Source organism: Clostridioides sp. GD02377 (genome assembly GCF_045899875.1).
GTDB lineage: Bacteria > Bacillota > Clostridia > Peptostreptococcales > Peptostreptococcaceae > Clostridioides > Clostridioides difficile_A.
In genome coordinates, this window is record NZ_JBJODA010000012.1 from 57,672 (window position 1) to 147,051 (window position 89,380).

Genomic DNA, 89,380 nt, shown 5'->3' on the forward strand with positions numbered 1-89,380 from the left:
ATATAGGTAAATGTTGTGGACATATACAATCTGATGCTAGATATTTAAATGCATTCTTTACTATTCTATCTTCTAATGAATGAAATGTTATTATACATATTCTTCCACCTTCATTCATTATAGAAGAAGCATCATTTATCATCTTCGTAATTACTCCAAGTTCATTATTTACTTCTATTCGTATAGCCTGAAAAGTTCTTTTAGCTGGATGAGGTCCATCTATTCTAGCTTTTTTAGGAATAGCTTTTTTAATTACGTCTACCAATTCACCTGTAGTTTCTATTGATTTATTTGTTCTTTCTTCAACTATAAATTTAGCTATACGTTTAGCCCAGTTGTCTTCTCCATAATCTTTTATTATCTTAGCAAGTTCATCTTCTGTATAAGTATTTACAACATCATATGCAGAAAACTCACATCTAACATCCATCCTCATATCAAGTGGTGCATCTTGCATATAAGAAAAACCTCTGTCTGCTTCATCAAGTTGATGAGATGATACTCCTAAATCTGCCAACACGCCATCAATCTTGTAAACTCCTATTTTTTCTAATTCCTCTTTTATATTTTCAAAGTTGCTATGAACAAACTTTACTCTATCTTTATATTCGCTCAATCTCTCTCTTGCTGTGTTTATAGCATTTTTATCTTGGTCAAAGCCTATAAATAATCCCTTATCTGATAGTTTTTTTACTATCTCTCTAGAATGACCTGCTCCTCCCATAGTACAATCTACATACACTCCATCTGGCTTTATCTTTAAATTTTCTATACACTCATTTAAAAGAACTGATACATGATGAAATTCCATAGTTACCTCCCTTAAATTCACTATTTAAACTATTATTCACTAATATTTTTTTTATTTTTATTTGATAAATAAATATGTGCAATTATACCACCAATCACTCCAACTAGGCTTATAACTTGTGCCATTCTAAGTGGTCCTAACATTAAGCTATCAGTTCTTAATCCCTCTATAAAAAACCTTCCTATTGAATATAAAGTTATATAAGTAACTATAACTTGACCTTCATACTTTTTATTTTTTCTAAACAGCAATAAAACTATAAATATACCAAAATCCCATATAGATTCATATAGAAAAGTTGGATGTACCTTTACTCCATCTACCATTATTCCCCAAGGTAAATTAGTAACACCTCCATGTGCTTCTCCATTAATAAAATTTCCCCATCTCCCTATAGCTTGTGCTAAAGGCATTCCAAGTATAACTGTATCAGCCATTTTTAAGAAGTTAATGTTTTTAACTTTAGTGTATATATACCCAGCTAATATTCCACCAATTAAACCTCCATGTATAGCAAGTCCACCACCTCTAAAATTAAAGACTTGAGATATATTTTGAGCATAATAACTCCAATTAAATACTACATAATAGATTCTTGCACAGATTAGTCCTGCTGGAATTGCTATTATAGCTATATTTAATACATCATCTTCTTTAATTCCTACTCTTTTTGACTCTTTTATTGCAATTAAAGTTCCTAGAATCATTCCACATGCCATAAGTATTCCATACCACATTATGTCTATTCCAAATAGTGTAAATGCCACTCTATCCATAACTCCACCTCTTCGTATTAATTAAAAATATTTCCAAAGCAATATACTTATCTTTACAATTAATTGTAATTATACTAAATTATGATAACATATTAATGTTAATTCTACAAAAAATATTAAAACTAATTCTACAAATACTCATAATATATTACATATATTATACCAATATGATTGCTATAAAATTCTTTAAAATCAAAGGAGATGTCTCAAAATAAAAATTTAAATCATCTTCTTTTTTATTAAAAAAACAATTATAAGGTTAACTCTCTACCAAAACACTGCTTTTATAGAGACTCTACAAGATTTCGAAACTTATTTTACTACTAATTTACTACTAATGAAAATTCTTGATAAAACAAAATAATATGTTAAATTAACACTTCAATTAAAATACTTTTTTGTCAAAAAAAGCAGTCAATCTTTATAAGACCAACTGCTATGCAAACTGAATTTTTTTCTTTTTTCATAGGATAATGTAATACACTTAAATCATATTATATGCAAAAAGTTATAATTTAAGTATTTTCAATTTTTTTCAAACGAATTTTATTCAAACTATTATATAATAAATTTATTCCTTTTGAAGTTAAATAACATATAAAGCATAACCAAATTGCAATTAAAATTGAAAAACGAGGATAATATACTAACTGTGGGCATATCATATAACAATAAAAGCTATGAGTTAACCATATAATAGTGCTTTCATTTCCTATTTTTTCAAATAATGTATATAAAAAGCTTAGAAAGCTATTATTTAAAAAAATAATTGATGAAATAGTAAATATAGGAGCATAAATATAATCATAGACTATTCCTGTTCTCTTTCTCATATAAAATATGATGAACATAATAAGTAATGCTAATAATGAATTTATATTGTTACTTCTAAATTTTTCTTTTGCTTTAGAAAATAAATTATACTTTGCGCAAATGCATCCAATTAAAAAACTTGGTAGTAAGTCTAAAGCCTGTATTAGCTTTACCCAAAATAATGAATTATTTAAATTACTTCCCCATTGATAACTTCCAAATGTGGGAATAATATATCTTATTAGAGTTGTTAGTGATAGAATTATGATTATATCTTGCCAAAAACTGTCTTTTGATCCAAGTATTTTTTTAGTTATTGGAAATAATATAATTAAAAAGACATAAGGAGTAAAAAACCACCACTCACCATTATATGATACATTTATACCTAAAAAATTCCATATTAAAGTCTCTATGTCCTTACTAACAGGGCTAATATTTAAAAGCATACATATAGGAATAAAAATAATAAAAACTTTCCAATAAATAATATATAATTTTCTTAATTTATTTGTTATAAATGCATTTTCTGTTTGATTTGTATTTCTTGCAGAAATATATGTTCCATATCCAGCTAAAAAAATGAATAATGCTACACATAACTTTCCAAAACTTCCTATCCAATAAGAAATTGTGTTACCAGCAATTGTAAACAGCGATATAGGTAAAACATTATTTGGCATTCTATCAGGAAATGTAAATAAATGATGATATATCATTAGCATTATTGCAATACCTTTAACAACTTTTGTATCTTTTGTTGAAAACTCCATTAATAATCCCCCTATAAACTTTAAACTACCTTATCATCTTAATAATTAAATAGTTAATATTTTTTACAAGCTATGAAATTAACATTTTCTATTAATTCATTTGAATCCAATCATAGAAATTATCTATAACTTCTTTTCCTTGTTCTACTATCTGTACTGTTATCCCCATTTTATTCCATTTGCTAAACAACAAAGTCAATCCATATATTCTCTTGTAAGTATTATTTCTAAGAAATAAATCCTCTCTATTTAGAAATAACTTCATCATGTAACTTCTTTGTTAGTTCGATAAACTGTTCATTGCTTACATTTTTCTCAAATTTGTGCTAAATAATCCATACCGTTTTTTCATATAAATTTCTACTTTTTAATTTAAAATTAGTAGTGTAATTGAAATATATAACAATACAATTCAATTACCTCTATTCATCATCAAAAACTTTTTCATTTGTTTCTGGAGAATCTAATAATTCAAAAAAAGTCATATCTAATCCAATTGCAAGTTTATGTAATGTTTTCAATTTTGGATTTCTTGTCTTACCTTTCATTACATAACTCTGTCAACCTCTTTATAATCACACCTGAATATGTCATATAGTCTTCCTCCATTACTTGTGTATCATTAATATTAGTATATAGCATTTCACACAACACCATTAACGTCACACTGTCAACTCTACACCATTGACAATCAATCTTTAGTACTATAAATTATTGGTATACAGCTCATCAATGTAGAACACTATTTAGTAATGAGTACAAAAAACAATTACCATACTGAAAATCCAAAAGCAAAAAACAAGTACCTATGAGTGAGACAGTCATAAATCTATTTAAAAATTATTAGAGAAACTAGGAAATTAAGAATCTATCATCATAAACACTTATACTGATTTTCTGTTTCTAAATCAAAATTATATCCAATGACTGTTTTTAACTATATATAAACATTATATAAACATTTGAGGAAATAATAGAAAAGCATGACAAATGCCATGAATAAACATTGTCAAGCATTATATCACATAATCTAAAACATACATCCTGTACACATCTTGCGAACAAGAACATAAAACCTAATAACTTACAATATATTATGGTAAATTCTAGTATCAACCTTATATTAAGCCCATATATATCTCTACTTCTAGTGTAAAAGTGACATGACAAAGCTAATTGCATAGTCTTTTACCTATTTTGAAATTAATATCTATGACAAAAAACATTAAATATCAACCATATAGGAAAAACCTGTAAAACCTTCAAAATCAAACTATACTGATATCTAAGAAAATTTAAAATATAATTAACTTTTAGTTCTTTAGTTTTGTATAAACATAAAAAAGTAGCTCTGAAGAACTCCTTTTTTATGTTATAGTTATTCTATGAAAAACAAAAAATAACGTCTTAATTATAGCAGATATGGGTATTATAAGCAAGTGATATCACCATTAAATATTGAAATAAATATTATTGAATATGATTAACTAAAACCACTTAGCTTAATTTTAGCTATATTAAGTTATATGAGTCATATTCTCTAAAATAGAGAAATCCTGCTGGAGAGACATCAACTTTAGATTTTTACTAGATGGAGATAAAGTAGCTAACCATAATACAATTTCATGTTCTGAATCAGAATAATTAACTCCAGTTATAGAAAATTTATTTAAACAACTAATTGAATTTTTAATTAGTTATGATTAAATTCTGCTTAAAAATATATAAAATAACTATAAAAAACAATCTAGGAATATTATATGTGATACTGAAGGTAAAGAAAACTATAAATTACAAGCAAATTAAAAAGCATACCTTTAAATCTTGTATATGAAAAAATCAAACAAATAAAAATGGATATCTCTCTGAAATATATGTGTATAAATGTGAAAGTTGCTTTTTGTGCAGTAAATTCTTTAAAGATAAGAATAATAAAAGAATTTAATATTATAAAGTTTTTACTAAACTTAGGGAATGTGGTCAAAACAATATTAAAAATAAATTAGAAATTTTACTTATAATAAATTGCTCTATTCAAGAAGAAGGAGCGTTCAGAATTACAAAACAAAACTACAAATTTAAGATAGTAACAAAAAACAGTAAAAATAGCATATAAAAATCCAAAATGGAATTGAACCTAAAATTTGATTAGAAAAAATCAAATTTTAGACAACTCCTTATATATTCTTATTATAAGTAAATCTTTATTTAGGTTCTACAATAGAAATAACACAATACTCTTCTTTAAAGTGTTCTTTTAATCTTTCTTCTACTTCATCAAAAGTAATGTCTTTAACAACATCTAAATAATCTAATATATTTATATCCTTAAATACATAAGATATAAAACTATTTGCTATAAAATTTATTGAATCAAAGTACTTAATAAATGAACCAATCTTCTTCTTTTTAGTTCTTTCAAATTCTTCTTTAGATAAACCTTCTTTTTTTGAGTTTTCTATATACTCAATAATTATATCTTTTACTTTTTTAGGTTCCTTAGAATCTCCAGCTATTATACTAAAAGCATAATCTACTTGAGATGAAAATCCCGCTCCAAAATTTTCATTTATTAATCCTTGCATATACAAATCTTCATAAAGTTTACTTCCTTTTTTAAATAACATACCTACAAGTATGTCAGTTACAATCTCTTTACGTAGAAGTTCTTTTCCTTTTAAACCAACATTACTATCCTTAAAACCTATATTAAACATAGGCATAGATATAGGGAATTTTTCTATTACTTCTTTTTCTTTTACACTTTTAGGTTCTTCTGGATAAAATCTCTCTATACTCTTAGAAAGTTTATCTACATCATAGTTATTTGCTTTTTTAGTTACATCTACAACTTTTTCTACATCCAAATCACCAACAACGAATAAAGCCATATTTCCTGGATTATAGAAAGTATTGTAACATTTATACAGTTCTTCTTTAGTTATCTTATATATACTATCTACTGTACCTGCTATATCAATTCTAGCAGGATAATTTACATACATTGCCTTCAAGCAATTAAAGTATACATTCCAATCAGGGTCATCATTGTACATTTTTATTTCTTGGGCTATTATACCTTTTTCTTTTTCAACATTTTCATCTGTAAAATAAGGTGTTTGGACATAGTCAATTAAATGTTCTAAACTCTCATAAAAATTTTCAGTAGCAGAAAATAAGTATGCTGTCATTGTGAAATTAGTAAATGCATTTGCACTTACTCCTAATTTAGAAAATTTATCAAATGCATCTCCTCCATCAGGTTGTTCAAACATCTTATGCTCTAAAAAGTGTGCTATACCTTCATTTACTCTAATTTTTTTATCTTCTCCAATTGGTATAAATTCCAAGTCATTTGAACCATAATTAGTAGCCAAAATAGCATATTTTTTAGTAAAGCCTCTTTTAGGCATAAAGTATACATCTAGCCCATTTTGCAATTTTTCATAATAAACTTCTTCTCTCAATATATCATTAACTATTTTTTCCATAGACATTTCCTCCATTAATTTCTTAAAAAGTATACAGTATCAAGCTCTATACCTTTTATAGCCTCGACTATATCCTTTTTAGTAACTTTTTCTATACTAGATATTATGTCTTCTACTTCAGAATTTGTCTTTGACATAGACTGAGAAAAAGCAAAATCAGACATCCCACCTATATTATCTGTTATAGATTTCATAGAGTTAACTAAAGCAAGTTTGCTATTTTCTAATTCTTCATCAGATATATCTCCTGCTTTTATACTTTCTACTTGTTCTTTTATCAACTTCACAGCTTTATCATAATCTTTAGTTTCTATACCAGAAGATATGAACATAATACTTTTATACTTTTCTATCGAAGAAAATACATAATAACATAAGCTTTCTTTTTCTCTTACATTCACAAATAATTTAGAATGAGGTCCGCCACCTAATACATTGCTTCCAACAACAAGAGCATAATATTTATCTGTATCTGCATAATCAACATTTGCTCTGTAACCCATAACAAGTTTACCTTGAGTTATTTCCATTTGTTCATCTACAATTTTTACTTCATCTACATTTTTTATAAAATCAGCTCTTGGTATATCTATAATATCTTCTCTTTCAAATTTTAGATTCTTACTTATTATATCTACAACCTTATCTTCATCAAAATCACCTTCCACAACTATATCTATTGGTGATGTTTTAAGTATATTTTTATAATGTTCATATAAATCTTTTGAAGTTATACTATCTATTTCATCTTCATAACCAAATTCACTTATACTGTATCTTTCACCTTTACACATAGCTTCAATACATTTATCTTGTGCATACTCTTTTTTATCATTTATTACTGATTGTATTTTTTCTCTTAAATTTTCTTTTTCAATATTTAAATATTCTTCTTTAAATCCACCATCTACAACAAGAGTGTTATTTATCACTTCATTAAAAAATTCCACCACTTCTTCAAATATACTCTCATCTAAATATTTTTCACTTATATTAATTATTTTGAAACTCAATACTTGTCTCTCTCCACGCTTTACAGCATCAGCTCCCATAGATGAACCATATAAATCATCTAGCTTATTAGATATTGCTCTTGCACTAGGATATTTTTCACTTCCACTTGCTATTATTGCTGGAATTAGAGCATTTTTTGTAGTTTCTTTTTCATCAAGGATTCTTTGAACATACAAACTTATAAGATTTGATTTAAACTTCTCTGTTTTTATCAAAGTAAGATTAATATTATTACCTAAATTTATTATTTTCTTAGTATTAACCATATGTACCTCCTATTTTTATTTAAACATCAATTTTTAAATTGAAATTTATTTATTTTCTAATTATATATACTAACATATAACAACCTTCTATTTAATTATATCCTTTTTATTATTTTCTAAAAGCAATATTTTTATTTAAATTAAATTCAAATATTATTTAAATCAATCTGCTTTAAAGTCTAGTTTACAAGCTTAATATATATGATGTATAATCAATATGTATGTCTATAATTAAAACAATTTTGCAATCCTATAGATTGATTGTTTAAAGTTATATAAAGAATATAAAAAAGAATAAGAGAGAGGACGATTAATATGAAATTAGGTATAGTTGGTTTACCAAATGTAGGTAAAAGCACACTATTTAACGCAATAACTCAAGCAGGTGCAGAATCTGCAAATTACCCTTTTTGTACGATAGACCCAAATGTTGGAGTTGTATCTGTTCCAGATGAAAGATTGAACAAACTACAAGAATTATATAATTCTGAAAAAATAGTCCCTACTGCTATAGAATTTTGTGATATAGCTGGTTTAGTTAGAGGTGCTTCTAAGGGAGAAGGTTTAGGAAATAAATTTTTATCACATATAAGAGAAGTTGATGCAATAGTCCATGTTGTTAGATGCTTTGAAGATGAAAATGTTATACATGTAGATGGTTCTGTAGACCCACTTCGTGATATAGAGACTATAAACTTAGAATTAATTTTCTCTGATATAGAAATTCTTGAAAGAAGAATCCATAAGACTCAAAAGGCTGCTAAAGCTGATAAGACTTTAAGCTCTGAACTTGATTTACTAAAATCAATCATGTCTACTTTAGAGGAAAGTAAGTGTGTAAGAACTATGCAATTTACAGAAGATGAACAGGTATTCGTAAATTCATTAGATTTACTTACATCTAAACCTGTAATATACGCTTCAAATGTATCAGAAGATGACTTGGCTGATAATGGGGAAAATAATAAGTATGTTCAACAAGTTAAAGCATTTGCCGAAACAGAAGATGCTGAAGTTGTTGTTGTATGTGCACAAATAGAAGCAGAGATTTCTGAACTTGATTCTCCTGAAGAAAAGAAAGAATTTTTAGAGACATTAGGTCTTGAACAATCAGGACTTGACAAACTTATAAAATCTTCTTATGCTTTACTTGGTTTAATTTCATTCTTAACTGCTGGTCCAAAAGAAGTTAGAGCATGGACTATAAAGGTTGGAAGTAAGGCACCTCAAGCAGGAGGAAAAATACATTCTGATATAGAAAGAGGATTTATAAGAGCTGAAACAATAGCTTTTAATGATTTAGTTGAGCATGGTACTATGGCTGCTGCTAAGGAAAAAGGATTAGTTAAATTAGAAGGTAAGGAATACATAGTTAAAGATGGAGATGTTATATTATTTAGATTTAATGTTTAAAATTATTAACTTTGTAGACTTTGGCTATTGTAAGTACTATGATTAGGATATTATAGTTATAATAATGAAATTTTTTATTATCTTACAATAATTATATAGATTCTTTGCAAAAAAGAGAGTTATTCCAAATGATTTCTAATAATCACAATGAAAAACTCTCTTTTTTGTATGATAAAATCTAATCTATTACATATAACAATTAAATTTATAAGTTAGTTTTTGTTTTTTAATAAGACTTTAGCCTCAAATCTTGGTTATAAAATTATATTTCTAAAATAGATTTAATACACCTATAGAAATTACTACTGTTGCTACTGAAAGTATTTTACTATAATCCCAAATACGCCTTCCACCAAAACATTCAAATGGATAAAAAGGTATACTATGTAAAATCAACAAAGTCTTTCCAAGTGAAACTATGTATTCACTAAATTCTGATTTTCCTACAACTGCTATCCATAAAACAAAACACAATAATCCTAACCATTCAAATAATCCTTCAATAGCCATGTTGCGTCTAAACCTAGCAGTTGATTTGTAGTCTTTTGGATAAAATCTACCTATCATTGGCCATATACCACCTAATACTGTCACCAATAATGATATAAACAATCCACCTCGTGTAACAGTAAATATCCATTTCTCGGGTAAAATTAAGGTTGCAAACATTCCACTAATTAAGGAAATAATCAACAAAGAAAAAAATGCACCTACCATGACGCTACAATCAATTAAATTATTGTCAAACAATAAAATAGGAAACAATATCAATAAGTTCAAAATTATGTAAGTTCCTAATTGTCGAATTGATGAATTGCTTTTTTGTGCTGAAGTACTCCATAGATGAAACCCAGAGGCAATAAAAAGCGTGCTGTGTATCCATAATTGTACAGTCCCAATTAGCCCATAATTTTGTAACATCTGTGTAAAACTCATAATATTATATCCATTATTTTCAAAAAGCTTCCATGACGCAACATTATCATCTTTTACAGTGGCAGTTACTGTTTTGCAACCCTGATCTTTTAAAAACATAGTTACCTTTTTATAAAGCTTACTTCCTATTCCTTTACCCTCATAACCTTTTTTTACATAGGCTGTTTCTAAGTAACCAATCTTTTGACTATTTTTTGCATGAAAAATTCTATAAGAAGCCATCCCAACAATATGTCCATCCACTATAGCAAGAAAAGCATCTTTTGGTTTCTTGAATGCCAAGCCTTCAACCAATCCAAAACTTGATTTACCAAGTTCCCACACAAACCTTCTTTCATCAGCTTCCATTTCTCTAATTATTATATTCTCCAAATTTATCCTCCCAATTTTTCAAATAATGTTTAATATACTTAACTGCATAAACCATACTATCAAACTGTTTATATCAGAATATTTCATATATTTCTTTTAAAATATCATCTAATTCCTATAACGATTTAGATTCTTGTAATAGTGTATTTTTATATAAAAAAAGTGAGCATTGATTAAACAAGGTTCACTTTTTTTAAATTTTTATGTTATGTTTTATAATTTATTTAATTTGTTTCTTTTCCTTTTACAATATATCTATCTAAGATTAGTTTTTCATATTTTTCGATTGGCATTGGTCTAGCAAATAAAAAACCTTGAGCCATATCACAACCTATAACTCTTAAAAATTCAGCTTGCTCCAATGTCTCGACTCCTTCTGAAACAACTTTTATATCAAGTTGCTTTGCCATTTGAACAATACTTGAAACTACAATTTGACTTTTTTTCATATCTCCTACTGTTATAAAAAATTCCCTATCCAATTTTAATACATCAATTGGCATATCTTTAAGCATATTCAAGGAAGAATAACCTGAACCGAAATCATCCATAGAAATTTTGAATCCAACAGACTTTAAATCCTGCATTATTTTAAACAATATTTTTGTATTATCAAAAATTGCACTTTCTGTCAGCTCAATTTCAATTAAATCTGGTTCAATCCCATATTCTTTTGTTATATTTTCAAGCTCAAATATAAAATCTGGGTTCTCAAGATGCACCCTTGATAAATTTATTGATATAGGAAATGTAGGAAAACTTTCATTTTCCCAACGTTTAAAATTTTTACAAACTTGAGTAAATACAAACATATCTAATTCTGTTATGAAACCATTCTTCTCAAAAATAGGAATAAACACACCTGGACTTATTAATCCTTTTTTAGGATGCTGCCAACGTACAAGAGCTTCAGCACCTACAATTTTAGCAGTTGATAATTCAATTTTAGGTTGTAAATAAACTTTAAATTGTTCATTTTTTAAAGCATCATGCATTTCTTGTTCAATATCACGTTCTTCTATGAGAGTCTCTTTTAAATTTTCAGCATAAATTTCATAAACTTTTAAATATTTTCTTTTTACTGTCGTTTTTGCAATCATAGCTTTATCAAGACAGGTAGAAATATTTGTTTCTCCCTCTTCAACAAAGTATACTCCTATCGATGGAATTAAATTTAGCTCTACTCCTAGGCTAGTTTTTATCATTGACATTTTTTTACGTATAAGTTCACATATTCCAATAACTGATTCTCTATTGTTTTTCTTTTCAAATATTATTGCAAAATTATCATTTGAAATTCTTGAAAATACAGATTGCTCTTTAAACATACTCTTAATTATCTCTGCTATTTCTTTTAATACTCTATCCCCTTCTTCATATCCAAACCTATCATTTACTAGCTTAAACTTATCCACATCAAAATAAATTAAAACTAGATTCTTCTTCTCATGAGATGATAAAAATTTGCCACCCTCAAGATTAAATTTATTTGAATTTCCGATACCTGTAACGTTGTCCTTAAAAGCAAAATCTTCTAATTTTTCCTTACTCTTTTTTTGTATAAACAATATGTAAATTGTTAATGCAGTAAATATTATAATCAAAACTACACATGCTGATAATGTAAGCTTTATAATAGCATATGACTTCTCAGATACAGCAGTTTTAGGTACTTCAGAAAAAAGATACCAATCATTGATTCCTATTGGCGCATAACTCAAATAATATCCTCTTCCAGACATATTATAACTCAATGAACCAGACTTAAAATTTTTTATGTTTGACTTCATGTTATTAAGAGTAGGCTTTGATAAGGCATCACTTTTACCAATATAAGTAAATAAATTTTCCTTATTAGTGTTAGCATTTTTACTGCTTGGATTTAAAACAATATCTCCATTACTCTTAGCTATATAAGAATATCCTCTTCCATTAAAGGTTTGCACAGAAAGAATCTTTTCATACAACTTGGTGTTATGTGTGGCAAATATGACCCCTTTAACCTCATTACCTTTATAAATTGGTACAGAATATACATTAATGTCGCTATTAACATTTTCATTATCTTTTATTACATCTTTTAATTTGCCTGTTATAGCCACTTCTCCCTGCATTGATTTCAAGAAATAATCCCTTTTCGAGAAATCTTCTATATGACCATCCGTAGTATATGCTGTGCCATTTGGTAAAATAACCCCCATTCTTTTGAATGAGCTATTGACAGCTTCTCTTTTAAGTATAGAAAGGATATTATCTACTTCAAAAGACCCCTCTCCTTCAACAAATATTGAAATTGATTGTAATAACTTTATATCTCCATTAATTTGTTTTCTCAACACATTGACGCTTTGATTTGCTATTTCTGAAAGATATTGATTCGTTTCTTCACCTAATGTCTTATTCAACCTTGAACCATAAATCAAACAGGAAATTGTAATTACTAAGATACTTATTACGGCAATTATGGACAAACCATGCCTATTATTTTTTGCATCACTTAACATTATGCTTCCTGCCTTTCTAGAATCTCTATATATAATTATTATTTTATGTCAATTACTGTAAGCATTTTATAATGATACTTATTTTTCCATATTTACTGTAATTATACAAAATTATAAACTTTATTACAATAATAAATTAATTAATGTAGATATTAGAACTCCTATTATTGTATTACTTATTTTACAACAATTTCCATATACAAAATAAAAATGTAATATCAAAATAGATTTTGATATTACATTTTTAGATGTCTTGTTTTATTAGATTCTCATATTACATTTTACTTAAACATTCATTTGCAACTTCTTTATCATCAAAATGATGCTTAACTTTACCTATAATTTGATAAGTCTCATGTCCCTTACCTGTTATGATAACAACATCATTTTTCTTTGCCATACTTATAGCCTCTGCTATAGCTTGTTTTCTATCCGAAACAACATGATAATTTTCTTTTTTCTTATCAATTCCTTCAAGTATATCTTTTATTATTGCTTCTGGTTCTTCAGTTCTTGGATTATCAGAAGTTATAATACATAAATCAGAATACTTTTGTCCAATAGCTCCCATTAAAGGTCTCTTTTCAGTATCTCTATCTCCACCACATCCAAACACAGAAATTATTTTACCTTCTGCAAATTGTTGAGTTGTTTTCAATACATTTTCAAGTGCATCAGGGGTATGAGCATAATCTACAATTACACTGATTCCCTTATCATTTGGAACTGTTTCAAACCTTCCTGATACTCCATTAGAAAGTCTAAGACCTTCTTTATACACTGGCTTAGGTATGCCAAGTACATAGCAAGCAGCTATAACTGCCAATGTATTATATACTGTAAACATCCCTGGAACAGGTATAAATATAACTTCTTCATAAGAAGGTGTTATCAACCTATAAGATACTCCATCCGAATCTGATTTTATATCTCTAGCCATAAAATCAGCTTTAGTATCAACACCATAAGTGTAACAAGGTACATTTAAATCTTTTATATTTTCATATATCTTTTTTCCACCTTCATCATCTATATTTATTATATTTGCCATAGTAGTCTTAAAAAACAACTTTTCTTTGGCTTTTCTATAGTCCTCTAAGTCTTTATGAAAGTCTAAATGGTCTGGTGTTAAATTTGTAAATATGCCCACCTTGAAGTCTGTCTCATCAACTCTATTTAATGCCAATGAGTGTGATGAAACTTCCATCGCACAGTAATCACATCCATTATCTAACATATTATTAAAATGATATTGTAAATCTATACTTTCTGGAGTCGTTGAACTAGAAACAATGTCTTTTTCACCATCAAAAATTTTTATAGTTCCTATAAGACCAACTTTATTTTTATTTAAAGTTAATATCTCATTTAATATAGTAGTTATACTAGTTTTTCCATTAGTACCTGTAACTCCTATAACATTAAATTTCTGAGATGGATGATTGTAAAAATTGTCAGCTATCTTTGCCATATCTTTTCTTGTATCTTTTACCTTTATAAATGTATATCCTTTTATTTCTACATCTTCTTCAACAATAAAGGCTTTTGCTCCCTTTTCTATAGCATCTTTTATATACTTATGACCATCTGACACAAATCCTTTTATGCATACAAATAATGTACCTTCTGTAACCTTTCTTGAATCATATTGTACATTATTAATATCTATATTTAATTCACCTTTGACATTGACTATATCCAAACCTTGTATAATATCATTTAATTTCATAAATGCTTTCCTCCCTTTAAACTCTTTCTGCTAAAATTACACTACATATAATATTATATTAAGAATTTTTTACTATGTGAATGGTTAAAAATGCTTGAAATATTGCAAAAAATGCTCTATAATTTTTTATAATATAACTCAAGAAAGGTCTCATATAAAAGCTATGGATAAAAAAATTGGGTACTTAAATGATAATTTTAAAATATTTAATATTAGAGACAAAAAAGATATAAAATTTGAATACCATAATCATGATTTTAATAAGATAATTATATTTATAGATGGAAATGTCACTTATTTTGTTGAAGGAATTCCCTATAAACTAAAACCTTGGGATATACTTTTTATCAGTAATAATGAAATCCATAAACCAGTTATAGATTCAGATGTATTTTATGAGAGAATTGCAATATGGATTAGTCCAGAATTTATGAAAAAAAATAGTAATATTACTAGTGACTTAGAAAAATGTTTTAAAATAGCCACAGAAAATAAATGTAATAGATTACGTTTAAATATACATGATATTCAATCCATTAAGACTTTTATTGAACAAATAAATATTTCTGAATCTAACAATGAATTTGGAAATGAACTATTGAGAAACACATTGTTTATACAACTTATGATATTCTTAAATAGAATTTTCTTAAAAAGTGAAAATACAGAATCAACAGAAGATGTTTTTTATGATGAAACTATAAAAAAAATATTAAACTATATAAATTCAAATATAGATAATAAGCTTTCCATAGATAGCATATCATCTGAATTTTTTATAAGTAAATATTATCTTATGAGAAAGTTTAAGTCTTATACTGGGACATCCATACACAATTATATAGTCCAGAAAAGATTAATTTTGGCAAAATCATTAATAATTAATGGTAATCTTATGAGCGAAGTTTGTAGTAAATGTGGATTCAACGATTATTCTAGTTTTGTAAGAGCATTTAAAAAGTACTATGGGGTATCTCCTAAAAATTATATAAACAATAAAAGTCCTTTAGATATTACTCTTTTAGATGAGTAAATTATTTGTTATAAATGTTGTCTCAATAAACACATGAGATATTAGTCTATTCATCTTACTAATATCTCATGGTTGCTAATATTTTAAAATAAATTAAAATATTATATATCTATCCAATCTTTTCAACATTATCTCTTACTATGCTTACACGATTCTTCTCTTTTGCTATGATTCTTCCTTTTTTAATGCTTAATTTCTGATTTTGCTCTAAATTAGTAAATACTACAGGGCTTATTACTGATAGACCATTTTTCTCAATATACTCTAAGTCCATTTTCACTAACTTATCCCCTGCTTTGACTTCATCTCCTACATTCACAAATACTTCAAATCCATTACCTTCTAAGTTTACAGTTTCTATTCCTAAATGTATAAGTATTTCTACTCCACTTTTCTTAGATTTTATTATTATCGCATGCTTAGTTGGAAATACAACTCCAATAGTTCCATCAACTGGTGAATATATTAATCCATCATCAGATTTAATTGCAAATCCATCGCCCATCAATCTGCTTGAAAATACAGAGTCTGGCACATCTTCTATGTCTAGTAACTCTCCATTTGTAAGGGCATAAACCTCTTCTTCTAATAAAGAATCTCCCATGTTGACGATTTCTGTATTGTTTTTTCCCACTTTATTTTTATATGTATCTTTAATATTCTTGTCTTCAACTTTTATTTTTCCTTCTATTATATCCTTTATATCAGACTTTATTGCATCTGATTTAGGTCCAAATATAGCTTGAACATTATTTCCAATAACCATAACACCTGCTGCTCCAAGTGATTTTAGCTTTTCTTTATCTACTTTATCTATATCATTTACAACTAATCTAAGTCTTGTTATACAAGCATCTAGACTCTTTAGATTTTCTTTATTCCCTAGGGCAACTAAAATCTCTGATGCTAATTCATTTTTAGACATTTCAACAGTACCTACATTGGTTTCTGACTCATCTTCTCTTCCTGGTGTCTTTAAATTGAACTTTCTTATCATAAATCTAAATACACTATAGTATAATACTGCAAACCCAAGACCTACTAAAATAGCTAAATACCATGGAGTTCTATTAGGAAGTACACCAAATAACAAGAAATCTATTAGTCCTCCTGAAAATGTAAAACCAATTTTAACTCCCAATAATTGCATCACTGCATATGATAAACCTGAAAATAAACAGTGTATTGCAAATAATGCTGGTGCCACAAATAAAAATGCAAACTCTATTGGTTCAGTTATTCCTGTTAAAAAAGAAGTCAATGCTGCTGATGCCATTATACCTGCTACAAATTTTTTCTTTTCAGGCTTTGCTTCATGTACCATAGCAAGCGCTGCTGCTGGAAGACCAAACATCATAAAAGGAAATGCTCCTGTCATAAAAGTACCTGATGTGAAGGTTACTCCATCTTTAAGTTGGGCAAAGAATATCTTTTGGTCACCCATTACAAGTTCACCAGCTTTATTTATGTATTCTCCAAATTGATACCAAAATGGATTATGAAAAACGTGATGTAAACCAAAAGGTATTAATAGTCTTTCTAAAGAACCTTCCATAAACGCTGCTAGTGTTTGATTTGTCTCTATGACATTTTTTGAGAAACTAAGCAATCCCTCTTGTATTGGAGGCCAAACAAAAGACAATATGATTCCTATTGCTATGGCTGCCAATGAAGTAACAATTGGAACAAATCTTTTACCTGCAAAAAAACCTAAATATTGAGGTAACTCAATTTTATAGAACTTCTTATAAAGATAAGCAGCCACTATCCCTATTATGATACCACCAAATACACCTGTTTGAATCGTTGGTATTCCAACAATACTTGCATACATAGAATTATCTATCATACCTTCTGTAACACCTGCCATAACCCCCATAGATGTATTGAGAATTAAAAAACCTACTATGGCTGCCAATGCTGCAACACCTTCTCCTTCAGTCAAACCTACAGCCACACCAACTGCAAATATAAGTGGTAAGTTATTAAATATAATTTGACCTGAACTTTCCATTATACTTATTATAAGTTGAAATGTAGGATTAGCTAAAGCTGGAAAATGAGCTAATAATGCATCTCCTGCTAAAGCATTGCTTATACCAAGTAATATACCTGCTGCTGGAAGTAATGCAACTGGTAGCATTAAAGATTTCCCTACTTTCTGTAAAATACCAAATATTTTTTTCATATACTCTTCTCTCCTTATTATTTTATATTTTTTAAATAAAAAAGACTTAAGTTTATAAAAAATTACATTAGTACACCTAATTCCAAAATCCAACTTACGCTAATATAAATAAATCTATATTAACCTAATTTCAGAATTAAAAATAAACTATTATAATTTTTTTATAAACCTAAGTCTTGCCTGCATCATCAGTAACAATCTTAATGTTTTAAAATTATTATTTTGTATTAACTTTTAAATAATATATTTAACCTATATATTTTGTATCGAGTTCCCTTTTATTATGAGTTTAATACAGATATAACTCTTTTGATATGTAATGTTAAATACAGTAATTCATCTTGACTTACATAGTAATCGTAATTCTTCTCTACATGAGTTTTTATTTTATATGCGCAGTTATAATCTTTTTCATACTTTACTTTTATTATATCTATAATTTCATTATTTGCATCATTTATTTCTTCTCTTTTTACCAAGCGATTTGCAAAGAACTTCAGATGAGTAAGAAGCCTATCATAATTTATATCATCTTCTCTAAATTCAACTCTATAGTAGTATCTTATAATATTGAGTATGTCTTTTACTATTTTAGTAATTAATAGAGATTCCTTTGAACTTCCTTTATAATTTGAATTTACTATATGCATGGCTATAAAACCAGCTTCATCAAGTGGAAATTGTACATTAAATTCTTTATTTATATAATCTACAGCCCATTTACCAATCTCATATTCTTTTTTATGTATTCTTTTTATTTCATGTAGTAAATCATTCTTTATAGTTATATTTTCATTATACCTTTTAATCGCAAATGCAATATGGTCAGTAAGTGCTACATAAATATATTCATAAAGTTCAGTGTTCAAGATTCCCTCTGCATAAGCAATTATATCTGTGCTAATCTCAAAAAATTTTTCATCAACCTGGCTTGCCAGTTTTCCAATTTTATCTACAAAACTTTCATCCTGTATAACAAAGGTTCTTTCAATTTTACTTTTGTCTACTTCTTGACCTTTCTTTTTCTGAAATCCAATCCCACATCCTGTTAATATCAATTCTTTTTTTATATTTTCATCTAGAACCAATACAACATTATTATTATAAATTTGTTGAATAATCATAATCAATATATCTCCCAAAATACAAATTCACTTATTCATAAAAAAACACCTAAATTAAGATACAATTCACCTGTATATCTTAACTTAGGTATTGCCTGCTTTCCAGTAACAATCCAATTTGTTAATGCTAATAAATATTGTATTCAATTTATGGTTTTATTCTATTATAAATAAATATATCTGTCAAGCAAATTATTGAAAACTATTTCCTATTTTTTAACATTAATTTTAATATCAAATAACACACACTATATCGCATTGTTTTTATGATTCTATCATCATCATCTCATCATAAAGAATATTCTCCAATAACTCCTTAGCGACTTCTCTTGATATTTGTTTAGTTTCAACTAATTGTTGAACACTATCTCTTTCACTTTGGATTGCCATTAACCTGTAGTATTCTACTTTTGCTTCAAACTTATCATCATTTTGAATCTTTCTAGTCAGCCAATTCAAGTAACGATTATAAAATCTGATTACTATTATGGACTCATGTCTGTTGTTTTCATCAGTATTTCCATTTATAAAAGATATAGCAGTTTTAGTAGAAAGTGCATATGCATGGTGAAATTCTTTAATTATTTCTTTATTTTCGGATATTATTTTTGTGATTTTTTCTTTTACTTCTAGTTTTACTTTTCTATCTATAATCCACATACTTATTTTTAGCCTTGCAATCTTAAATATAGACTTCTGAATAGATTTTCTTGATTTTGTAATATAAAACCTATACAATTTAAAAGCTCTATCAGAAATTTTTCCATCTTCTAATAGTTTTTGAACAGCCAACAAACCTTGATGGTCTGCTTGTGCAATCATCATACTTATAAGTTTGTTATCTGGAGTATTTAATATTCCCTTTTCAGAGTCTACCAACTGTTCATTTAAATCATGTATAACTGGTTGTACTTCTTGTGCCTTTTCATTACTAAGTTTTAAAATAGCTTCTTTCAAAATTAATTGATATGCCTCTTTATCATATAGTAAATGTTCTGATTCTTGTATATTATTTTTTAATAATCTTGGCAATAAAATTGTAGCCAATATTAAACTTATAAGAATAACTTCTGATGATATAAATAAAACAGTATCTCTCATCGGAAATATATCTTTATTAGCTAAATAAAATGGTATGGATAATGCAGTTGCTAGTGTAAAGGTACCATGAACACCACAAGTAGCAACTATTAATGAGTATTTACATCTAGAAATACTTTCTTTTACAACTTCTTCATTCTTAAAACCTAAAAATCCTATAAAGAAATTATTTAATGGATTCTTTTTAGTTTTTATAAAAGAATCATGCCATAAATATACACATATAAATCTTATTACAAATAAAATAAATACAATTAAAACAGCAATAAAAGTCAATTTCAATGCCATATTTTCATTTTTAGTGCTAAGACCTATATATATGCTTGGTAATAAAAAACCAAGCAATGTAAATACAAATCCATTCAATACATACTCTAAAACATACCATGTATTGTCTGATATTATTCTTAGTTTAGTAGTTGTATTTTGTAAATGCTCTTTTTCAATTCCATGGGCTATCCCTGCCATTACAACAGCTAGAATTCCAGATACCCCTACTTCTTCTGCCACAAAATACACAAAAAGTGGAGTCATTATTTGTATAACTATTACCATTGGAATTTCTTCCAGATTCCACTTATGTAAACTAAGTCTTATTTTTATAATTATATATCCTAAAAGGCATCCTAATATTATTCCTCCAAAAGCAGTAATTATAAATTGAATCCCTGCTTCTTTTATTGAAAATGCTCCTGTAACTGTTGCAAGCACTGCAACTTTAAATGCTACTACTCCAGCAGCATCATTTAATAGAGATTCACCTTCAAGTATACTCATCATATTTTTAGGGAAATCTAATCCTTGTGTGATTGATTTTACTGCCACTAAATCAGTTGGAGATATTACTGCTGCTAGAGCAAATGAAACTGACAGAGGCATCTCAGGAATAAGAAAATGTATAAAGATTCCACCTGCAAATACTGTTGTCAAAACTAGACCAAATGCAAGAAGTAAAATAGGCTTTCTAAGTTCTAACAGCTCTTTTCTCGATACATTTTGACCTTCACTAAATAATAATGGAGCTATTATACATATTACAAATATTTCTGGGTTAAATGAAAATGAAAATTTAAATGGCAAAATAGACAATATAACTCCTAATACAATTTGATATATTGCAAGAGGAATACTGTTCCACTTTTTACTAAGTACAGTTGAAATTGTTGTGCAAACCAATAACCCTAACAATGTTACTAAAATTGACACGTCTACCCCTCTTTTCAATAATTACATTATAGATTAAACTTATATATCAACTAACTTAATATTAATAGTATATAATTTTAGCATCAAAAAATTTTCAATTTATCCTATTATTCTTATTATATATCTCAGATTTAATTTTGAAAATATCTATACTAGATGACATGCGACAAAATGATTCTTTGATATTTCTTTTAAAACTGGAACTTCTATTTTACATACTTCTTTACAATAAGGGCATCTTGTATGAAACTTACATCCACTTGGTGGGTTTGTTGGAGATGGTATATCCCCTTTTAATATAATTCTATTTTTCTTAATTGTAGGGTCTTGTATTGGTACTGCACTCATAAGTGCTTTTGTGTATGGATGTTGAGAATGCAAGTAAAGTTCTTCTTTCGTTGCAATCTCTATTATAGAACCTAGATACATGACACATACTCTATGTGCAATATGATTTACTACACTTAAATCATGAGATATAAACAAATATGAAAGTTTATATTTATCTTGTAAATCCATAAGTAAATTTATAATTTGAGACTGAATAGAAACATCTAATGCAGAAACAGGTTCATCACAAACTATAAATTCTGGATTTAATGCTAATGCCCTTGCTATACCGATTCTCTGTCTTTGACCTCCAGAAAACTCGCCTGGTTTCCTGTTTAAATGATACTTAGAAAGACCACAATTCTCTACAACATTTAATATATTATCTTTTATTTCATTTTTTGGTACTAAATTATGTTCTATAACTGCCTCAGATATTATTTGCTCTACATTTAATCTTGGGTTTAATGAGCTATATGGGTCTTGAAATATCATTTGCATTTTTGGTCTTAATCTTCTAAGTTCTTCCTTCTCTAACTTATATATATCTATACCATTAAATTCAACTTTTCCTTCAGTTTTTTCAATTAATCTAAGAATTGTTCTTCCAGCAGTTGATTTTCCACATCCTGATTCTCCAACTATAGCCAAAGTTTCTCCCTTTTTCAAATCAAAAGAGACTCCATCAACTGCCTTTACATATTTGACTTCCTTATTAAACAATCCAGATTTAACTTCAAAGTACTTTTTAAGCCCTTCTACTTTTAATAAACTTTCTTCTTTTTTCATTTATATCTCCTCCTGTTTATATAACCAACATGCAATACTATGACCACTATTCAATTCTATTAAAGGAGGTATCTGAGTCCTACACTTATCACATACTTTTTCACATCTATCACTAAAGTAACATGAATCTGGTATTCCAATTGGGTTTGGTACTTGTCCTGGAATTGAATACAATCTTTTTTCTTTGTTTTCTCCAATAATAGGCTTTGACTTTAAAAGTCCAATAGTGTAAGGGTGTTTTGGATTTTTAAATAATTCAACAACATCTGCTACTTCTATAACTTTGCCCGCATACATTACTATTACTTTATCACACATTTCTGCAACTACCCCCAAATCATGGGTAATCATCATTATAGATGTGTTTAATTTTTCTTTTATATTTTTCATTATATCTAGAACTTGAGCTTGAATAGTAACATCTAAAGCTGTTGTTGGTTCATCAGCTATAAGTAATTTTGGATTACAGGATAAAGCCATAGCTATCATTATTCTTTGTCTCATACCACCAGATAACTCGTGTGGATATGAATTATATATTTCTTCAGCTCTTGGTATTTCTACTAGCTTTATCATATCTATTACCTTTTTTTTAGCCTCTTCTTTTGATAAATCTTGATGCAACATAATTCCTTCAATAATTTGATTTCCCACAGTAAATGCTGGATTTAAAGATATCATTGGCTCTTGAAAAATCATCGATATCTCATTGCCTCTTATTCCCATAAGTTCATTTTCATTCATCTTTAAAATGTCTTTACCTTGAAATATTATTTCTCCACCTTCTATTTTTGATGTTGGAAGTAGCTTCATCAAAGACATAGCTGTTACAGATTTACCACATCCTGATTCTCCAACTATTCCAATAGTTTCACCTTCATTTATATTAAAACTTACTCCATTTACACTCTTTACAATGCCTTTATCTGTATGAAAATAGACCTTTAAGTCTCTAACCTCAATTAGTGTTTTATTCATTATTTTCTCCTCTCAGTGAAATTGCTTAAAATAACATACACTTTTTGATTGTATTTTATAAAATTTTAAATTACAACATTTTATTACATTTTATTCTTTTTTTCTATCAATTAAAACAGTATGATAGTTAATTTCTATATGTGTTGATTTAATAATGATTCTTATTATAAAATGAAAAATATGCGTCAAATATTATTTTATGGAGGTTTTATAAGAATATGAAATTTAAAAAATTGGCATCATTAATCTTAGTTTCGGCATTAATGTTTACATTCACAGCTTGTAGTTCTAATGATAAAGACAAGTCTAGTGGAGGAGGAGAAAGTAAATCTGGTGGAACTGTTGTAATCCCTATGGCAAGTGACCCTGACATAATCAATGGAGCTTTTGCAAATGTTAAAGAAGATTCTCTTGCGTCAAATATAGTTTATGCTCCTCTTTATACTTATGAAAAAGGAAATTTAGTAAATTATCTAGCAGAAAAAGTAGATTTTAAAGATAGTAAAGAATTAACTATAAAATTAAAATCTGATTTAAAATGGCATGATGGGAAACCAATAACTGCTGAAGATGTCTTATTCACATTTAATACAGTTTTAGATGAAAAACAAAATTCACCATCAAGACAATACTTATTGATAGGCGAAAAACCAGTTAAAGTAGAGAAAGTTGATGATTTAACTGTTAAGATTACCTTACCAACTGCAAGTGAATCTTTCTTGTATGGTATATCTAAAATAGCTCCAATACCTAAACACATCTTTGAAGGAGAATCAAATATAGCTAAGTCAGAAAAAAACAATAATCCAGTTGGTTCTGGGGCATTCAAGTTTAAAGAATGGAAAAAAGGTGAAAGCATAGTATTTGAAAAAAATGCAGATTATTTCGGTGGAGAACCTAAAGCAGACTCTATAGCATTAAAAATAATACCTAATGAAGCATCTCAAGAAGCAGCTTTAAATAATGGTGAAATTTCACTTATGAAGACATCTGCTGAAGGATATGAAAAAGCAAAATCAAATTCAAACTTACAGACTTACACTTACAGTGAAGAAAGATTAAATTATATTGTATTTAACCAAAATATAGCAAATATGGCTAATAAAGAAGTAAGACAAGCATTATCATATGCTTTGAATAGAAATGAAATGATAGAATCAGCATATGGAAAAGAGGGTTCTGTACCTGCTAAATCTATATTAGTTCCAGAAGCAGACTTCTACACTGAAGAAGGTGTTGAAGAATATAAGCAAGATACAAATAAAGCTAAAGACCTATTAGCTAAGAGTGGTGTTAAAATTGATAAATTAAAAATAGGTTATAACACAGGCAGATTTGGACATAAAAACTATGCTTTAGTAGCTCAACAAGAGTTGAAAAAAATTGGTATAGAAGCTGAAATAGTTCCTTATGAAAGTAAAGCTTTCTTCAATATATTATTTAGCAATGGTACTGAATGTGATATGTATGTAAATGGATATGCTTGGGGATTAGAGCCAAATCCATATAGAGGTATGTTTGAAACTGGTCAATATTGTAACCAAACTAAATATTCTAATACTGAAATAGATGCTTTATGGGAAAAAGGATTTACTGAATTAGACAAAGAAAAACGTAAAGAAATATACAAACAAATACAACAGGATATATCTAAAGATGCACCTATTTATACTATAGATTATGAACAGAATTTAATGGCAGCTCAAAAAAGTTTAAAAGGAATAGAAGATGCTAAACCATCTCCTGCAATATTATTTGAAGACTGGTCTAAACTATATGTAGAATAATTTATGTAAAATTTTATATTATTAATTAAAAAGGGAGATGTCTAAAAATAATATGGCAACTTTGAACTTAGTGTCCATTGCATTGTTTTATTATTCTAAAACGAGACATCTCCTTTAATTAGGAGAATTCATTTATGTTGAAATTAATATTAAATAGAGTAAAAGTTTTAATACCTATGTTAATCTTAATATCTATATTATCATTTGGGCTTTTAGAATTAGCTCCTGGTGACCCAGCAGATGCTTATATAAATCCTTTAATGTCTGCACAAGATATTGAAAATATAAGAGTTAACATGGGACTTGATAAACCAGTATACATAAGATACTTAAGTTGGTTAAAAAACACTTTAAGTGGAAATCTAGGTATTTCTTATATAAACCATATGCCTGTTACAGAACAAATTATGGAAAAGATGGGAAATACATTTATTCTTATGGGAACTTCTTTAATATTTTCAATATTAGTAGCTATACCTCTCGGAATATTTTTAGCTGTAAATAAAAATTCAATAACTAGTAAAATATCATCTATTTTTAATTATATAGGTGTTTCTATTCCTTCATTTTGGATAGGCATGATACTCATCTCAATTTTTTCAGTTAAGTTTAATATTTTTCCATCAGGAGGTATGCATACTATTGGAAATGATAGTTTTGGAGATTTAGTAAAACATTTAATTCTACCTGTAATAACTTTAGGTTTATATAATACAGCTATTTTCACAAATTATGTAGAAGCTAGTGTAAGTGAACAATTAAAAAAACAGTATGTTGTTACAGCAAGAGCAAAAGGATTATCAGAAAAAATCATACTCTTCAAACATGTCTTGAAAAATTCACTGACATCATTAGTTACAATTCTTGGTATGAGTATACAAAAATTAGTTACTGGTGCATTTGTTACAGAAGTAGTTTTCTCTTGGCCAGGTATGGGTAGATTAATGATTGATTCAATTTTTTCAAGAGATTATACCATAATTATGGCAATAACTATGTTATCAGCACTCTTTTTAATTTTAGGAAATTTAGTAGCTGATATATTATATCTATTAATTGACCCTAAAATTAAATCTAGTAAAGGAGGCTTCTGATTATGTTTACAAATATTCTAAAAGAATTAAAAAAAGACAAATCCTTTGCTTTTGCATGCATTACTCTTAGTATAATAATCATATTAATCATAGCTTCTTTTATATTAAATATAGACTCTAATGCAATTGACACTACTTCCAAACTTCAAGAACCTAGTTTAAAGCATATTTTTGGTACAGATGAACTTGGGAGGGATTATTTCTCTAGAGCTCTTTATGGTGGAAGAATTTCACTTAGTGTTGGTATTTTATCCATGGTTATTTCTATAGTATTTGGTACTGCTGTAGGTGTTATTAGTGGATATATTGGAGGTAAGTTGGACCAATTCTTAATGAGAATAGTAGATATGCTTATGAGTATCCCTAGCTTCTTAGTTTTGATTGTGTTAAATACTTATTTGACACCTAAAGTTTCCACTATTATACTAATTATTGGATTTTTAAGTTGGATGGAAGTCTCAAGAATCGTCCGTGGAGAAACATTAAAAATAAAGGAAAATGAATACTGTATAGCTGCTAAAGCTACAGGTATTAAAACTAGAAATATACTATTAAGACACATAGTTTTAAACTTAAAAGAAACTATTGTAGTTGCAGGCTCATTAAATATTGCTAATGCTATCTTAACTGAATCCGCTCTTAGTTTTTTAGGTCTTGGAATACAATTACCTCTTGCATCATGGGGTAATATGCTTCAAGATGCTCAAAGACATATTTTTGATAAGTTATATTTAGCTGTATTTCCAGGTCTACTTATATTTTTAACAGTTATGAGCTTGACTATAATAAGTAAAAAATTTTCTAGTAATACTTAATAACTTTTATATAGAAAAATAAAAACAATGACTATCTACAGATACTCACTGTTTTTATTTTTTATTTTTAGAAAATATATTTTGTATATTATAATTTTCAATACTAATTTATTCTGATATGTAAAACCTATTATTGTCTATTAAATATATAAATAAAAAACTAATAGTTTATTGTAATTTTTTAAAATTTGTTTGCTTTTTATTGTTATTTTAATAACATTCTCACGAATTTTTTTTACTAAAAAAATCTATAATAAATTTAAATACATGTTCATCTACATGACTATAACGTTCTTTCTTAGGTCTGCATAATACAACTTTCCATGTAATAGGATGATTAAATGGTCTTTCTATAATTTTACTATTCTCAAAGAAATCATGGACTGGTGACGGTAGAATGGTTATAAAATCAGAGTTTGTAGTTGATAACAATAGAAAATCCCATGAACCAGACATTATATATCTTTTTAACTTAACATTTTCATCAGTAAATTTTTGCATTAGCTTATGATGTATCATAAAAGCAGGATTAAATATTGCAAGTAACTGCTCATTCAAATCGTTCCAGTCTATCTTATTTTTTTTAGCAAGTGGATGATTTACATTTAAAAAAGCTGTAAGCTCATCTTCTTGAAGTACATGTTCAGTCACTACACTTTTATCGATTTTATGTGGATGTAATAATACCGCATAATCTAATTCTTGTAATATAAGCATTCTGCTTAAATCATATGCTCCCTTCTCTACTATATCAAATTCTATATCTGGATTGTTTGCAACTAACTGTGCAACTACATCTGAAAAGGCTATTCCAAGTATAAGTGGTGGTATTCCTATTCTAACTTTACCTTTAAATTGAACTGAATCTTCCCTTAAATCTTCCATCATGTTTTTGTATTCATTTATAATATGTTCTGCATTTACATAAAATCTCTCTCCTGCTGGTGTTAAGCCATTTAACCTGCCTTTGTACCTCTCAAATAAGTATACATCTTCACTCTCTTCAAAATTTTTTATGATTTGACTTAACGCTGGTTGAGATATGTGAAGTGTCTTAGATGCTATTGATAGATTAAAACCAGATTTTACTATCTCAACAAAATATTTTAACTGTTTTATATCCATTTTAAACCCCCTTTCTTAAAAATATAGTTTAGATTATATTTTTTCTTATAGTAATATTCTATAGGAAAATCAACATAATTTCATTAATATTTTAACAAAATATTTTTCTAAACATGGCAGAAATTTCTATCCTATAAATTTTTCTTATACACTATATAAAAAATTAGACTTAGACAAAACGCTTTTTTCGCCGTAATCTATAATTAGAAACAGGAAAACCTAAAGCATTAAGGATAAAAATAATTGAAATACTTAAAAGCAAGCTTGTATTAAAAGTACTTTATTATAATTTTTTTATTCAGAAAATTTTTAATTATCATTCAAGAAAGATAACTACTCGACATGAACTTCAAATAGATTCATCAAAATTAAATGTTAATAGTGGTGCAATAGCATTAGGACATCCAATAGAGTCAAATGTCGCTAGAATACTCGTTACGCTAATTTATGAAATACAAAAACGTAAAACTGAGACTAGTCTTGCAACACTTTGTATCAGTGGTGGCCAAGGAATATCAATGGTAGTTTCACGATAGGAGGAAATATGAATAAAATAGTTAACATCAATGAAGCTCTATCTCATGTAAAAGATGGAGATACAATAATGGTAGGTGGATTCATGGCTAATGGTTCACCAGAAAATTTGATTGATTATTTGTGTAATAAAAATATAAAAGATTTAACACTAATTTGTAATGATACTGGCTTTATTGACAAAGGTGTTGGAAAAATGGTTGTGAATAAGCAATTCAAAAAGATAATTGCTTCTCATATAGGATTAAATAAAGAAACTGGTAGACAAATGAATAATAATGAAACAGATGTCGAATTGGTTCCTCAAGGAACTCTTGCTGAACAAATACGTGCAGCTGGTTATGGTTTGGGAGGTATATTAACACCTACTGGGATTGGTACTCTTGTTGAAGAAGGAAAACAAAAAATTGTCATAGATGATAAAGAATACCTTCTTGAAAAACCAATCCATGCAGATATTGCTCTTCTCTTTGCATCAAAGGCTGATAAAGCAGGTAATCTAGTTTATAAAGGTTCTATGAACAATTTTAATAATTTAATGGCTTCGGCTGCCAAGATTACAATAGTTGAAGTAGATGAAATCGTTGAAATTGGTGATATTAACCCAAATGAAGTTACTACACCAGGTATTTTTGTGAATTACATCATTGAAGGAGGTAATTTATAATGGATAAATTAGAAATACAAGAATATATTGCAAATAGAGTTTCTAAAGAATTAAAAGATGGAACTGTTGTAAACCTTGGTATAGGCCTACCAACTAAAGTAGCAAATTACATTCCAGATGATGTAAACGTTATCTTGCAATCTGAGAATGGTTTTCTAGGTTTAGGAGTAGCTGAAGATGTAAATCTAAGTGATGAAACCATTGTAAATGCTGGAGGTCAACCAGTTACGATACTTCCTGGAGGGTGTTTCTTTGATAGCGCTACCTCTTTTGGAATAATCAGAGGTGGTCATGTAGATATAACAGTTCTTGGTGCACTTCAAGTTGATAAATGTGGCAACATAGCAAACTATATGATTCCAGGCAAGATGGTTCCAGGTATGGGTGGAGCTATGGATTTAGTAACTGGTGCTAAGAAAGTCATTGTAGCAATGGAACATACTTCAAAAGGTTCTGCAAAAATATTAAATAATTGTACTCTTCCACTTACTGCAACTAATGCTGTAGATTTGATAGTTACCGAAATGGGCGTTATGGAAGTAACACCAGATGGAATTTTACTTAAAGAAATAAATCCTGCTTTCACTTTGGATGATGTTATTTCTGCTACTGAAGCACCTTTAATATTATCAGACTCATTAAATGGAAACATATCAGCTATTTAAAGTGATTAAAAATACAAATGTATTAGATGTAAATTTATATTATTCAAAATATTAATATGAAAATAAAATAAAATTGGAGGAAATGAAAATGGTTAAAGACAAAGTTGTATTCGTAACAGGAGCTGCAAGTGGAATAGGTAAACAAATTGCTGAATCATTCTTAAAAAATGGTGCTAAAGTAATGTTCTCTGACATAAATCAAGAAGCTTTAGACAAAGTTACAACAGAGCTAAAAAAAGAAGGCTATGATTGCATGAATGTAAAGTGTGATGTAACTAAAGAAGAAGAAATTAACCATGCTATAGACAAAACTGTTGAAAAGTACGGTAAATTAGATATATTAATAAACAATGCTGGACTTCAACATGTTTCTATGATAGAAGATTTCCCAACTGATAAATTTGAATTTATGATAAAAATAATGCTAACAGCACCTTTTATAGCTACTAAAAAAGTATTCCCTATAATGAAAAAACAAGGATTTGGTCGTATAATAAATATGGCTTCAATCAATGGTGTAATAGGATTTGCTGGTAAGGCTGCTTATAACTCAGCAAAACATGGACTTATAGGATTAACAAAGGTTGCTGCCCTTGAAGCTGCTGATTCTGGTATAACAGTTAATGCTTTATGCCCTGGATATGTGGATACTCCACTTGTTAGAGGTCAGTTTAATGACCTTTCAAAAACTCGTAACATCCCATTAGAAAATGTATTAGAAGAAGCTTTATATCCACTTGTGCCACAAAAACGTCTATTAGATGTTCAAGAAATTGCAGATTATGCTATGTTCTTAGCAAGTGATAAAGCTAAAGGAATTACAGGACAAGCGTGCATACTAGATGGAGGATATACTGCACAGTAGTTATTTTATATTTAGGACTTGAAGAAACTGTTCTTCAAGTCCCTCTAATAAGGAGGAATGTTTATGAGTATTATAGCACCAATTGGTATAATTATTGGTATAATAGCTATTATATATTTTTCAGTTAAAGAAATTCATATAACTATAGCTGCTCCAATAGCAACCTTAATAGTTGTTCTCTTAAATAAAATGGATGTTGTAACATCAATGCTAGGTGCTGGCAAAAATAATTACATGGGAGCACTTGGCAATTATATAATGAGCTATTTTGCAATATTTTTATTAGGCTCAATACTTGCTAAATTTATGGAGGAAAGTGGAGCCACTGTATCTATAGCAGATTTTATCTTAAACAAGTTTGGCTCTAAATATCCTTATAGAGTTTTAGTTGCGATATTTATAGTAAGCTTTATATTGACATATGGTGGTATAAGTCTGTTTGTAGTTATGTTTGCAGTCATTCCACTTGCAAGAACTCTATTTAAAAAACTTGATATTTCTTGGAATCTTATTCAAATTCCTCTTTGGCTTGGAATTGCTACAATTACAATGACTATGATTCCTGGGACACCAGCCATTCAAAATGTTATTCCTATTCAATATCTAAATACTTCTCTTACTGCAGCTATTATACCAAGTATTGCAGGCAGTATAGGTTGTGCTGTGTTTGGTCTTATCTACATGAAATATGCTCTGAATAAAAGTATTAAAAAGGGTGAAACGTATGCAACTTATACTTCAGAATCAGAAGAAGAATCTCTAGATAGAGAATTACCAGGATTTTTTGCAAGCATCTTTCCTCTATTAGCACTTGTAATTATAGCAATATTAGGAAGTACTTTTGGTTCAGAATTTCTGAAAAAAAATGTAATTTACATAGCTTTAATAGTTGCAATCCTTTTATCTGCATTTTTATTCCGTAAATTTTTATCATCCAAAATACAGACATTGAGTATAGGAGCTAGTGGTTCTATTGGACCTATATTTGCAACATCTTCTGCTGTTGCATTTGGAGCAGTAATAATGACTGCACCAGGTTTTAATGTATTCAGCAAACTTATTATGTCAATACCAGGTAGTCCACTTATAAGTCTTACTGTATTAACTTCAACAATGTCAGCAATAACAGGTTCATCTTCTGGTGCATTAGGAATAGTAATGCCAAACTTCGCAAATTATTATTTAAGCACTGGTCTGAATCCAGAATTAATTCATCGTGTTGCTACAATAGCTTCAAATATACTTACTATAGTTCCACAAAGTGGTGTTTTTCTTACATTCTTAAGTTTATCTAAGTTAACACATAAAGCCGGATTTAAAGAAACTTTCATTGTAGTTGCAGTTGGTTCATTAATAGCAGAAATTATCGTAATTACGTTAGGATTACTGATGTATTAAACTAAAGTATATTATAATTTACCATATAAAAAGTCATCTATTGGAACAGATGACTTTCTTATTTTTCAAAGATTTCAATAATGAAAATTTACTATTTGCATTAAAATGTATATTAAATAAATTTCAATAGCTATATAATTTTTTTTTCGTAACCATAAATTTACATCATAAAATCATTATAAAAATATATTTTTCTCAAAGCTAGTGATTTCATACTATGTAGCTTTATGAGACAAATTATTAAACTTTCTTAAATATGCCTGTTTATTCCATGTATACTCTTTTTACATATCTTTACAGTGAAAAAATGCTTATTCTTATGTTAGTATAAATGCACGGGTACCCCCTACACTAAAGGTTACAAATTAGTAACATTTTTAGAATTTTTAGATTGAGAGGTGTTTATAATGAAAAAAAATATACCAACAAAATTAAAAACTATGTTAGCATTGGGAGTGTTAACCTTAGCTACAGCATCTAGTGCTGTTACTGCAAGTGCTTCATCGCTTGAAAACAATGTAAATCTAAGTAACAAAAGTTTAGTATACAGTAATACTAAATACAAATTTTCAGCAAAACCAAATTGTTCTGTAAAACCAGAGCTTAAACCTGATAAAGATAATTCTTGTAAAGATAAGAACCATAATGACAAGAATTGCAATAACACTAATAAACCTGAGGACAATAATAATTCAGGCTCTACTAATAAACCTGAAGACAATAATAACTCAGGCTCTACTAATAAACCTGAAGATGATAATAACTCAGGCTCTACTGATAAACCTGAAGACAATAATAACTCAGAATCTAACAAACCTGAAGATAATAATTCAGGCTCTACTAATAAACCTGAGGATAACAACAACTCAGAATCTAATAAGCCTGAAGATAATAATAATTCAGGTTCTACAAATGGAGATTTTTCAGCTTACCAAAAAGAAGTCGTTGATTTAGTAAATATAGAAAGATCTAAAGCTGGATTAAATCCTCTTACTCTTGATTCTTCTGTATCAAATGTTGCTACTAAGAAGTCTCAAGATATGATTGATAACAATTATTTTTCACACAATTCTCCAACTTATGGTTCTCCATTCGATATGTTGAAAAAGTTTGGGATAAGCTATAAAACAGCTGGTGAAAATATAGCTATGGGTCAAAAAACTCCAAAAGAAGTTGTAAATGCGTGGATGAATTCTGAAGGTCACAGAAAAAATATACTAAATCCAAATTTTAGTAAAATAGGTGTTGGAGTAGCACAAAAAAGTGGTGGTTCACTTTATTGGACACAAATCTTTGTAGGATAAAATACTCTTTTCCCATATATCAAAAGAGTATCTCTAAATGATTAAATAAAATCACAAATGAGATACTCTTTTGTATCTATATTCAAAACTATTAAATACAAATAAATACAGTATAAACATCATTTACTAATATGTACTTCAAAAATCATTCGTAAAAAAATCAAAACGCCCTTTAGGTGCCATTAAAATTCTTTCTAAAATTAAACTTAATGCTTTTAATTTACGATTTCTTTCTTTTTTATCTCAAGTGAAAATATCTGGGTCAAGTAAAAACGTGAAAACAGATAAAACTATTTCTGAAACTTCTAAAGTATATTCACACTTGAATATACCTTCTTCAATTCCTTCTTATCCACATACTCATTCCCTTCATATTGTATTATAACATAGGCTCAAAAAGTGACCACTGGTCGAAAACATGATACAATAAAGAAAATCTGACCATTGGTCGAAAAATATTGGGGATATGAGAATTGAAAAGGAGGTGTATCAAATTAACTTTTTAGTTCATGAGGCACTCTTTTTTGTATGAAATCAAATATATTTTTATCATTTCAACAATAAAAAAGAGGCTTATCTCTATTTCAAGACAGCCTCTTTTTATCAAATCTATATTTTACATAAGCTTATAACATTTTAATATTATTCAGCTAATTTTTTATATCCTTCATATCTTTCTTTAGCATCAGCTTCAGCTTTAGTAAATAATCCTTCAGCTTGCTCTGGGAATTGCTTAGCTATAGCAGAGTATCTTACTTGTGCAAGTATGAAATCTCTGAAGCTTGCTGTTGGTTCTTTAGAGTCTAAAGTGAATGGGTTTTTACCTTCAGCTTTTACTTCTGGATTGAATCTGTATAAATGCCAGTATCCGCAAGCAACAGCTTGTGCTTCATTAGCTACAGTTCTTCCCATACCTTCTTTTAATCCGTGGTTTATACATGGAGCATAAGCTATTATTAAAGATGGTCCATCATGTTTTTCAGCTTCTAGAACAGCTTTGATAAATTGGTTTTTATCAGCACCCATAGCAACTTGAGCTACATATACGTTTCCGTAAGTCATAGCCATCATTCCTAAATCTTTCTTTCTAGATTGCTTACCTGCTGCAGCAAACTTAGCCATAGCAGCAGCTGGAGTAGCTTTAGAAGCTTGACCTCCTGTATTTGAATATACTTCTGTATCAAATACAAGTACATTTACATTTTCACCAGATGCAAGAACATGGTCTAAGCCACCGTAACCGATGTCATATGCCCAACCATCTCCACCTAGTATCCATTGAGATCTCTTAACTAGATAATCTTTTCTATCTTCTATAGCTTTTACTAATTCTTTAGCTTTTGCATCTGTACAATCACAAGATGGTTTTGCTAATAATTCAACAACTTTAGCACTTGCTACTTTAGAAGCTTCTCCATCATTTCTAGAATTTAACCATTCTGTAAATACTGCTTTAGCATCTTCACAGATATCCATAGAAACTAATTCTGTCATAGCATCTACTATTTTTGCTCTTATTTGTTTAACAGCTGTGTACATACCAAATCCGTATTCAGCATTGTCTTCAAATAAAGAGTTTGCCCAAGATGGACCTTTACCTTCATGGTTACAAGTATAAGGAGTTGATGGTGCAGAAGCTCCCCATATAGAAGAACATCCAGTAGCATTAGCTATCATCATTCTATCTCCATATAATTGTGTAACTAACTTGATGTATGCAGTTTCTCCACATCCAGCACATGCTCCTGAGAATTCCATTAATGGTTGTCTAAATTGACTTCCTTTAACAGTATTTGCAGGCATAACATCTACTTTTGGAGCCACTTTTTCAGTATCTACTGCAAATGCCCAGTTATCTAACTCTGTATCAAGTTGAGTATCTATTGGCTTCATAACTAAAGCTTTTTCTTTAGCTGGACATATGTCAGCACAGTTTCCACATCCTGTACAATCAAGTGGACTAACTTGAATTCTATATTTTAATCCTTCTAATCCTTTACCTAATGCTTTTTTAGTTTCAAATCCTTTTGGAGCATTAGCTAATTCTTCTTCAGTAACTAATACTGGTCTTATACATGCATGAGGACATATAAAAGAACATTGGTTACATTGGATACAGTTATCTGTTATCCATTCAGGAACATCAACAGCTATACCACGTTTTTCGTAAGCTGAAGTACCACAAGGGAATGTTCCATCTTCTATACCATTGAATGTACTTACTGGTAAGTTATTTCCTTCTTGTGCAGTCATTGGTCTTAATATATTTCTTATAAATTCTGGCTCTTTTACTTCTTCTTTATCTGCATCAACAGCATTTGTCCAAGCAGCTGGAACTTCAACTTTAACTAAAGCATTTATTCCTGCATCAACAGCAGCATAGTTCATGTTAACTATTTTTTCACCTTTTTTACCATAAGCTTTAACTATAGAATCTTTTAAGTATTTAACAGCATCTTCTTCTGGTATTATTTCAGCTAATTTAAAGAATGCAGATTGCATTATCATGTTTATTCTATTTCCAAGACCTATTTCTTGTCCTAGTTTAACAGCATTAACTGTATAGAATTTTATATCATTTTTAGCTATATATTGTTTCATATGAGCTGGTAAGTTTTCTTCAATTCCAGCTTGGTCCCATATAGTGTTAAGTACAAATGTACCACCTTTTTTAAGACCTTTTAATAAATCATATTGATAAACATATGATTGTTTATGACAGGCAATATAGTCAGCTTCATCTATTAAATAAGTTGCTCTTATTGGAGTATCACCAAATCTTAAGTGAGACATAGTTATACCACCAGATTTTTTAGAGTCATAATCAAAGTAAGCTTGAGCATATTTTTCAGTGTGGTCACCGATTATTTTTATAGCTTGTTTATTAGCTCCAACAGTACCATCAGAACCTAATCCCCAGAACTTACATCTTATAGTTCCTTTAGAAGCTATTTTAATTGGCTCAGCAGGAGCTAAAGAAGTATTAGTTACATCATCAACTATACCTACTGTAAATCCATTCTTAGGTTGTTCTGAAACTAAGTTATCAAAAACAGTTTTTATATCTGAAGGAGTAGTGTCTTTTGAACCTAATCCATATCTTCCACCTATTATCATAGGAGCATTTTCTTTTCCATAGAATACATCACGTACATCTAAGTATAATGGCTCACCAGTTGCACCTGGCTCTTTAGTTCTATCAAGCACACATATTCTTTCAACAGTAGATGGCATAGCATCTAAGAAATGTTTCATTGAGAATGGTCTATATAAATGAACTTTAACTAAACCGTATTTTTCTCCTTTAGCATTTAAGTAATCTATAGTTTCTTCTATTGTCTCTGTTACAGAACCCATAGCTATTAATACATACTTAGCATCTTCTGCTCCATAATAATCAAATAAACTATGTTTTCTACCTGTTAAATTACTCATTTTTTCCATGTATTTTTCAACTATACCTACTATATTTTGATAGTATTTGTTAGAAGCTTCTCTAGTTTGGAAATATATATCTGGATTTTGAGCAGTACCACGAGTAACTGGATGATTTGGAGATAATGCATTATCTCTAAATGCTTGAACTGCTTCAAAATTTAATAAACTTGCGTAATCTTCGTTTTCTAATAATTCAACTTTTTGGATTTCATGTGAAGTTCTGAATCCATCAAAGAAATGTATAAATGGTAATCTACCTTCTATTGCAGCTAAATGTGCAACTGGTGCTATATCAGCTACTTCTTGAACTGAACCAGAAGCTAATAATACACATCCAGTTTGTCTAGCAGCCATAACGTCTTGATGATCCCCAAATATTGATAAAGCTTGAGATGCTAAAGCACGAGCACTTACATGGAATACTCCTGGTAATAACTCACCTGCAACTTTATACATGTTTGGTATCATTAATAATAAACCTTGAGATGCTGTAAAAGTAGAAGTTAAAGCTCCTCCTTGTAAAGAACCATGGAATGCTCCTGCTGCTCCTGCTTCTGACTGCATTTCAACAACATTAACTTCTTGTCCAAATACATTTTTTCTTCCTTGTGATGCCCACTCATCAACTACTTCAGCCATAGTTGAAGATGGTGTGATTGGATATATAGCTGCTACATCTGTAAACGCATAGGCAACGTGAGCTGCAGCTGTATTTCCATCAAGTGTTTTCATAAACTTAGCCATAATATGTATCCTCCTTGATAGCTACAATTGTACTTGTTTATAACAAGTCTATTTTTTATATTTACATATAATTTACACAACAAAAATATAAACACACATATAGTCGCGCAAATACTCTATCTTCTAATATAATACTACAGATTAGATAAAATTCCTTTGAAAATTGTAAATTAATTACATATTTAAGTAGATTTTTTTTTAAATTAAATATGTTAAGTTTTTTTCATAATTTTGTATACAATATATAATAAATTAAGTTAGATTTTTCAAACTTTTTCATCTATTTGTATATATTAGTACAAAGTCAAAATATTTATCTTTATTATATGTAAATTTTTATATATATAATTTTACCATATTACATCATATTTTTGTAAGTTTTTATTATATTTTTCATAATACCCCTTTATTTTATAAATTAATCTAATAGATTAAACTTATCAGATAGAAATTTATTACATTTAAAAAAATATGCTAGCAAATAGAACATCCACTAGCATAAACTTCATTTATAATATTAGTCAACTATTAATTCTACTAACTCTCCATTTTTAACACCCGCTGCATTTCCTTCTTCCATATCAACATGCATTTCTAGATTGAAGCTATCACTAGCTCTTACTAATACATTTTCAAATACTAATGCTCTTGGTCCAGAAGTTTTAACTTTTACTATTTGCTTATCAGCTACACCAAATTTAGCAGCGTCTTCATTGCTCATATGTATATGTCTAGAAGCAACTATAACTCCTTCTTTCATTTCTACTTCTCCAGCAGGTCCTACTAATTTAACACCTGGAGTTCCAGCTATATCACCAGATTCTTTTATTGGTGCTTTTACTCCTAATGGGAAACCATCTGCTAAAGATATTTCAACTTGAGTATGAGCTCTAGCTGGTCCTAATACTCTAACTCCTTTTAAAGTTCCTTTTGGGCCTACTAAATCTACTTTTTCTTCACAGGCATATTGTCCTGGTTGAGATAATGGTTTAAATTTAGTTAATTCATGACCTGCCCCAAATAATACGTCTATATCAGCTTGACTTAAATGAACATGTTTATTAGATAATGCTATTGGTAATTTCATTGAAATTCCCTCCTTTTAATTATTTTAAATTATTGCAATACAATTATACATAATATTACCTACAAAATCAAATTATATTAAATCAATATATATCTTTAAATTTTTATATATTATATCTTTAAATTCTTGATTATCCATATAGGGTATATTGTCTGTATTATTTAAATATATATTGTGTAAAAGTTTAGTATTTATACTCTTAAAGAAAAAATCCATGACAATCTGTCCACCTTTAAATTGTGAATCATAGGACTTACTACCTCCTACTGCAATATACATACCAACACGCTTCTTATTCCTATCAATTGAAGGCTTCTTTAACACATATTTACTTGCATATATAGCTTGAGTTCTATCAACAACAGTTTTTAATTTAGCTGAGATTGAATCAAAATGTACAGGGCTTATGACTATAGTTCCTTTTGACTCATCAAACATTTTATATAATGGTTTCATGTCATCATTAAACTTACAAAAACCTGTTTTTTCACAAAATCCACATGCTGTACAATATTCAATATCCATATCATATATATTAAATATTTTGCTACTCAATCCACTCTCTTCTAACTTAACCTTCACTTCATTTGCTATAAAACTGCAATTTTTATTATTTCTTGGGCTTCCATTTATTATAATAATCTCTGGACTTTTAAGTTCTTTTTTATCATTTAAATCCATAATCAATCTACCTATCCTTTAACATAACTATTAAAATATCATCATCATAATTATCTTTTGATGAGAAATTCTTTAAATCTAATTTTAAATTTTCTACTATTAACTGCTGATTTAATCTAAAGTTTTCTTTTAGAAAGTTTTCTAATCTATTTATACCATATTCTTCTTTTGACGTATTTTTTATCTCTAAAATTCCGTCAGTATACATACATACCATTGCATAATCTTCCATTGAAAGAGTATTATTTTCATAGGTAGCATCTTCCATTATTCCAATAGGTATCCCCTTTTTACAATTCAAATTATTTTCTATGGTCCCATTCTTCTTCACAAATACAGGGCTATAATGACCAGCATTAGATATTGTGATAATATTTTCTTTAGTATCTATAATACCTATCAAACACGTTGTAAATACACCCATTTTATCAAACTCATCATATAACATGCTATTTAAATGTGTCATTATTTCTCTTGATGTATTATATTGATTACATAAGACTTTAAAAGCACCTTTTATCATCGCAACAACATAATTTGATACCATTCCATGTCCCATTACATCAGCAACAATATAGACTATATGTTCATCATCTACTTTTGTGGCATAATAAAAATCTCCTCCTACTACTCTCGCTGGTTTATGATAAAAATACAGTTCTTTATCTTCATTACAATCCATTTTTCCTTTGTCCATAATAAGTTGTTGCTGTTTATTTAATATATTCAACTCATTTTCAAGAACCTTATGTTTTACTTCTTTTTCATTATGCTCATATAATTGCATCCCAACAGAAACTTGTTTGGATAATATACTAAGAATATTTAAATCATCACTAGTATAGTTTTTGCTATTTGCACAAACTATACATCCTATAGTCTCATTCTTATCCTGAAGTTTATAATATATATAACTTTCCAAGTTTATTCCTTTTTTTGAACATGGTTTTAAGTTATTTAGATATCCTCCTAATGACTCTTTCTTCAAAAATGTGTCAAGCATAGGGTATAAATTAGTTTTCTTTTTTTGCTCAGTATTATAACAGCTAAATATTTTATCCTTATTATCATGGCCAGTTATAATTATTAAAGCTTCTTTACTATTAGTAATGTTGCAAGCTTGTTTACTTAAATTTTCTAAAAATCCATCTATACTCTTATTAAGGTATAATTTTTTAGTGGCTTCATTTATAGCACTTATCGAACCTCTTAACTTGTCAATTAAAATTTGTACATTATTATTTTTATTAGTTATTTCTATTGATAAACTCAGAAGTGATGCAACAGAAGATATAAAGTCTATATCTTGTTCTGTTAAATAATCCTCCTCTTTTAAAAAACAAGTCATAAATCCAACAACTAAATTGTTTATTATAAAAGGAAAAACTATTCTCCCAATATAACCTTCAGATTTTGCTAAATCTCTTTCACCTTCAGCTCTAGAATCTTCAAATACATTTTTTACATATATTATCTTCTTTTCATTTACAGCTTCATGTATATATTCTGGATATGTGTCAAAATCAATTTTTGCACCTTTAAGACTATTAATTGGAAAAATTTGAGGTACATATTCTAAGGTTTGTGAACATACTAAGTAGGCATGTTTAGAATCATTTTTATAGAATAGATTTACACATGCCTTTGTAGGGTGAACAACCTCTAACATCTTTTCTATTATGTCATCTTTTATATTAAAAAAATCTGTAGATTCCGTCACCATAGCGGATATCTCCACTAAATTCTTCATTTTATAACTGCCATTAGTCATACTCAATTTCTCCCCCTATATATTAAACTATTTATTAGTATTTTAACATACATTCTTCATAGTAAAAACAAAAACAACGACAAAACTAGCAACTAATATCCAGTTAAATCCTGTCAATAACCCTATAAGAAGCAATGTAATTAATGCATTTAGACCTGTTCTTCCTTTTTCATCCATAAAAGTAATTTTAGATATGTCTATATTGTTCTTTACATTATTTATATGCTCTTTTACTTGTTCTTCCATATTTCTTTTATATAAAATATAAACTACACCTACTAAAAATACACCCATACCCAAAATCAAGTTTAAATTAAAAGCTACCATAAGTAATATTGAACCAAAAACTAACTTTAAAAGTTTAAAAAATACACTGTCTATTTTTAAAGTTATATTTCTGATTTCTTTACATTCATCTCTTAAAGAATATCCACTTGAATCTAAATTATTAATCTTTGTTTTTACAATTTCAGAATAAAAAAGCTTTATTATCCCATTTAACATTTTCATCACTCCTAAATATTTTACATATATTTGTAAGTTTTACAATTATAATATTTTTTATACTTGGTAATAATAAAAAATAACAAATATTTTATAATTTAGTATTTATTGTAAATAAGTTAGTTAAACTTTATAGACTAAGTATAGATTTTTAAAAATAAATATTTTTACAATTAAAAGGAAGTGGTTGTGTGCAAATAGAACAACTTGATTTAGAAACAAGAAATAAAATATACTGCTACACTAAAAAAATACTTAGAAAATACCAAAAAGGTATAACATCTGGTAAATTAACGGCAGATAAATTTGCAGATAATATATTATCTCAAGGTTTCATTAGTAGTATACTTGATGAAAAAATAATTAAGGAATACGACTTTAAGTTATCTTATATAGACTATATAGAAACTTTGATAAAAATACAAAATGAAAATTTATCTAACTCTAGAAAAAAATCTACTAAGACTGTAAAGTGTTTCAATATCTCTCAAATAATCCAATTAAAAAATTTACTAAATGATACAGGTTATAATTTATTGATTCCATATAAATACTTAACTCCTAAGGATATAGAAGGAATCGTTACTCTAATTAATACTGGGTCTATTGAGCTTGGAAATGAGAGAATCTACAATTATATATCAAAAGTATGATAATATAAAGCTATTATAAAAAGGCAATTTATTTAATAAGAATTATTTTAATATTAAATAAATTGCCTTTTTAATTTTTTAATTAAAGATTATTATCCAAGAGCTTTTTCTAATTTAGATAAATGTTGTATTGGATAATATTTTAATAGCTCTTTAAATTGTTCTACTGATAAACCTTCTGTTGTTGTGTATATTCTTATTTTTTCATCTAAATCACTATTAATAAATTTGTTTTTTAAATCCTCAAAATTTACACTACTCATTTTACATCACTCCTTATGTAACATATTCGTTTGTATTATTTTATCCAAATTCCTAAAATTTATTACATAAAAATGCACCTGTGTAAAATTTAATAAAAAAAAGCTATCTCAATTTAGAAATTACTTTCTATATTTGAGATAGCTTTAGCTAAACTAATAGCCTAATAGTTATAAATAATTATTTATTAACTATCTGTTGCTTTTTCCAGCCATTTGTTGTTCAGCCATTTCAACTAATTTTTTAGTCATGTATCCACCTACATAACCATTTTCTCTTGCAGTAAGGTTTCCTTTATCAACTTGTTGATAATTACTCATACCAAGTTCGTTAGCTATTTCTAATTTCATTTGGTTTAAAGCCTCTTTTGCTCCTGGTACTACTGTTCTGTTGTTGTTATTGTTACTTGCCATGTTGATTACCTTCCTTCTGTTTAATTTATTTTGTGTTGCTGATAATATTATGTGATTTTAAACATTTTTAATTCAGGTAATTTTTAGCAATTAAAACCTGCCAAATATCCAGTAGAAAAAGCTATTTGTAAATTGAATCCTCCTGTATATGCATCTATATCTATTATCTCTCCAGCAAAAAATAGACCTTCTATTAGTTTTGACTCCATTGTACTCGCATTTATCTCATTTACTTTTACACCACCAGAAGTTATTATAGCTTCATCAATAGGTCTGTATCTTTTTACAGTAAACTTTAAATTCTTTAGTAAATGCACTAAGTGTTTTCTCTGTTCTCTAGAAATTTGGTGAACAACTGTATCTGGATTAATCTCACTCAAATCTATTATTATAGGTATAAGTTTTTTTGGAAGTAAATCATCCAATGCTTTTTCAAATTTTTTATTTGTATACTTTGCAAAATCTTTTTGAACTCTTTTATCCAACTTTTCTTCATCTAGTGCTGGTTTTAAATCTAAGAATATAGTGTAATTTTCTTTAGTTGTATCTTTCATTCTACAACTTGCAGACTTAATTATAGGTCCATCTAAGCCAAACTTAGTAAATTCAAGTTCTCCAAAATCACTGTAAACTTTCTTTTGTTTGCTATTAAATACTTTTATCTCAACATTTCTTAATGATAACTTTTCCAAATCTTTTATAAAGCCTTCTTGCACTTCAATACCAATTAAAGATGGTTTTGTATCTACAATGGTGTGACCTTGTGAAGCAGCAAATTTATATCCATCACCAGTAGAACCAGTAAGTGGATAACTTAATCCTCCAGTTGCTACTATAACCGAGTCACACTTAATTTCTTTTTTATTGGATAAAACTACTTTTTCAATTTTATTATTTTTAGATATTATTTTTTCCACTTTCGAATTTAATAATATATCTACTTTTTTGTTTTTGAGTTGTTTTTCAAGAGCCTTTACAACATCAAATGCTTTATCACTTTCTGGGAATACTCTTTTTCCTCTTTCTGTTTTAGTTTTTACACCAAGGTTATTAAACATGCTTATTACATCATCATTTGTAAAAGTATAAAAAGCACTATATAAAAATTTTCCATTTGTAGGAACATTTTCTATTAATTCTTCTATATCACAAGCATTAGTTATATTACATCTACCTTTTCCTGTTATTGCAAGTTTTTTACCTAATTTATGATTTTTCTCAATTAATGTTACATCAAATCCTCTTTCACATGCAGTTGATGCTGCTATCATCCCTGCTGGTCCTCCACCTATTACTACTACCTTCTTCAAATAATCACTCTTTTCTTCCCTTAATTTTTTAAGTTAAACTATTAATAAAGTAGTTTAGCTTAATTTAGCTTCAAAAGTTTAAATAATGCAGGAGCTCCTGCCACACCATAAAAAACAACTACAGTATTCTTAATAAAGTTCATAAAAATTATACTCATATTAGAATCACTTAGATTTAAAGTAACAATTAACATTGAAATAAATACTTTAATCCCCATATATAACATGCCTATTGTTACTATCCCAACCAAAAACCTACATATTCTTGAAAATATTATATTTTTACTATTTTTATTTTTACTACTAAAATTAATTTTTTTGTTATTATTGTCTGTATTAAATCTAACAAATTTATCTTCAACTATATATCCAAATATAAACCCTACTATGATACCAAATTTTTCAAAATAGTCAGGGCTATTTAAAAATATAGCTATTATAACAAATGGTATAAGTAAAGCCACAAGAAAAATATAATTTTTACTATCGTCAATATAGTCAAATATTTTTACAAATATAACTGTAAAAAATATACCTAAGGTCCACCCAGCTATTACATCTATAGGCCAATGAACTGCCAAATATAGTCTAGATAAACCAACACCTAATACCATTAATGCACCTATTAAATGAATGTATCTCTTTTTAAATATAGTCATAATACTAACCCAAAATGTAGTTGCAGTTTGAGTATGAGCACTTGGAAAAGAGTAACCACCAGCAGTAGAAACTCTCAGTGACTCAAGACCTTTTATTCCTATTGGTCTAGGAGCTTTTACAAATTCTTTGATTCCTAAATTCACAACAAAATTTCCAATTATAGCAAACAATATTTTCTGCCCACATTTTTTATTTATACACCAGTAAATGATTGTTGTAATTAATATTAATAGTGGTGCTTCTGTACTTATTGTGAATACAAGAAATATAAAGTTCAAAATTGGATTTCTTAAATTTTGGAAAAATAATAATATACTTAATTGAATATCCATATAGAGGTCTCCTTTACTAATATTTTATATACTTAATTAAAAAGCACTAAATCCCTTAGAGATTAGTGCTTTTAATTCACATTTAAGTCTTATTCTACATCCTCAACTATACCTATATAAGGTAAATTTCTATACTTCTCAGCATAATCTATTCCATATCCAACAATAAATTTATCTTCAATAACAAATCCCACATAGTCTACAGGTATATTAGCTTTTCTTCTTTGAGGTTTATCAAGTAAAGTACATAGCTTTAGGCATTTTGGGCTTCTAGTCTTCAAAGCTGCGACTAGGTTACTTAATGTCAATCCAGAGTCTATTATATCCTCTACAATTAATACATTTTTTCCTTCAATGTCTACATCTAAATCTTTTAATATTTTAACTGTTCCAGAAGATTCTGTTGAACTACCATAGCTTGTAACGCTCATAAAATCTATATTTACATCTAAGTCTATACATCTTATTAAATCTGAAACAAATACACTAGCTCCTTTAAGGATACCTACTACTAGTAAATCTTCACCTTTAAAATCTTCTTCTATTTTTTTTCCTAATTCATAAACTTTTTCTTTTATTTGTTCTTCTGTCAACATTTTTCCTGTAATTTTGTACATCTTGTACCCTCCCGCTTTCCATCTATTAACCTATATATTATAGCATACCAAAATATCAATTAAAATATTTTTCATCATTTTTAAACGTAAAGTAATAGCTTATCCATACTTTTTTGCTTTTTATCTTAAAAATTTGGAATAAACATTCCTTTGTATTATAATCTATATGTACATGTATTAATCAGTTATTTTTATCAATTATATAATTTTATTTTTGGAGGTACTTTTATGAGCACAAATCATGGAGCTAATTTATATAGTTTATCTAGTAAGTATGGCTTTTCAAAAGAAGAATTTATGGATTTTAGTTCAAATATAAATCCTTTTGGTACATCAAGTTTAGCCAAACAATACATTGTAAACAATATAGATATGGTATCTATGTATCCTGACCCTGATTACATAGACTTAAAAACTTCTATATCAAGTTACTGCAAATGTTCTATAGATAATATAGTCCTTGGAAGTGGAGCTACAGAATTAATCTCATCATTCATACATACAATCAACCCTAAACAAGCTCTTTTACTTTCCCCTGCATATTCAGAGTATGAAAAAGAGCTATCTAAAGTTAATTGTTCTATAGATAAATACTTCGCCAAAGAAGAAGATAATTTTAACATAAATTTAGAAAATCTTATAGAAACTATTAACGCTAAAAATTATGATTTGGTTATCATCTGCAACCCTAGTAATCCTACTGGATTTGCATTTACTAAAATACAAGTAAGAGAAATTTTAAAAAACACAGATTCTTTTTTAATGATTGATGAGACTTATGTAGAATTTACTGATACAAACATATATTCTTGTACTCAGTTAGTTGATGATTATTCTAATTTATTTGTTATAAGGGGTACATCAAAGTTTTTTTCTACACCTGGTATAAGACTTGGATATGGTCTTATATCTGACATTAAGGTTAAAAATGAAATAAATAAAAACCTAGATTTATGGAATATAAATATAATCGCTTCCAAAATGGGAGAAATCATGTTTAGTGATTTGAATTTTATATCAAGTACGATTTCTTTAATGAATACTGAAAGAGATTATTTACTTAAGGAACTTAAAAACATAAAGAATTTAAACGTATATGATACTAAAGGTAATTTTATATTATGTAAAATTAAAACAAAGGAATTTACTGCTAAAGCTCTTCGTGATAAACTAATTCCACAAAAAATAATAATAAGAGATTGTTATTCATTTGATGGGCTAGATGAATATTTCTTCAGGGTATGTATATTAAAACCTAATGAAAATAAATTATTAATATCATCTCTTAAATCAATTTTCAAATAGAAAAATTACTTTATTATATAATTCTATAAGTATAAAAAATGAGTTATCTCTATTTGAGATAACTCATTTTTATTTATTAACAAATTAAGCACTTTGCTCTTCTTTGTTTCCTTTTTTACTCATTCCATCATTTATTTTATCTACAACTGCTGCTATTGCATTATCTCCTGATACATTACATGCTGTACCAAAACTGTCTTGAGTTAAGTATAAAGCTATCATTAAACTTGCAAGACCTCCATCTGATGGTATTCCAACCATTGGTAAGAAAGGAAGTGCACTCATTATAGCCCCACCTGGTGCCCCTGGTGCTGCAACCATTGCTATACCTAACATTGCAATATAAGGGAATAATACACCTATTCCATGTGGCATACCATTCATCATTAAAACTGCTGTTGTAAACCCTGTTATTGATATCATACTACCTGATAAATGTATTGTTGCACAAAGAGGCACAACAAATTCTCTGATTTGCTTACTTACTCCATTTTTTTCTGCACAACCAACATTAACTGGTATAGTTGCTGCTGAAGATTGAGTACCTATAGCTGTTAAATATCCAGGTACTTGATTTTTTAACATTCTTACTGGATTTTTTCCTGAAAATGCTCCTGCTGCGGTAAATTGACATGCCATATATACAAAATGTAAAGGTATTACCACTAAGTAAACTTTCCAGAATACACCTAATATTGTCCATACTTGTCCTGCTATAGTTATATTTGCGAAAGTCCCTGCTATGTATAAAGGTAATAAAGGTATAATTACTGTTGACAACGTTTTCGTTACAATTTCTTGGAATTCTTGGAAGAATTTAAATAAGACTTCTCCTTTTCCATGATTTCTTAAAGCTGATATTCCAAGTCCCATTACAAATGCAAACACAATTGCTGCTGTTACATCTACCATAGGCTCTAATGGAATTGTAAAGATTGGAGCTAACATTCCTGCTTCTGGGTCTCCAATTTGTCCTGCTACACTTGCATCAATAAAATTTGGGAAAATTAGCATAGATACTGCAAATGATAATAATCCTGCAATTAGAGTAGAACCATATGCTATTGCTGTAGTTATTCCTAATAATTTTCCTGCACCTGTTGCTAAATCTGCTATACCTGCTGTTACAAACCCTATAATTATAAATGGTATTACAAACTTTAAGAATGCTGAGAATAATGTACTAACTGTTACTAGTATTTGTACTATTATTTCTGGTGCATAACTTCCGATTAAAATACCGACTATGATACCGATGATTAGCTTGGGCACTAAACCTATTTTCTTCTTCATAATATTTTACCCTCCATAATTTTTTAAATTAAGCATTCTTGTACATTGAATACTTAGTTAAATATTGGATATCCACTTATTATGATAATAGAGTTTTACCTCTCCGTCAACAATTTAGCCATTTTTTGTTAATAAAAAAAAGAATAACATATATAAATTGTTATTCTTCTTCATCTTTTATAGAAAATTCTACATTTTCAATTATATTTGAATGTTTATCTTCTTTTGTTATATTTCTATATCTATTAATTTCTTCATTCACAATACCTATGCTCCAAATTAATACTATAATATCATCTATAAATCCAAATGCTCCAGTAAGCATCTCAGGAATTATATCAACTCCAGATACAAAGTAAGATATAGTAAAAATTAAAACGGAAACTACTTTTACTTTATAGACTATATTGATTCTTTTATCCGTCATAAAATCAGGTAGTTTAAGTAAATCAAATATAAAAAGCAAACCAAATTTAGCCTTTTTAAATCTCACTAAAATTTTTTTAAAAAATCTAAAATTATATTAACCATTCTTTTTAGAAATTCCATATTTATCACCTCTTATAATTATAGGTTATTCTACATTATAACCGATATAATTAATTTGATGAGTATATTATATATAAATTTTATCAACTAGTATATATTCAAATTATAACAATTCAATTCCTGCACTACTACAATTTTTAATCATATCTTGTGGCCATACTCCAACCTGTACTTCTCCTATATGAGCCTTTTGTAAGAAATACATACATATTCTTGACTGACCAATACCTCCACCAATTGTATATGGAAGTTCACCATTTAAAAGCATCTTATGATAATCAAACTCTTTTCTATCTTCACATCCAGCAAGTTTAAGTTGTCTATCAAGAGATTCTTCATCAACTCTAATTCCCATTGAAGATAGCTCTAATGCAGAATCTAAAACAGGGTTATAAAATAGTATATCTCCATTTAATTCCCAATCATCATAATCAGGGCTTCTTCCATCATGTTTTTCTCCTGATGTTAGCGTCTTTCCTATTTGAGTTATAAATACAGCTTTCTTATCTTTTACAATTTTATCTTCTCTTTCCTTTGGAGATAATTCTGGATACATATCTTCTAACTCTTGTGATGTTATAAAAGTTATTTCTTCTGGTAAGATTTCTTTTATGCCTTCATACATGCTACATACAAATATCTCAGTATCCTTAAATACTCCATATAGTCTTTCTACAACATCTTTTAAAGTATTTTCATTTCTACTACTTTTATCTATTACCAATTCCCAATCCCATTGGTCTACATAAAGAGAATGTATGTTATCTAATTCTTCATTTTTTCTTATCGCATTCATATCTGTATATAAACCACTGCCAACTTCAAAACCATATTTTTTAAGGGCTAATCTCTTCCATTTTGCAAGTGATTGAACAATTTCTGCATTTTTATTCATAAATGGTATATCAAAACTTACAGCCTTTTCTCCATTTAAATTATCATTTGCACCAGTTTCAGGCAATACAAATAATGGAGAAGAAACTCTTATTAGATTTAGTTCATTACTCAATCTCATTTCAAAAAAATCTTTTAATTTTTTTATAGCTACTTGTGTATCAATTACATTCAAACTACTGTTATAATCCTTTGGTATTATTGTACTCATATTATTCACTCCCTATATTTATATATTTTTCCATTAAAAAAACCTTTCATCCCTATATAAAAGGGACGAAAGGTTATCTTTCCGCGGTACCACCCTGATTAGTTTAAAATAAATTTAAACCCAGCTCATAATGTACAGATATTACTCGATACATCCCAATATGATAACGGTTTGGTTCCGACTAAGCCTACTATTTTAAAATTTCGGTTAGCAACTCCAGGATGTTCTTCATTATAGACTTCATATTGGTCTCACACCATCACCAACTCGCTTTAACTACATTCTATAACTACTCTTCCTTTCAAAGTCTTTAAGAATTTAATCTAATAAAATTTAACTCTCTTATGTTTTCTATTTATTCATAATAGTATGATAAGTGATTAGTTAAAATTTGTCAAGTTTAATATTTTTTATTTCTATGCATCCTATAAATTTTCAAATGTAGCCTTTAATCTATCCATACATTCTTTTAATAAAGACTGTGGGCATGCTACATTTATTCTTTCAAATCCTATTCCTTGTTTTCCAAATATATAGCCTTCATCAAATAATACATTAGCTTTCTTAAACATTAAATCTTCAAGTTCTATTTCATTTAATCCATAGGCAGTAAAATCTAACCATGCTAAATACGTTCCTTCTGGATAAACAAGTTTTACTTTTGGTAAATTTTCTTTTAAGTATTCATCAATAAATCTTATATTATTATCTAAATATTCATTCAATTCATTAACCCAATCTTCACTTTCATTATATGCTGCTATAGTAGCTACAATAGCAAAAGGATTTGGTGAAGTTCCAACTCCAACAGCTGTGACCTCTTCTTGATATTTCTTTTTTAAATCATTGTTATTCACTATTATATTAGATAATTGCATTCCAGCTAGATTAAACGTTTTACTTGGTGCTATACATGTAACTATTTTATCTTTGTACTCTGGGCATAATGATTGTAAAGGAGTATGTTTAAATCCTTTTCTAATTAAATCAGAATGTATTTCATCAGCTATTATCCATAAGTCATATTTTTTACATATTTCTACAACTTTTTTTAATTCATATTCTCTCCATACTCTACCAACTGGATTGTGAGGGCTACAAAGTATAAGTACTTTATTATTGCTACACTTAGCCTTTTCTTCTAAATCAGCATAATCCATTCTATATGTGCCATTCTCATATATCAGAGGATTGTTTACAACTTCTCTATTATTACTTTTTATCTTTGCTTCAAATGGGTAATACACTGGTTTTTGAACTATTACACCTTCATTAGAATCAGTTAATATTCTTACTAAAATAGCAACAGCTGGTACAACTCCTGGACTAAATACAATATTTTCTCTATTTATTTCCCAGTTAAATCTTCTTTTGTACCAGCTACAAACTGCATTAAAGTATTCTTCACTATCATTAGAACTATATCCAAATATTTTATGGTCAACTTTTTTATGTAATGCTTCTATTATTGGCTCTGCACATTCAAAATCCATATCTGCAATCCAAAAAGGTAAACCATCTTTTTGTGCTTTTGGTGAACAATTAGTTCTAAAATCCCATTTTACACAATCTGTCCCTACTCTATCTATTACTTGGTCAAAATTATATTTACTCATTTTACCCCTCCTAAAAATACAAATTTTATAATTATTTAGTATATAACTGGATGTAATTTGGTGTTATTTTACAATTCTACATATTATAATAGTAACACTTTTTTGTCCAATAGATTTAAAATATACTTGTTTTTATGGTTATAGTTTTTTTCAATGTTGTAAAAATAGTTTCAATATATCAAAATAAGATTGCTTATATTAATTATATTTCAACTGACATAAGCAATCTTTTCTATAACTTCTAAATTTGTAAATGTAGAATCATTAGTTTAGATATTACCCCAATCTCTTTTCAACTAATCTACACCATATATCAACTCCATATTCCAAAGCTTTTGTATCAAATGTCACATTTGGATTGTGAAATCCTGGTGTAGCATCAGCTCCCAATCCAATATATGTAGTTTTACATTTTAGTTTTTGTGTGTAGTAGTGAAAATCCTCTCCACCAGAATTCTTAAATATACCTATAGACGCATCTTCTCCCAATACATCTTTTATAGTTTCTTCAGCCAATTTCACAAGCCTTTCATCAAACTCTGCTGCTGGCACTCCATCCTTTGAAAGTAACACAGCTTCTGCATTTATAGAATTTGCAGCAGTTTTTACAGCATGTATTGCTTTTTCTTTTAATTCTTCTATTATCTCATTACTTTCTGCTCTTATATCTAAAGCCATAAATGCTTCATCTGGTATATTATTATATGTTTCTCCTTTAACTGATATATTTGTCACTTTTATGGAGTTTGATACAGCTGGATTTACTCTTATTGCATTTATTGCACTCACTGCCAAACAAACAGCATCTACTGCATTTACTCCTAAGTGTGGTTTAGACCCATGACAAGTAACACCTTTAATCATAAACTCCATTATGCAACTAGCACAATGATACATTGCAGGTATTGCCTTTCCAAGTCTACAATCTTGACCAGGTCTTAAATGCATACCTACCATTTCTTCCACATCATCCAATAAGCCAGAATCAATTACTCTTAATGCACCATATAGTTTTTCTTCTCCTGGTTGAAAAAGTATTTTTAAAGTACCTCTCTTTACTAGATTTCTTTCTCTTATTAGTTTTGCAGCTGTTAAAAGCATGGAAGTGTGACCATCATGCCCACAAGCATGTATCATTTTCTTTTCTCCATCTATTATAAATTCCAACGCATCCATGTCTGCCCTTATAGCAAATACTGGTCCTTCTTTTTTAGAATCTATAGTTACTATAATACCAGTTCCTGCAATGCCTTTATTAATATCTTCAAAACCCATTTTTTCAAGTTCCTTTAAAACAAACTCAGATGTCTTATATTCTTCAAACCCTTTTTCTGGTATAGTATGTAAATAATCATACACCCTATGTACGTACTCAATATAATCTTTATTAGTTTCCATAGTATAAAACTCCTCCTTAAAATGTAAACCTTATATTTATATAAAACTTTTATTATACTTACCTATACTACGAAATAATTCATTATAAGCATTGCAATACAACCATTTAAAGTTGCTATCACAAACATATGTGGATAATATTTTGTCTTTAATTCAGCAGTTCCTAAAAGTCTACCCATAAATTGTATCTGAGCACCTGAAAGCAATAACATTGGTAAAAGAATTGCAACATGTGCTTGGCTTATCTGACCTGCTGTAAATAGACCTGCTATTACTCCAGATGCTCCTCCCATTGATATAAATATTGTCATTATTGCAGTTGCTGCAACACCTGGAAGTCCAAATATGCTCATTACAGGTGTAAATATTGTTCCTATCACATCCAAAAGACCTGTTAAATTAAATATAGAAATTATAGCAAAACCAAAGATAACATTTGGAGCCATTGAATTTGTGCTTATTTGAAATCCATTTCTAGCTCCTCCAATAAATGCGTCTATCACATTCCCTTTTTTAGCCCTTACTTCTTTTTTTGCTACTTCACTCATATTAAGCTTCCCCCTTGTCAAATTTATTTAAATATAGTCTAAGTAAGTTTGCTCCAACAAATTTCATAATTAATATTAAAGCAAGTGGTATAAAGATTGGAACATCTCCGATAAATGGAAACAATGCTGCTCCAGAAGCAAAGAAGTTTGTGATTGCAGATGCACCTGAAAATTGAAATGCACAAAATACAGCCTTTTGTTTCTCGTCTATATATCCATCATCTTTAAGTTCTTTAGTCATAGATGCAGCTGCATCAGTAGATTGTAAACTAGCTATCAAAGTCAATCCTGCAAATCCAGGTAATCCTAATAACGGTTTTAATAGTGGACTAAGAAGCTTCTGAGCTGCCTTCATCCCATCTAAATGGTCTATAACTCTAACTATTCCAAGTGCAAACATAACAGATGGTATTAGTGTCAATGCATATAGCCATCCATCTCTAGGACCAGTACCTCCATCACCTCTAAAATTTGCAGCTAATGTACCCACACCATCATTAACAGTTCCTAATGTTCCAAAAGAACCCAGTACATTATTAAAATCCAATACTTTTAATGGCCCTGACGCATCCTTAAATATTCCTGAAAAGAATAATGCACCCAAAATTAATGCTACATACCCATACCATTTTACTTCTACTTTTTCTGTTGCTGATTCCAATTTGCTCATTTAAATTCTCCCTCCTGTTTAATTAAGATTTATTAGTATATCTCTTTAATAAGCAAAATTTGTGCCAATAATTTAATGATAAGGGTTTTATATCCATTTTTTTATTGTAAATTTATCCCATATGATAAATTGCTTATAATTACTAACTTCTAAAGTATTTAAATACATTATTTTTTTATTACTTATTAAAATACACTTCTTAATATAAAAATATGCCTTAGTTATTTATCAAAAAATATTTATAAATAGGTTCTTACAGGATAAAAACCTATAAAAACCTTTTTTAAATCGAATTTCTAAATTTATCATATTATTTGATGTATAATATAACTTACCTTGTACTTAAAAAAATAAAATAAATATTACTTTGTTAGGAGAAATAGCATGGATAAAAAGAAATTAATCCTTATAACATACGATAAATTGAATAGTAATCATTACAAAGAAGAGTTAATAAACTTTTTTGGAGATGAGATAATCATAGAAACACAAAATATACTCGATGGCATAAAAGAAAATTTAGAAGGAGATGTTGTACTTTCTCTATCACCTTTAACTAGTAATTTTTTAATAAAACATTTTAAAGAAGATATTGAAATTATTCATGGAACAAAAGCACTTTCAAAGCTTGGTTATGAAAAAATGATGCAACTACCTCCTGGTACAAAATCATTACTTATGACCACTAATAAAACATCAGCGTTTGAAATGGCTACCTACCTATATAAAATCGGGATAAATCATATAGATTTTGTACCAACCTATCCAGATTGTGATGAAATATATGATTTGGATACAGCTATAACACCAGGGCAAATTAGATTTATACCAAAATACATAAAAAACATAGTTGACTTAGGATGGAGAAAAATTTCATTAGATACATATATGTCATTACTAGTGGTATTAAAATTAAAAAATGAAAAATTTATAGAAAAATTATATAAATTATCTAAGGAAACACTCAGTCATGACTTTTTAAATACATCATTGGATAATATATCTAAACTAAAAACAATACTTTACATGACTATTGATGAAATAGGAGATGGTTTAATATTTTTTAATACCTTCAATAAAGTTACTTTTGTAAATAAATCTTTACTTAGTATGCTTGAACTAGATGAAAAACTCATAAAATCTCCATCTTTAATGGATTATCTACCAAAGAGTTTTTTACATAAAATTACGAAAAATTTAAATATAGACAATATGATTATATACATCGATGAAATAGATAAAAAATTCATACTTTCTAAAAAACCATTTTATCTTTATAAAAATATAGAAGGTTGTTTAATTACATTAAAAGATGTAAATAACATCGAGATATTAGAACAAAAAATAAGAAGTGATTCTGTTAAAAGAGGTTATGTAGCTAAATATAAATTTAATAATATTATTGGAAATAGCTCTGTTATAAAAGATTGTATTGAAAAAGCAAAAAAAATGGCTCTTACAGATAATCCTATATTAATAACAGGTGAGACAGGTACAGGTAAAGAGGCCTTCATTCAATCAATACACAATCATTCAAATAGAAAAAATAAACCTTTTGTAGCTATAAATTGTGCTTCATTACCAAGTGAACTACTTGAAAGTGAACTATTTGGATATGAAGATGGTTCTTTTACTGGTGCTAAAAAAGGCGGAAAAAAAGGATTATTTGAATTAGCTCATACTGGAACTATATTTTTAGATGAAATAGGAGATATGCCACACAACTTACAAGTTAAACTTCTGAGAGTTTTACAAGAAAAAGAAATTAGAAAAATTGGTGGTACAAGCATCATTCCAATTGATGTAAGAATATTAGCTGCCACAAATAAAGACTTAGAAAAATTAATTATAGAAAATAAATTTAGGATGGACTTATTTTATAGAATAAGTATGTTTACTTTAGACTTACCTCCTCTTAGAAATAGATTAGAAGATATTCCTCTTCTTTTAGAGTCATTTTTAAAAGAGCTTCCCTATAAAAATGTTAAACTGGATAAGTATCTTTTAGAGACTCTAAATTCCTACACTTGGATGGGTAATATTAGAGAATTGAGAAATTGTATTGAATATATGGCTTACATGGGTTCTAATTATCTTACAATAAATGATTTACCTCAAAATATATCTTCAAAATTAAATCATCATCCTGTATCAAATAATGTCTCTATATTTCATGATTTAAGTCAATATGACAAAAACATATGTATTTCTATTTTAAAGTCATTATATATAAAACCTATGGGTAGAACAAAACTAATGAAATTTATGGAATATAATGTCACAGAATATGAAGTAAGAAGTATGCTAGAATATTTAACACTCAATGGATACTTATTTTCTGGCAAAGGAAGAAAAGGTTCCACTTTAACTGAGAAAGGCACAAAAATAATAGAAAATAATATAATTTAAATCTATAGTAATTCATATTTACTTTATCATGTTTTATATAATCCTAAGATTTTATTTTTATATAAAGTTTTATATAAAATAATAAAACTTATTTATTATCAGAAAAAGCTATGAAATTAGTATTTTATTACTAATAACATAGCTTTTAATATTAATAGATTAATTGATTTAAGACTACTAATTGATAATTATAAAGTACCTCTGTTAAAGGTGTAAATTCTGAACCAATACCAAATTTTAATTCTACAAATCCCTCTAAATAATCTTGAGCACTTACATCTTCTTGTGTTAAGTCTCCCTTTACCATTTCAGTAGCAAGATGGATTGCTAATGCTGGTATAAAAGCATCCATTGGCATAGGATATCCTCCAAGCCTATTTGACATACCAGCAGCCTTAGCTTTTTCACTTATCATATCATTTATTTTATTATAATTTTGAGCATCTTTTTTAGATATTTTTAGTCCCATAACCTCAGGATATGTTTGTGTTGGTGATGGATTACTTTGTTCTGCAACTATATACTTTAACTCTAAAGCCTTAGTTAAAATAACTTCATCCATAATCTCATTTACACCAAATACATTTATATCTTTTCCATATTTTTTAACTTGTTTTTCAATGTCTTCATTTAAAAACTGTTTAACCTTATTTTTATCTTCTTCATTATTCATATTTGGTGTATCCACTTGTACAAATTGTAGTCCTATATTTTTACAAGTCTCTTTAATCTTCTCTAGCCTTTTGGCTATATTAGCATCTTTTAAATCACCTTTAGAAGCGTAATGAATAAAAGCCTTTGCTCCCATTTCTTTTGAATGTTCTGCTAATAACTTTCCTCTTCCCTCTATATTAGCCCCTAAATTCACATCAACATACTGGCTTAATTGATTCTTGTCATCTCCCATAGGTGCAGAAATAGTTATTATTTCTGAACGCTTTTCCTTTACCTTTTGTAAAGCTGGTAAAAGACCCGCTTGATTTGTAGATACTACAATTGCCTGAATTTCTTTATCATCAGCCAATTTTACTATTTGATTTATAGCGTTATCTATATTAGAAGTAAAGTTTTCTGGTAATACAACATGCTTTATAGTTTGCTTAACTTTAGCTTTACCATCTTTGTCTTTATCAATTTTATTCTCTTCTTCATACTCTTTTGCCAAGCTTTCTACTATATTATACTGTACTTTGTTCTCAGATAATGGTTGAGTTACTACTGCAACTTTAAAGTCATCTATAATTTCCTTTTTATCTTGCTTGCCTGCAATCAAACTACAGCCTGTAAGTCCAATAATTAAACATATGGATAGCATAAATGCTGTTATTTTTCTAAGCATTAGTTAAAACCTCCTAAATTTGTACTTTCTTATCACTATTACTAATTTTATCATACTTCAAAGAAAAATTATATTATAAAAAATTATATACATATTATTATACTTCAATCTAAAAAGTACTATGGGTAGATTAGGTTTTGATTAAACCTACCCATAGTACTAAAAAAATTATATATTATAAAATTAAATTAATTACAAATTATTATGCTACTTGTTTGTTGCTTTTTATGAAGTTACCAACTATTCCACCCAATATAGCTGGTATTACCCAGTTAAAGCCCAAACCTGCAAGTGGTAAGCTTTGTATAAATGGAACAGCTCCTGTCATTCCATTTACAGCAGATAATACACTAACCACTAATGTAACGTATGCTGCACCTTTAAATGCATTATCATTTTTTATATTTTTACCAGCCAACTCCATGATAACTATTGCTAATAAAACAGGATATATAGTTTGTAGGATTGGAACTGATATAGCTATTATAGAGTCAACACCTAAATTTGATATAAGCATACTAGCCACACATATGCCTATAACTAGTTGTTTGTAAGTTGCCTTACTTATTCCTTCAAAATAAGTTGATATTGATGCTGTTAAACCTGTAGAAGTAGTAAGACAGGCAAGTGCTACAATTATACCTAAAATTATCTTTCCTACCTGACCATACAATAGTATACTAGTTATTTCAACTAATAAAGATGCCTGAGGTACACTAGTATCATATATTGTTGAAACTGTTGCACCTAAATAAGTAAGACCACCATATACTAATGCTAAAAATACACAAGCTACAAAACCAGCTTTAATAGTCATTCCAATTTGGTCCTTATCTGATGTATATCCTTTACCCACTATAGACATTAACATTATAGTTGCCATAGAAGCTGCACCTAGAGCATCCATTGTCTGGTAACCTTGTGATATACCTTCACCAAATAGATTTCTATCTATCATATGTTCTGGACTCATAGGTCCTGCTGGTGAAATTATACCTTTTACTATTAAAACAAATAATACTAATAATAACGCTGGAGTTAAATACTTACCTATTATGTCTATAACCTTAGAAGACCTAATTGTAAATGCTAAAGTTAATCCAAAGAAAATCACTGAAAATATCGCTTTAGCTGCTGGTCCATGGTCTCCAAATATAGGTATAATACCCATCTCATATGTTGTTGCACAAGTTCTTGGTATAACAAGAAGTGCTAAACATGCTAGAGCGGCTACACTCATTACTCTTGCTAATCCTTTACCAGCTCTCCTAAGTACATCATCCATGCTTCCCTTACATCTTGCTGTTGCTATAATAACAAGCATTGCTATACCAGCATCTGCAACAACAAAGCCAATAAGAGGAATTAACCAGTCTTTGCCGGATTCCATTCCTAAAAATGGAGGGAACATAAGATTTCCTGCGCCAAAGAACATAGAAAATAAAGCAAAACCAACCACAAAAATATCTCTCATCTGCTTACTCACACCAAACTACCCCCTTTGAAAATATTTTGAATATTAAGATAATCTTACTTTATTTTCAGAAAAATGTCAATCTGGTAAAAATCCACATATTGTTAACGTTTTCCCAATTTATTTTATGAATATTTTTTTCATTTTATTATAATTCCCATCAATTTTGTTAAATCAATTGCTTGTGATACATCAAAAATAGCTCCTCTAATATCGTTTATTCCAACCTCAATTCCTTCAATATTATTAGTAGTAAAATCTACACCAGAAAGTTTACTTCCATTAAAATTGGCTTTTTTAAGATTTGTATACTCGAATACCAGATTATCACTTTTTACTTCTTGAAATACAGAATTCTCAAAATTTGAATCCAAAATAGAAACCACCTTAAATTTAGAGAATGAAAAGTTAGAATACTTACCTAAAACATCTTTGAACAGAACGTTTTTAAGTATACAATCATCAAATCTAACTCCTATCAATTTGCTGTCTTTAAATTCAACTCTATATATACTTCCTTCATCAAAAAATGTATTTGATAAATTACAGTTTTCAAATACTACATCCAGCAAATCAATCTTTTTTAGATTACAATTCTCAAAAGATACATTTCTAAATATACAAGACTCAAAACTAACTCTTATAGCATCTAAATCACTTATAATTTCATTTTCTATAATTTTATTAAATATTTTTTCATCATTAAGTATATCATCAAGCATATTTTCAAGATTTTCAATAGATTCTAATTCCTCTGTAAATTTAGGCTTTTGTACTTTAATAACTTTAGTCATTTTCCCCTCCACTATAAATTATATTCTTTTTATCACCATTTTATTTAATATATTAACTTAATATATATATTTGATATATTAAAAAGTTTTTACGAAATATTCTTGTATTCAGTACATTTATAATTATATCACAAACTTATCTATAATAAACTTCCATTAATAGTATAAGGCATATGAACATGGCTCCTATTATATCCATACATATTTTATTATTAAAAAGAATAATTTCTAATAATAAATAACCTTAATTTTTTATAAAATCGACAAAAAAACGAATAATTTTATTAAATTTATTGTAAATAATACAATATTACGATATAATACAACAGAAAAACAAATAGAAAATGTTCATATAATATTAGTAATATGGTCTAATAGTTTCTACAAACTCACCTTAAATGAGTTTTCTATGAATAGAATGTCAACTTTGAATATATATTCTATTCTATCTATATGAATATATATTTTTTTGTTTATATCTTAAAGTTTTTTGGAGGTAAAAATGGTACCAAATACTAACAATGTACAACCAGATGGAAATAATTCATCATTGAGCTTTTTAGACAAAATGTTTAAATTTAGCGAACGTGGCTCTAACCTTAAAACAGAAGTGATAGGTGGAGTTACTACATTCTTAACAATGGCATATATAGTTTTTGTAAATCCAGCAATATTATCTGAAGCTGGTATGGATAAAGCCGCACTTATAACTGTTACTATATTAGCTACAGCCATTGGTACACTAATATTTGCACTTTTAGGAAATGCGCCATTCGCTCTAGCACCTGGTATGGGATTAAATGCATTTTTCACATACTCTTTAGTTATAGGAGCAGGAATCCCGTGGCAAACAGGTCTTGGGGTAGTCTTTTTATCTGGATGTGTATTCTTTACACTCGCAGTAACGGGTCTTCGAAAGACCATTGCAGACGCTATTCCTAGAGAATTAGCAGTAGCTTCTTCAGCAGGTATAGGTCTTTTCCTTGCTTTTGTTGGTTTAAAAAACATGGGTGTTATAATAGCAAACCCAGATACTATAGTTTCACTTGCCGATTTTACACCAACAGTTTTAATAGCTCTTTTTGCTCTTATATTAATGGCAATATTAGAATATAAGAAAGTTAAAGGTGGGATATTAATAAGTATAGTTGTTGCAACAATAATATCTATTATATTTGGATTTGTAGAATTACCAACAGCAATAATTTCAAAACCACCTAGTATAGCACCAATTGCTTTTAAATTAGATATTATAGGAGCATTGAAATTCTCATTAATTGGACCTATATTCTCTTTCATGTTTATAGATATGTTTGATTCATTAGCATTTCTTATTACTTGTTGTAAACAAATGGGTCTTGAAGATGAGAATGGTGAAATAAAAGATTTAGGAAAAATGTTATATGCAGATGTTTCTTCTACTTTAATAGGTTCATTCTTAGGAACTAGTACAGTTACAACATTTGGAGAATCTGCTTCTGGTATAGCAGCAGGTGCAAGAACTGGACTTGCTTCTGTAGTAACAGCAGCTTTATTCTTAGCCACACTTATATTTACACCATTACTTGGTATAGTTCCTACTTACGCCGCAGCACCTGCACTTGTTATGGTTGGTGTATTCATGTTCGAAAGTATAAAGCAAATTGATTTTGCTGATAGCAAAATAGCAGTACCTGCTTTTGTTACAGTTTTATTGATGCCTCTAACTTATAGTATAAGTATTGGTTTATGCTTTGGATTTATTTCATACATAATAATGCATGTTGTAGCTAAAGAAACTAATAAAATCAGTATTACACTTTGGGTTATAGGTTTACTTGCAGTTGTAAATTTAGTTCTAAGTTAATATTTTAAAATATATAAAATAAAATCTTATTTATTTTTAATTTATGAATAGCAAAATCAATTTTACATATAAAAATGATTTTGCTATTAACTTTGTATAGAAAATTTATTATCATAATATGTGGATACAAAAATATATAAAAAAGGAAGGATACTTATGTCACAATTACTTATAAAAGATGCATATCTAATTACTATGAATGAAGATAGAGAAGTATACGAGAATGGAAGTATACTTATTGAAAACAACATTATAAAAAAGGTTGGCAAATTTGATAGCAACATTGCTGATAAAGATGCTGAGATATACGATGCTAAAGGAAAAATATTAATGCCAGGATTAGTAAATACACACGTTCATTTATCTCAACAATTAGAACGTGGTCTTGCAGATGATGTTGTACTTTTAACTTGGCTTAGAGAAAGAATCTGGCCATTTGAAAGTAGCTTTAATTATGAAGATTCATTAATCTCATCCACTGCATGTTGTATTGAGTTGATAAAATCTGGTGTTACTACATTTTTGGAATCTGGTGGTCAATATGTAGATGCTATGGTTAAAGCTGTTGACAAAACTGGGCTTAGAGCATGTTTAGCTAAATCAGTTATGGATACAGGAGATGGACTTCCCGAAGCATGGCAAAAAACTACAGATGAAGAAATCAATACTCAATTAGACCTATTCCATAAATTTAATAATACATCTAATGAAAGAATCAAAATATGGTTTGCATTAAGAACTATTTTTAATACAACAGACGAATTACTTATTAAGACTAAACAACTAGCTGACAAGTACAATACAGGTATACATATGCATATTGCTGAAATAGCTGATGAGATTTCATTTGTAAAACAGAAGAATGGAGTTGGAACAGTTGAGTATCTTGATAAATTAGGTATATTAGGTCCAAATCTTTTAGCTGCTCACACAGTTTGGCTTACCCATAAAGAAATTGATTTATTTAGATTACACGATGTAAAAGTTTCTCATAATCCAGCTGCAGCTATGAAAGTGGTTCTAGGATTTGCATCAATTCCTGAAATGTTAGAAAAAGGAATACCAGTTTCAATTGGTACTGATGGAGCACCTTCAAATAATAGAATGGACCTTATGAGGGATATGTATTTAACTTCATTAATACATAAAGGTAGAACTTTAAATCCAACAGTCATTCCTGCTGAAGAAGTATTAGAAATGGCTACTATAAATGGAGCAAAATGTGCTCTATTGGAAAAAGAAGTTGGTAGCCTTGAAGTAGGAAAAAAAGCAGATATGATTATTCTAAATCCAGATACAATTCATTCCTTACCAATGCATAATCCAATTGGAAATATAGTTTATTCTATGACTAGTGAAAATGTAGATTCTACAATTTGTGATGGTAAATGGCTAATGAAAGAAAGAAACGTATTGGTTGTAAATGAATCTGAATTGTTAAATAAGGTTAAAGAACAAGCTTCTAAAATAAAAGAAAAAGCAGAAGTTAAAATTCCTTCTAAATTTAAAATTATAAAATAATACAAATTTCAATTGTTTTGTAAATATGAATATATAACTTTGATTATACATCATATATACAAAACAATTGTTTTTTATCTGCTTCAAAAATAATTTAGCTATATATTTTTCTTACATAGCAACAAGAAAAGATTATATATTAAACCTTATATTCATTGACTTTATACTTAGTTATATCATTACAACACATTAGACAAGCTCCTTTTTCTTCATTCCATTCTATATATGAAGCATTTGCACTACTCCAGACATTAAGATTATCATTATACATATCAATTGTACAGGACCTTTTTTCTTCATTAAGTCCATTCATTGGACAAATATCACATGGCTCATCTCTTCCCCAAAATGCCTTGTAACACAATTGATTTATCTTTGCATTTGGGGCAATACTCAATGTCTTTTGATTTATGAATAATAGTTCATAAGTATTTTTATTTATTACATAAGTCCATGAATTCAAATTGTCCATAATTACCTTTGTAGTCTCATAAGATTTTATTAATTTATCTTGCTTATGTTTGTTAATCAAAAATACACTTAATATTTCTGATATAAAGGTCAAGGATTCTATTTCGTCCTTTGTCCAAAATCTATTTCCATTACAGTCATCAAACCCTACATATCCACTGAATTCTCCTTCATCTAAGATTGCACACTGCAACATAGAAACAATCCCTTGTGCTTCCAATATTTCATATAATCCACCATTAAGTGTAGATATATCTTTACAATAAAAAATTCCTCTCTCATTAAAATATTGCTTATAATCTCCAATTAGACTATATGACACTTCTTTGAGATTCTCTATTTCTGGTTCAATACCATCATTACACCATTCAAATGTATTGCTACAATAAGTATTGTCATCCGAATTTTCAAACACATATGCACGACTTACATTATATGACCTACCAACCAGCTCCAAGATAAAATTTACTGCAGTATCAACATCTTTGGATTCATATAAAATTCTAAATATATACTCAGAAAGATTTTGTTTAGATGTAGATTTTGTTTTATATGCCTCATCAATATCTTCTTCTCCACCTAATACAGAAGTAAAGTTTTTAGTTCTTATTATTTCACTATCCATAGTTTGACTATTACTTTCACATATCCAATAGCAATCCTTACCTTTGTCTTTTGCTACATATAATGAATTGTCTGCACTTCTAAAAAGTTCATTAAAATTTTTACCATGCTGAGGATAAATAGCAATCCCTATACTTCCAGAAATTTTATAATCTTTATTTTTACCCGTAAATGAACGTCTAAATAAACTCATTAATTCATCTGCTTTTTGCTTTAGTATTTCTTCTGAATTCAAGTTTTTTAGAAGAATTAAAAATTCATCTCCTCCTATACGTCCGATAATATCACTGTCTCTAAAAATATTTACAAATTTAGATGCTATATCATTTAAAACTGCATCTCCAAATAAATGCCCTAGATTATCATTAATCCCCTTGAAGTCATCAATGTCTATTATAAACAATGCACTACGACATTCCTTACCTTCATTTTCTAAATAAGTTCTAACTAAATCTTCTGTTGTAATTTTATTATATAATCCTGTAAGTAAATCTCTCTGTGCTTTATTTTTAAATTCATCGTTTTTCCTTTTTTCTTTATCTATATCTGCAACAACACCTATAACACGTGTACATTGATTATACTTATCAATAATACTAGATAATCTAACTTTACACCAAATATATTCATTTTTTCCTTTTCTAAACCTAAGTTCTGTTTCATTATATGAATTGTCACCATCCATAGCTCTAGTAAAAAGTTCTATACACTTTTCTATATCATCTTTGTATATCATTTCCTTTTCTAGCATATTCTCAATTAGATTATTTCTTACTGGTTTGTATCCAAATTTCTTTTCCCATTTGTCAGAAATATTTACTGTATCTGTATTTAAGTTCCACTCAAAGACAATGTTATTTTCTTGGTCCATAACAATTCTATAGCACTCTTCACTTACATCTAATCGTTCTTGTGCCGACTTACTTGATGTAATATCAATCACAACACAATATACCCACGAATGTTCATGCTTATCTTTTACTATTTGTCCTTTATCTAATAACCAGCGTATCTCTCCATCTGAATGAACTACTCTATACTCAACTTCAAGTATATTACCACTTTTTAGTTGCCTTTCTAATTTATCTTTCACTATTTCACGGTCATCTTCATATATTACATTTAACAACTTGTTATCAAAAAATAATTCAAGCTCTTCTTTTGTATATCCCAATAGGTTTTGATATCCTTCATTAACAAAATTAAATATGTAGTTTCCATCACAACTGTATTTATATACTCCTCCAGGAATATTTGCAGTAAGCACCTTTAAATCATCATTTATTCTTTTTAGTTCTTCAGAATTATTGACCATAGTATCAATCAGACTATTGAAAGCCGTAGTAATTTTAGCATACTCGTTATTTGTATCAAGATTAAATCTTATACTCATATCTCCATCTTTTATTTTTTCTATCCCCTCAAGTAATTTACCCATAGGATTTAAAAAGTGTTTTTTTACATATACAGAAATTATACATATAAAAAATATAATTAAAATCATAAAAAGTAATACAGCAATTATTGCCTTGTCAATTGGCTTCATTATCTCTGATGCTTCTACAGTACTTAGTATAAACCATCCATCTGATACCTCAGAATAATATCCAATATTTTTGATATGGTCTTCAGAGTAACTTATAAATCCATCTGGATTATTTTTAAAATTTTTAGAATTCCATTCTTTAAAAAAACTTTCATCATCTATTATATTTTCATATTTATATTTACCATCATTAGCCACTACATTTCCTATAGGGTCGATTACAATCATTTTACCAGCATTAAAAGAGGGTATATCATTTATTATATTTTTAATATAGTCTGTATCTACAATAAAGGATACAAAACCTTGATATTCATTATTAATCCAAATTGGATACCCTATTACAAAGTTTCTTTTACTTATATAAAAACTCTTCTTATTATTTATGTTAGAAATCTTTAAACTATCTTGTGGTAAGCCTTTAAATTCTGAACCTGACATTAGTGCTTTTTTATTAATAATATTTTCATCACTTGACGCTACTACTACATCATTTTTATCAATAAGTGACATTCTAAGCAAAAATTTTTCTTTATTATTAATATCTTTTAGTATACTATTTATATTTGCTTGTTTTACTCCATCAACTATAATTTTCTTATTTTCATTGGATAAATACTCTTGAATTTCAGCAATTTGAGAAGTCGTTTTTAATGTAATTCTTTTCTGACTAAAAAAACTCTTTAAACGTTTTGATTGTATTATTGTAGCTGTTTTAATGTTATTTTTCATCAATTCATTAGAATTTTTAGTAAACTTGTGTATACAAATTCCAGCAATAATTATTGATGGAATTATTGAAACCAATATAAGAATAATAAATATTTTTTTTTGTATCTTCATAAGTTCTCCCCCTATTTTTAATAAACAATATAAATATAAAATTCTTTAAATATTTACTATTCATTTATTTTACTTATAAAACTTATGTATTTATTCCCCCAAATTAAAACCATATTTACAGATTGCAAATTAAAATTATTTATATATTCATTGTATTTTAAATTTTTCTATATTTCAACTAGATAATATCAAATGTTACTGTTTATAATATAATTCTTAAGCAATATATAAGATTATTAGTTTATAACTTTTACTTTTCTCTTATCTAATACCATTTTCAGAGAATTTTCAACTGTTTCAATTACATCCTTATAACTTAAATACACATTTGCATAGATATAATCTTCATATAAATTGTATTCAGTTACTCTACAATACAATAACTTGCCTCCATCTATTAAGTTACTTAAAATATAATTATCTTTTCTTGGAACATAGCCTATTACATACCCAGTTTCCCCAACTATTTTAATAGCATTTTCATCATACAAATTATCTTTCTCTCTATTTAGATAATATATCTTACTCTTTTCTAATTCTTTTTCAAGATATTCTCTATTTCTAAACCTTGAACCAGCAACGGCTACTGAAGTTAAGTATATATCCTTACCATGTTCATCCACTTTTATTTTTTCAATATTTACAAATTCTTTCTTCAAATTATTGCTTTCATATAATAATCTTCTAAGTTCATCCTTCAGTCTTATATTTCTTTCTTTTTCGTAAGCTTCTTTAACTATTTTCAACTCTTCAAGAGATAATTTTTCTCTGTATCTTTTTAAAATATTTATAGATTCTTTTCTTACTTCATTTATATTTCCAAATATACCTTTTAAAGATATATTTTTCCCTTGTGGATATAGTGAGTTACTACCTTTAATTACAATAAAAAATAACATATCATCATAATATTCTTGTGTTAATCTATCTTTTTCTATATCTTCCATTTTCCCAGTTAAATCATCTAGGTTAAATTTCTTTTCAAAAAAGTTTAATAATTTTAATTTAGAACTCGTCTCTCCTTTTTTAGATATATACCAATATACTTCAAAATCTCTAATATCTCTATCCAAATACGGCAACAAATCATCAAAGGATAGATTTACAGCATAAATTTCTGACATTTTTATCATATCTTCTGTTTTTCCATTTGCATTTTTTAATGCTTCAAAATATATGTCCTTCCATTTTTTACTAAGTAAGACAGCATTCATTTCTTTCTCGAATTCGACTTTATCACATTCTATATTTTCATCTTTCAAGACATTTATAGCTATTAAAAAAATTGAATATAAACTTTTAAAGGTAGTTCCATATGTCACTACAATTGGTAAAAATTGATTTACTAATATGACTTTATTTCCTATGTATTTAAACTCTACGCTTAATAGATAGTTACATATCAGATGTGCTAAGTTATTTATTTTTTCTCTATCTAAATCTCTTCTTTCAAGATATTCATATAAATCAATAATAGAAACAATATAATTAATCAATAATCGTTCATATTTTGTATCTTTGTAACCTTCCTCAATCAAATAGGAATTTATTTTAGAATCCAAAATCTCCATGTTAACAATAGCAAATACTTTTATTGAGCCTGTAGCTTTTTTAGATAAATTAAATAAATATGTATTGTAAAATTCTAGTTTCTTAATAGTATTACTCAAATAAAATACATATTCTCCAGATTTAGAAAATGTATCTACAACTTCTCTTATATTTTCCACTTCTAAATATTTCTCACTTAAAACTAATCCAAGTTTTACATACTCAGCCTTTTCACTTTTATATATTAATTCTTTAGTTAGCTTACATAACCATTTCTTATCAATCATCATTTCTTTTACCAAAGTGTTTATCTTTTTTATAAAAATTTCAAAATAGCAAATTAGAGGTTTAAAATTATTATTCTCCAATAAATAGATTTCATTAGATTCACTTTTATACATACTTAAAATTCCATCTACTAGATTATTTGCAAGCTCTACTTGTTCTCTTAAAGGTATATTTTCATATATACATAAGTAATTCATTTCAAAGGATTCTTTGTATCCATCATAACCCTCAACTTCTTGCAATTGTTTAAAAATACTGCCCATTAAATTATCCTCCTTTACATGATGTAATTTATATTGATTATACTACTTATTTCAGCAAGTTTACATTTCTACACAAAAAAATATTACTAGAATTTGAAATTCTAGTAAGATTAGTAAGATTTATTATGTAAATACCTTATATTCTAGCAGTAAATAATACCCTTATTTGTTTAAATGCTAATTTTTTTAATATAATACTATTATAATGTTAAATTTATCTATCAAATTCAGTTAACTTTACAATCATCTCTTCACAAATCTCTTTTATTGTCTTATTATCTGTATTGATAATAATATCTGCAGATGCCATATATTTTGATTCTCGTTTTTTCATTAGGTCAGATATAAATTCTACATTCATATTATTATTAAGTATCGGTCTTTCATCACTATGTTTAACACGTTGAAGAATAGTTTCTGGGCTTGCTGTCAATAAAACAACCCTTCCATTTTTTTTCATATATTCTACATTTTTATCTCGGAGTACAATCCCTCCCCCACAAGAAACAACAAGACCTTTCTTTTGTTGCAAATTTATTAGAGTTTGGCTTTCAAGATTTCTAAAATACTCCTCCCCTAGCTTCTCAAATATTTCAGAAATACTCATACCTTGTTGCTCTACTATATATAAATCGGTTTCTACTCTTTCCATCTCTAATAAATGACTTAAGTATGATGATATAGTGCTCTTACCTACACCCATAAATCCAACAAGCATTATATTATAAGAAAATAAATTTTTAGCCTGTATCCTCTTACTTGTTTTAACCATATATCTAAAAACATCTATAATTTCATTTTCAAATTTATTACCCTTTAATTTATTAATTAATGCCACTTCTTTTTTATTTTCATACTCTGATTGTAAAATAGGCAGACCGTTTTCTTTTTTAATATCTATAATATCCTTTATACATTCCATTCTTTTCTCAAGCAAATTTATAAACTCATCATCATATAAATCTATTTTTTCTCTTATCTTTTCTATATTTTCCATAGTGACACCTCAGCTTTCAAACTGGATAAAATTAAAAATCCTTACAATTATATTATACTAATATTAAACATCATAATCATACACTTTTTCTTTTCCATATCTCATATTTACAAATAAGGCAAGTAAAATTCCAACAAAAGTTATAGCCACATTAAATAATACAACATATTTTGGTCCATTTACTCCACCTGATTTTGTAATAATACCTGCTATGTTTAATATAACATAGTTTGCTATACTCGATGCAATCATAACTATAGACGTTATTTTTCCTTTATTAGTTGGAAACATTTCATTTGCTGTTGATGTGGTTAATTGAAGAACACCACCTGCTGCTGAATAACCAATTACAAATCCTCCTAGCATACAAATAGTTGGAGTTTGAACAAAATATACTATTAATAACATAAATAAGGCTATTATAGGATATATAACTAGTATTCTTATTGGCTTAATATATTTTTTAATAAGTACAGAAGTTATTAATACTGCACATATTACTCCCATTGAGTAGAAAGACTGAATTTTTGTAGGGTCGGCCATGCCATATAATTTTCCCAATTCCTGATTGCAATTTAACCATAGTACAAATGTTGATGTACATGTAAAACCAATGCAAACAAGAGCTATACTTGTTGGTGTAAATTTCATCTTTTCTGATTTAACTGTTTTTCCTTTATTATCAGTAACATTATTAGCTGGTGGAAATGGTAATATCGCTATCAAAATTGCATCTATAACAATAAGAATCGCTGTCACTATAAAAATAACTTTAAATGATATTGAATTTGCTGCGACAAATCCAATTATAAAAGGAAGTAAAAATTGTGCTAAAGCTATTGTAAATTTAGTAAACATATTAGCTATTGTTCCCAAACTAGCAAATATCTCCATACAAGAAGGAGTTACACAAGTATCTAAAAATGAATTTGCTGCTCCCCCAATTATTGCAAATACATATGCTACATAAAAATTTGGTGAAAATACAATTCCAACAAAGAAAATTGCATGCAGAAAATTTCCTATAAGTCCACTTACTTTTCTTCCATACTTATCTGAAATAGGCCCTGCAAATGGATATGATATAAGTCTACCCAATCCTAGTGCGGCAATAACAGCTAAAACAATACTTACATCTAATGTACCATCTGATAATGTTTTAGCCCCCCACATTGATGAAAATTCTGGTTTATATTGTCCTAAAATTGAAATTCCGATACCAAGTAAAAAATATGAAAAATACAATGCTATGGCAGTAGGATAATACTTTTTATTGTTCATAGTTCTTCTCCTATTCTTGTTAATTTATTAACATTTTTGTGTACAATAAACTCATCACCATAATGGGTTTAAAGTATAGTCAAACCTTTAAACCTGACTAGACTGTGATATATAACCCACTATGACAATTTGTAAATTACTATTTAAAACACAATTCCTTAATCTCTTCTACAGGCATTTCTAATCCAGTGTATAGATTAAAGGCTTCTGCTCCTTGATATAATAACATTCCTAATCCGCCAATAGCTTTACATCCATTAGCTTCTGCATCTTCAATCATTTTTGTTTTCTTTGGATTATAAACAACATCTGTTACTACCAACTCTTTTCTTAAAACACTAACATCTTTTATATTAGTTTCATTATCATAAGGTTTCATACCAATAAGAGTTGCATTTGTCAATATATCACTTGATTCTATCTCTTCATAAAGCTTTTCTATATCATCTAAGTCATATAGGTTAACAACACATTCTGGTACTTCTTTTTTTATATTCTCAACTGTTTTTTCTGCTCTTTTATAAAAATCATCCTTAGCATTGAAAATAGATATTTCTCTTGCACCATCTAATGCACATTGTACCTGTATAGCAGTTGCTGCACCACCAGCACCCATAATTGTAATCTTTTTACCTTTAACTTCTACTCCATTTTCTTTTAAATTACGAACATAACCTACACCATCTGTTATATGACCAACTAACTTTCCATCTTCATTTACAATTGTATTACATGCTCCAATTATACGAGCTGCTGGAGAAAGTTCGTCCATATATTCTGTAACAGCAGATTTACATGGCATAGTTACATTAGCACCCTTTATATTAAAAGTTTTTATTGCCGAAAGTGCATCTTTTACCTTATCTACTGTAATATCAAAAGCTAAATATCTATAATCTAAATCTAATTTTTCAAAACTATAGTTATACATCACTGGTGATTTAGAATGACCAACTGGTGTACCTATTAATGCAAACAATCCTGTTCTACCTGAAATTTCCATAACCATTTTTTCCTCCCAATATTATCATTTTCTTTGCAAATAATCCATTTAACTATTTGCAAAGAAAAATTTATTTATTATTTATATATTTAATGCTACCTCGAATGCTTCTTTTGTTGCATCTAATGCTCTACGTGCTTTTACTGCATCTCCAACAACATGAGTTTCTTTTACAAATTGTTTTACAACCTCGCTTAATGGGTCATAATTACGAGAACCCATAGCAAGTACTACTGAGTCAAATCCTTTTAAATCATGTTCTGTACTATCTGCAAGTAAATAATCAACACCATCATCATAGAATTTAGCGACTTTTGCTCCAGTAACAGTATGTATATTATAATTTTCAAAATCATTCATAAGGAACTTGCGGTGCTCTGAAATTACATCTGCACCAACTTCTTCTCTAAGCTCAATGACAGTAACCTCATGCTCTTGTTCTCCAAGGAAAGCTGCTACTTCGCAACCAACCATTCCACCACCGACAACAAGTACTTTTTTCCCACAAGTTTTCTTACCATCAAGAAGATCTACAGCATGTATTAATCCTGAGTCATTAATTCCTGGTATAGGAAGTACAAGTGGAGTTGCTCCAGTAGCTATAATAACTGCATCAGGTGATTTTTCTTTTATAAGTTCTACTGTAGCTTCTGTGTTAGTACATATTTTTACACCATATTGATTACATTTTGAAATGTAACTTCTAACTAAATTAGTGATATCTCCCTTACCTGGAGGATATGCAGCTAAACGCATTTGACCACCGAGCATTTCAGATTTTTCAACCAAAGTTACATTATGTCCTCTTTTAGCACATATCCATGCTGCAAGCATACCTCCAACGCCTCCACCAACAACAAGTACTTCTTTACTAATCTCAGCTGGTTTAAGTTCTGCTTCATGACCTAATATAGGATTTGCAAGACAGGCTATAGGTTTCCCTTGGAACATATTTGGTACACATCCTTGCAAGCATGCTATACATGGTATCATTTCATCTAGCTTTCCATTTTTAGCCTTATTAGGCATTCCTGGGTCAGCTAAACTTTGTCTACCAAATGCTACTAAATCACATCTACCTTGTCTAACCATTAATTCAGCAAATTGTGGTTCTGTATAACGTCCAACTGTTATTACAGGTATACTAACAGCTTTTTTTATTTCTGTGACTAATTCTGCACTGAATCCAGCATGTAAAACTGTAGGAGCCCACATATATTCATCATGTATATGTATACTACGAGATACATGAAGTCCATCTACTCCACAATCTTCTAGATATGCTGCTATTACTGAACTGTCATGTACATCAATTCCACCTAAGATATCATCTGTACTATTTATACGGCATAATATTGCTAGAGAATCTCCTACCTTTTTACGTATATTTTCAATAATAAGACGAGCTAATCTCATTCTATTTTCAAAACATCCACCAAACTCATCTACACGCTTATTTGTTCTTGGTGATATAAAGCTACTAACTAAATATCCATGAGCGCAGTGAACCTCAACAGCATCTGCACCAGCTTTTTGTGCACGTAATGCAGCATTTCCATAAGATTCTATAAGTTCATATATTTCTTCAGTCGTTATTGCTAATGGTGTGTTACGACCATTCGATGCAGGTATTGCAGATGCAGCTTTTAATGGATGACCTGCTATTTTTTCATTTCCCTCAGAACCAGCATGTTGTAATTGTATAGATACCTTTGAACCTGCATTATGGCAAGCCTCTATTACATTTTTAAAACTATCTATTGTACTATCATCATATAAACAAGGTTTACGAGGACCTCCTTTTGCTTTTTTGTCTACAACACTGGATTCTATTGTTATCAATCCAAAACCACCTAAAGCACGTTCAAGATAATAAGCCTTAGAGGTTTCACTTAAAGTCCCATCTGTATTTGCAAAATTATTTCCCATCGGAGGAACTACAAAACGATTTGGAACTGTCATCGAACCAATTTTTATAGGTGTAAACATAGAACTAATCTTCATAAGGTTTTCCTTCCTTTCAAGTTTCAATTTAAAATTTTCATATTATAATACTTGTATATTTTTCTATTGTATAGATTTATTTTGGAGATACTTCAGGCCATGCTTTATCTAAAACGTTCTTAGTTGCATTAAACACAGTTTCAGCAGCAGTTGATAATCCTTTAGATATTAAAGAATCAGATATTACTTCTGCCCCTATAACTTTTGGTGATATATTGTGTTCTTTTATTATTTTCACAAATTCTTCTGTGTTTCCATATCCCTCACCTGGAGCCAAGCGGTCATGTAGTGATTCATCTCTAAGTTTTTCATAAGGAGTTTCTAAAACATCACATACTTGAACTGATACTATCTTGTCTGCTGGAACAGGTGCAAGGTCTTTTGCTGTCTGTTTTGCTCTAGCCCAGTGCCAAGTATCTAATATAAGCATTGCATTTTCACGATTACATCCCTTAACAACACGCCATGCAGTAGCTAAGTCTGGTACACCACTATATGGCATAAACTCAAGACCTATAATAAGCTCTCCTGCTCTATCACATAATTCTCCTAGTGCTTTTATAATTTGTTCTTCTGGTATCATTTCTAATAAACCACAATTTATATGTTTAACATTAAATAAACGAGCCATATGATAAACATTTTGTTCTTTTTCTCTTTGAGCCTCTGTTCTATCTTCTTCTGTTCCCCATTGAGTTATATATTCTACTTCTGTAACCTTCATATTATATTCATCAAGAATCGCAAGCATTTCTTCATCTGTAACGCCAGCGTGTTTTGCATCTACATAATTTTCAGCTCGTAATCCAATACCATCAAAACCAGCTTCTTTCGCAATACGTACTCTATCACGGAATGAAACTTCTGTACCTAATGTATAAGAACTAATTGTAATTGGAATATTAAGATTTTTTTGATTATTCATGAGTTAAATTTGCCCCCTTTATTTTCTTTAAAAACAATAGTATTTTTGATTTTATATTTTTAATTATCCTACTAGTAGTATTATTTAACTTTAAAAACAAAAGTGTTTTTTGATTTATCTTTATCTAGATTTTATAAATTTATTGTACCATGAGACTTTATTAATAACAAATTGATAATTTCCTATCAATTCATAGATTTTGTTTATAGATTTTATTTACAGGATAATTATTTTACTTTTCTAGCGCATGATATAAATATCTTTATCATATATTTCAGACAAAAAACGATAAATTTCTTTAAAAGCTTTTATTCTTACTACATAATCATATATAATAAAAATGTGAAAATATCTTAAATGTCAACTTCTCCAAATATATAAATAAAAATACTCAGGAAAGGATGAACAAAAATTGAATTTATACCACCTACGCTATTTTGTTACACTGGCACATTTAGAACATTATACAAAAGCAGCAGAAAATTTATCTATAACACAACCAAGCTTAAGTCATGCTATATCTTTGCTAGAAAGTGAACTTGGAGTGGCTCTATTTGAAAAGGAAGGTAGAAATATAGTCCTTACTAAATATGGAAAAATATTTTTAAAAGATGTGGAAAAATCATTAGAAATTTTAGATTCAAGTGTAAAATCATTAAAAATAACTGGTACTGGTGAAGGGCAAATCGACTTAGCCTTCCTTAGAACACTTGGTACTGACTTTATCCCTGATATAGTACATAAGTTTTTAAAATCTAATCCTGATAAATCAATAGATTTTAAATTCCATACTGGTGTAACTACAGACATTATTCAAGGTCTTAAAGAAAGAAAATATGATATTGCATTTTGTTCTAAACTTGAAAAAGAAAAGGGAATTGAATTTATACCTGTTGCTAAACAAGATTTAGTATTAATTGTACCATATAGCCACCCATTAGCTGCAAAGGATACTATAGACTTAAAAGAAACCATACCTTATCCTCAAATAGTATTTAATCAGAGAAGTGGGCTTAGATATATAATTGATGATATGTTTAAAAAAATAAATCAACAACCTAACATAGTCTATGAAGTGGAAGAAGACCAAGTCATTGCTGGATTAGTTGCAAAAAATTTTGGAATTGCAGTAGTCCCAAATATGAATATGCTCAGCTTTACAAAAGTGAAAGTAATTCAGATTGTTCACCCAAGTTGGGAAAGAAATTTCTATTTAGCGGTTATAAAAGATAGATATTTACCTCCTGCAATTAAAAACTTTAAAAATTTTGTCATTAAAAACGCTCAACTATAATTTATTGATAAAGGGGTTATTTTCAAATATCCTCTTTTATTATTTTTATAAAATAAAAAAATCTATACTTTTAAAAGTATAGATTCCTAACTGACAGTCGGCATCCGAGTCTCAGTAATTATCGTTATACAACAGCAACTGAGTTCCAGTTCCTGAATAACTAAGTTATTTACATTATAACAGACTTTGTAATACTTGTCAATACTGTCTATCTCATTTTTTCAAGCCATGGTCCAACAGGCTCTATAATAGGAACCTCTTTGAATCCCCAATTTCTTATGTCATTCACACTAGTCGGAGTATATATCTTATTTCTTATAGATTTAAATATTTTATTTTTTTCTCCATATTGCATACACTTTGGATTAGCTTCTATTAATCCTCTTCTTGCTCTACTAAGAGGATTACATAAAATATCTGCTATCTCCAAACCTTCTCTATAATCTACATCTTCCTTTTTAGCAATTATAAACCCTTTAACCTTATCTCTTAATTCTTCATCTATGTCTAAATATATTGTTCCATTATTAAAAACATCGAAAAATGCCTTTTGTACTTTTAAATTTGATACATCATCCCTTGATTCGATAACTATTCTTGCAGATTCCACAGTTTCATTATTTACAAAAGAATAAAAGTTCTGAAGTACATGTATAAAAGCCACTACATAAGGTTCTTTTGAAGGCGCATAATATTTTTTTAATCTAGCTTTATCTACTGTTACTGATATTATAGTACACTCTAATCTAGATAGAAATAAGGGCAACTCATCATAAAAAAACTTAATCTGTGAATCATCAAACTTCTCAAAAGCTCTTGATTTTCTCGATATATCCGTCAAATGTATTCCTATATTACTAGTCCCAAAGCACTGTTCTTTAAATACATCCATTTCCTTCCTTAAGGAACAGACATAATCTCCTTGACTCACTGCATATTTATATTCAAAAATTACTCCTGTTAATGTAAATGGGTCTTCATGATTTATATCTGCCCTTCCACTTTCATCGATAAACATTATATATTTTTTCTTTGTAATCTCACTCACCCTCTTAACATATGATGATAGCATCTATATCCATTTTATATGAGTTTTAAAAATATTCCAAGATTTTTATATAACTTAAATTTAAATTTAAACTAAAAAATTGAGATGTAAAAACAATCAACGCTTTTGGCGATTGGATTTCACATCTCAATTATAGTTATTTCTCAATGTATAGTTCTATTATTTTCCAATAATATCCATTAATTTATCCATTACTATATAAGATACTCCTCCTCCAATTTGATAAGGAGTTTCAACTTTTTTATTTGCAAATACTCTTTGTTGTTCTGATGATAATCCTGAATTATCCATTAAAACTATTGGTGAATGTAGTTTTACAGCTAATGGTCCAGCTGATAAAGCATCAACTAAAGTATCTGATTTACTAACTAATATAGCCTGTAAATCAACATCTCCATAGAATTTCTCTATTACTTTCGCATTAGTATCTACTCTGCTATTTCCATATATTCTATTTCCTGAAACATCTTCAGTAGTTATCTCATTCATTTTTGCTATTGTTGAATCACTAATTGCACTTGGTCCACCTATAAAGTATGCATTTTCTAATTTTCTTTCTGTTAGCCATGCATAAGATTCTTCAGTGATTCCATCTTTTTTAACTAATATTATAGGTTGCTTTTCTTCTCCAGCTTTAGAAGCTATAGATAGCGCGTCTGCTTCTCCACTTCCAGAAACCATATAAGCTGTTTTTATTTCTTCTCTACTTCCAAGTTCTGTAGCTATTTTTGTAGCAGTCTGATATCTATCTTGACCTGCTATTCTCTTTGTTTCTGTATTAAAAGTAGTTTTTATTTCTTGTTCTAATTTAGAGCTTATTGCATTTTCTCCACCTATCAATATTACTGTTTTAGGTGCTAATAACTTCATTTGTTCAATAGTCTCAGATGGTAATTTATCTGTATTAGTAAGAAGTATTGTTGAGTTATAACTACTTGCCAAAGGAGTAGCTGTTATACCATCAGCTATTGCATTACCATTTACTAATACAACAGTATCTGAACTCTCAGCATTCCAATTTCCAACTGAACTTATCTTCTTAGCTGTATCAAATCTATTTGCTCCTATAACTGTGTCCCATGTAGGATTTATAGTTCCATCTTCATTGAAAGTATAATCTTTTCCATCTATTTTTTGAGTGCCAGTTAGCATTTTACCATCTTTATCTAAATAGTAAGATTTTCCTTCTATTTGTTGCCATCCTGTCTGCATTACTCCTGTTTTGTCAAAGTAATATTTGTTACCATCTATTTCTTGCCATCCTATAACTGCTAATCCATCAGCATCTAGGTAGTATTTCTTTCCATCTTTTTCTTGCCATCCTGTTTGCATTACTCCATCTGCATTAAAGTAATAAGTCTTTCCATCAATTACTTTCCATCCAGATACTCTTACTCCATCAGTTCCCAAGTAATATTTTTTGTTGTTAATTGTTTTCCATCCTGTTTGCATTACTCCTGAAGCATCAAAATAATACATTTTTCCATTTATTTTTAACCAACTATTTTTTTGGTATGTTCCATCAGATTTTACATAATACTTCTTACCATTTTCTGTTTTCCATCCTGTTTGGTTTAAATTTATCTTATATTTTGCTGCTATTTTTATATAACTATCATTACTATAATCTATAATTACATCTGAACCCACTGGAACTTGGTCAAATAACCATCTAACTTCTTTATTATGCATTCTTATACATCCACCAGAAATATGCTTTCCTATAGAACTCTCATCATTATTTCCATGTATTCCATATGTATCTCCATAAGTTCCTTTTAACGCTAGTCCCATCCATCTATCTCCTAATGGATTTCTTGGACTTCCTCCAGGTATATTACCTTTATAATATGGTCTATTTTTTATCTTATTAACTACTTTGGTCTTCCCTGTTGGTGTCTCTGAACCTTTTTTCCCTGTTGCAATTTTAAACTCTTTTACAAGTTTACTATTTACAAAGTATCCTAGAGTATTTTTTCTTGAGTTTACTATAATTACATGCTTACTAGCTGCACTTGATTCTGGTACACCACATGCAAATACTAAAACTAAAGTCAGTGCTAGTACTAAATACTTTTTTAGACTTTTTTTCACTATAACTTCCCCCTCTTTTAGAAACATTACTACATGTGTCTAATTATAACATAAAATTACCAATCCCTTATATTTACAAATTTGTTACATTTATACATTTAATACTATTCTATTCCTCATATCCATTTGGATTCATACTTTGCCATCTCCACGAATCTTGACACATTTCTTCAAGTTCATATTTAGCTTTCCATCCAAGCTCTTTTTCTGCCTTAGAAGAATCTGCATAACACATAGCTACATCTCCAGCTCTTCTTCCTACAATCTTGTATGGTATTTCTTTTCCACTTGCTTTAGAAAATGCTTTGACTAAATCGAGAACACTATAGCCCTTCCCAGTTCCTAAATTATAAACAACAAGACCTGGATTTTCTTCTAATTTTTGTAATGCTTTTACATGACCAGCAGCTAAGTCTAATACATGTATATAATCTCTAACCCCTGTCCCATCATGTGTTGGATAATCATTCCCATACACACTTAATTCTTTTAATTTACCTACTGCTATTTTTGTTATATAAGGCATTAAATTACTTGGAACTCCATTTGGCTCTTCACCTATTCTACCACTCTTATGAGCACCTACTGGATTAAAGTATCTTAGAAGTGCTATATCTAATGAATCGTCTGCCTTCGATATATCTACTAACATCTGCTCTATCATAAGCTTAGTTCTTCCATATGGATTAGTTACAGAAAGTGGGAAATCCTCTAATATAGGACAAGTATGTGGGTCTCCATATACAGTGGCTGAAGAACTAAATACAAATTTTTTAACATCATATTCTCTCATTAATTCAAATAGATTTAAAGTACTTATTAGATTATTGCTATAATATTCAATTGGTTTTTCTACTGATTCACCAACAGCCTTTAAAGCTGCAAAATGTATAATTGACTCAATATTATTTTCTTTAAATACAACATGCATTTCATTTTTATTTCTGATATCAATATTATAAAATTTTATTGGTTTTCCAGATAACTCTTTAATTCTATCAACGACTATTGAATTGCTATTGCTTAAGTTATCAACTATAACAACTTCATAACCTGATTCTAAAAGTTCTATTGCTGTGTGGCTTCCTATATACCCTGCTCCCCCAGCTACTAAAACTGCCATAGTAATTACCTCTTTTCTAATATTTATTTTTCACTTACTTTTTTTCTCATATAATCCATTAAATCATCTTTTAGATTTTCTCTTTTTAATGCAAAGTCTATTGTCGCCTCTAAAAAACCAATCTTATCTCCTACATCATATCTTTTTCCTTCAAAGTTATATGCGTAAATAGCCTCTTGCTTCCCTAGAGTCTGAAGCGCATCTGTCAGTTGTATTTCTCCACCTTTACCAGGTGCTTGCTTCTCTAATATATCAAAGATTGCAGGCGTTATTATATATCTTCCAAGTATAGCTATATCTGATGGTGCTTCTTCAATTGCAGGTTTTTCAACCATATCCTTAACTTTGTATACTCTCTCTTCTATATGTTTCACATCTAATATACCATATTTATTAGTATCTTCTTTAGCTATCTTTTGTACACCTAGAACAGTTGTTTTATACTCATTATAAGTATCTATTAATTGTTTTAGGCAAGGAACTTTTGAGTCTACTATATCATCACCTAATAATATAGCAAATGGTTCATCACCTATAAAGCTTTTTGCACAGTAGATTGCATGTCCAAGACCTTTTGGCTCTTTTTGTCTTATATAATGAATATTTACCATATTTGATATATCTCTTACCATTTCTAACATCTCAGTCTTACCTTTTTGTTCTAATTCTAACTCTAATTCAACTGATTTATCAAAATGGTCTTCTATAGATTTTTTATTTCTACCTGTTATTATAAGAATTTCTTCAATCCCTGATTCTATAGCTTCTTCTATTATATACTGTAAAGTTGGCTTATCTACTATAGGAAGCATTTCTTTGGGCTGTGATTTTGTTGCTGGTAAAAACCTAGTCCCTAGCCCTGCTGCTGGTATTATCGCTTTTTTAACTGTCATCTGCATTTTTTCACCCTTCTTCGTAAATTTTCTCTTGTACCAAATTAATATACCATATTTATACTTTTTCTTCAAATTCTATATTATCCCAATAATTAATATCTTAAGACCATATAAGGTAGATGAAATTTCATCTACCTTTAATTTTATGAGTTAATATATTATTGTTTATATTTTTATCTAAAACTTATATAGGCACTAAATTTCATCTAAGATACCTTTAATATCACTATCTATATCATCATCCAAATAAGAATCTAAATCTTCTAAATCAACTTCTAGTTCTTGATATGTCATATCAACACTTACATCTTCATCTATATCCATTTCAGATATCAATTCTCCTAAAATACTATTTCCATCAGTATCTAAATCTCCATCTATATCTTCACCTATATAATTTTCATTTAAAATTTCGTCTAAATCAATCTCATAATAAACTTCATTATTTTTTTCATCTCCTGAGTTTAATCCTAAAAACTCATAGTTAAAATTCCAAACATTGTATTTACTTGACATACTTTATTCCTCCTGTGAAAAACATATTTTCATCTAGTTTATTTGCTCCATAATCAACAGAATTATATATTTTTTCAATTATGTCTTTTCTTCTTTCATTTGTTCCATTATTTAATGTCAATTGTCTAAATACATATGTATTTGTTATTCTTTCGAATAATATTTCTTTTATACTATCATCATTGATATTTTTGTAGCTTTTCCATAAAACTTCAAATAACTTAAACATTTCCCTACTAGTTTCATCCACATAATAAGGATACATATTTTCCACCAAATGATTTAATCTAGATATAGCTTGTTTTAAAAATACATCAAGACTTGCACTTTCACTTTCCTTTAGCATTCTATAATTATATTTCTTCTTATCCTCTCCTGATATTACAAATATAATGTTGTCTAAGCTTTTCTCAACTTCATCTAAATAACTACTGATGTTGTATGATAAATCAAATAATAAATTTTTAATCTGCTTAAATACCTGCATATCAAGCTTAACATTATATTTTTCAAATAACTCTATTTCTTGACTTTCTAACATCCTTGGCATATAAGCTGATAATAAGTCTAAATTGTTTCTTTGTTCTTGTACTTGCTTATAAAGTTCATTTATAACATCTATTCTTATTTCATCATTTAATTCTTTTTTGAGAACTTTATCAAACTCATACTTCATATAATAAATATTTCCAAAGAAATTAAATATTATCATATCATTCATAGCTTTAGACCAGTTTTTATATAACACTTCAATGGACGTATCTTTAAGTAGAGGTTGTTTTGCGTATATAAATACATCTTGCATAAGTTTTTGAACCATATTTTTACTTAGATTCAAAGTTAGTTTTTGATTATTAAATTTTATTTCTGTTTCTACAAAATTAGAATTTTCACTTTCAAGCTCTTTATTAATTACAATATCTTTTACATCACTATTTTTTATAGATATAATTTCTTTTTGAAAAGACTTTAGAATAGTCAGGCTATCGAAATCTTCTTGAATAAAAAATGGAGCATGTTTTAATGTATATCCTACTATTTCATTTTCTATATCATTTAAATCATCTATTTCCATGAGTTCTTTATTTTTATCATTTATGTGTAAGTTGAAGACATTCTTATTGTCGTATAATATAATATCTTCTCCAAAATTCAACTTTGAACAGTTATCTCTTGCTGACTTTACAATAGTCTTTTTAGACTTCTTATTTATAAAAATTAATTGTTCTTGATATTTTACTAAAAGCATATTTGTGTTTTTGTAATCAAATCCATCTATATTTCCTGATATCTTACAAAATACTATATCACAATCTTTAGGTAGGTTTCCTATTTTTTTATTATCTCTAACCTTTTCATTTAAATCAGAGGGAACTATATTCTCTATATTGTTATTGAATATAGATACAGACCTTACTATAAGCCCTTCTCTTTCCATATGAAAATAGCCTTTTAAAGATACCCTTTTATCTTCTAAAATATATCTTTCTATATCATCAAAGTTTATTTCAAATCTATTTTTGCCACTAATAAATATGAACTTCTCATTATCCTTATTTATTCCACCCATATAAAACTTATTGTCATCTAAACTTAATATAGTCATATTATCCTTTAGATAAAATATAAATTCTCTTTGACTCTTACAAATTAAATCGTATTCATCCACAGTTATTTTCATAGTCAGATTTGCTGTAACATTCTTACTTGAATTTTCACTTTTTATATAAAAAGGCAAGTTATTTCCATAAACAATTATGTTAGAACCTTCTAAAACTGCTTCTAATTTTTCTTTATTATCTGAAAAACTATATATGTATTTTACTCCTGTATCATCATTAACTTCATCTGCTTTGCTAATTATTATATTACCTAAATTTGTTATATGAAGTTTTTTATATTCTTTTGAGTATCTACTGATACCATTAAGCTCAAAGCCATCTGAAAGCTCATATATGATTTTTTCTCCTAATTTCAACATACCTTCACCACCTAAACAAAATTATAAGTATTCTCTAAAGGTGAACAAAATGCCTCAAAATAAATAATATCCTTTAATACTCTTTATTTTGAGACATAATTTCTCCTTATTTTTTATAATATCCTAAGCACCTTCAACTATTTCTTCATAAAGTTTATCTAAATGTTTAACATATTCACGATATCCAGATTTATTTCTTAACTCACTTCTTAAATCTTCATATTTTTGTCTAAGTTCTTCAGCACTCAATGAAGGAGCTGATTCTTTCAAATCTTCTAATTTATAATCATAATACTTATCATACATCGCTATATATGTATCAATAGATTTCTTAGCTAACTCATTACATTTTTCTTGTGCTTCTCCATATTGAGAATAATCACCTATTTTTATTTTATAATATCCATTTTCTTGAATTATTGTTGAAGAGATACCTTTAGCTTCATATTCTTTTGCTGTTTCTTTTGCTGTTTTCTCAACTTTAAGTGAACCAGCATAAACAGTATAATACACACCTTTACCATCTTTATATGCTTCCATTTCTGCTGCTTTCTTTTCAGCTTTTGCCTTCTCTTCTGCTTCTTTTTCAGCCTTTGCTTTTTCTTCCGCTTCCTTTTTCTCTTGCTCAGCTTTTGCTTTTTTCTCTTCCTCTGTTAGTTTGTTGTTAGCCTGTTGCTGAGTTGATGTTTTTGGAGTAACAGCTTTCTCATTTTTCTTGTTATTACCTACTGTTATAAAGTAACCCACACCAACAATCGCTACTATAACTACTGCTATAATAGTTTCTTTTACTCTACTCTTCTTAGAACCTACTTCTTCTTCATCTACAAAATCATCTTTATTTGATTCATGATTTTTAATTTCTACCTTATTATCTTTAGATTTATTATTAGAGGAATGTTTTGATTTTTTATTACCTCTTTCTTTCTTATTAATAGGTATTATTACTGACTTTTCACTCTCTGACTTTTCATTTTCTAATTTTTCTTCTTTTACTATTTTCTCTTCTGAGTCTTTACTTTCTTTTTCAAGTTTAGATTCACTAATTAAAGATACTTTTTCATCTAAGTCATTATCTATCGGTTTTTCTATTTTTACACTACGTTCTTCTTCTAGTTCTTGTTTTACTTCTTCTAATTCTTCTTGTTTTACTTCTTCTGATTCTTCTTGCTTCATTTCTTTTGACTCTTCTTGATTATTTTCAATAGGTTTATCTAAAATTACATCAGAAGAAATGTTATCTAAATTATTTTCTTCCTGCTCAACTTCTTGTTCAATTTTTTCTTCTTTATTTTCTTTTTTCATGAATCCAAATAATTTAGATTTCTTTTTGCTCTTTTTATTTTCTGATTCAGTTATATCTTCTTTATCAACATTATCTTCTTTATCTGCATTTTCTTTTTCTTCGACAACATCAATTATATTTTCATCACGATTATCTACTTCTTCTTTAGTCTCATCTTTAACATCATCTTCTATAGAAATACTACTTCTAAAACAAATATCTTTATCTGCATTTTTTATCATATAAATATATTCTTCAATGTCGATATCTTTATTTTTTCTAGTCCTTTTTGATGCAATCTCATGATTTTCTAATTCATTGTAGCTGTCTTTTATTAGATTATGGGCTTCATTCCATACATCGTCACTAATTTCTGTTTTATTTTTAATTACATAGTCTACAAATTGCTTAAAATTCTCAGCACCAAATTCTCCAATTATAGTTAATCTCATTGCACCTTCTATAAGGTCTCTATTTCTTCTCTTTAAAAATTCTAACGCAATTGTTGCACAAGCAAAATCTTTAATAGTATCTTTACCAAAGCCATATCCTTCAACAGAATGAAGCTCTTCTAAACCACACAACTTCTTATATTCATTGTTTATAGTTTGAGATATACTCTCATTATTTAAACTATTTAACTTATCCATAAACTTTAAGTTTATGTCATTTGTATTTGATTCCTGTTCTACACTTGATTTTTTAACTTCATTTAATAATGTATCATTTTCTGAATTATCTTTACCTAATTGTAAATCTTCAATTTCTGTTGCTTTTATTTCCACTCTATCTTGTCCACTATTTTCTTGCTCATTCTTAGATACTACATCTTTATTACTAGCTAATATCTTATTTACACAGAATATAATCTCTCTTTTTAATTCTCTTTTGGCATCAGCTTGATTTTTAAGAAATAAACTTCCACATTCTTTCTTTTCTAAACTTATCTTCCTAAGTGATATGTTAAGAAGGTCTTTATATAAGTTTAAAACCTTATAATCCTTTTCTAAACGTCTTCTTCTCTCTGATAGTTCCATTTTATCATATGCTAAAAAACTATTTAAATCATTGGCTTTTAGAGAGTCTAGACCTTCTTTCATCGCCTTATTTACATACTTTCTACATTTAGCTGTAGTTAATTCTAAATCCTTTTCTAATTCATCTATCTCAGGTATGTACTTATCTACTATCCATTTTCCAATAAGTGGTTCTGTATTTCTTGCTAACGTCTTATAAAACAATATATTAAATTTTAAAAGCTCAGCATATTTTGCTTCATTAAATTCTACTTTTTCAAATTTCTTTTCCAAAACACCATCTAATTTTTCATTTATCTTAGACTCTTGTTTTAAAAAACTTGCTGTGACATTTAAAACAGTGTTTCTTATTATATTATTTTCACTCAAAACCTTCACTCCTTAAATCAATTATTTTATTGTAATATTCACATTGTACAAAGTCGCTAATTTGATTATGATATTTAAATAATTATCTATTAAATTTGCTACATCTTATATCATATCATATTATTTACATCATTTTACTTTTTCTTTTTACATCTATCTTATATTATACCATTTTTAATATCTGTACTAACTTATATTACAATATTCCTCAAAATTTTAAAAGTAGATTAGACAAATTTACAAATAAAAAAACATCAGTTTAAACTGATGTTTTGACTATCAAAAGAATTAAGCAAGTCTATAAGCGGAGTTCTGTATTAGATAATCATCTTTCTAGGCTTATTGTCACCAATAAGCTCAAGCGACCTACCTACCGGAGAGTACGAGCAGCACTCTTCATCCCTATCTTGGTCTTGCTCCAGGTGGGGTTTACATAGCCAACTAGTCTCCTAGCTGCTGGTGAGCTCTTACCTCGCCTTTCCATCCTTACCACATAAAAGTGGCGGTTTATTTCTGTTGCACTATCCTTAGGATCGCTCCCACTAGGCGTTACCTAGCACCCTGCTCTATGGAGCTCCGACTTTCCTCATGTAAGACTACATGCGATTATCTGGCTTACTTAATATTCATTTTACTTAGTTATGTTAACATAAATTTTTCAATATGTCAAAGACATATTATACTAAAAATTTAAATTTCTTCAAAAATAGTGTAATATAAGTATATAAACTATTTTGACTTGAGGTGAAATATTGAAAAAATCATATAAAATAATAATTAACATCATACTAATATTGGTAATAATTTACAGCGGATTTAATATATACTCAAAACTTACCAAATATAATCATGACACTAAAATATCCTCTGAACTTCAAAAAAAAGAAGATAAAAAAGAGGATTTATCAAAAATAAACAGTGATTTTAAGTTTTGGCTTTCTGTTAAGAATACAAATATAAATTATCCAGTTGTACAATCTAGAGATAATTCTTATTATCTAGATAAAGATTTTTATAAAAAAGATTCTATTTCAGGTACATTATTTATGGATTATAGAAATAAATCTCTTGAAGACCAAAATGTCATAATATATGGACATAATATGAAAAATAAAACTATGTTTAATAATCTAAATAATTTTAAAGATGAAACATTTTTTAAAGAAAATAATCAAATAAAAATTATCATTAATGGAAAAGAATTTTTATTTGATGTCTTTTCTGCTTACATTGTAGAATCAGATTATGACTATTTAAAAACAAGTTTTAACAGTGAATCAGATTACCAAAATTACATAAAAGATGTTACTTCTAAATCATTGCATAAATCACCTATTAAAGTAAATGTTAATGATAAAATAGTCACACTTTCTACTTGTACTTACGAATTTGACGATGCTAGAATGGTGATTCATGGTAAATTAGTTTCAAATTAGAGATATTTCAAAACTTCTAGACACAGTCTAAAATACTTATTTTAGACTGTGTTATTTTCTATGTAAATAACTCATAAATTACTAAAAATATGTACTATAAAATAATATATATTAGACAATAAAAAAAGACTATGCCAAAAACATAGTCTTTACTGGAGCTGGTGATAGGAATCGAACCTACAACCTGCTGATTACAAGTCAGCTGCTCTACCGTTGAGCCACACCAGCAAACTTATTTTTTTAAA

The 89,380-nt window shown here is 28.3% G+C and carries 69 protein-coding genes, 1 tRNA gene, 1 other RNA gene, 1 riboswitch and 1 other annotated feature (1 of these 73 running past the window's edge); of the genes, 18 read left to right on the forward strand and 53 right to left on the reverse strand.

The window, feature by feature from the left end:
* From rsmH to yfmF, 7 genes are all read right to left on the reverse strand, one after another.
* Positions 1 to 811 carry the 5' portion of a 16S rRNA (cytosine(1402)-N(4))-methyltransferase RsmH gene (rsmH, locus tag Q3304_RS12110; protein ID WP_223152786.1) on the reverse strand. Its footprint begins 125 nt before the window's first position, so 811 of the gene's 936 nt are visible here — the first part of the coding sequence; it begins with the start codon at positions 809 to 811; its stop codon lies off the left edge, out of view.
* 32 nt (positions 812 to 843) lie between these two features.
* A complete protein-coding gene (lgt, locus tag Q3304_RS12115) occupies positions 844 to 1,587 on the reverse strand; it encodes a prolipoprotein diacylglyceryl transferase (protein ID WP_054271228.1) in 744 nt (247 codons plus the stop codon).
* Between the two features lie 515 nt (positions 1,588 to 2,102).
* The gene (locus Q3304_RS12120) at positions 2,103 to 3,173 is read right to left on the reverse strand and encodes an acyltransferase family protein (RefSeq protein ID WP_407813682.1); all 1,071 of its coding nucleotides are present in this window, start codon (positions 3,171 to 3,173) and stop codon (positions 2,103 to 2,105) included.
* A 91-nt stretch (positions 3,174 to 3,264) separates the two neighbouring features.
* Positions 3,265 to 3,438 (reverse strand): hypothetical protein, encoded by a 174-nt coding sequence (locus tag Q3304_RS12125; RefSeq protein ID WP_407813680.1) that lies wholly within the window; start codon positions 3,436 to 3,438, stop codon positions 3,265 to 3,267.
* A gap of 157 nt (positions 3,439 to 3,595) precedes the next feature.
* Positions 3,596 to 3,721 carry a hypothetical protein gene (locus Q3304_RS12130; protein ID WP_407813678.1) on the reverse strand — a complete coding sequence of 42 codons (126 nt, stop codon included), beginning with the start codon at positions 3,719 to 3,721 and terminating at the stop codon, positions 3,596 to 3,598.
* 1,656 nt (positions 3,722 to 5,377) lie between these two features.
* Positions 5,378 to 6,664, reverse strand: coding sequence for an EF-P 5-aminopentanol modification-associated protein YfmH (gene yfmH / locus Q3304_RS12135; protein WP_054271229.1), 1,287 nt, complete (start codon positions 6,662 to 6,664; stop codon positions 5,378 to 5,380).
* Positions 6,665 to 6,678: 14 nt separating this feature from the next.
* Positions 6,679 to 7,944 (reverse strand): EF-P 5-aminopentanol modification-associated protein YfmF, encoded by a 1,266-nt coding sequence (yfmF, locus tag Q3304_RS12140; protein ID WP_054271230.1) that lies wholly within the window; start codon positions 7,942 to 7,944, stop codon positions 6,679 to 6,681.
* Positions 7,945 to 8,259: 315 nt separating this feature from the next.
* On the opposite strand from yfmF, the gene ychF reads away from it, so the two are divergent.
* On the forward strand, positions 8,260 to 9,357 hold the full coding sequence (gene ychF, locus Q3304_RS12145; RefSeq protein ID WP_407813676.1) for a redox-regulated ATPase YchF: 1,098 nt from the start codon (positions 8,260 to 8,262) through the stop codon (positions 9,355 to 9,357).
* Between the two features lie 270 nt (positions 9,358 to 9,627).
* Here the strand turns inward: ychF and Q3304_RS12150 are convergent, their stop codons facing one another.
* From Q3304_RS12150 to Q3304_RS12160, 3 genes are all read right to left on the reverse strand, one after another.
* Complete coding sequence (locus Q3304_RS12150; protein ID WP_407813674.1) at positions 9,628 to 10,665, reverse strand: GNAT family N-acetyltransferase; 1,038 nt, start codon at positions 10,663 to 10,665, stop codon at positions 9,628 to 9,630.
* A 224-nt stretch (positions 10,666 to 10,889) separates the two neighbouring features.
* Positions 10,890 to 13,169: an EAL domain-containing protein gene (locus Q3304_RS12155; protein ID WP_054277283.1), complete on the reverse strand. Its 2,280-nt coding sequence runs from the start codon at positions 13,167 to 13,169 to the stop codon at positions 10,890 to 10,892.
* 274 nt (positions 13,170 to 13,443) lie between these two features.
* Entirely contained in the window at positions 13,444 to 14,898 is a 1,455-nt protein-coding gene (locus Q3304_RS12160) for a UDP-N-acetylmuramoyl-L-alanyl-D-glutamate--2,6-diaminopimelate ligase (protein WP_054271233.1), read from the reverse strand.
* 163 nt (positions 14,899 to 15,061) lie between these two features.
* Here Q3304_RS12160 and Q3304_RS12165 point away from each other — a divergent pair, with 163 nt between their 5' ends.
* Positions 15,062 to 15,931 (forward strand): AraC family transcriptional regulator, encoded by an 870-nt coding sequence (locus Q3304_RS12165; RefSeq protein WP_054271292.1) that lies wholly within the window; start codon positions 15,062 to 15,064, stop codon positions 15,929 to 15,931.
* A 109-nt stretch (positions 15,932 to 16,040) separates the two neighbouring features.
* Here the strand turns inward: Q3304_RS12165 and ptsG are convergent, their stop codons facing one another.
* The 5 genes from ptsG to Q3304_RS12190 form a co-directional block, all read right to left on the reverse strand.
* Positions 16,041 to 18,119 carry a glucose-specific PTS transporter subunit IIBC gene (gene ptsG, locus Q3304_RS12170; protein ID WP_054271234.1) on the reverse strand — a complete coding sequence of 693 codons (2,079 nt, stop codon included), beginning with the start codon at positions 18,117 to 18,119 and terminating at the stop codon, positions 16,041 to 16,043.
* A gap of 281 nt (positions 18,120 to 18,400) precedes the next feature.
* Entirely contained in the window at positions 18,401 to 19,243 is an 843-nt protein-coding gene (licT, locus tag Q3304_RS12175) for a BglG family transcription antiterminator LicT (protein ID WP_054271235.1), read from the reverse strand.
* 264 nt (positions 19,244 to 19,507) lie between these two features.
* The gene (locus Q3304_RS12180; RefSeq protein WP_407813670.1) at positions 19,508 to 21,550 is read right to left on the reverse strand and encodes a cation:proton antiporter; all 2,043 of its coding nucleotides are present in this window, start codon (positions 21,548 to 21,550) and stop codon (positions 19,508 to 19,510) included.
* A 147-nt stretch (positions 21,551 to 21,697) separates the two neighbouring features.
* On the reverse strand, positions 21,698 to 22,669 hold the full coding sequence (locus Q3304_RS12185; RefSeq protein WP_167639633.1) for a dipeptide ABC transporter ATP-binding protein: 972 nt from the start codon (positions 22,667 to 22,669) through the stop codon (positions 21,698 to 21,700).
* Entirely contained in the window at positions 22,670 to 23,647 is a 978-nt protein-coding gene (locus tag Q3304_RS12190; RefSeq protein ID WP_407813668.1) for an ABC transporter ATP-binding protein, read from the reverse strand. It abuts the gene before it with no gap.
* Positions 23,648 to 23,865: 218 nt separating this feature from the next.
* Between Q3304_RS12190 and Q3304_RS12195 the strand changes: the two genes are divergently transcribed.
* From Q3304_RS12195 to Q3304_RS12205, 3 genes are all read left to right on the forward strand, one after another.
* Positions 23,866 to 25,434: an ABC transporter substrate-binding protein gene (locus Q3304_RS12195; RefSeq protein ID WP_074178518.1), complete on the forward strand. Its 1,569-nt coding sequence runs from the start codon at positions 23,866 to 23,868 to the stop codon at positions 25,432 to 25,434.
* Between the two features lie 134 nt (positions 25,435 to 25,568).
* Positions 25,569 to 26,528 carry an ABC transporter permease gene (locus Q3304_RS12200; RefSeq protein WP_054277289.1) on the forward strand — a complete coding sequence of 320 codons (960 nt, stop codon included), beginning with the start codon at positions 25,569 to 25,571 and terminating at the stop codon, positions 26,526 to 26,528.
* Positions 26,529 to 26,530: 2 nt separating this feature from the next.
* On the forward strand, positions 26,531 to 27,343 hold the full coding sequence (locus Q3304_RS12205) for an ABC transporter permease (protein ID WP_054277290.1): 813 nt from the start codon (positions 26,531 to 26,533) through the stop codon (positions 27,341 to 27,343).
* Between the two features lie 222 nt (positions 27,344 to 27,565).
* On the opposite strand, the gene Q3304_RS12210 is transcribed toward Q3304_RS12205, so the two are convergent.
* Entirely contained in the window at positions 27,566 to 28,468 is a 903-nt protein-coding gene (locus tag Q3304_RS12210) for a LysR family transcriptional regulator (RefSeq protein ID WP_054271242.1), read from the reverse strand.
* A 329-nt stretch (positions 28,469 to 28,797) separates the two neighbouring features.
* Between Q3304_RS12210 and Q3304_RS12215 the strand changes: the two genes are divergently transcribed.
* The 6 genes from Q3304_RS12215 (at position 28,798) to Q3304_RS12240 (ending at position 33,901) form a co-directional block, all read left to right on the forward strand.
* Entirely contained in the window at positions 28,798 to 29,004 is a 207-nt protein-coding gene (locus Q3304_RS12215) for a hypothetical protein (protein WP_407815433.1), read from the forward strand.
* Between the two features lie 8 nt (positions 29,005 to 29,012).
* On the forward strand, positions 29,013 to 29,669 hold the full coding sequence (locus Q3304_RS12220) for a CoA transferase subunit A (RefSeq protein ID WP_054271243.1): 657 nt from the start codon (positions 29,013 to 29,015) through the stop codon (positions 29,667 to 29,669).
* The gene (locus Q3304_RS12225; RefSeq protein WP_407813666.1) at positions 29,669 to 30,334 is read left to right on the forward strand and encodes a 3-oxoacid CoA-transferase subunit B; all 666 of its coding nucleotides are present in this window, start codon (positions 29,669 to 29,671) and stop codon (positions 30,332 to 30,334) included. Before Q3304_RS12220 ends, Q3304_RS12225 begins: the two co-directional genes overlap by 1 nt.
* 88 nt (positions 30,335 to 30,422) lie before the next feature.
* Complete coding sequence (locus Q3304_RS12230; protein WP_407813664.1) at positions 30,423 to 31,199, forward strand: 3-hydroxybutyrate dehydrogenase; 777 nt, start codon at positions 30,423 to 30,425, stop codon at positions 31,197 to 31,199.
* A 63-nt stretch (positions 31,200 to 31,262) separates the two neighbouring features.
* Positions 31,263 to 32,597: a GntP family permease gene (locus Q3304_RS12235; RefSeq protein ID WP_407813662.1), complete on the forward strand. Its 1,335-nt coding sequence runs from the start codon at positions 31,263 to 31,265 to the stop codon at positions 32,595 to 32,597.
* Between the two features lie 407 nt (positions 32,598 to 33,004).
* Entirely contained in the window at positions 33,005 to 33,901 is an 897-nt protein-coding gene (locus Q3304_RS12240; protein WP_407813660.1) for a CAP domain-containing protein, read from the forward strand.
* 243 nt (positions 33,902 to 34,144) lie between these two features.
* On the opposite strand, the gene Q3304_RS12245 is transcribed toward Q3304_RS12240, so the two are convergent.
* From Q3304_RS12245 to Q3304_RS12270, 6 genes are all read right to left on the reverse strand, one after another.
* The gene (locus tag Q3304_RS12245; RefSeq protein ID WP_407813698.1) at positions 34,145 to 34,243 is read right to left on the reverse strand and encodes a hypothetical protein; all 99 of its coding nucleotides are present in this window, start codon (positions 34,241 to 34,243) and stop codon (positions 34,145 to 34,147) included.
* Between the two features lie 300 nt (positions 34,244 to 34,543).
* Complete coding sequence (gene nifJ / locus Q3304_RS12250; RefSeq protein WP_407813658.1) at positions 34,544 to 38,083, reverse strand: pyruvate:ferredoxin (flavodoxin) oxidoreductase; 3,540 nt, start codon at positions 38,081 to 38,083, stop codon at positions 34,544 to 34,546.
* 517 nt (positions 38,084 to 38,600) lie between these two features.
* The gene (pduL, locus tag Q3304_RS12255; RefSeq protein ID WP_021385571.1) at positions 38,601 to 39,170 is read right to left on the reverse strand and encodes a phosphate propanoyltransferase; all 570 of its coding nucleotides are present in this window, start codon (positions 39,168 to 39,170) and stop codon (positions 38,601 to 38,603) included.
* Between the two features lie 72 nt (positions 39,171 to 39,242).
* On the reverse strand, positions 39,243 to 39,851 hold the full coding sequence (locus tag Q3304_RS12260; RefSeq protein WP_054277298.1) for a flavodoxin family protein: 609 nt from the start codon (positions 39,849 to 39,851) through the stop codon (positions 39,243 to 39,245).
* Positions 39,852 to 39,858: 7 nt separating this feature from the next.
* Entirely contained in the window at positions 39,859 to 41,622 is a 1,764-nt protein-coding gene (locus tag Q3304_RS12265; protein ID WP_407813655.1) for a GAF domain-containing SpoIIE family protein phosphatase, read from the reverse strand.
* Between the two features lie 42 nt (positions 41,623 to 41,664).
* Positions 41,665 to 42,126: a hypothetical protein gene (locus Q3304_RS12270; RefSeq protein ID WP_054271252.1), complete on the reverse strand. Its 462-nt coding sequence runs from the start codon at positions 42,124 to 42,126 to the stop codon at positions 41,665 to 41,667.
* 191 nt (positions 42,127 to 42,317) lie between these two features.
* Between Q3304_RS12270 and Q3304_RS12275 the strand changes: the two genes are divergently transcribed.
* On the forward strand, positions 42,318 to 42,779 hold the full coding sequence (locus tag Q3304_RS12275) for a hypothetical protein (RefSeq protein ID WP_054271253.1): 462 nt from the start codon (positions 42,318 to 42,320) through the stop codon (positions 42,777 to 42,779).
* Positions 42,780 to 42,871: 92 nt separating this feature from the next.
* On the opposite strand, the gene Q3304_RS12280 is transcribed toward Q3304_RS12275, so the two are convergent.
* The 5 genes from Q3304_RS12280 to hpt all read right to left on the reverse strand — a co-directional run bounded on the left by Q3304_RS12280 (position 42,872) and on the right by hpt (position 46,372).
* Positions 42,872 to 43,042 (reverse strand): hypothetical protein, encoded by a 171-nt coding sequence (locus tag Q3304_RS12280; RefSeq protein WP_003416012.1) that lies wholly within the window; start codon positions 43,040 to 43,042, stop codon positions 42,872 to 42,874.
* Between the two features lie 189 nt (positions 43,043 to 43,231).
* Positions 43,232 to 43,453 carry an alpha/beta-type small acid-soluble spore protein gene (locus tag Q3304_RS12285; RefSeq protein WP_003416009.1) on the reverse strand — a complete coding sequence of 74 codons (222 nt, stop codon included), beginning with the start codon at positions 43,451 to 43,453 and terminating at the stop codon, positions 43,232 to 43,234.
* An 83-nt stretch (positions 43,454 to 43,536) separates the two neighbouring features.
* Positions 43,537 to 44,763 (reverse strand): NAD(P)/FAD-dependent oxidoreductase, encoded by a 1,227-nt coding sequence (locus Q3304_RS12290; RefSeq protein ID WP_074178528.1) that lies wholly within the window; start codon positions 44,761 to 44,763, stop codon positions 43,537 to 43,539.
* Positions 44,764 to 44,822: 59 nt separating this feature from the next.
* On the reverse strand, positions 44,823 to 45,755 hold the full coding sequence (locus tag Q3304_RS12295; protein ID WP_407813653.1) for a phosphatase PAP2 family protein: 933 nt from the start codon (positions 45,753 to 45,755) through the stop codon (positions 44,823 to 44,825).
* An 89-nt stretch (positions 45,756 to 45,844) separates the two neighbouring features.
* A complete protein-coding gene (gene hpt, locus Q3304_RS12300; protein WP_044213776.1) occupies positions 45,845 to 46,372 on the reverse strand; it encodes a hypoxanthine phosphoribosyltransferase in 528 nt (175 codons plus the stop codon).
* A 228-nt stretch (positions 46,373 to 46,600) separates the two neighbouring features.
* Here hpt and Q3304_RS12305 point away from each other — a divergent pair, with 228 nt between their 5' ends.
* Positions 46,601 to 47,677 carry a histidinol-phosphate transaminase gene (locus Q3304_RS12305; protein ID WP_219673148.1) on the forward strand — a complete coding sequence of 359 codons (1,077 nt, stop codon included), beginning with the start codon at positions 46,601 to 46,603 and terminating at the stop codon, positions 47,675 to 47,677.
* Positions 47,678 to 47,761: 84 nt separating this feature from the next.
* On the opposite strand, the gene Q3304_RS12310 is transcribed toward Q3304_RS12305, so the two are convergent.
* From Q3304_RS12310 to Q3304_RS12340, 7 genes are all read right to left on the reverse strand, one after another.
* Complete coding sequence (locus Q3304_RS12310) at positions 47,762 to 48,970, reverse strand: dicarboxylate/amino acid:cation symporter (protein WP_054277304.1); 1,209 nt, start codon at positions 48,968 to 48,970, stop codon at positions 47,762 to 47,764.
* Between the two features lie 160 nt (positions 48,971 to 49,130).
* On the reverse strand, positions 49,131 to 49,463 hold the full coding sequence (locus Q3304_RS12315; RefSeq protein ID WP_407813650.1) for a YkvA family protein: 333 nt from the start codon (positions 49,461 to 49,463) through the stop codon (positions 49,131 to 49,133).
* Between the two features lie 159 nt (positions 49,464 to 49,622).
* Positions 49,623 to 50,624, reverse strand: a complete 1,002-nt coding sequence (gene asnA / locus Q3304_RS12320) for an aspartate--ammonia ligase (RefSeq protein WP_407813648.1) — start codon at positions 50,622 to 50,624, stop codon at positions 49,623 to 49,625.
* Positions 50,625 to 50,682: 58 nt separating this feature from the next.
* Positions 50,683 to 50,938, reverse strand: a binding site (T-box leader).
* Positions 50,939 to 51,049: 111 nt separating this feature from the next.
* On the reverse strand, positions 51,050 to 52,240 hold the full coding sequence (locus Q3304_RS12325) for a MalY/PatB family protein (RefSeq protein WP_407813646.1): 1,191 nt from the start codon (positions 52,238 to 52,240) through the stop codon (positions 51,050 to 51,052).
* Positions 52,241 to 52,516: 276 nt separating this feature from the next.
* Complete coding sequence (locus tag Q3304_RS12330; RefSeq protein ID WP_407813644.1) at positions 52,517 to 53,638, reverse strand: M20 peptidase aminoacylase family protein; 1,122 nt, start codon at positions 53,636 to 53,638, stop codon at positions 52,517 to 52,519.
* 62 nt (positions 53,639 to 53,700) lie between these two features.
* Positions 53,701 to 54,186, reverse strand: a complete 486-nt coding sequence (locus Q3304_RS12335) for a YjiG family protein (protein ID WP_054271262.1) — start codon at positions 54,184 to 54,186, stop codon at positions 53,701 to 53,703.
* Position 54,187: 1 nt separating this feature from the next.
* On the reverse strand, positions 54,188 to 54,856 hold the full coding sequence (locus Q3304_RS12340; protein WP_054271263.1) for a nucleoside recognition domain-containing protein: 669 nt from the start codon (positions 54,854 to 54,856) through the stop codon (positions 54,188 to 54,190).
* A 384-nt stretch (positions 54,857 to 55,240) separates the two neighbouring features.
* On the opposite strand from Q3304_RS12340, the gene Q3304_RS12345 reads away from it, so the two are divergent.
* The gene (locus Q3304_RS12345; RefSeq protein ID WP_054271264.1) at positions 55,241 to 57,265 is read left to right on the forward strand and encodes a sigma-54-dependent Fis family transcriptional regulator; all 2,025 of its coding nucleotides are present in this window, start codon (positions 55,241 to 55,243) and stop codon (positions 57,263 to 57,265) included.
* Positions 57,266 to 57,416: 151 nt separating this feature from the next.
* On the opposite strand, the gene Q3304_RS12350 is transcribed toward Q3304_RS12345, so the two are convergent.
* The 3 genes from Q3304_RS12350 to Q3304_RS12360 form a co-directional block, all read right to left on the reverse strand.
* Positions 57,417 to 58,604: a DUF3798 domain-containing protein gene (locus tag Q3304_RS12350; RefSeq protein ID WP_407813641.1), complete on the reverse strand. Its 1,188-nt coding sequence runs from the start codon at positions 58,602 to 58,604 to the stop codon at positions 57,417 to 57,419.
* A gap of 202 nt (positions 58,605 to 58,806) precedes the next feature.
* A complete protein-coding gene (gene brnQ, locus Q3304_RS12355) occupies positions 58,807 to 60,078 on the reverse strand; it encodes a branched-chain amino acid transport system II carrier protein (RefSeq protein WP_054277330.1) in 1,272 nt (423 codons plus the stop codon).
* A gap of 140 nt (positions 60,079 to 60,218) precedes the next feature.
* The gene (locus tag Q3304_RS12360) at positions 60,219 to 60,872 is read right to left on the reverse strand and encodes a pentapeptide repeat-containing protein (protein WP_054271266.1); all 654 of its coding nucleotides are present in this window, start codon (positions 60,870 to 60,872) and stop codon (positions 60,219 to 60,221) included.
* Between the two features lie 328 nt (positions 60,873 to 61,200).
* Positions 61,201 to 61,302, forward strand: a riboswitch (purine riboswitch).
* Positions 61,303 to 61,374: 72 nt separating this feature from the next.
* On the opposite strand from Q3304_RS12360, the gene Q3304_RS12365 reads away from it, so the two are divergent.
* Both Q3304_RS12365 and Q3304_RS12370 read left to right on the forward strand, forming a co-directional pair.
* Entirely contained in the window at positions 61,375 to 62,718 is a 1,344-nt protein-coding gene (locus Q3304_RS12365) for an NCS2 family permease (RefSeq protein ID WP_054277311.1), read from the forward strand.
* 156 nt (positions 62,719 to 62,874) lie between these two features.
* Positions 62,875 to 64,239 carry an amidohydrolase gene (locus Q3304_RS12370; protein WP_407813639.1) on the forward strand — a complete coding sequence of 455 codons (1,365 nt, stop codon included), beginning with the start codon at positions 62,875 to 62,877 and terminating at the stop codon, positions 64,237 to 64,239.
* Positions 64,240 to 64,378: 139 nt separating this feature from the next.
* Here Q3304_RS12370 and Q3304_RS12375 read toward each other — a convergent pair whose 3' ends face one another.
* The 7 genes from Q3304_RS12375 to Q3304_RS12405 form a co-directional block, all read right to left on the reverse strand.
* Positions 64,379 to 67,723 carry a diguanylate cyclase domain-containing protein gene (locus Q3304_RS12375; RefSeq protein WP_407813637.1) on the reverse strand — a complete coding sequence of 1,115 codons (3,345 nt, stop codon included), beginning with the start codon at positions 67,721 to 67,723 and terminating at the stop codon, positions 64,379 to 64,381.
* A gap of 236 nt (positions 67,724 to 67,959) precedes the next feature.
* Positions 67,960 to 69,825 (reverse strand): HIRAN domain-containing protein, encoded by a 1,866-nt coding sequence (locus Q3304_RS12380; protein WP_407813636.1) that lies wholly within the window; start codon positions 69,823 to 69,825, stop codon positions 67,960 to 67,962.
* Between the two features lie 214 nt (positions 69,826 to 70,039).
* Positions 70,040 to 70,822, reverse strand: coding sequence for a shikimate kinase (locus Q3304_RS12385; RefSeq protein ID WP_054277315.1), 783 nt, complete (start codon positions 70,820 to 70,822; stop codon positions 70,040 to 70,042).
* Positions 70,823 to 70,885: 63 nt separating this feature from the next.
* Positions 70,886 to 72,103 carry an MFS transporter gene (locus Q3304_RS12390; RefSeq protein WP_074178539.1) on the reverse strand — a complete coding sequence of 406 codons (1,218 nt, stop codon included), beginning with the start codon at positions 72,101 to 72,103 and terminating at the stop codon, positions 70,886 to 70,888.
* A 139-nt stretch (positions 72,104 to 72,242) separates the two neighbouring features.
* The gene (gene aroE / locus Q3304_RS12395) at positions 72,243 to 73,106 is read right to left on the reverse strand and encodes a shikimate dehydrogenase (RefSeq protein WP_407813697.1); all 864 of its coding nucleotides are present in this window, start codon (positions 73,104 to 73,106) and stop codon (positions 72,243 to 72,245) included.
* Between the two features lie 81 nt (positions 73,107 to 73,187).
* A complete protein-coding gene (locus Q3304_RS12400) occupies positions 73,188 to 75,110 on the reverse strand; it encodes an FAD-dependent oxidoreductase (RefSeq protein WP_054271274.1) in 1,923 nt (640 codons plus the stop codon).
* 76 nt (positions 75,111 to 75,186) lie between these two features.
* A complete protein-coding gene (locus Q3304_RS12405; RefSeq protein WP_407813635.1) occupies positions 75,187 to 76,035 on the reverse strand; it encodes a sugar phosphate isomerase/epimerase family protein in 849 nt (282 codons plus the stop codon).
* 412 nt (positions 76,036 to 76,447) lie between these two features.
* Between Q3304_RS12405 and Q3304_RS12410 the strand changes: the two genes are divergently transcribed.
* Entirely contained in the window at positions 76,448 to 77,329 is an 882-nt protein-coding gene (locus Q3304_RS12410) for a LysR family transcriptional regulator (protein WP_021385590.1), read from the forward strand.
* A gap of 208 nt (positions 77,330 to 77,537) precedes the next feature.
* Here the strand turns inward: Q3304_RS12410 and Q3304_RS12415 are convergent, their stop codons facing one another.
* From Q3304_RS12415 to rnpB, 8 genes are all read right to left on the reverse strand, one after another.
* Positions 77,538 to 78,401 (reverse strand): DUF3800 domain-containing protein, encoded by an 864-nt coding sequence (locus tag Q3304_RS12415; protein ID WP_065388415.1) that lies wholly within the window; start codon positions 78,399 to 78,401, stop codon positions 77,538 to 77,540.
* A gap of 156 nt (positions 78,402 to 78,557) precedes the next feature.
* A complete protein-coding gene (locus Q3304_RS12420; RefSeq protein WP_079740401.1) occupies positions 78,558 to 80,492 on the reverse strand; it encodes a cell wall-binding repeat-containing protein in 1,935 nt (644 codons plus the stop codon).
* A 109-nt stretch (positions 80,493 to 80,601) separates the two neighbouring features.
* Entirely contained in the window at positions 80,602 to 81,615 is a 1,014-nt protein-coding gene (galE, locus tag Q3304_RS12425; RefSeq protein WP_054271277.1) for a UDP-glucose 4-epimerase GalE, read from the reverse strand.
* Between the two features lie 23 nt (positions 81,616 to 81,638).
* Positions 81,639 to 82,514, reverse strand: coding sequence for a UTP--glucose-1-phosphate uridylyltransferase GalU (galU, locus tag Q3304_RS12430; RefSeq protein ID WP_407813633.1), 876 nt, complete (start codon positions 82,512 to 82,514; stop codon positions 81,639 to 81,641).
* A gap of 192 nt (positions 82,515 to 82,706) precedes the next feature.
* Positions 82,707 to 83,027 (reverse strand): hypothetical protein, encoded by a 321-nt coding sequence (locus Q3304_RS12435; RefSeq protein ID WP_054271279.1) that lies wholly within the window; start codon positions 83,025 to 83,027, stop codon positions 82,707 to 82,709.
* Positions 83,017 to 85,008, reverse strand: coding sequence for a hypothetical protein (locus Q3304_RS12440; protein ID WP_054277319.1), 1,992 nt, complete (start codon positions 85,006 to 85,008; stop codon positions 83,017 to 83,019). Before Q3304_RS12440 ends, Q3304_RS12435 begins: the two co-directional genes overlap by 11 nt.
* Positions 85,009 to 85,131: 123 nt before the next feature.
* Positions 85,132 to 87,708, reverse strand: a complete 2,577-nt coding sequence (locus tag Q3304_RS12445) for an SPOR domain-containing protein (protein ID WP_407813631.1) — start codon at positions 87,706 to 87,708, stop codon at positions 85,132 to 85,134.
* Between the two features lie 276 nt (positions 87,709 to 87,984).
* An RNA gene (gene rnpB / locus Q3304_RS12450) (RNase P RNA component class A) lies at positions 87,985 to 88,321 on the reverse strand.
* Positions 88,322 to 88,451: 130 nt separating this feature from the next.
* On the opposite strand from rnpB, the gene srtB reads away from it, so the two are divergent.
* On the forward strand, positions 88,452 to 89,135 hold the full coding sequence (gene srtB, locus Q3304_RS12455) for a class B sortase (protein WP_407813629.1): 684 nt from the start codon (positions 88,452 to 88,454) through the stop codon (positions 89,133 to 89,135).
* A gap of 153 nt (positions 89,136 to 89,288) precedes the next feature.
* Here srtB and Q3304_RS12460 read toward each other — a convergent pair.
* Positions 89,289 to 89,363: transfer RNA gene (locus Q3304_RS12460), tRNA-Thr, on the reverse strand.
* Positions 89,364 to 89,380 lie beyond the last annotated feature (17 nt).

Coding starts and splice junctions, on each gene's coding strand:
- lgt (WP_054271228.1), bottom strand. CDS start 1,587: ATGGATAGAGTGGCATTTACACTATTTGGAATAGACATAATGTGGTAT.
- Q3304_RS12120 (WP_407813682.1), bottom strand. CDS start 3,173: ATGGAGTTTTCAACAAAAGATACAAAAGTTGTTAAAGGTATTGCAATA.
- Q3304_RS12125 (WP_407813680.1), bottom strand. CDS start 3,438: ATGAAGTTATTTCTAAATAGAGAGGATTTATTTCTTAGAAATAATACT.
- Q3304_RS12130 (WP_407813678.1), bottom strand. CDS start 3,721: ATGAAAGGTAAGACAAGAAATCCAAAATTGAAAACATTACATAAACTT.
- yfmH (WP_054271229.1), bottom strand. CDS start 6,664: ATGGAAAAAATAGTTAATGATATATTGAGAGAAGAAGTTTATTATGAA.
- yfmF (WP_054271230.1), bottom strand. CDS start 7,944: ATGGTTAATACTAAGAAAATAATAAATTTAGGTAATAATATTAATCTT.
- ychF (WP_407813676.1), top strand. CDS start 8,260: ATGAAATTAGGTATAGTTGGTTTACCAAATGTAGGTAAAAGCACACTA.
- Q3304_RS12155 (WP_054277283.1), bottom strand. CDS start 13,169: ATGTTAAGTGATGCAAAAAATAATAGGCATGGTTTGTCCATAATTGCC.
- Q3304_RS12160 (WP_054271233.1), bottom strand. CDS start 14,898: ATGAAATTAAATGATATTATACAAGGTTTGGATATAGTCAATGTCAAA.
- Q3304_RS12165 (WP_054271292.1), top strand. CDS start 15,062: ATGGATAAAAAAATTGGGTACTTAAATGATAATTTTAAAATATTTAAT.
- ptsG (WP_054271234.1), bottom strand. CDS start 18,119: ATGAAAAAAATATTTGGTATTTTACAGAAAGTAGGGAAATCTTTAATG.
- licT (WP_054271235.1), bottom strand. CDS start 19,243: ATGATTATTCAACAAATTTATAATAATAATGTTGTATTGGTTCTAGAT.
- Q3304_RS12185 (WP_167639633.1), bottom strand. CDS start 22,669: ATGAAAAAAGAAGAAAGTTTATTAAAAGTAGAAGGGCTTAAAAAGTAC.
- Q3304_RS12190 (WP_407813668.1), bottom strand. CDS start 23,647: ATGAATAAAACACTAATTGAGGTTAGAGACTTAAAGGTCTATTTTCAT.
- Q3304_RS12195 (WP_074178518.1), top strand. CDS start 23,866: ATGAAATTTAAAAAATTGGCATCATTAATCTTAGTTTCGGCATTAATG.
- Q3304_RS12200 (WP_054277289.1), top strand. CDS start 25,569: ATGTTGAAATTAATATTAAATAGAGTAAAAGTTTTAATACCTATGTTA.
- Q3304_RS12205 (WP_054277290.1), top strand. CDS start 26,531: ATGTTTACAAATATTCTAAAAGAATTAAAAAAAGACAAATCCTTTGCT.
- Q3304_RS12210 (WP_054271242.1), bottom strand. CDS start 28,468: ATGGATATAAAACAGTTAAAATATTTTGTTGAGATAGTAAAATCTGGT.
- Q3304_RS12220 (WP_054271243.1), top strand. CDS start 29,013: ATGAATAAAATAGTTAACATCAATGAAGCTCTATCTCATGTAAAAGAT.
- Q3304_RS12225 (WP_407813666.1), top strand. CDS start 29,669: ATGGATAAATTAGAAATACAAGAATATATTGCAAATAGAGTTTCTAAA.
- Q3304_RS12230 (WP_407813664.1), top strand. CDS start 30,423: ATGGTTAAAGACAAAGTTGTATTCGTAACAGGAGCTGCAAGTGGAATA.
- Q3304_RS12235 (WP_407813662.1), top strand. CDS start 31,263: ATGAGTATTATAGCACCAATTGGTATAATTATTGGTATAATAGCTATT.
- Q3304_RS12240 (WP_407813660.1), top strand. CDS start 33,005: ATGAAAAAAAATATACCAACAAAATTAAAAACTATGTTAGCATTGGGA.
- nifJ (WP_407813658.1), bottom strand. CDS start 38,083: ATGGCTAAGTTTATGAAAACACTTGATGGAAATACAGCTGCAGCTCAC.
- pduL (WP_021385571.1), bottom strand. CDS start 39,170: ATGAAATTACCAATAGCATTATCTAATAAACATGTTCATTTAAGTCAA.
- Q3304_RS12260 (WP_054277298.1), bottom strand. CDS start 39,851: ATGGATTTAAATGATAAAAAAGAACTTAAAAGTCCAGAGATTATTATA.
- Q3304_RS12265 (WP_407813655.1), bottom strand. CDS start 41,622: ATGACTAATGGCAGTTATAAAATGAAGAATTTAGTGGAGATATCCGCT.
- Q3304_RS12270 (WP_054271252.1), bottom strand. CDS start 42,126: ATGTTAAATGGGATAATAAAGCTTTTTTATTCTGAAATTGTAAAAACA.
- Q3304_RS12280 (WP_003416012.1), bottom strand. CDS start 43,042: ATGAGTAGTGTAAATTTTGAGGATTTAAAAAACAAATTTATTAATAGT.
- Q3304_RS12285 (WP_003416009.1), bottom strand. CDS start 43,453: ATGGCAAGTAACAATAACAACAACAGAACAGTAGTACCAGGAGCAAAA.
- Q3304_RS12295 (WP_407813653.1), bottom strand. CDS start 45,755: ATGGATATTCAATTAAGTATATTATTATTTTTCCAAAATTTAAGAAAT.
- hpt (WP_044213776.1), bottom strand. CDS start 46,372: ATGTACAAAATTACAGGAAAAATGTTGACAGAAGAACAAATAAAAGAA.
- Q3304_RS12305 (WP_219673148.1), top strand. CDS start 46,601: ATGAGCACAAATCATGGAGCTAATTTATATAGTTTATCTAGTAAGTAT.
- Q3304_RS12310 (WP_054277304.1), bottom strand. CDS start 48,970: ATGAAGAAGAAAATAGGTTTAGTGCCCAAGCTAATCATCGGTATCATA.
- asnA (WP_407813648.1), bottom strand. CDS start 50,624: ATGAGTACAATAATACCAAAGGATTATAACAGTAGTTTGAATGTAATT.
- Q3304_RS12325 (WP_407813646.1), bottom strand. CDS start 52,240: ATGAGTAAATATAATTTTGACCAAGTAATAGATAGAGTAGGGACAGAT.
- Q3304_RS12330 (WP_407813644.1), bottom strand. CDS start 53,638: ATGGAAACTAATAAAGATTATATTGAGTACGTACATAGGGTGTATGAT.
- Q3304_RS12335 (WP_054271262.1), bottom strand. CDS start 54,186: ATGAGTGAAGTAGCAAAAAAAGAAGTAAGGGCTAAAAAAGGGAATGTG.
- Q3304_RS12340 (WP_054271263.1), bottom strand. CDS start 54,856: ATGAGCAAATTGGAATCAGCAACAGAAAAAGTAGAAGTAAAATGGTAT.
- Q3304_RS12345 (WP_054271264.1), top strand. CDS start 55,241: ATGGATAAAAAGAAATTAATCCTTATAACATACGATAAATTGAATAGT.
- Q3304_RS12350 (WP_407813641.1), bottom strand. CDS start 58,604: ATGCTTAGAAAAATAACAGCATTTATGCTATCCATATGTTTAATTATT.
- brnQ (WP_054277330.1), bottom strand. CDS start 60,078: ATGAGAGATATTTTTGTGGTTGGTTTTGCTTTATTTTCTATGTTCTTT.
- Q3304_RS12360 (WP_054271266.1), bottom strand. CDS start 60,872: ATGACTAAAGTTATTAAAGTACAAAAGCCTAAATTTACAGAGGAATTA.
- Q3304_RS12365 (WP_054277311.1), top strand. CDS start 61,375: ATGGTACCAAATACTAACAATGTACAACCAGATGGAAATAATTCATCA.
- Q3304_RS12370 (WP_407813639.1), top strand. CDS start 62,875: ATGTCACAATTACTTATAAAAGATGCATATCTAATTACTATGAATGAA.
- Q3304_RS12375 (WP_407813637.1), bottom strand. CDS start 67,723: ATGAAGATACAAAAAAAAATATTTATTATTCTTATATTGGTTTCAATA.
- Q3304_RS12380 (WP_407813636.1), bottom strand. CDS start 69,825: ATGGGCAGTATTTTTAAACAATTGCAAGAAGTTGAGGGTTATGATGGA.
- Q3304_RS12385 (WP_054277315.1), bottom strand. CDS start 70,822: ATGGAAAATATAGAAAAGATAAGAGAAAAAATAGATTTATATGATGAT.
- Q3304_RS12390 (WP_074178539.1), bottom strand. CDS start 72,103: ATGAACAATAAAAAGTATTATCCTACTGCCATAGCATTGTATTTTTCA.
- aroE (WP_407813697.1), bottom strand. CDS start 73,106: ATGGAAATTTCAGGTAGAACAGGATTGTTTGCATTAATAGGTACACCA.
- Q3304_RS12400 (WP_054271274.1), bottom strand. CDS start 75,110: ATGAAGATTAGTTCTATGTTTACACCTATAAAAATTGGTTCGATGACA.
- Q3304_RS12405 (WP_407813635.1), bottom strand. CDS start 76,035: ATGAATAATCAAAAAAATCTTAATATTCCAATTACAATTAGTTCTTAT.
- Q3304_RS12415 (WP_065388415.1), bottom strand. CDS start 78,401: ATGCTATCATCATATGTTAAGAGGGTGAGTGAGATTACAAAGAAAAAA.
- galE (WP_054271277.1), bottom strand. CDS start 81,615: ATGGCAGTTTTAGTAGCTGGGGGAGCAGGGTATATAGGAAGCCACACA.
- galU (WP_407813633.1), bottom strand. CDS start 82,514: ATGCAGATGACAGTTAAAAAAGCGATAATACCAGCAGCAGGGCTAGGG.
- Q3304_RS12435 (WP_054271279.1), bottom strand. CDS start 83,027: ATGTCAAGTAAATACAATGTTTGGAATTTTAACTATGAGTTTTTAGGA.
- Q3304_RS12440 (WP_054277319.1), bottom strand. CDS start 85,008: ATGTTGAAATTAGGAGAAAAAATCATATATGAGCTTTCAGATGGCTTT.